Genomic DNA, 115343 nt, shown 5'->3' with positions numbered 1-115343 from the left:
ATTTTCTTCCAAAATAAGCATTTTAATCAAAACGAAAAGCATTATGTATCACAGAGACATCACATGTAGCATGGAATACTAATAAAGCTTTGTTAAATAAAAAATGCCCGATGTTAAATCCTACAAAAGCTGTTATGTTTAAAATCGCTATACGACTGTAGAAATTCAAAAAACATACCTATGAAAATTAAGAATTTAAAACAGATTGCCCTTGCCCTTGTGGCATTGGCAGCACTACAAGCGTGCGAAAATGATTTTATCATCAATGACCCCACCATAACGGTCAATGATCCTGAAATTAACGTGGATAATCCGAATGGAGGCGCAGAAAACCCAACAGACCCCACAAATCAGGATGACCCCAATGCTCCTGCCGAGGGTTTTCCTAATGTAATTACCATAACGGAAACCGGATTATATCCAGAAGGAATCGATTTTAATACCATCAATGGACAGTTTGTTGTAGGATCCATTACAAGAAGCGAAGTGGGGTATGTGAATGCCGCTGGAGATTATGAGACTTTTGTTTCCGAGGATAATTTAAGAAGCGTTACAGGAGTATTTACCGATGAAGACCGCAATCGCCTATTGGCCGTTTCTGGAGATTTAGGGTTCTCTCGCAATAGTGTGGCTCAAGGGTCCTGGGCCTACTTGGGAATTTATGATTTGGCTACAGGTGAGCTTATTGAAGGAGTAAACCTCGGCGCATTGTTACCCTCTGGAACTCCAGTATTTGCGAATGATATTGCAGTAGATAATGAGGGGAATATTTACGTTACGGATTCTTTTTCTCCAGTAATATATCGTGTGGATGGCCTTACTTTTGAAGCTTCTATTTTTGTGAACGGAGGTGAGGACTTTACACCTGCTCCGGGAGGATTTGGATTAAACGGAATTGTGTTTATTGAAGATTTTCTTATTGTAAATAAGTTGGATGATGGAAGACTTTTTAGAGTGGATATTGATCAGCCAGAGAATTTTTATCCTGTCAATGCCCCTCTATTCGTAGGTGCCGATGGTCTAGAGCTTACCGCAAATGGTGATATTGTTTTGGTAGAGAATGGCCTTGGGAATAACCCAGGAACACAATTGCTTCGCTCTGAAGATAATGAATGGCACAATGCCGAACTTATCGGGACATTTCCGGTAGCGGCCGAAAAATTCCCTACAACGGCGGCTCTGGCCAATGGAGAGATTTTTGTATTGAATGCCTATCTCAGTTTGGCCTTGAGTGGAGATTTTTCACAAGAAACCTTTACTATAGTAAGAACAAATCAATAAAAAAAGCGACTTTTTTTTTAGAATTTGATAAAACCATCGTCTCTATATAGAGATGGTGGTTTTTTTTGTGCATTTGAACCAATTAATTTTAAATCTCGTAGGTAGTGTAGTACCTTGAGGTAAAAGACACCCCCGTCAATGTTTAGTAGAAAAACCATTGTGGTACAAATTAATAGTTATGAATCACGTAAAAAAAATAGGAATCTTGTCCTTTTTGTTGGGAGTGTTGGCAGCATGCCAACCTTCAAGTGATGTCCTGTCCGGGTCGGGTGTCCCGGAAAAGAAAATTGCTTTGGCCTATTTCCAAGATCAGTATAATACGACTTGCAATTCCATAAATTTTTGGATATTCAATGATGGTACGGTGGTGTACAAATCCATATGCGATGAAGAAGGGACTACAGAGATCGAGGCTAAAATTTCCCCACAAGAGATGAATAGCCTATTGGAATATATAGCTGATCGTTCCTCGCAACTAAGCCACAATGATTCTCTGGATAATGTACCTGTAACGGTATTGAAATATGCAGATACCAAGTATATATTTAATTCAGAAAGCGCCAATGTAGCCTTTAGGGCGATCAATTCTAAAATTGAAGGGCTAATTACCCGAACGATACATTAAATACAACTGATATCAATTGATTACGATTTCATCAATAAAGATATAACAGGCTTTTCCTGCTGCAGGGTGCCAAGAAGGGTTCCTCAATGGACTTCGCACTTGCACTTTTACATATTTTGTTTTTACCGGCTCAATAGCAACATCAAAAAATGAACGCTCCACAACAAAGGTGTTCTCTGTTGCTGGATATTGCACAGCTGCGGTCTCATGGTATTTTTTTCCATCTAAGGAGGTCCAAATACGAATACCGGAAGGAAAAAAAATCCAACTCCCCGGAGCGGAGAGCGCCCCCACGGATACGGAGGAAACTTCCTTTTCCTGAGACAATTGGAAGGTAGTGGTAAAATGACTTCCTTGATAGCCTAACCAATGTCCGTCCGAAAAATCCAAAGACCCCCTTGTCAAATCTATTAATGTATTTCCTTGCTGTGCAGTGTAATTTTTATGCGGATTATTATGTAAGGAAACCTTAGATACTTCAATACTGTTCTTTCTGAATTGGGCATGGCGTATCTCACTTTGTTTCCATCCCTCCAGATAGCTAATGACGTTGAGGTTTGTTGATTTGTCTAGCACTAGAGGCTTGGAATAGAGAAGGGAGTTGGTGTCCGGAATTGTACCGTCCAAGGTATAGTAGAGTTTTGCATTATCAAATACTCCTTCTACATGTACCGTGAGGGTATCTCCAAAAAATTCCGTATCGGCTAATATGGTGGGAGGTTCTAGCGTACTTTCGGGAAAAATGCTATCGGAAATGGCGCCTTGAATCCAGAGATCGGTTTGCTTTTGCTGTAATTTTGAAAGCCCTGCCGTACTTACATTGGTTTGCCATAGGTAAAGATTTTTCAGGTGTTGCATCTGCTCTATTTGTGATAGGGAGACATCACTCACGGCGGTATGGTATACGTTCAGGGATTCCAAAGACTTCAGCCCTTTGAGGGCTACTATACTTTTGTCGGTGATGGCTGTGTGTTGCAACTGTAGTTTGGTGATATTTTCAAAATTGGGCAAAACAGGGGAGAGTTCATCATCGAAGTTGGAATGACTTAGATTGAGCTCTACAATATTCCCGGCGTACTTCTTTAGTGGTGCAAAAAGTTCTTTTTTTAAATTTTTTAATCCCGCCATGTTGACAATGAGTAAAGGGCTTGTCTCGGCAATCGGATATATTGAAACCCCATTTTGTTGCAACTCCAGTAACCATTCTTGGGATACGGGATCCACTTTTTCTGCGATTAGCGCGCGCAAGGAGGTATCTTTTTCCAAACCCTTTAAAGCCTTGTCAATTTTTTTGTTTTTTTCCAGATCTCCGGCAATACAGTCAAAACAATGATTGTTTTCCATCCACCATTCGAGCAATAGGATTTCATCCGAGGTGAGTTGCACTTTTCCTTTGGGAGGCATATGCTCTTTATCTTCCAATGGGAGGCGCATGCGCTGTAGAAGTAGCGCGGGTTCGCTATCGGATATCGAATCCAAAATTTTCCCTGAATCCCCACCTTTCAAAAGCGTTTCGGTATTCGTCATAAGGAGCCCCCCTTTTGCTTTTTGAACATTATGGCAACTTACGCATTTGGCATTGAATATGGGCTGTACAATTTCCTGATACAATTGTGCCTTATTGGCATCGGTAATGACTAGGGCTTGTGGTTCTGCCTCTTGGAAAATATAATCTTCCCCATGGGTCATACTGCCTCCAATATGCCCGGTTATCCCCAGTAATGCCAGGGTAGCAATAAAAAGGGGAAGGTAGCCCTTTTTTAACAAGGGTAACTTGGACTTTTTAAAGAAAAAGAGCGCAATGGAACACAGGGTCAAGGCTACGGCCATCCAACGATGTCTAAAAAGCAAGGTTTCGTCATAGCCCCCATCTTCTCCAAGTAGCCATCCGCTTCCAAGAGAGACCAAGGCGCTTAGGGCGGCAGCGGCTAAGGTCAAGGTAATCATTTCCGTAGCAATATCAGAAGGCTTCCTATAAGCATAGAGTTCCAAGACTATGGCCAAGGTCAGAATACCGATGGGCAAATGCACCAATAATGGATGTAAGTGGCCTATTTGTATGGATAGTGAGAATAGTATCATGCTTTATTCAACTAAAATTTCATCGATGAAAAACCAAGGAATGCCAGAACCGGGATGCCAGTCTGGAATATCGGCAAGGGAATGCACCACAATTTGAAGGTTTTTATACGTTTGGGAAACTAAAGGAATGCTAATGAATTGAAATTGTTTTTTTTGAATTTCCCGTGCCTTGGGCAATTCAAGTTGTCCAATGCGTTTTGCTTCCGAAAATACCGTTACCGCCTTTGGAGAGAAAATCCAATTTTCTTGATCGATCAAGGTGCTCAAAGTGATTTGGGAAATTTTTGTTGCACTGGAAAAATGAAGAGTAAAAGCAATTGATTTGGACTGTAAGCCTACCCAATGGTTCCCTGATCTAAAATCTAAGCTCCCTTTTTGGCTGTCTTTTAAACTGAGCGTGCCCCTAGCTGCATAGTTGGAACTTGGTTGTGGACTTACGCGAATCTCAGTCTTTGAAAAATCGCTTTTTTGTTGCACGATCTGCAGCTCCCGTGTTTCACTTGCCCGGTACTCCGGATGAAAACTACGAGCCTTTACGATGCAGGATTTCCGCAAAACAATAGGTTTGGTATATTTAGGGGAATCCAGTCCAACCTTAGATCCATCTAACGTATATCGTATGGTTGCTCCGGAAAATTCAAATTTCATCTCCAAGTGGGCATTTTTATTGAAGAAGGTGGAATCTATGTGCAATATGGGAGGAGCTAATTGAAAATCCTTACCTACGGCCAATTCCTGTGCCTCCACTCCTTGAATAGTGATGCACAACAGCAACAGATATTTTAGCAAAGGATTTCTCATACGCGCAGTAGTTTTATGGGATAGGTCTTCCCTGCATTCCATTGTGCCACATACAAGTTTTCGTCATCATCCACACAAACGTCATGGGGATGGTAAAAGACATTTAAGGCTTGGTACATGGGTTCTAATGTACCCGCGCTATACGTTGGGGTACTCCCTCCTGGGGCAGATATTAATTTGTTTTCTTCGTTGAGTATAGCAACAAAACCCGAACCTTCACTTTTATCTCCAGACCAAATAGTGGCCAGATATACATGTTTGTTATGAATTACAGGCCTGCAAATATAGGCCCCTGGGAGATGATAGCTTTCCAAGAACTCGCCCTCCATGGAGAAGCGTTTTAACGTATTTTGCTCTCTTGCCGTAATCAATAAAGAAGGATTGTCCGCATCTCTATCATCTATACAAATACCATGAGCATTAAGAAATTGATGGTCTTCCCTTCCTTTACCGCCAAAGATATTTACCAGTTTTCCAGCAGCGTTATAATGCAGTATATATTGTGCTCCATAGCCATCGGCCACATATACATCGCCGTTCTGGGCTATGGCCGTTTCCGTGGGAATGTACTGCTCGTTGGAACTATATTTCCCCGAAGAAGCCGGATACGGGAATACCTGTACCACTTTCCCGTCTATAGTGGTTTTAATAACTTCGTGTCTTGTATTGTCCGAGATATAGAGGAAGTCTTCCCCATTTTCAACAGTAAGGGTCAATCCATGGGCGCCCGGATATTCCGTGCCCCATACTTCCAATAATTTACCGGACCGATCATAGATGATGACATTATTTTTAATGTGGTTGGTCAATAAAAGGATCCTTCCTTTGGAATCTTGAACCATTTCGTGACAATCATTTACCGGATAGAAGGATGAATTTAGAGCTCCCCAATTCAGATCTATTTTGTATTGATGGGAACGATGCCCAATAATAGCGTCTTTATAGGATTCCATAGCGCTTAAAATGGGGCTTCCCATAAGGAGGCCAGTAGATAATACGCCTGTATTTTTTATAAAACTCCTTCGATGCATTAGGTTAAGATATCATTGATCAATTTTCCTTCCACGTCGGTCAACCGGAATCTACGACCTTGATATTTGTAGGTGAGTTTTTCATGGTCTATTCCTAAGAGATGTAACATGGTAGCTTGAAAGTCGTGCACATGAACAGGGTCTTTTACAATGTTATATCCAAAATCATCGGTCTCTCCATAAACTATCCCAGGTTTAACGCCACCACCGGCCATCCACATGGTAAAACATCTGGGGTGATGGTCTCTTCCATAATTGGTGTCGGTCAGTATTCCCTGAGAGTAATTGGTGCGACCAAATTCACCGCCCCAAATCACCAGCGTGTCCTCTAACATCCCCCGTTGTTTTAAATCGGCTACTAAGGCAGCGGAGGCCTGATCTACGTTCTTGGCTTGTTTTTCAATGGCTCCGGGGAGGTTGGCATGTTGGTCCCATCCCGTATGATACAATTGAATAAAGCGCACATCTTTTTCGGCAAGGCGTCTGGCCAAAAGACAGTTGGCCGCAAATGTACCTGGAATTTTAGCATCGGCCCCATACATTTTATAGATGTAATCTGGTTCGTCATCGGTCTTCATAACTTCTGGGACTGAAGTTTGCATGCGATAGGCCATTTCATATTGTGCAATCCTACTTTGTATTTCGGGATCTCCAAATTGCTGATATTGTTGGTCGTTCAGTTCGGCCAGATTATCCAATAGGGTACGTTTGGTAGCCTTACTGATGCCATTGGGGTCGTTTAAGTAGAGCACCGGATCCTTTGCCGCTCTGAATTGTACGCCCTGGTGCAAAGAATGTAAAAAACCATTGCCCCATAAACGCGTGTACAACGGCTGTCCGTTGGGTCTTCCGGTTCCTCTGGATAAGAGTACCGTAAAAGCCGGAAGATTCTGATTTTCGCTCCCTAGGCCATAACTCAACCAAGAACCAATACTGGGTCTTCCAGGCTGCTGACTCCCCGTTTGGAAAAAAGTAATGGCCGGATCGTGATTTATAGCCTCCGTGTACATCGATTTTACAATGCACAATTCGTCCACCATTTTAGCGGTATAGGGCAAAAGATCACTGATCCAGGTTCCGTTTTTTCCATATTGTTTAAAACCAAAAAGCGAACCTACCAAGGGAAAACTGTCCTGTCCTGAGGTCATTCCTGTTAATCGCTGCCCGGCGCGAATGGATTCAGGAAGATCTTCTCCACGGCGTTGATTCAATAAAGGTTTGTAGTCAAAAAGTTCTAATTGGGAGGGGCCTCCACTTTGAAAAAGATAAATGACCCGTTTTACTTTGGCAGGATGATGCAATCCATTTAAAATCCCTTGGGGTCCGGTAAGATTGTCGGTAGGCGTAAGAATGCCATTCTCATCCTTCCGAAAAAAATTACAACCCAATAATGAAGCCAGGGCAACACCACCAACACCCAATGCCGTTTTTCCTAGGAAAGACCTCCGATTTAAAATTAGGGAACGTTCTTCTAGAATCTTTTTTTCACTCATAACTAACCTCTTGAAATGGTTTCATCCAAATTTAATACGGTGTGGGCCGTTAAAGCCAATGCGGTTAATTCTCTTTCAGGAATATCGTCTGCCACCGAAGACTTTCCTATGGTTAGGTATTCTGAAGGAATAATTTCTTTGCGATCTATTTTTTCGAGCATGGAAGCGTATTGTTTTTTTAACACCTCCATTTCTTCCGAACGCGGTTTGCGCGAGGTAGCTTTAGAAAATAATTCGGCTATCTGTTGATCAATATTGGAACTATACTTTCGCAATGCCTGGGCCGCCATTACCCTGGAGGCTTCAATAAGTTGTGGATCATTCAATAGTACTAGAGCCTGCAATGGAGTGTTGGTTTCTTGTCTTTTTACGGAACATAAATCCCTGGAAGAGGCATCAAAGGTCATCATACTTGGAGGGGGCACGGTTCTCTTCCAAAAGGTATACAGGCTTTTGCGATAAAGATCTTGCCCGGTACTCTGTACATATGCCGCAGTACTGCCCCCTCCACCTCCGGTAGTCTCCTCCCAAATACCTTCAGGTTGATAAGGCTTTACACTTGGTCCGCCTACTTTTTTATATAATAAACCGCTTATTTTCAGGGCCTGGTCCCGGATAAGTTCAGCAGATAGGCGCAGTCTGGGAGCTCTAGCCAAAAATCTGTTTTCAGGATCCATTTGCAGCGCTTCTTCGGTAATTTTTGTATCCTGTTGATAGGTTTTTGACAATGCGATGTATTTCAGCATTCTTTTGGTATCCCAGTTTTCTTTTTGCAGTTTAAGCGCAAGAAAATCCAATAATTCGGGATGGGTAGGAAGGGCACCTTGATTCCCAAAATCAAAGGAACTTGCTACCAATCCATTTCCAAACATCCGTTGCCATAATCTGTTTACCGTAACTCTGGCGGTTAAAGGATTGTCTTTGTGAAACAACCACTGTGCTAGGCCGAGTCGATTTCTTGGATACGCGGTTGGGAAAGGAAGAATGGCTTTTGGGGTGTTTGGAAATACCTCCTCACGGGCTTGGTCATATACCCCCCGATCTAAAATATGGGTGCTTCTTGGCGTATCCATTTCTTTCATGATCATTACCGGTACTTCTGTCATCACACTATCCTGAAGTTGCACGAAATTTAGAACACCTTCCGTTTCCTTTTTAGTAATCATCATATAAGGTTCCGGAATCTCCGTAGGGCTGCCCATTAAACCTTTTTCATTAATCGTATTAAAGAAGCTGAACAATTCAAAATGGTCTTGTTGGCTAATGGGATCGTATTTGTGGTCGTGACACCTGGCACATTCCAAGGTAAGTCCCAAAAAAGCGGTACCAAACGTAATGGTCCGATCCTCTACATACTCGATCCTATATTCTTCAGGGATCACACCGCCTTCTGCGGTAATCTTATGATTTCTGTTAAAACCTGTGGCCAACAATTGCTCTCGTGTAGGATTGGGCAAAAGATCTCCAGCAAGTTGGTAGGTAATAAATTCGTCGTAAGGCATATTTTTTTTGAAAGCGTGAATCACCCAATCCCGCCAAGGCCACATGGTTCGTTCAAAATCATCCTGATAGCCATGGGTGTCCGCATATCGGGAAATATCCATCCATTCCGAGGCCATATGTTCTGCATAATCCGTAGTATTAAGGATATGATCTAATACTTTTTCGTACGCATTAGGAGCCTTGTCCCTAACAAAGGCTTCAATTTCAGAGAGACTGGGAGGGAGTCCGGTTAGATCAAAATAGATCCTTCGTATCAATTTTTCTTTGGAGGCATCGGAAGAAGGGCGTAACCCTTGTTCTTCCATTTTTTTCAAGGTAAATTTATCAATCTCATTATTGCCCCATACGGTATCGAGTTCCGTAGGGATTTTTGGAGCTGTTGGAGCCACAAAAGCCCAATGTTCTTTATATTCAGCGCCTTGTTCTACCCATCGTTTTAAAATCGCTTTTTCATAATCCGACAAAATAAGATTAGATTCTGGTGGGGGCATCAATACACCTTCGTCAGCGGTATAAATCCGTTCTACAAGGCTACTTTTTTCAATATCTCCCGGAACAATGGCATGATGGTCTTTCTTTTCTCCTAAAATCATGTAGGCACCCTCTGCCGTATGGAGGGACAATCCCCCTTCAATAGCATTTTTATCTGGCCCGTGACATTTAAAACACCGATCGGAAAGAATGGGTTTTACATGAAAAGTAAAATCTATGTGTTCCGGAACTTGCCGATTCTCCCCATTTTTGGTAATCAAAGTAGTTTTTGGATTGCCTTCGCTGCAACCCATAACCAAAATACCAATAAAAAAAGCATAGGAAATACTTCTTAAAACAAAAGATACTTTCATCATAGCCATAGAATAGGGTGCCAAAATAGAAAAACAACTTTTTCATTAGCCTGAAACTAATTTGTAATATTTTTACAGGCGAACACTTCATTTTTGGATGTCTATCTGTAGAAAACAATACTAAAAATAGCTTGTCAGGATTTTTTCTAAAAATAAGCATTTATAAGAAAGAATCATTGGGGATTTTAGTTTTTAGGGGTGTAAAAGATTAGATTGCTCCTTGGTGAAATTTTAGAGCGATACTATGAAGCACTATTGAGAATTCTGGAAATGGGAGTTTGCTAAAAAAATAAAAAATATGATGTTACAAAAAAGGAAAATCTGGAGTAGTATCCTTGGAGGTGCACTGCTGGTTTTTAGTGGATGTAAAATGGAGAAAACCATCGAGGACAAAACAGCATCATTCGAGGAGGTATCGCTATTGGAATATGTAAACCCTTTAATGGGAACGGATTCTGATTTTAGTTTGTCCAACGGAAACACCTATCCGGCCATAGCCACTCCTTGGGGGATGAATTTTTGGACACCCATGACTTCCAAAATGGGTGATGGATGGACCTATAAATATCGCGAAAACTCTATTAGGGGCTTTAAGCAAACCCACCAGCCTAGTCCATGGATCAATGATTATGCGGCATTTTCCTTGATGCCGGTGACCGGAGATTTAAAATACAAAGAAGAGGAACGTGCTTCGTGGTTTTCTCATAAGGCCGAGACCGTGAGACCAGATTATTATAGTGTGTATTTGGCCGATTATGATGTGGTGACCGAGATAAGCCCTACAGAACGCGCAGCACATTTTAGGTTTACATTTCCGGAAACGGAGAAGGCCTATATCCTTCTAGATGCTTTTTTTAAGGGGTCTATGGTGAAAATTCTTCCGGAGGAACGAAAAATTATAGGGTATTGTAGAAATAATAGTGGCGGAGTGCCCGAGAATTTTCATAATTATTTTGTCGCCGAATTTGATACGGACTTTGACCTCGCCCATACTTGGGGAGATGAGTGGGAACTCCAAGAGAATAGCACAGAAAATAAAGGGGAACATGTTGGAGCGATCATTGGATTTAAAACCAAACGCGGGCAGACTGTCCACGTAAAAGTAGCCTCTTCTTTTATAAGCCCTGAACAGGCACAATTGAATTTAGACCGGGAAATAGGCGCAGATACCTTTAAAGAAACGCGCACTAAGGCAAAGAATGCTTGGGAGAAGGAGTTGAATAGGATAGTGGTGTCCTCTAAAGATAAGGATCACTTAAAAACCTTTTACTCTTGCCTCTATCGCGTGCTTTTATTTCCAAGGAAGTTTTATGAATTGGATGCAAACAATGCAGTGATGCACTATAGTCCTTACAATGGAAAGGTAGCCCCCGGATATATGTTCACGGACAATGGTTTTTGGGATACGTTTAGAGCGGTATTTCCATTTTTCAATATGATGTATCCAGAATTGAATGGGCAGATCATGGAAGGATTGGCCAATACCTATAAAGAATCGGGATGGCTCCCGGAATGGGCAAGCCCAGGACATCGCGATTGTATGATTGGATCTAATTCGGCTCCTATTATTGCGGATGCACACTTAACAGGAGTTAGCGGCTTTGATAAAGAATTGCTTTTGGACGCGGTCTTAAAAAATGCCACGGTGGCCGATGGAAGACCCGTAAATAGCGTAGGCAGGGCCGGAGTGGACTATTATAACGAATTGGGGTATGTGCCCTATGATGTGGGTATCAATGAAAATGCCGCAAGAACCTTAGAATATGCCTATGCTGATTTTACGATTGCCCAAATGGCAAAATCATTAGGGAAGGACAGTTTGGCCCATGCCTATTATGAAAAATCCCTCAACTACAAAAAGTTGTTCGATCCCACGACCAAATTGATGCGTGGGAAAAATAAGGATGGAAACTTTCAAACCCCTTTTAATCCCTTGAAATGGGGAGATGCTTTTACGGAAGGGAATAGCTTACACTATACGTGGTCTGTTTTTCATGATGTGCAAGGGTTAGCAGATTTAATGGGTGGTGCCGATGAATTTGTGAATATGTTGGATGGGGTATTCCAGATGCCACCGGATTATGATGATTCCTATTATGGCTTTACCATTCATGAGATCCGGGAAATGCAAATTGTCAATATGGGAAATTATGCCCATGGGAATCAACCTATTCAACATATGATCTATTTGTACAATTATGGAAGGCAACCCTGGAAAACCCAAGAAAAAGTACGAGAAGTACTGACCAAATTATATACTCCGGCACCAGATGGGTATTGCGGGGATGAAGATAATGGGCAAACCTCTGCGTGGTATGTATTTAGTGCATTAGGTTTTTATCCGGTTGCTCCGGCCACGAATCAATACGTAATTGGCAGTCCCTTGTTTGATGAGGTTACTTTACATCTTCAAAACGGGAAAACCTTTATGATTTCAGCTAAGAATAATGGCAGACGTAGTCCTTATATTAAGGGTGCATTGCTCAATGGAAAATCATTGGATCGCACATGGATTAGTACAGAAACCATTCAGCAAGGAGGGGAATTACAATTTGAGATGGATAAAAAACCCAATAAGGAATGGGCCATAACCAAGGAAGCACTTCCCTATTCCCTGTCCAATGTTAAGGAATAGCCTTAACAGCATAGAGGAATAAGGTTTAATTCTCTGTATTAGTATGATTTTTGAGGTAAGTTGCAATAGCCTTATGTCCTTCGCGTTCAGCAATGGCTAAAGGAGTATCCCCATTATCCATTTTAAGTGAAGGGGAAGCTTTGTACGAGATCAGGAGTTTGGTCAGGGCTAAATTACCCCGATGCACGGCAGCATGTAGCGGTGTTACCGCTTGGATTTGAGTGGTATTTGGACGAGCTCCATTTTGCAATAAAAATTGAGCCAATGCATAATTTTCTTTGGCCACTGCGGCGTGTAACGCATTTACTTTTGAAGGGTTTTTTGCAGCTAAATTTGGATCTGCCCCATGTTTCAACAAAAGTTTAACGATAGCGATTCTTTCAAAAAAAGCAGCTAAGGCGATAGGAGAAAAGCCATCTTCGGAATGTGTGTTGATATCCTTGAATTGCTGATTTATTAGTTGTTCTTCTACCAGATCCAATTTTCCACAAACAATGGCTTCATGGAAAGTAAAGGAAGTTTTCAGGGCAATGGCGGAAGAAAAAACGCTGGTTGATCCCCCATAGGCAATCAATAGGATGCCCGAACTTCCATTGTCATCCTTCATACTGAGTACCTCAGGTTGCTCTTGGATAAATGCAAGCAATTTTTCTTCTTCTTTGTTTTGTAAGAGGATCTTTAATCGATCGATCATGTCATTGGACTTTAATACAGATGAAATTAGCGTAAAAATTAAAAATATGTGGCATATGTTCATGATTTCCTTTTAGGTCAAAGGAAAGAAGAAAAGGCTTGCTTGGATTCCTATATATCACCTTTTCTGAGTTGGGAAGGAGAGTATCCCGTAATCGTTTTAAAATAGTGCGTAAAATTGCTCATACTGGAATAGCCAACATCCCGAGCAATGGTCTGAATGGTTTTATCCGTAGTTAAAATTTGGTGCTTGGCTTTACGAATCTTGAGCATGGATAGATAATGAAAAGGGCGCTGGTGAAATAGCTGTTTAAAGTTCCTGAGGAAATGATTGGGAGACATGCAGGCAATAGCCGCAATCTGATAGAGCCCTAGGTCCTTTTGAAAGTTACTATCCATAAAATCCTTGGCGTGATAAAGACGTTGATAGATTTCCAGTCGGGTCGATTTTTTCTTTGACTCTAAGCCTAAGGCAGTACATCCGGACGCAAAGTTTTGTCGGAACAATGCTGTCAATAGGTCAAGGTAAAATTCATCCCGAGCTAAGGAAGACATCCCAAGTTTGGAAGCCTTTCTTCCCTGGAGCAAAATGAAAGAGAGCGCTCCTTGATGTGTATAATTGCGTTCGAACATGGAAATTCCAGTTTGTTTTTTAGGAGAATGATCTAGGAGTTCTTCGTCCGTTGCACAGTAATTGGTAAGGGTTTGGGATACAAAGTCCGGGGAAAAAAATACGCAGAAAGATTCTGTTGGTGTGGGAGTATCAATGATCAAGCGGTATTTGGTGCATTCGTTTAAAATCAAAAAGTTTTCCTCATTTACTTTGTACTGACGTGCTCCAATAGCGTAATCCGCCGTTCCATGGTAGAAAGATTTTATCGATAAGAAACAATCTCCGGCCCATTCATAGGTCTTCGCCTGCTCGTGTATGATAAAATTTGTAGTCATAAAATCCGATGATACCATAAAGTACAAATAAAAAATAAGAGTATCTATATCTAAATTAAAAGTTAAACTTTTGGAATATGATAGTAATACTATTATATTTGAAGAGTATTACAATGAAAAACCTGTCGGTACATATAAAAATAAGCCCCGAGCTTTATACCAAGAACCCGGAATCTACGGAGCTTGGACAAAATATCGTATCTGAAAGTATCGCGATGATCGATGCCCTGGGGTTTGAAAGTTTTACTTTTAAAAAGCTAGGGGTGGCTATAAATTCCAACGAAAGCTCCATTTATCGCTACTTCAGTAGTAAACATGCTTTATTGGTGTACTTGGTTAGCTGGTATTGGAGTTGGATCGAATATAAATTGGTATTTGCAACGAATAATGTATCCGAACCTAAGAGAAAGCTTCAAATTGCCTTGGAAATTCTGACCAATAACATTACCGAAGACAACTCTTTTTCTTATATCAATGAAGTGACGCTTCATCGCATTATCATTGCAGAATCGGCTAAGGCCTACCATACAAAGGACATTGATAAGGAGAATGAAAAAGGGTTTTATAAGACTTTTAAGCGAGTTGTTTCTCGGGTAAGTGATTTAGTTTTAGAGGTCAATCCGACCTTTGAGTTTCCACACATGTTGATCTCTACGGTTATCGAAGGGTCGCATCACCAACGTTATTTCTCCAAACATTTACCTTCTCTGACCGATGTGGAGGAAGGAAAAAATAATATTGTACGATTTTATACGGATCTGGTATTTAAAACCATTCAAAAATGAAAATATCAATGAAGTACATATGCAAAGGATTTGGAGGGCTGATTTTATTTTTGGCTCTTGGTTTTTTGGTGGCTCAGCCCTTACTTCAAAGCAATTATTTTATACAGGTCCCTATTTTTGAGATGACACAAAATGATGGAGAGGATGATACGGAAGAAGAGGATCGCGTGGAAGATGAGAATACGGATGAAAAAAGTGAATTACTGCTCATACTATCGACTGACTTAATCATGCTGTCTGGCGTTAACACTACACCTGCAAACGAACAGGGCATGATCTTACAGATCGATAGGACGATTCATATTCCACCTCCGGAATGTAGCTAAGTTTTTATTTTTAGGAGCATCCTATATTCATGGATGTTCTGCCCCAAAATACCCTTAAATTTTATTATGCACATCTTGGGCTCTTAAAAAGATACTATAGCGCCTTGTGCAAACCATTTAAACTTTTCGTTAAATGAAAGAGATTATGTCTCCTTGGCAGCGTTTTGTTGGACTATTAAAACTCGATAAACGCGATATTAAACAATTATTTTATTACGCTATTTTTGCAGGCCTTGTGGCCCTTTCACTACCCCTGGGGATACAGGCCATTATCAACCTTATTCAAGGGGCACAGCTGTCCACTTCCTGGATCGTACTGGTGGTTTTGGTTACGCTTGGTGTAGCTTTTCAAGGCGCATTGCAGTTGATGCAAGTACGTATTCTTGAAAACATTCAACAGAAAATTTTTACGCGCTCTTCCTTTGAGTTTGTGTATCGTTTTCCAAAAATTACCATGGAAGAGTTACGTCAGTATTATCCACCAGAATTGGCCAATCGTTTTTTCGATACCTTGACGGTTCAGAAAGGATTGTCTAAAATATTGATCGATTTTCCTGCAGCCATCCTGCAAATTGCCTTTGGATTGATGTTGCTCTCCTTTTATCACCCCTTCTTTATTATTTATGGCATTCTACTGTTATTGCTTATTTATCTAGTCTTTAAGTTTACAGCAAAGAGGGGACTGGAGACCAGTTTGGAAGAATCCAAGAATAAATATAAAGTAGCCCATTGGATACAGGAAATTGCTCGTTCCTTGGTAAGTTTTAAACTGTCCGGGAAAACGCAATTGGCTATGGACCGAAATGATAATCTGACGGCGGATTATTTGGACGCCAGGGAAAATCACTTTAAGGTTTTGGTGCTTCAATTTATTCAAATGATCGGCTTTAAAATTTTGGTGACCTCAGGTTTGTTGGTCATTGGAGGATTGTTAGTGTTGAACCAACAAATGAACATTGGGCAATTCGTAGCGGCAGAGATTATTATTCTTTTGATCATTGCCTCGGTAGAAAAGCTGATTACAGGTCTGGAAACTTTTTACGATGTGCTTACGTCCTTGGAAAAAATTGGACAAGTAGTAGATAAGAAGCTCGAGGGACAAGAGGGAATCGATCCTTTTGAGGGGAATGATACGCTCTTAATAGAATTGGATCATGCCGGGTATACCACACCGAAGGGCAAAGAAATTTTGAAGGACTTGAATTTTGTGTTGGGCAGCCAAGATCGTTTATTGTTGGAGGGCGCCTCAGGTTCTGGGAAAACTACCTTGTTGAAGATGTTATCCGGTCTATTGCCGCCTACGGAAGGAAGCTTATATGTGAACCATACGTCCATAAAAGGGGTCTGGGCCAATAAATATCGTGCTCAAGTGGGCCAGGTATTGCCAGAGCAGAATCCTTTTGAGGGAACGATTCTGGAAAATATCACCTTGGGAGATAACAATATTCCCAAAAAATATTTAGATGAGGTGTTGGAAGTTACCGGTCTTTTTGACTTTGTAAAGGAACAACCCGATGGCTTGCATACCATGTTGTATCCCGAAGGGCAGCAAATTCCTTTAACGGTCTCTAAACGTATCGTATTGGCGAGGGCTATTGTAAATCAACCAAAGTTCTTATTGTTGAAAAATCCATTGGAATACTTCGAAACTTCGGAAGCTAAGAAAATTATAGCCTATCTAACTGCTCCGGAACGTCCTTGGGCCCTTGTGGTCGCTACGCGAAGTAGCTTGTGGAACACAGCTTGTTCTAGAGTGATTACTCTTCAAAAAGGTCGTTTAATTGCTAAAAAAGATTAAAAATGCTGAATATATCCAATAATCAATTAAATAAGAAAGTGTCCCTTGAGCACTATAAGGCATTTATGAAATCCTCCAAAAGACAACATTTTAAGGTGTTCAATAGGTTTCTTGCGGCCTTTGCTATTTTGGGAGTGATCATATCCTTTTTGCCCTGGACCCAAAATGTTACCGGCAATGGTTATGTGACCACTCTGACCCCGGACCAACGTCCACAAACCATACAATCACCTATTCCCGGTCGTATTGAAAAATGGTATGTCAAAGAAGGGGACTTTGTAAAAAAAGGAGATACGATCTTGTTTATTTCCGAAATAAAAACAGAGTATCAGGATCCTCGGTTAGTAGAAAGGACCAAAGCGCAACGCGATGCTAAGAGCCAATCTGTGGCTTCATATGAAGGGAAGATCAATGCTTTGGAAAATCAGATTGCAGCATTGGGGAGGGAACAACGCCTTAAGCTGCAACAAGCCAAGAATAAGTTGCAACAAGCAAGGCTAAAGGTGCAATCCGATAGTATTGACCTAGAGGCCGCAATAACGAATAAAAAAATAGCAGAGCGCCAGTACAACAGGACAGTGACCCTACAAGAAGAAGGATTAAAAGCGGTAACTGATGTAGAAGCAAAGCGATTGAAACTTCAGGAAACTGTGGCAAAGGAAATTTCTCAGGAAAATAAGTTGTTGGCCAGTAAAAATGCTACAATCAATGCGGAAGTGGAAATCAGTAGGGTCGCGGCGCAATATGCAGATAAGATTGCTAAAGCCCAAAGTGATCGCTTTACGGCAGCTTCCAATCAATTCGAAGCTACAGCCGAGGTGACCAAATTGGATAACCAATCGGCAAATTATGAAATACGAAATGCACTCTATTATATAAAGGCGCCTCAAGATGGATTTGTCAATAAAGCCATTCGAGGAGGAATAGGAGAAACTTTTAAAGAGGGGGAACGTTTGGTAGGCATTATGCCTTCCAATTATGATATTGCTGTGGAAACTTTTGTAGATCCCATAGACCTTCCCTTGATCCATCTTAATGAAAAGATCCGTATCCAGTTTGATGGATGGCCGGCAATTTTCTTTAGCGGATGGCCTAATGCTTCCTTTGGAACCTTTGGAGGAAAGGTAGTGGCCATAGAGACTTTTATCAGTGACAATGGAAAATTTCGCGTTTTGATTGCGCCAGATGGGAATGAAGTGAAATGGCCAAAAAATGTACGCGTGGGATCTGGTGCCTACACTATTGCACTCTTGGAAGATGTGCCTATATGGTACGAGTTATGGCGACAACTCAATGGATTTCCGCCAAATTACTATCAGCCAGAAGGAAAAAAAATTGAGGAAACAAAAGCTAAAAAATCATGAATATAAGACCATTGGGAATTGTCTTGCTTCTGATTTTGATGCAGGGAGCATTCGGACAAGAAACATCAACGCTCCAAAAAGAAGCGCCTGCGATTATTCGTGTCCTTTCTTTTGAGGAGTATCTGGGGTATGTAAAAGAGCACCACCCTTTGCTGAAACAGGCCAATCTGATTTTGACTATTGGCGAGGCCAATCTTTTGAAAGCAAGAGGTGGCTTTGATCCTAAAATTGAAGTCGATTTTGATCGGAAAAAATTTAAGGGAATTGAATATTATGATGAATTCAACGCTGTTTTTAAAATACCCACCTGGTATGGGATAGAATTTAAAGTAGATTTTGAAGAGAATACGGGAGAGTTTTTGAATTCCAGAGACAGCCTTCCAGATGGAGGACTATTTAGCGCTGGAGTCTCTTTTTCTGTGTTGGAAGGTTTTTTGATCAATGAGCGTATGGCGACGCTAAGAAAAGCGCGATTTTTTCGGGATCAGACGCAGGCACAACGAAATCTCTTGGTCAATACCCTGATTTTTGAGGCCAGCAAAGCCTATTTTGAGTGGTTGAAAGCATATAATGCAGAACAGATTTTTAAGGATTTTCTAAATAATGCTGAAATTCGTTTCAAAGGGATTGAACGCAGTGCAGAAGTTGGGGAAAAAGCGGCTATTGATGTGGTGGAGGCCCGGATTGCCTTTCAAGACCGAAAATTAAAGCTGGAAGCGGCAAAACTAAAAAGAAGAAAGGCTGCTTTGAAAGTAGGTAATTTTTTATGGGTCAATGAACTGCCATTGCAAATACAGGATGAGGTTGTTCCAGAGCGCCCTACGGAACAGGTGTTGTCTAGTTCTCTTTATTTGGATGGCATTACCACAACAAGGGATTTGGTCGCAGGGCATCCTAAGTTACAACAGATAGAAGCCAAGATTGCCGGGCTACGGATAGACCGAGCTTATAAGAAAAACAAACTATTGCCAAGACTAGATCTGAGTTATAATTTTCTGACACAGGATTCACAGCAGTTTGGGGGCTTTAATACAGCGAATTATAAAGCTTCGGTAAATTTTAGTGTTCCTATTTTTCTACGGAAAGAACGTGGTGCTGTACGTCTGGCCAATACCAAGCTCAAAGACGCCAACTTTGATCGGATAAGTATGGGGTTGGAATTGGAGAACAAAGTAGATGCGGTCACTGCAGAAATTAATTCTTTGGAAACTCAAAATGTGCTCATTAAGGATATCGTTAAAGATTACCGGACCCTTTTAAGTGCTGAAGAACGAAAATTTCAGTTAGGCGAAAGCTCGTTATTTCTTATTAATTCCAGAGAGCAAAAGTTAATTACGGCAAGTATAAAAGCCAATGAGCTGGAAGTGAAGTACCTCCACGCCAATGCAAGTTTATATAATGCCCTGGGGATTTCTGATGATAATCTTTCCAATTAGGGGAATGGACGTATAGGAAGAATCATAGCTTGAAGGATACAATGCCACAATCCATCTCAAAGATCTGCCCTGAAAATGCAGCGGCTTTTCGGGAAAGCAAAAAGGCAGCGGTTTCAGCAACTTCTTCTGGATTGAGGAATTTCTGTAGCGGATGTCTTGCGGTGATATTTTCTATCATTTTATCATTGCGCAACAATTTTGAAGCCAAAGAGGTGTCGGTAACGGTAGGGGCAATGGCATTGATTCGTATTTTTGGCGCCAATTCGGCTCCCAATGATTTGACCAACCCTTCAATGCCCGATTTTGAAGTGGCGATACTGGCGTGATACGGCATACCCAATTTGGAGGCTACGGTACTAAACAGCAAGATCGAAGGACTATCGGATTTTTTGAGGATGTTGAGGTATTTTTGAATGGCCTTTACAGCCCCCAAGACGTTAATTTCAAAATCTTCCCTAAAATTATCCAAACTTAGCCTGGAAATGGGTTTTAAATTAATACTTCCCGGGCAATATACTAGACTATCAACTTGGGTCAGGCTCGGAAGTTCATCGGTCAGGATGTCACAGGGGTAATGTGTGAGATTGGGGTGAACAAGTTCTGGAACAGATCTGCTGATAACAATTACTTGTTGATTTTCGATCAGGATATGCGTTAGTGCTTTGCCAATTCCTTTGCTTCCTCCAATTACTACTGTGGTTCTCATGTGATGCGTGCTTAAAGATTTGCCTTTTCGCCTTGTTGGCGACAATAGCAACGAAATTACTCTTTTTTGTTTAACATATTACAAAAAAGAATAAACAAAATAAATTAAGCTCTTAAAATTTACTATTCTCTATTGAAGTGTTCGAGAATAGTGAAGAATAGATCCGATTTTTTCCTTTTTGATGTCAGTACCTTCGAGATTATTTTTAAAGGAATGCACTTAGCATAGCGCATTGCAAATAAAAAGGAAAATTTAGCGTGATTACATAAGGATTGCTATATCTTCTTCAATAGTCCTAATACTACTATTGTGAAAATATCCAGTGAAGGGATCAATCAGAATCATTACAATGCTGCACCCATCGCGGTTAACCCATTTTTCATGTCAATCTTCAGGTCTAGATGGCAGGATCGGGACGTCCTTTAAGTCGGACTTCTATTTTTTTCTTTTTTGCGGTCAATCTTTTCATCAAATCCATAAGCTCAGATTCCTTCGTGTTCTTATAGATTTCATTAATGGCTAAGATCAATCGCTTGGCTTCTCTTGAAGCAACTACGCGATCGCTCGTAGACATATTGCTCATCTTGGCCTTTTCAAATGCTTTGGCTTCATTTAAAATATCCATATTCTTTACTTTGTTTGAATGGGGTAAAATTAATTAAACGTAAAATCTGTACCAAATTTATACGATTAATTATGTTTATATTAAGATTGTTATTAGCTTTTGTTAACTGCCAATGCCCAGATATAGGTACTTTACAAGGAATTGATGCTAAATTAATAACTCCAAAATAGCAAGAAATATTCTATAAAGAATGTTTTTTTGTCCATTTTGAACAAAAAAAGTAACATTTTTGCAGCTAATTTGCAAAAAAAGCGGAATTAAGACGCTTCCATTCAAAAAGTCGTTTAGTACGCAGATGATGATCGTTTAAGTTCTTTTCCAATGCCTTTACGAAGAAATTTGGGCATACCAAATCAAAAACTGACCGCGCTATGCTATGCAGGTTTTACGGCATAAACCGGAACAGCTTTTTTCTTTCCTTTTAAGGGAATGGCGCCAAGGGAGGTGTATGTATAGGATTCTCCGGATAGTTTAGTCTTTAGAGCTTCTGAAATCAATAAGGTTTCTCCTAATGCATTGCATTGGGATTGAATTCTTGATGCTGTGTTGATGGTATCTCCATGAAAAGCAATTTCTTTCTTTAAGGCACCCACTTCCGTTACTGTGATTCTTCCTAAATGAATACCAGCTTTAAAGAAGGGTTCACAACCATATTTAGCTAGATAATGAGCCTTGTTATCCCGTAGTTGCTGAGTGAAACGAAAAAAGGCATTGATGCAGTTTTGTTGTCGAATACCATTTTTATAGTTCCATGTCAATACTGCTTCGTCTCCCACATACTGATAAATTTCGGCTTCATCCCCTACCACTACTCCTAGGTCATTAAAACAATCTTGAAGCAATTTGCTATAGGTGATATGTCCTAGCTTTTCGGCCAAACTAGTGGCTGATTGTAAATCTAAAAACATAAAAATGCGTTCTTCAACTTTGGGTTCATAGTACCTTCCCAAGAGCAGTTTGCCTAAAGTTCCTGTACCCAGCATTAAGTTTACTTGTCGTAAAACACTTAAAAAAAAGTCAACAGTAATCACATAAAAGTAAATGGCGCCACTACCGGCGTCTACAGCAAAGGTCACAAGGTCGATGCTGGTTTGAAAGTACAAGTTATAGATGCCATACGCCAAAAGGACCAATATCACTAGAAATATGAAAATATAAACGAGTCGAATCAATAAGAAGCGTTGGATGGAGACCCGTCTGTAAAAGCGTTCTTCCATAATCATCTGAACATAGCCACTGATTAACCCCATAAGCGGGCCTAAAGTAATTGCTATGAGGAGACTGGATTGAAAGTCGAAATTAAGTTTACCTAATTCTTCGGTTCCCAAGCCTCTTACAATACTTAAAAAAACAAAAGCAAGCGTCCATCCGATCACATAATCCAGAATAATTCCCCGACGATACTTGGAAGTATATTTCATAAACTAAATATACTCATGATTTTTTAGATATGCTTCTTTTGGAACAAATCTGAATCCATTTGTAACCAAGTCCAAAGGAAAGCTGATGAAATTTTGAGGGTGAGCTAAAACAGATGCGATTCATGGTAATATTGGCAACAGGATTAGGACCGGTATTCTTGGTCTGATTTTTTGTGGGCCTAGGTTTAAGACAGGAATGTACCTCCTCTGCTATTCATCATAACATCTCTGATAATATGGTCTGAATCCCCTTGGCGTATGGGGTAACCTCAAAATTGGGAAAACGCTTTTTGAATTTGGAAGAGTCAAAGATATTATCCTGCCTATATCGGGGCAGCAATTCTTGTGTCTCTCTTGCATTTGCATTGAAAAAGGAGGCTATTTTTAAGGTCAGCGTATTTAGAATAGTATATGGGATTTCTCTCTTGAGCTGTCGGGATATTTCTGCTATAAACTGTTTGTAGGTCAACCTTTGGTCATCACAGGGAAGGTGCCAGGTCTCTCCATAGACTTCAGGAGTATTTCCCAACAGAGCCATAGCAGCACTGGCATCTGGAGTATAGATTAAGGTTCTGAGAACATCATCCCTTAAAAAGACTTTAGGTTTTTTTCCTTTCTTGATGGGATCAAAAATCAGGGTATTGGTAATGCTTTTAGTTTTTCCAGGGCCATAAAATTCGGGAGCTCTACAAATGACGGCTTCAATTTCTTGGTTGTTAATGGCTTCCAGAACAAATTGTACCGCGATTTTCTTTGCTTTTCCTTTTTTGCCTTTTGGGGCAAGAACCGTTTCTTCAATTTGGATATGACTATCCTGGGGATACGCATATGTGTTGTCAAAATACACCAATTTGCATTGTTGGGCCTTACAAGCTTCAACAACATTTTGAAGAATTTTAGGCCAGTCGCGCAACCATATTTCCGAGGAATATGGTAGTCCAACAGTGAGGTAGGCAATTTCTGTTTGTTTCAATGCAATTTTTAGATGTTCTGGATCAAGTAGATCAGCAATGACCAATTCATCTTCTGGGTGTACCTTTTTAGGATTTCGCCCAACCAAACTAATATTTGAGGTATATTTTTTGCGTAAGGCCTTGGCCAGTTCTTCACCTATGATTCCGTTGGCTCCTAATATTGTTTGCATCCCCAGAAGTATAAAGCATTAAAGAAATGATTTATAAATATATAAAAAGCAAATTTGTACGAACTTGTCTTGAACATGCACTGTTCTTTTACCATGGTTTTCGAACAGCTTTGATGCACATAAAAGCCGGGAACTCATTCAATTCTTTATAGTGCCTGGGATCCAACTTCTCAAATGCAGCTACAGGTTTAGGCTCAATCAATTGATCAATATAAAAACCATTGGAGGTCAAAGGGGCAATGCACGCACTTAGAGGTCTTCTGAAACTGTGCATGGTGATGGGTTTCCCAAAGCCAGACCAAGTACATTGAACAGGCTCTGTATTAAAATAGACTTGAGATTTAAAATACAGATACTCAAAGAAGGGATGTTCTATGGATAATACCAAACTTCCGTTTGGCCTTAAAACGCGATGAAACTCTTGTATGGTGGTATTCCAATCTTCTATGTAATGCATGGCCAGTGCACACAATACCATATCAAAAGATCCATTTTTGAACATATGAAGAGGGTTTTCCAAATTATGTACAAAAAATGAACTCGTATCCTTGTTTCTTTTTTTTGCCAAGGAAATCATTCGTTCGCTGTTGTCAAAACCTATGACTTCGGCTCCTTTGGATTTTAGGATTTCGGCATACTTTCCTGGCCCACAGGCTGCATCCAAGATTTTTTTGCCGTCAACGGCACCCATCAAACGGAGCGTGTTGGGACGGTCGTAGTAAGCATTATGCGGTTTATGGTCTATCAAGGCATTGTAACTATCCGCCAAATCTTCATAAGCTTCCCTGATTTTATTCGTATTCATGCTTTCTAGTTTTAATTTGTAGTATAGCTGCGGATAGTACCCAAGCGGCAAGACTAAAAGTAAATATGCGAAATCCTGTTAAATTGGTAAACACAAATCCCGTCAATACTCCAATAATAACAAAAATGAATAAGGAAATCCCAAAATAACCAAGCCATTTGGGAAAGATGACCGATTTAAGCATAAGTACCGAATATATGGAAATAGCAAGACAGCTGGCCGCAATGAAGATATAATCCAAAGCTTTGTTGATCGAAAAGCTAAATGTGGTAATGGGGTGTAAAATGTCTTTATACTCCGAAAGATTATCGGTATAGTGTGTTAAAAAGAAAGGAAGTGCCAAGCCATTGAACAGTGCGGCGAATAAGGCTGCAATAAGGCCAAAAGTAATGATGATGAGCGCTAAAACAGATAGCTTTCCAGAATCCATAAGCTCTTGAGTTAATCCATAAAAGCCAAATACCAGTAGGGGAAGGCATGCTATGGCCATCCCATGGGAAATCGTAATGATTCGCGAAATGGCAATAATGTGCTCCATGCTACCTCCTGATGGATGTAATGTCATGGTGGCTATAATGAGTAAGGCACCTAATAAAAGTGCCACTCCCGTACTTTTGTAGTTGTGTTTTTCCATGGTTGTTCCAGTTAATTTTGAATCTCAAAGATCCGTCATTATACTAGAAATGGCACTTGATCGAAATCAAGAAATACGCTATGTTTTTGAAAAACGTTTTCGTACGCGACTTAAGGTTTCTGGGGTCACTTTAAGATAAGAAGCAATTGTCTTCTGAGAGAATTTTTGGAATAATTCGGGCCGATGTTCTAAAAGATGGAGGTATTTTTTATCAGGAGTATAATCATGGTCAAAAAAGGCAAGTCGGGATACGGCTTCTTCCAAGACCTTGCCCAATTGAAGAAAAGATTGTGATGCGGCAATGAGTTTGTGAATGGCATCAATGGATAAGGTATAAATTGTGGTGATTTCGCTGCATTGGATCATATATTCAGAAGGTTTTCGGCCAGTAAAACTCTTGTGATTGATGATCCAATCGCCAGGGACGCTCAATTCAATAATAGCTTTTTCATTGTCATGGTCTAGCGTATAGTGATAGGCCGCTCCTTGAAGTATAAAAGACAGGGAGGAACAAATTTCACCCTGGGTCAATAATCGATCATCTTTCTGTAAAGTCCGTAATTGAAGCTCGGTCCTCAATAGGTCTAACTCCTGTTCCGTATAATTTCCGGCCTTATGCAAAAATTTAGAAAAATACGCGTTCATTTTGAGAGCGATTCAAGTTTAGTGGTTATATTTTCGTTTAGGCGTTGGGCAATACTATGATTGGGATCCAAGGCAATGACCTTATCCAAATAAGTTTTGGCAAGGGACAAACTATCCATGTCCGCATAAATTTGTGCATAGAGCATATGAGGTGCGGGAACCTTGGGGTTATTGATGGTTTTCTCCAAGAATGCCGCCTTCTCTAAAGCTTCGGTATGCCACCCTAATTCAGATTCCAAAACCGCGGTATAACTGATAAAGAAAGGTAGTGTTTTTTGTTTTTCGGAAGTGAGTAGTTGTAGAGAATCCAGGGCTAATTCTGGTCCGTGTTGGGCATGTAAAAATTCAATGTATTCTGCCTTCATGTAACTTTCATGAGGATATTTGTGCACAAACTGCCGGTAATTGTGTTCCCCTATATTTCTAAAGTCTGTGAAAAACTCAGGTTTCAAAACTTGCTGCTGGTCTCGGGCATTCATGAGTTTTATGGTGGTAAGGCTAATCTCCATAAGGAGCAAATTGTCATGGGACAAGCTATGTTTTTGTAGCTCTAAATCCTGTGAGAGTTGCATCCGTTCTTCAAGATTTTGGGTAATCTTGCCTACAAGACTTTTTCCGATCAGGAAGGTGGAGTCAAAGGAGACGGCTTTTCGAAATGCGCGCTCGGATAACGTCCACTGCCCGTAATCCATAATATGTTCCCAGCCCTTATTAAAATAAAAAACGGCAGAATCATTTTTAGCGCCATAATCAAAGGAAATAGGGCCGTTCTCTTTTCTGCAAGAGGAAAAAATGAGAAATAGTCCAGCTATGAAATAAATTTTGGTGCGCATACCTACGTTTTAGGCTAAAAATGATGAAGTACGGATATTGGTCAATAAAATTGTGCCTAAAGTATGAAATAAACTTAAATCGCAGGGAATAACATAAAATACCTGCTACAAAATAAGTTGAAAACAGGATTTGGAGCGTGTGCTACAAGAACAACACCTTATCGTATTCATACGATTCCTCAAAAAAATGGACATCTTTAGATGGCAGGAGTCCAATGAAAATTAATAGGATGCCATTCGTTGGCCCCTTCTTTTAGATAAACCTGATTTCCTTTAACGAAAACCAATTTTGTAGATGGAATAAGATTTCGATTTTGCCGAGAATCACTTTCTGAATCATTACTCATGACCATTACTTGTTTGTTTGTGTTTATACTTAAACAGCTAACATAACACAATACCCTACTAACAATCAAGAATTAAGGATGTAAAAAAAAGTTAAAATAATAGTATGCTGCCGTGAAACTTGACTTTTTTAGTCAAGCAATAAGCATTTTTTGTATGTTACATTTGTAGTATGGAGGAACATCGCATACAATATATCCTATCTGGAGAATTGCAAATTGCTGCTTCTTGTGAGACCGTTTCCGATCAGGTCATGGAGGTATACCTGCCCAGTACCATGTTGTTATTTGTGGAGAAAGGAGTATTTCATATACATACCAGTACCCATAGGTACGAAATCCCTAGGGGAACTTTCGGAATTGTGAAAAAATATACCGAAGCCACTATTTTTAAAACATGGACCGAGGAAGAAGGAGAGGCGAAAATCTATATGTTTGGACTCACCAATACCTTTATACGCAAAGTGATTCATCAGATTAAGTTTCCAAAGAATAAGATGGGACTATTCGGCCAATTTTTTGCGGTGCCACCCACACCAAAACTTATAGAACTTATGAAATCTTTAATCGTTCATATTGAGGAAGGCGGCAATATGGATGCAGGAGTTGTAAGCCTGAAAACCTTGGAAGCGTTGCGGGCATTGGCCGAAGCGGATACCAATATTTTGAACATGTTTAGGGAATTTTCAAATGGCGAACGTGCCGATCTGGATAAACTAATGCATCATAATTTTCTGTATCCAGCGAAACTGGAATGGCTGGCGAAGCAATCGGGAAGGAGTTTGTCTACCTTTCGTAGGGATTTTAAGGCGATCTTTAATGATACGCCACATCGTTGGATCATGAAAAAACGCTTGTATCACGCGCGTCAATTAATGGAGAAAAATAAACTGCGGCCTTCCCAAGTATACCTTGAATCTGGATTTGAGGATTTGGCACATTTCAGTAGGGCATTCAAAAAGAAGTTTGCCATAACACCTTCCCAATTTTACAAGAATTTGTAGCATTATGGCATTGGATATTGTTTTTTGACATTTTTGAACAAGTAAACAATATTATTTTAGTGTAATTTTATAAAGATCGTTAATCGACCAAACCATGGAAATTAAGAAAAAGATGTTCTTAAGGATATTCCCGCTATGTTTCATAGGAGGTGTCCTCCTTGCGGCAAATTATAAAGGAACAAAAGATGTTTACCTCCCTTTGGAGGAGAAAACCACTTCTTCGGCCAATGCCGAAAACTTTAATAAAATGATGGACGTACTGACGCATAAACGCTGTGTGAACTGTCACCCCAATGACAATGTCCCAAAACAAGGAGAAGACAGTCATCCCCATTATTTTGGAGTTTCCAGGGGGACAGCCAATTTGGGGTATGAGGCCACCCGATGTGTCACCTGTCATCAGGATGAAAACAATGCTTTTTCAGGGGTTCCCGGAGCCCCAGAATGGAGTTTGGCACCCCCACAAATGTTTTGGGAAGGATTATCGCGTATCGAAATAGCCGAATCCATAATGGATCCAGCAAGAAATGGAGGGCGCAGTCCTGAAGAGACCCTGCACCATTTAACGGAACATGAATTGGTGTTATGGGCTTGGAACCCTGGCGTAGATGCTAGTGGTGCTCCGCGAGAAAAGCCCCCGGTGCCCTTGGATGAATATATAGAGGCGGTGGAACAATGGTTCGAGGATGGGGCGGTAATTCCGACACATTAACTAATAACAGAAATGCTACAACATAAAAGTGGTCAGAATAAAACGCATATGAAAATTTCATTTACAATAAACGGAATAGCGCAAACTATTGATATCGATGACGGAAATACGCCTTTATTATGGGTGGTCCGGGATATGTTAGATTTAAAGGGAACAAAATTTGGTTGTGGGAAAGCTGCGTGTGGCGCCTGTACCTTACATGTTAATGGGCAAGCAGTTCGTTCTTGTTCCTATGCCGCCAAATTTGCTGAAGGCAAACATATTACAACCATTGAAGGTTTGGGAACAAGGGAGGAGCCCCATCCAGTACAACAGGCCTGGATAGAGGAAGTAGTGCCCCAATGTGGGTATTGCCAACCTGGTTTTATGATGGCCACTGCTGCGCTGTTGAATGAAAATCCGAACCCAACAGATGAGGATATCGATAAAAATATTGTCAATGTGTGTCGTTGTGGTACCTATTACAGAATGCGCAAGGCTATTCATAAAGCTGCAGCCTTGAGCCCGAAAACTGAAGAGAACTAAAAAAGGAAGGATATGGAAAAAAAACTATCACGTCGTAAATTTTTAGTTCGGGGAGGATTAGGGACCATTGGAGTATTGGCTGTTGGAACCTATGTGTTTCGAAACCCGCTACGAAGAACGCTATTTGGAGTAATGGATTCTTTGGTGGCTCCGTATTCTGGTACAGGAACAGAACCCAACCTATGGTTTGAGGTGGGTGCGAATAATAAAATCACCCTGTATTCTCCCAAAATGGAGATGGGGCAAGGAACTTTTACAGGACTTGCCCAGATGGCTGCGGATGAACTGGATGTGAATATGGAACAAATTCAGATAGTAGCCGCACCTACAATCTCTGGAGTAGTGGATGGATTGAGTACGGGAGGAAGTTTGTCCATCGCACAATTGTGGGAGCCTTTACGTGAAATGGCCGCAACCATGCGCGAAATGCTCAAAATTGAAGCGGGAAAAAAGATGGGGGTTGCCGTATCGGAACTTAGTACCAAAGCAGGGGTGGTCTCCGGAGGAGCCAAAAGTATGACCTATGCCGAGATTGCCAAAGGTGTCACGGATTGGGAAGTGCCGGACACGCCTGAGTTGAAGGCGATGGGAGATTATCAATTCATTGGAAAACCTATACCCAGGGTAGACCTTGAGGCAAAAGTTTTTGGAGATCCCATTTTTGGTATGGATGCGGAAATGCCCGAGATGTTATACGCGGCCGTGGTACGTTCTCCTTATGTTGGAGCCAGCTTTAAAAGTGCCGATACTGCAGCGGCCGAAAAAATGCCAGGAGTGGTGAAAATCGTGGAAATGGAAGATTGGGTCGGAGTTGTTGCGACCACTTTTGCCCAAGCAGAAGCGGCAAAAATGGTATTGAAGGTCCAGTGGGATGTTCCACAACAATGGACCGAAGAAAAAATACGGGAGATGATTCAAGTAGGCAAAGGCAATGAGATGATCATCCAGAAAGAGGGGAGTGCCTTGGAGGTCGAAGATGAAGAAGTGGTCTCATTGACTTTTACCAGTCCCATTGGAGCCCATGCGCAGATTGAACCCAATGGCGTTGTGGCCCATGTGGATGGCGATAGTGCTACCATTATCCTTTCCACACAAGTCGTGGGCATTACCCAAAAGCAAGTGGCGGAAGCCTTGGACTTAAAGACAGAAAATATCAATGTTATTCCCACCTATTTAGGAGGAGGCTTTGGAAGACGATTGAATACCGATCATGCCGTTAGGGCGGCAAAGATGTCAAAACTAGTAGAAAAGCCCGTAAAATATTTTTTCTCGAGAAAAGAAGAATTTCAACACGATATGTTCCGCCCGCCGACGCATCACATCATGAAAGGAAAATTGAATGAAGATGGATTGCTGGAAGGACTGGAACACCATTTTGCCAGTGGCAATGTGGCCGTCGGCTCGGTATTGGTTCCATCGGTGTTGCACAGTGTTTTGGGCGCAGATATGGGGGCAATTCGAGGTGGAAGATTACAATATAGCGGCATTGCAAATATACGGGCGGTACAATGGCATAATAGCTTGCCTTTTGCCACCAGTTGGTGGCGCAGCCTGGGCTTGTTGGCGAATACTTTTGCTATTGAGAGTTTTATGGATGAGATGGCATTGAAATCCGGAAAAGATCCTGCGGAATTTCGTTTGGAACAAATCGATTCCAGTGAGGAAGGAGAACGACTTAAAGCTGTTATCAAGGCCGCTGTGGAAAAATCAGGATATTGGGATAAAGCAGTGAACGGAAGAGCTATGGGCTTGGCGGTATCCACAGATGCAGGAACACCATGTGCGCAGGTGGTGGAGCTGTCCATAGAAGGTAAAAACATAAAAGTACACAAGGTCACTTGTGTCATGGATTGTGGTATTGCCGTAAATCCCGATCAGGTAAAAGCCCAGTGTGAAGGCGCTATCATCATGGGAATCAGCGCATCTATGTTTGAAAAGATGACTGTGGAAGAGGGTCAATTATATCCCACGATCTATGGTCCCTATGATATGGCCTTGATGAAACATGCTCCCAAGGATATTGAGGTGCATCTTATACAAGGGGTAGATCGGCCCCTACCTGTAGGAGAGCCTCCCTTAGGACCAATTGGTGCTGCCATTGGCAATGCAGTGAGACGACTGAAGAATGTACGATTAACCGAACTTCCACTTCATTTAAGTTAAAGATATTTCTTAGATTTGGAATTATGATGGTTACCAAAAGTATTAGTGTTGTAAAACTGATCAAGTGGTCCGGACACCATATCTTATGGCTACTGGTCTTTATGGGCGGAATTGCCACCTTGTATCATTTCAAAATCATCAATGTATATATTCCTTGGTTACCCATATCCGTTATTGGCACCGCGGTTGCCTTTTATGTGGGGTTCAAGAATAATCAGGCCTATGACAGAATGTGGGAGGCACGCAAAATATGGGGAGGAATTGTCAATGATAGTCGTTCATGGGGAATGATGGTCGATGGCTTTCTTAGCAATCTGTTTGCGGAAGAGAAGATTGCGGATAAAGAGATACAGGCCATTAAAAAGCGATTGATTTACCGACATATTGCTTGGATGTATGCCCATAGAAGTCAACTTTTAGTAGCAACGCCTTGGGAACATATCAGTCAAAGAGGGCATACGGCTCGGACGGCACGGAAATATCAAAAAAAATTTGGCATTGGCCTGATCGATGATGATGTGACGCGAACAGAGTTACAATCGTTTCTGCCCAAAGAAGAATATCAACGATTGATCAACCATGCCAATACCGCTGCCCAAATTATCAATGAGCAATCCAGGGACCTGCGAGGACTTAGGGAACAGGGTATTATTGAAGATTTCCGCCATATGGAAATGATGGGCATTTTGACCAGCTTCTACACCTTGCAAGGCAAAAATGAACGGATTAAAAAATTTCCATTACCCAGGCAATATGCCAATATAAGTAGGTATTTTGTAGGTATTTTTATTCTGTTACTGCCCTTTAGTATGATACCGGAATTAATGAAATTACCTGATTTTGGGATTTGGCTCTCCATTCCTATTTCCGCTTTGATCGGGTGGGTTTACGTGATGATGGAGGTTATTGGGGATTATACGGAAAACCCTTTTCAGGGGATGGCCAACGATATTCCTATGCTTTCCCTGTGCAGGACTATTGAAATAGATCTAAGGGAAATGTTGGGGGAAACTGATCTACCTCCGGCAATAGCTTCCAAGAAAGGCATCTTAATGTAAAATCACGTTATACTTTTGATCTTATCTTTCAAGAATCTATGGACTTTCTATGCCGTCCCTAGGAGTTAAAGAGAAGTGTGCAAGAGAAGTTAAGACCCAAATTTCGTATTCAATTCTTCAACGATCGAAGCTATTTTTTTATTTTTTGCTTCTTTTTCCAAAAGGGTTGCAGGCACTTGTCTGACCTTACAATCCTTGATGAAGCAGCGTTCACAGGTGACACCAACGTTTTCACTTTTAATTCGGGAATCCGATAAAAAGTTGATCTTTCGTTCCAATTGCCTATTCATGAGCAATCCAATAGTTATGCTGCGATAGTGATTGTCTTTAAAGGGATCTTTGGTTGCGGATGAGAACACCAAGTACTTCCTGTCATCATTTTCGTAATTGGAAATTTGTATATCAAATTCGTGCTCCTTCCTACTTTTGCCAATGTTTTTTAACATTTTTAGGGATACCCAACGCCGGCAATAATGCTCGTTGGTTTCATTGGCATGGGGCAAATGCTGATGGGATAGGTGCAATTCCTTTTTCAGGTGAAATTTGCCGCTTTTTGCTTTGTGCGTAAATCTTAAAAAGAACAGGTTCTGAATATTAAAGGCTTTTGGCAGGATATTGGTCAACCTTTGGTAAAAAGATTCTGGAGAAGCGTTGAAAGCAGCAATGGTTTTCAGAAAAAGAGCAGTATCGAATCTATCTTTTTCAAAAATTTCAGTCAATTGTGCTTTCACCTTGGCACTGGGCAGGATTAAGGCGCCAGCGAAATAAGAAGCATAAAAATTATTTAAAACCTGATCAAAAGTGTCAAATTTTATCCATGGAAAAGTATACAAGCGTTCATTGATTTCCAGAAAATGATAGGCCAATTCCTTGGCATAAATAAAGGTACGTTGTGCTTCGTCTATTTCATTGGTCAATAATAGAGTGTTGGTTTTCGGGACAAAAACCGATCGCAAATTGCCTAGGGCCTCATATTTACCCAACTCATTACTCTTAATGACATAACCATATTCTTCGATCAATATTTCTTCTAGATCTTTGGAAGTTATCTTTTGGTTCAAATCAATATGATAGGCTTTGGCAAATTTTAGGACACTTTGTTCCAAATCTTCGAAATAGTTTTTATTGGCTTCTTGAAAAGAACGAACAGAAGCCAAATAAAAGCTTTCCCTGCTGAAATTATAATTTTGTGCGATCTTAATTATGGTGCTAATGAATGCATTTACTTTGGCAGGTGCACTGGCCACAATATCTATTAAATTACTTTCCTTAATTCCAAACAGTTCCAGAGGAATCTCCTTTAATATTTTGGATTGCAACAAATCTCCGATAGGAGCTAAATTTTTGTCCAACTTTAAGGAAACCATCTGATCATAGGGGACATCTAATTTTTCGGAAAGAATGGCGATTTTATCGGGTTTTGGATATTTTTTTCCGTTTTCGATTTCATTCAAATAGGATTTGGACAAACCGGAAAGTTTGGATAATCCAAACAAAGAAAGATTCTTGTCGGTCCTTATCTGCTTTAGCTTTAACCCAAAAATGAGCTTAATGTAATCTTCTTCCATAATAACAAATATAAACTATTTTGCGAACTTTCATTTTTTGCGAAAATAATTATTTAGCGAACGTTCGCTTGTTTTTTTTCAATCTTTGTTTTAATATTGCCCTATAAAACAGTAAGATTATGGAGAACACACTTTTAGAGCATGCTAAAATTCAATTCAGTAAGACTGTCAAGAACTACCACCCTGAAATTTTAACGGATGAAGTTTTGAGTTTTATTTTGTCCCTTCATGAAAATTTTAATGCACAACGTCTTGCATTGCTGAAAAAGCGAGAGGCACAGCAGAAAATTTTTGATCAAGGGAAATTTCCCGAATTTCCGCCAGAGACGATGGCCATAAGAACTGGGGATTGGAGCGTGACGGATATCCCAAAAGACCTGCAGGACCGACGTGTGGAGATAACGGGACCGGTGGACAGAAAGATGATCATTAATGCCTTGAATTCTGGAGCTAAAACTTTCATGGCCGATTTGGAGGATAGCAATTCGCCTACTTGGGAAAATAGCATTCAAGGACAGCAAAATTTAAGGGATGCCAATGAAAGAACCATAGCGTTAACAGATACAAAACGAGGAAAATCATATCGCTTAAACGAAGAAACAGCAGTTCTTTTAGTAAGGCCAAGAGGATTGCATCTCAATGAAAAACATATGATTCTGGACAATGAGGAAGCTTCAGGAAGTCTTGTTGATTTTGGAATCTATGTCTTTCACAATATGAAGGCCATGCTCAAAAATGGCACGGCTCCTTATTTTTATCTTCCCAAATTAGAGCACTACGAGGAGGCACGTTGGTGGAATGCCGTTTTTGTATTCGCCCAAAACTATCTGAATGTGCCGATCGGGACCATAAAAGCCACGGTACTGATCGAAACCATTACCGCGAGTTTTCAGTTAGACGAGATAATATTTGAGCTTAAAGAACATATTGTTGGTTTAAATTGTGGGCGTTGGGACTATATATTTTCATACATCAAAAAATTTAGAAACCATTCAAATCTAGTGGTGCCTGATCGTGATCAGGTGACTATGACCACTCCTTTCATGGATGCCTATTCCAAACTTGTAATTCAACGTTGCCATAAACGCGGAATTCTTGCCATCGGTGGAATGGCCGCTCAAATTCCAATTAAAAACAATGAAAGGGCAAATAGGGCTGCTTTAGAAAAAGTGAAAAAGGACAAGGAACGGGAAGTTAAAAATGGTCACGATGGAACATGGGTGGCCCATCCGGCTCTGGTTGAAGTAACCATGGAAGTGTTTAACGAACATATGCCAAGACCAAATCAATTGCATATAAGTAGGGAGGATAGCAACATTTCGGAGCAAGATTTGGTGGAAAAACCTAAAGGAACGGTCACTGAAGAGGGGATTAGAAAGAACATTAATATTGGTATTCTCTATATCGAAGCCTGGTTGCGAGGGCATGGCGCTGTGGCCTTGTACCACTTAATGGAAGATGCTGCCACCGCCGAAATTTCACGGACCCAGGTATGGCAATGGTTGAAAAATGAGGTGCTACTGAGTGACGGTAGAACCTTCACTATTGAATTGTACATGGAATTATTTGACGATGAGGTGGAAAAAATCATAAAAGAATTTGGTGAGGAGAAGATAAAGAAAAGTGAGTTTAAGCGTGCTTTTGAACTTTTTGATAAATTGGTTTTATCCGAAAAGTTTGAAGAATTCCTAACGATTCCAGCCTATCAATATGTATAAAAAAATCCCGGGATTGCGCCAACAATCCACAGGATCTAATTATTAATAAAAATAACGTATCGCAAAATTATGAAAAATTTATCGCAGACAAGCTATGGATCCGTATTGGAGACCGTGCAAAATCTTAAAAGGAAGTACGGAGACTCTTGGAGCGGAATACGTCCAGAAAATGCTACTCGGATGATTGCTCAAAATCGCTTTAAAACTGGCCTTGATATTGCCCGGTATACCGCTGCCATTATGAGAAAGGATATGGCAGAGTATGATGCAGACCCTTCCAAGTATACCCAATCCCTTGGTTGTTGGCATGGTTTTGTTGCCCAGCAAAAAATGATCGCCATTAAGAAACACCATAAAACCACCCATAAGAAGTATCTATACCTTTCCGGTTGGATGGTCGCTGCCTTGCGCTCCGAATTTGGACCTTTGCCCGATCAATCCATGCACGAAAAAACGGCAGTTCCGGCCTTGATCGCGGAAATTTATGATTTCTTGCGCCAAGCGGATGCGATTGCCCTCAATGATCTGTTTAGAAGATTGGAAGCCGGGGAGGATGTACAAGGGCAGATCGATGATTTTGAAACGCATGTAGTTCCCATCATTGCCGATATCGATGCCGGCTTTGGAAATGAGGAGGCCACCTACTTGTTGGCCAAAAAAATGATCGAGGCCGGGGCTTGTGCAATCCAGATCGAGAATCAAGTGTCGGATGCCAAACAATGTGGGCATCAAGATGGAAAGGTTACTGTACCTCATGAAGATTTTATTGCAAAGCTCAATGCCATACGCTATGCATTTTTGGAATTGGGTGTGGATGATGGCATTATAGTAGCGCGGACAGATTCTGAAGGGGCCGGCTTGACCCAAAAATTACCGGTCAGTAAAGAACCCGGGGATTTGGCCTCCCAATACTTGGCATTTCTTGAAGTGGAAGAAATCACTATTGCCGATGCTAATGAGGATGATGTGCTTCTTAAGAGAGCTGGTAAATTAGTACGCCCCCTGCGATTGCCGAATGGACTCTATAAATTTAAGGAAGGTTCCAATATAGATCGTGTGGTACTCGATTGTGTGACCAGTCTCAAGAATGGTGCAGACCTTTTATGGATCGAAACACCAACGCCCAATGTGAAACAGATTGCCCATATGGTCAATAGGATTAGAGTAGCTGTTCCCCATGCAAAATTGGTCTACAATAATTCGCCATCCTTTAACTGGACCTTAAACTTCCGTATCCAAGTCTATGAAGAAATGCGTTTGGAAGGGGAGGATATGACCCCTTATGATAAAGCAAATTTAATGGATGAAGCGTATGACGGTTCGGAACTATGCCGTCGTGCAGACAAAAAAATCAAAAGTTTCCAGAGCGATGGGGCAAGGGAAGCCGGAATTTTCCACCACCTAATTACACTGCCTACGTATCATACAACAGCGCTCCATATGAATGACTTAACAGCAAAGTATTTTGGAGAAGAAAGTATGTTGGCCTATGTAAAGGATGTACAGCGACAAGAAATCCGTAAAGGAGTGTCCTGCGTAAAACATCAGCGGATGGCAGGGTCGGATCTTGGGGATGACCACAAAGCTTTCTTTGCGGGTGATAAAGCCTTAAAAGCTGCCGGAGAGAACAATACCTCAAAGCAGTTCGAACTGAAGGCTCAACCGCAAAAAATCAGGGAAAAATCCAAGGTGATGGCCTAAATTATAGCTTAACCCGCTTTATTAGATATCTGTGCTGATTATTGGCACTGATAAATGGCGATTTGAATTCAGATTCAAATCGCCATTATTTTGTTGTGACTTTTTGTTCCGCCTAGGGAAATCAGAGAGGAGTAAACAGACAGTCCTGTCTGTTTTATATCTTTGAGGTATGAGCAAACAAGGTGTTAAGGATAGAATTGTTATTGCGGCCTCTATATTGTTTTACCATAAGGGGTATAATCAAACAGGAATCAATAGTATCATTGAAGAGGCCAATGTTTCCAAGGATAGCTTGTATCGTTATTTTAGATCAAAAGAAGCTATTGCCGTGGCCTATCTTGAAGCCCGTCACCTAACATGGATGGGCAATTTGGAAGCATTTGTGACCGTATATGATACCAATACGCAAAAAGTAATGGGAGTCTTTGATTATTTGAACAAATGGCTTACTGAAGTAGCCTTTAGGGGTTGTGGTTTTCAGAATATTATTGGAGATCTGCCCAAAGACCACAAGGGGATTACCGATCAGGTAGCGGAACACAAAAATGCATTGCGAACATGGGTATATACGCTTTTGAAAAACGATAAGCGGGCCGATGCAGGCGCCATGGCCGATGAGATTATGGTTTTGATCGAAGGGGCGATCATCTTGTCACAAATTCAGAAAGACCCCTGGCCGATACAGGTTGCTAAAAATAATTGTGTAAGGTTGCTCTCCTGAGAGCGACTATTTTGTTGATTAGAGTACAGACTGGTCTGTACGATACCAAAAACAATAGCTTAAAAACAAATACGTGGTATTATGCAAGAACAAAAACACCCTTTACCGCCCTTTACCGAAGAAACAGCAAAACAAAAAATCCAAATGGCCGAGGATGCGTGGAATAGCAAAGATCCTGTGAAAATTTCCAAGGCCTACTCGGTGGATAGTGAATGGAGAAACCGATCCACTTTTATTCATGGAAGAGAAGAAATACAGGCTTTTCTGCAAGGAAAATGGGAAACGGAATTAGATTATGTATTGAAGAAAGAATACTGGGCCCATACCGATAATCGCATTGCAGTACGTTTTGAGTACGAATACAGAACAGACAGTGGACAATGGTACAGAGCGTACGGGAATGAAAATTGGGAATTTGATGAAAATGGGTTAATGCAGAAGAGATTTGCCAGTATCAATGACCTACCCATAAAAGAGAGTGAACGGAAATTGATATAAACCAAGATCATACGATAACCTTTAAAACAGCAACAACAAATGAAAAGAATAGCAATAAATGGGATGGGGCGCATTGGCCGTACTTCTTTAAAAGTAATATTGGATACCCCTGGGTTGGAACTGGTGGCCGTAAACGACATCGCTTCCCTGGAAAACATTTCTTATCTGTTACAATACGACAGTGTCCATGGGAAATATGAAAAAAGTGTCAGTATGGAAGAAGGGAAATTGGTGGTAGACGGAAAGGCCATCCTTTTTCTCAATGAGTACAAACCGGAAGATTTGCCTTGGAGTGAGCTGAACATCGATGTAGTGATCGAAAGTACGGGAGTATTCACCAATTACAATGATGCAGATAGACATATTACGGCAGGGGCAAAAACCGTAGTGCTTTCAGGTCCTTCCAAGAGCCCGGAAATACCTACCGTAGTACATGGTGTAAATACGGAAGATGGAAGTACCCGTATTTTCTCTTGTGCAAGTTGTACCACAAATAATATCAGCCCGGTCATGGAAATCCTGGGAAGACGCATCGGGGTAGAAAAGGCGATCATGACTACGATACATGCAGATACCAGTTCAAATACCATTGTGGATTCACCTTCCAAAAAGAATTTTAGAATGGGACGATCCGGATTGAATAACCTGATTCCAACGACAACCGGAGCTGCTATTGCAACAACAAAAGCTTTACCGGAATATCAGGGCAAGTTCGATGGAATGGCCGTGAGAGTCCCCTTGGCCGTAGGGTCTATCTCGGATATTACGATTGTAACGAGTAGGGAAGTTACTGTAGAAGAGGTTAATAACATATTGGAAGAAGAGGCGGCTACCGAGCGTTATAGCAAGGTTTTAGCTACTACCTATGATCCCTTGGTCTCTTCGGACATTATAAAAAGTCCCTATGGAGCTATAGCGGATCTTTCCTTGACCAAAGTAGTCGATGGAACCTTGCTTAAAGTACTGACCTGGTACGACAATGAATGGGGATTTACCAATCAAATGATTCGGCAAATCTTGAGTCTTTAGCAAAAGAAAGCGAATTCCTTAAAAAAAGCACCAAGAATTCTTGGTGCTTTTTTAATGAAAAAAACAGATGTATTGCCAAAGAGTAAAATGCGGGACTAATGTTCTTTTTTGTCTTGTTTCCGGATTTTCTGCAGCATCATTTTGGCGTTGTTGTTCGTAGCATCCAGATCTAAGGACTTCTGATAATTTTGTATGGCCTTGGGATAGTCCTTAGCCATGAAATAAGCTTCACCCAAACTATCAAATGCATTCGACGATTTGGGGTTGTCTAGGGTATTTAAGGTAAAAACAAAAAGAGCCTTATCCAATTTATTGTCCCGTAGTAGCTCATATCCCAAATAATTCATTTGCGTTTCAAAGTGTTTTTCCGGAAGCGATTGATGAAAACCACGGGCCTTGTCAATACCAGCTTCCAATAAATAGTGCTTAAACTTTTTAAAATCGGGGCTGCCTGCCAGTATTTTTTCCCATTCCCAATTCCTGTTGTAGTCATTTTTTACGAAAATATTTTCGGCATAGGTGGTGAGCAACCGTTTATAGTCAGAGACTTGATTGGTCATGATAAAAATTCCAAAACCATCATCCAATAGCATGGAAAGTCTGGAGTTTTGTCCGTCTATGGACCCCTCGGCTCCTACATTTCGTTTCCCATTTTTGGAAAAACCTCCCAAGCCGGTATAATAGAACCAGAGTTCGTTTCCATTACGGATACTAATATCCTCATGTGGGGTCAACATATAGTTGTATTCTTCCGGAGTTAAATATTCTTTCCCATCAAAGCGCCCGCCATCCACCAGCATTTGCAACCACTTGGCCATATCTTTTGGTGTGGAACTTATGGCCCCTGAAGGCGCTATCCCGCTTAGATGCACCGGTGTGGCCAGAGTAGATCCATCTTTTTGATAACCAAGCGCTCTTTCTTTGGCTTGCCAAAACTCTTGATCAGTGGTATAAGAGTTCTTCATTTTCAGCGGACTAAATATTTCTTCCCTGATCAAAGTTTCCCAGGATTTTCCTGTAATCCTTTCCTGGGCAATGCCGGCAACAACATACATGAAGTTATTATAATCATAGGTTTCCCGGAAGCCATGTGCAAAGTCTAAGGTCTTAAGCGATTTTAATAGCTGCCCTCTGCTTAGGTTTTTATATTTCCAAACATTATCCTGGCGTCCCAGACCTGTTCTATGCCGTAAAGCATCTGCCATAGTCACATGATCGGTGACATAAGGTTCTTTTAATTCAAGTTCGGGAATATAGGATTTGAGTGGAGTATTCCAATCCAACATTTTTCTTGTGACCAGTTTTGTGGACAAAAGTCCCGTAAAAGCCTTGGTGTTAGACCCAATACTGAATACCGTATTTTCAGTAACGGGAAGATTTTTGGTCCGGTCCCGAACCCCCAAACCGCCGGTGTACAGTATTTCGTTGTCATAGACTATAGAAATCCCTACCCCGGGAATATTGGCTTGTACGCGAACGGCATCCGCAATTTGCAAAAAATACTGAAGTTTTTCTTCTATGGTTCTTGGCTGTTGAGACTGAGCGAGCATATTGCCCATAGTGAACAACAAAAGTAAAAGCAGTATGCATTTTGTATTTTTCATGACCTTTTTTATGAAGTGTTTACATAAGGCTTACTTCATTATTTTCAGAAGGTTACATGAACAGGGACGAAAAACTATTTTTTAGCGGGAAAAAGAATAAAGAAGGGAGCGGCTCAAATAGTAAAAAAGGGAATTGAAGAAAAACTCCAATTCCCTTTGTAAAGTATATTTAGAATGTCATCAGAAATTAGTGGGCACCCGCATTTTCTTTTTGCCAGGCAAATTTTTCAAAAGGTGCATCCACAGGAGTGCTTGCAATGTGATTGACATAATTGCTGATTACTTTTTGAGATAGTCCCAGGATAATTTCAAGCACATGACGTTGCTCGTATCCGGCAGCATAAAAAGCTTCTAGTTCCGATGCCGAAATATGTCCTCTATTTCTCACCATACTAAGTGTGGTCGTATGCAATACCTGCAGTTTTTCATTGGCTAGGGGAGTGCCATTTCTTAAGGCGTCGATCAATTCCGCATCTACCTTCATCATATGGGCGATAGCAGTATGCGCAGGTACGCAATAATGACATCCGTGTTCTACATTAATGGTTTGCCAAACTACCGTAAGTTCTTCGGCATTGAAAGAAGTGTCTTGAAAAAGCGTATGCAGGTTTTTGTAGGCCTCAAGAACCTGTGGGGATTCGGATAAAACCCCATGAAGGTTGGGCAGCATCCCAAAACTTTGTATTGAATTTTCCAAGGACGCTTTGCTCCCTTCCGGAGCTGTTTCTACCGTGTGAATTTTAAATGTACTCATAATTTTAAATTGTTATTAGTAATGATGTTAATGAAATAATTATATCTAAGCAATTGCTTAGATATGAAATAAAAAAATTATATGTTTTTAAATATTAATGTAATGTAATCATGCAATTGCTCTTGGTTGAACATTTTTGTGGCATTGGCCAATCCGGCTATTGAGATAATTAAGTAATTGGCCTGCTTTTCCAGTAATGCTTCATTTTTGGAAGTGTCTTGTCTTAAATTATCTAAAAACAGACTTCTAATTTGAGTCATGAAACTTAGTACTTCTTTCTTAATGGCAGGGTCCGTTTCTTCTCCGATTTCGTTAGCGGTATTGGTGATCAAACAACCACATTGCTTCTCGTTTTTTCTAGAAAAATCAATAAAGTTATAGAAGTATTCTTGTATTCCTTCTACCCCATTATTGGAAGCGACCAACACATCGGTAATCTCTCGGAGTTTTTCCCGATACACCTTAATGCTCTCCAAAAAAACACCGTTCTTGCTCTTAAAGCTGGAATACATGGAGAATTGATTGATTCCCATTTCCTTTTCAAGCATACGAACCGAAGTGGCCTCATAACCATTTCTCCAAAAAAGGGTCATTGCCTTTTCCAGCACTACCGCTTCGTCATATTCTTTTTTTCGCGCCATATCCTTTGATATAATACAAAACTAAGTGATTGCTTAGTTATTATAAAATGAATCATATTATTTAACATTTTTCTAATAGAGAAGAGGAGGGTTTATTTAAGAAATATCCAATAAAATGGCAGTTTGGTAGAGCTGTCTTACTAAAAAGCAGGGTCAACTACGGTTTCAATTTCTTTTTTTGCGTAAGGGAAGGGCCGAAAGGGCAACTTTTCCATGGCGTTCGTAGAAATACGCTCGATTTCCTTTTATGATAACGCTTTTATTTCTGGGCATTCTTTCCACGTCCATGGAAAGAACAATGTCTATTTCAAAATAATCTGCCTTTTTATCCGTAACCTTTAGTGGCTCATAACGCCTAAAGCCATAAGTAAATACGCCAAGGGTATGCAAGTCCTTTTTGGGGATACGAAACCGATTGCTGCTATCTATAGCAATGTTATTTCGGATTTTTGGTGCCCATGCGCAACTCCGTTCGTCAGCATTTGTCCGGGTGAGGTGTACATAGTTCCGTTTTTTGTTAAAAAACAACGTGAGCACATCAAATGGCGTCTCTTTATTCGCTACGAATTGTTGGTTTTTATATAACGCAACATAATGATTGATTTTAATTTCAATGGAATCCTGTAACCCAATATGTCGCTGTTTTAAGGTCAACTGAGGTTCGCGCTTCTTCAGGTGGGGGTTCAATACAATTTCTTTTTTTCCTTTTGAAATCCATTGCCCTTGGTTGGTATATGAAGTATGGGTCTGTGGATAAATGGGGTCTACAGTTCGCAATATGAAACGTCCATTATCTTTTAACTCCAAGGAAGTGATCAAAGCTTCGCCATTGGGCATCCAATCCCCATATATACCCTTATAGCTGGACAAATCTTTTTGCCCCTGAACGGAGCAATAAAAAAAGAATGGCACTACCCCACAAAGAAGTGTATTTAATGCAGACATATTGATTTGATGGTATTTTGGTATAAACTACATTTTTTTATGGATTTAAAAGGCTAATGTTCTGTTAATCTATTGTTTTAGCATCAAAATAAGATGTTTATAAAAGCAATCAAATACCTATTTCAAAAGCAATGCGATGTCCTTGAACCATAATTTGAGAGGTCCTTTTTTTGTATCTAGATTCTCAATTGTACCATGCAAGTATCCTTTTGTCCATTCTTTAGGATGCGGTATTCCGATAATTTTGAAGAGTCAAAGAATATAAAACAAACAAAACAAGAATTTAAGATGTCAAGAGAAACAATAACGATGCAAGAACCGGAATATTTCCAGTTGCGATCTGCGGACACGGAAAATGGTTTCGGATATTCCTTCGCGGTAAAAGTGGGGAATTTAATCAAAGCTTCCGGAGCAGTGAGCATGGATGAGACGGGGACACCTACGGCTGTTGGGGATTATGCACAGCAAATGAAGAATTGTTATGCAGATATCAAAAAAATGCTGGACCATTATGGCTGTACTTTTGACGATATTATCGTGGAAAATATATTTACTACGGATATGCCCCAGTTTTTTGAAAACCTGGAATATCGTAAATCCCTTTATAAGGAGAACCGTTATCCAAAATCAACATGGCTTGGTGTAAAAACGTTGGCCATGCCAGAGTTCTTGATCGAGATTGAAGTAGAGGTATACAAACCAGAATAAAATATAATGTACTATGGAAAAGAGTGGGAAGTATAGTAATCCTTTTATCACTGCCCAAGAGCTCCATGGGATGCTCAGGGAATCAGGGGTTAAAGTCTTTGATGTACGAGGTACTTGGGGAACAAACCCTAGGTCCCTCTATGGAGCGTATTTGGAAGCGCATATTCCCACTGCAGTCTTTTTAGATTGGAGGAAAGAATTTATAGAACAAGGGGTTCCTCCCAGTTTGGCACAAGTATCTTCTAAGGAAGAAGCTCAAGAATCCTTTAAAAATTTGGGCATTGAGCAGGGGGATACCGTAATTCTATATGATGATGATTTTCATATGTTCGCAGGTCGGATATGGTGGGCCATGCGGTATTGGGGATTTGAAAACGTTCGTGTGCTCAATGGTGGCCTGAAACATTGGAAAGGGCAAGGGTATAACACTACGGCTTCGGTTCCAGAAGTGAAACCAGGGTCTTTTGAGCCTAAATGTCAGACCTTTTTACGCGTTTCCTTAGACGATTTTATGATTCAAAGGGAGCACGCCCAGGTTTTGGATGGTAGGGGCATAGTGGGTTACCAAGGAAAACCCGAAGATCCCCGATCAGGTCATATCCCGGGTGCGATCAGCGCGGCCTATAATGTGATCGTAGATAAAGAAACTGGGCTTTTCCAAGGAAAAGAGGCACTACAGGCCTTCTTTGATGTAATTGTTCCAGGTTGGCGTACCGATGATATTATAGCTTCTTGCGGTGCTGGATATTCTGGTACTGTGGCTATGCTGGCTTTGGCCAGTTTGGGAGTGGGATCAAGTCTTTTCGACGGATCTTTTTCGGTATGGAAACAAGATCCTTCGCGTCCTGTAGTACAATCTTATGCCTCCTAGTATCCATGAAAGCATGTATCATTTTAACCATTTTAGTTATGTCATATACCACAAATACAGCAGCGCAGCTATCCGAAAGGGAATTGATAGAAAAAACCTTGACCTACTATATGGAAGGTGGAAAACACAATGATTTTGAAATATTGAAAAAAGCGTTTCACCCTACAGCTACCATGAAATTTGTAGCAGATACATACACCGAAGTAAAGGCTTTGGAATTTTTTAAAGAAAGAATGGTGAAAGGAACGCTGATCAAAAGGGTGAATAGGATCCATGACATCAGTATTTCGGGGAATGCAGCCAATGCAAGGATAGAACTGGAATACCCCACTTTCACCTATATTGATTATATGAATCTGCTGAAAATAGATGGGGAATGGAAAATTGTAAGTAAAATATTTTCTAAGCGATTTAAGGAAAACTAGGGAGCCTGGCATACACGCTGTATCAATCCTATAGCATCCATCAGTTTCAACTGAATTGTGAAATTGATGGATTTTTACGGTAAAAAAATAAAAATTAACGTAAGATATAAGAGATACATGATATCTTTATGTAAGGAAATAGCGATAGTATTGCCTAAATAAAAAAATACCGTATTCACCCTACCGCCTCATGAAAAACACGGACTTTAGAATAGAAAACGATATTAACTATCTGGACTCGCGAGATCGAATATACCGCATGATCTATGTGGCTTCTGGAAGCGGAAAATTTAAAATCGATTTTTCGAATTACAGCGTGAGCGGACCTGCCTTAATTTTTGTATCGGAAAATCAACTGTTAAGTGTCGAAAAAGAGTCGAATGAATTGCACGGAAAAACCGTGTGCTTTTCCAATGATTTCTTCTGTATTAAACTGAATAGAAGTGAAACCTTTTGTGATGCGGTAATTTTTAATACTACAAAACCTCCGTACATTCCCTTGAATGCTTCGGAAAAAAGAAAGGTGGAATATCTTATAACGGCCATGCATAATGAATTGGAAGAAGCTAATGATTTTCACGATGAAATTATTGTTTCACAATTAAAAACCCTCTTGCTCTCTTCATCAAAAATTAAATTAAAGCAATTTGGAGAAGTAGATTTGACCGCATTATCTGCAGTGGTGACGGATTTCCAAAATTTGTTGGATAGGGAGTACGAACGCCAACACAATGTACAGTTTTATGCGGATGAATTAAATATTTCGCCCAAAGGCCTGAACAAAGCGGTAAAAAAGGAGTTGGGGAGAACAGTAAGTGAATTGATCAAGGAAAAATTGATTGTAGAAGCCAAAAGGGAACTGTATACCAAAGAACTTTCCATTAAAGAAATCGGCTTTAAGCTAGGGTTTGAAGATCCGGCTTATTTTAGTCGGTTTTTCCGCAAAGAAACCTCCCATAGCCCCAAAGAATACGCAGAATTGCTGTAAATTCCCAAAAGCACCATACAAGGTGTTATCTGTCCTACCCCTAAAACAATGATCGTCTGTAGGTTTGCATAAAACAATGCAAATGACTCATTATAAGCTACTGGTTATTGGCGCGGGACCTATTGGCCTTAGCGTAGGGATCGCTGCTCAAAAAGCGGGCATTTCCTATAAAATTATTGACAAGGGTGCGCTGGTAAACTCCCTTTACCATTTTCCTACGGACATGACTTTTTTTTCCAGTTCGGAAAAATTGGAAATAGGAAACCTTCCCTTTACGTCACTTTCAGTTCGGCCAACAAAGCAGGAAGGCTTGGAATATTATAGAAGGGTGGCCCAACATTATGATTTGAGTTTAGGACTCTATGAAAGCTTCGAATCCGTTGAAAGATTCCGGGATGTAGATGGGCAGATGAGCTTCAAGTTAATGACTACTAAAGAAAGCTATAGCTGCAATTATATCGTAAATGCCACTGGTTTTTACGATACCCCGGTAAGACTACAGGTTCCGGGGGAAGAACTGCCTAAAGTAAGCCATTATTTTACCACTGCACATCATTTATTTGGCCAGAAAGTCGCCGTTATAGGAGGATCTAACTCGGCAATCGATGTGGCTTTGGAAGCATATCGCAAAGGTGCGGAGGTAACACTGCTGATTCGCGGGAAGGAAATAAGTCAGCATGTGAAATATTGGATCCGGCCAGATATTGAAGGAAGGATAGCAGAAGGAAGCATTAAAGTACATTACAGAGCCACCGTCCTTGAAATCCAGGAAAGGCAACTTGTGTTCCAAAAAAATGGAGAACGCATTGCTTTGGAAAACGATTTTGTATATGCCATGACCGGCTATCATCCCAATTTCACACTCTCAGAAAAACTAGGGATAGAAATTGATGCTATTTCTGGCTATCCCAAATACGATACAAGTACGATGGAAACTACATCGCCCAATGTTTTCTTGGCAGGAGTGGTTATCGGAGGACTAAATACCCGTCAATGGTTTATTGAAAATTCAAAGGACCATGGAGATAAGATTATAAATCACATAATGAAAAAACATGAATATGAAAGACAAAGTAGCCATAATAACAGGTTCCAGCAAAGGATTGGGATTGATACTTGTACAACAACTTCTTGAGGAAGGGGCCAAGGTCGTTGGTTTTAGTAGAAATGAAACAAAAATTGATCATCCAAATTTTACGGGCCATTGTTTGGATATTGGAAACGAAGAAGCCGTAAAGACGGCCTTTACTAAAGTGATTGAAAAACACGATTCCATAGATATTATTGTCAATAATGCGGGTTTTGGGAGTTATTTTAAGATAGAAGAAACGGATTCTGGCCTGATGAGACAGATGTTCGAGACTAATGTTTTTGGGATCTTTTACCTAACAAAATGCGCGGTGCCTCTAATGAAGAAGGCAAAAAAGGGTCATATTATCAATATTTCATCCATAGCCGGAATCAGTGGGGTCGAGAATATGTCGGTCTATAATGGGACAAAATTTGCCGTAAAGGGAATGTCGGAATCCCTGTATAAAGAATTACGTCCGCATGGTATAAAAGTAAGTTGCATATTGCCTGGGTCTATTGCAACCAATTTCTTTGACGATTTTAGAAATTACAAGGCCAGTACTACAATGATGAATCCCCATGATGTGGCTGACAGTATCCTATACTGCCTGAAATCTTCGGAATCTTTTCATCCGGTAAATTTAGAGATCAGACCTTTTCATACGCCACAGTAAACCTATTTGGGAAATAGTACAAGTCAAGTTCCTTTTTATCCATTTCAGCGGCCGTTAGACACCTATATCTTTGCCATATAGCGGGTTATGAAAATCCGAAAATGAAATTAAAAAAAGAAAATCATGAAAAAATTAGTTCTTGCACTAAGCGTGCTGATGTCGACAATGAGTTTTGCGCAAAGCGTAAATACGAAATCCGTAGCTCTTGAAGGGTATGACCTTGTAGGGTATTTTACAAAAAATCAGGCCATTCAAGGTTCGGACAAACTCTCCGTTGAAGTCGATGGGATACACTATTATTTTAGCAGTGTGGAAAACCAAAAATTGTTTAAGGCAAATCCTTCAAAATACATGCCGGAAATGGGAGGGTTCTGTGCCACGGCGGTAGCTACTTCCAATGCTAAATTCCCTGTAGACCCTGAAACTTTTCAAATCACCGATGGGAAACTCTATCTTTTTTACAATGGCCCCTACAAAGGCGCTATTTTCAATGGGAAAGATCCATGGGTGAAAGATGAAAAAGCATTGATCAAGAAAGCAAATGCAAATTGGAAAACCCTCAAGAATAGCAAATGATACGTGCACTGACCATCAACCTTCGTCCATGGAGGTTGATGATCTTAAGTATTGGTATTATGAAGAGGTATCTGCTCGTATTCGGAATTTTACTGGGATCACTCAGTATACGGGGACAACAAGTGAACCATAAAAAAGTAGCGGTACATGGTTATGATCTTGTGGCCTATTTCCAAGGGAGGGCCATACAGGGAACCTCGGTGCTGAGTGCAAAAGTGGAGGATGTGTACTATCACTTTAGTAGTGCCGAAAATAGAGCACTATTCCAAAAGAATCCGCAGCAGTACTTGCCCAAATTTGGAGGGTTTTGTGCCATTGGAATCGCTATGTACGATGGCAAATATGATATTGACCCTGAAGATTTCCTCATTGATGGGGGAGCCCTCTATCTATTCTGTCCCGATCAATTGGAAAACTGGAAGGCGGATCGGGAAAATTTAAAGAAGAAAGCAGAGGTCGAATGGGCTAGAATGCAACAAGAATCAGATAAAAAATAACAAAATGAAAAAATACATTTTACTCGGTGTAACAGTATTGCTGTTGCTCTTTGAGAGTATTGCCCAAGAACAGAAAGGGAATTCCTTTGCTGGAAAAACATTTCGAATCGATAATTATATCGGGGACAAATTTGACAATGCCGAAGATTTAATATTTACGGCCACCGAAGTGGAAGGATCTATCTGTGTACAGCATGGTTTTAAAAAAGCCACATACACCACTAAGACCAATGCTAAGGGGCTTCAAGAATTTAGCTGTACCATGCTGAGCAAAGAACACGGTAAAATGGTATGGAAGGGTGAAAAAAATGGAAATTCCATAGCGGGAAACTATGTGTGGACCAAAGAAGGCCAAGATGCCATTCATTATACATTCAAAGGGAAGATCAAGTAATATGAAAAAAAACAAAGTAATGTTTTCGGGCTTCTTGCTGATCGGAGTGATGCTATGTGTTGGTTTTATTTCATCCTTTAGCAGTACTCCCAAGAAGGCACGGTATCCCAAAGAGAATCCTGTAGCTAAAGTGGCAGAGGAAAAAAGAACGGTAACGCAGGAAGCCAAAAAGTTTTGGTATGACGGCAAAGCGGAGCTTTCTAGCTACACATTGACACAAGCGAGATATGGAGAGACCCATAAGGGAACTGCGGTTTTGGTCTATGTGACCGAACCGTTTTCCACAGCATCCAATACAAAGGCAGATTTTAGCCGTCTGGAAAATATTTCCGTACTGAAATTAAACAAGACTCTAAAGTTTAACACAGGTATTTATCCCTATTCCATGATGAACAGTACTTTTTTCCCCGTGGAAAATGGAAATGCTTCATTGAAAATAGCCTCTTCTTTACAAGAATGGTGCGGGGCAACCTATCTTGAAATGAAAAATGAGGATAATTTTATTTTCGATTTCAACTCTTATTTTGAAGGTTTTACCTTTAAAAATAAGGTGCTTAAAAAGGAAATTTTAGAAGATGACCTATGGTCGTTGATTCGCTTAAATCCTGAATTGCTGCCAATAGGGAAGCAACGCCTCATTCCATCGATGTTTTTCTTGCGTTTGCGAAATCGCGAGCCAAAGGCCTTTGACACAGTTATCGCCCAAGAAAAAAGTCAAGATGGAATCTCCACATATATTTTGAATTACCCGGAATTGGAGCGAAAGCTCAGCATACGATATACCACTGCTTTTCCCCATACCATATTGGGATGGGAAGATACCCATTACAGTGGTTATGGGGCCGAAAAGAAAATGCAGACTTCAAAAGCTGAATTATTGAAGACCATTAAAACGGATTATTGGAATCAAAATCATAATAAAGATGCCCATTGGAGGGAAAAATTAGCCTTGGACTAAATAATATAATGTATGGCGACAATGAATGATATGAATTTTGATTTTGCAGATCAGAAGATAGCCATGGCCTACGATGAGGTGTTGGTTCCTTTACTTTTTGAACCTTGGACCAAACGCCTTATGGAAGAAAATGAAGCTTGGTCCAGCAGATATGTGTTGGACTTGGCCTGTGGTACTGGAGCCGTTACCAAGCACCTTCTGAATAGGGTAACCTGCAAAGGAAAGGTGTTTGCACTGGATCTCAATGAAGAAATGCTGGCAATCAACAGGGCTAAATTTGAGGAATTGGGATGTGATGATGCCATTGAATTTATTCATGCCCCGGCAGAAGCTATTCCTATTGAGGACAATACCTTGGATATTGTGGTGTGTCAGCAGGGACTTCAATTTTTCCCAGATAAACTTGCTGCCGCCCAAGAGGTATATAGAACGTTGAATACAGGAGGGAAATGGATTGTTTCTACTTGGCTTCCTGTGAGCGAATGCGAGATTATGGGCACTCTGTGCGAAACATTGGAGGCTATTAATGAACCGGAACTATCCCAAATGATGCGGCTGCCTTTTGATCATATGCCAAAAGAGGAATTAAAAGCGCTGTGTGTAAAAGCAGGCTTTCAGAAAATTGAAATAGAAGAACAGCGCTTGGAACTTTGTTTGAAAGGCGGTCTGGAAGAAGCTATACTATTCGTTCACGCTACCCCGGTAGGGCTAAAATTAAAGACCCTTTCCAAGGAAAAACAAAGGGCTTTTGAGGAAATTTTTAGGGCAAACGTAAAGCAACGCAATGGGACTAATTTTGGAAAAATGGTTTCCCATGTATTGAAAGCCTATAAACAGTAAGGGCTTTAAAATAAAGATAAAAACAATTTTAATACAACACTTTAATCAAAAAAACTATGAATCTAACAGCATTACTTTTACAGGAGTTTAAGGCCGAGGCGGCTACTACGCTCCGTGTACTTGGAGAAATTAAAAATGAGATATTGGATTTTAGTCCCCATCAAAAATCCAAGACTGTGTTAGATCTCGCGAACCACATGCTCCTTATACCAAGTTGGGTAGTACCTATACTAGAGGGATCCGAATTTGATTGGGCCGCCTATACCCCTCCCGCAGCAATGGAAACCAAAGAAGCACTTGTGGTGCAATATCAGGAATACGTTACCGCAGCTATTGAGGCTTTAGAGAAAGCGGATGATACGATATTACAGGAGCCATGGACGATGAAAAATGGGGATTTTACTTTTTTTACGATAGAAAAGCATCAGGCCATACGAAATTTGGTATTAAATCATACCGTACATCATAGAGCACAAATGGGCGTTAACCTACGATTGAATGATCTAAAAGTTCCGGCCACTTATGTTTCATCTGCAGATGAAAACTTGTTTGCATAAACCACCATAGAAAGAGACGAGGGAAGGTTATGTACCTTCCTTCTTTATTTTGAAAATGGCTTTATTTTTTTTGAATTCTCTTTTGATTTCCTTGATGAAGGAACGTTCTATTTCGGAGGTTTCATGTAAGCTCGCCACGTACCAGTCTCTTTTTCCAAGATTAGTTTGTAAAGGAAGGACAACCAGATCCGTATGATGAAGGAAAGGCGTTACAGCCCATTTTGCCATAACGGAAATTCCTAAATTGGCACTGACCAATTGAATGATCGCTTCGGTCAGCTGTACTTTTTGAATACTACCAACTGCCCCTATATTTTGGCCTAAAATATGGGTGAGTACATAGTTTTTTTCTTCTGGAATATCATACAGCATTAAATGCTGATGGGCTAGGTCACTTAGAGCTATTTTTTCTAAGCTGGCCAAGGTATTTTCTTTCGCCAAAACCACGACCATTTCGTCGGACAATAGGGGTTGGAAATGAATAGCGGGATGATCGATGATGCTACTCATTACAGCTAAATCGATTTTCCCCTCCTTAAGGTAATCTAGAGGGGCTTTTGTAGCTTCAATGACAATCTGGACATGGATCTTAGGGTGTGTTTTTCTGAATTCCTGGACAACATTGGGAAGCCAGTGATAACAGGTATAACATTCGGTGGTCACCCTGATTTCCTTCCGTCCCTCCTGTTTCAATACATTCAATTCTGAATGGAGTTGGGATAAGGAGGTCAGCATTTTTTCGGATTGTGAAAAAAGAAGCTGTCCTGCTTCGGTAAGGACGAGCTTTTTGTTTAAACGATGGAACACTTTTAGTCCAATATCGGCTTCCAAATTTTTGAGTTGATGACTTAAAGCGGGTTGGGAAAGAAATAGCTTTTCCGCTGCTTTGGTCAGGGAGCCCTCTTTTACAATGACATTCACCAATTTTAAATGGCGTAGCGAAACATTCATTATTCAAAAATTTTATGAAAAATATAAAATTAATTCATTTTTTTAATATGTCTAATCATTTTACTTTTGAAAGACAAAATCACTCCAAGTAAGATGACAAAAAATATACAAGAAGTCCATTCAAACTATTACGAGATATATGGCAGTAAGATGCATGTATTGGAATACGGGCAGGAAGCAACGGGAAATCCAATAGTATTTTTACATGGAAATCCATCCCATAGTTTTTTGTGGCGAAATATTACCCCTTATCTACAAGAATTGGGGCATCACATCGTAGTTCCCGATCTTATTGGAATGGGGAAGTCCGATAAACCTGCTATAGATTATACGTTTCTAGAGCAGTATGCCTATATTGAAAAACTCATTGAACAAATGAAACTTAAGGATATTATCTTGGTCTTGCACGATTGGGGTTCCGGACTTGGGTTCCATTATTTCTCGCAACATCAGGATAATGTAAAAGCCATTGTCTTTATGGAAGGAATCATCCAGGATATTGGAACATTTTTTCCTCAAGAAAATATTGAATTTTTCAATAAGCTCCGCGGTCCCGAGGGCTATAAAATGATTGCGGAAAACAATATTTTTTTAAATGAGGTATTGCCTACTTGGGTTTCCAGAGATTTGACATCAGAAGAACTTGAAGCGTACAAAGCCCCCTTTGAAACTACAGAAAGTAGAAAACCCATTTGGAAATTTGTATCCCAAGTGCCTTTGCACGGAAAACCGGAATTGACCGCTTCCATTGTAAAAACATACCGAGAAGCCTTAGAGCAATCTTCCCTGCCAAAATTGTTCTTTTATGCAGAACCCGGAGCCTTTATGCCGGAACCTGTCAGAAACTGGATTATAGCGCATATCCCCAATTTAGAGGCGGTGAACGTTGGTAAGGGCGTACACTTTATCCAAGAAGATCATCCGGATGTGATCGGAGAGAAGATCAGAGCATTTGTATTAGGACTTTAAGATTAATATTGTTCTTATTTCCTTTAAATGTCAATAGAAGCCAAAAGAAAAATGCTCCTTGAGAAATCGGGGAGCTGCTTGGTTTCGGAAATGGGGCTACCTTGAACTTCACTCAGCATCAAATTTTGATCCCGTTGTTTATAAGATCAACTCCTTAATTTTATCGGCATATCCGCGACTTACTTTTACTTTGGCATCATTTTTAAGCACTAACAAATAACTTTTTCCATACTTGGATATTTCTTTAATGGCTGGTAAACTTACAATACTACTGCGGTGAATGCGTAAGAACTGTTTAGGATTTAGTTTTTCTTCCAATTGACTAATCCCTCGATTACTGATATAGGTTTCCTTTTGATCATAGATTTTGGAATAATCACCATAGGCTTCTATATGGTAAATATCTTTGGTGGCAAGTGTTGCATATTTAGTGCCTTTTTCTACAATAATACGATCGGGATATTCGGTTTTTGACATGATATGCTGATCGGCCAGTGGAACAATATGTTGTGGGGAATTTTCTTTAAGTTTGGAAATTGCCTTGTCAAAACGCTCTCTCGTATATGGTTTTAACAAGTAATCTACGGCATGTACTTCAAAGGCCTGTAATGCATACTTGTCGTAGGCCGTACTAAAAATAATAGTGGGGAGTTCTTCTAAATGTTCCAATACATCAAAGCCTGTCAAACCTGGCATTTGGATGTCCATAAAAACCAGGTCCGGTCTGAATTCATTGATGATCTTAATGGCATCTACACCATTGTTGGCTTCCCCTACAAGAATTAATTCGTTGTGATTTTCTAAATATTCTTTGATAAGTGCGCGCCCGGATTTTTCATCATCTACTATGACTACTTTTTTCATGTATTCGTTCTTTTATAGCTCAAATTGTACTTTGAGTCCACTAGGGAAATTATCGGTTAGCTGCAATGTAGATTGATACATTTTTTGTAAACGTTTCTGGGTATTGCTTAAGCCAACACCTAAATTGAAAATGGCTTCCTTATCTTCTACACCAATACCGGTATCATTAATTTCAAAGACCAACTTATCCTCTTTTTCTTGAACGATAATATCAATATGTCCACCTTTTACGAGCGGAGAAATTCCATGTTTAACAGAATTTTCGACCAAAGGTTGTAAAATCATGGGAGGTATTTTTCGGGAAAGCAATTCATTAGGCACAGAAATGTTAATGGACAGTCGATCTTCAAAACGCTGCTGCTCCAATTTTAAATACGTATTGACAAATTCCAACTCTTCTTTTAGCGTCACCAAATCTTCACGACTAGCTTTTAGCTGGTATCTAAACAGATCTGAAAGCTCCGCGATCATCTCCCGGGTTTCTTCCATTTCCCTGGGAACACTAGCATTGATCGTATTAAACACATTGTATAAGAAGTGCGGATTCAATTGTGCTTTGATCGCGCTCAATTCACTTTTGAGCGCGGCATTTTTAAGCTCTATTTCATATTGCAATCGTCGTTGATTAATGATATAGTGTTCATAGGCATGGAATACGGCAAACTGAATTAAATAAAACAGTGCGGGGATGTAGATGTCCCATATTTGTGCATTTCCATCTAAATGTCCATAGCCTAGGAATTCACAAGCTTTGTAGAAGAGTGTTTTCGCAAATAAAACAAAAAACGGAAGCCCTAAGAAATGGAGGAGTAATCTATATTTTAGCGGCCAAGTACGACATATTCTAAAAATGATGAACCAAACAATAGCAGTAGCGATAAGCATTAAGGTATATTGTAGCCCTTTTGTAAAGTACCAATCATCTAAACTCCATAGGGTATCTGAAGGATTATTTTGCCCTCCTCTATTATAATATAGGGTAACATGATAAAAAAAGGAAAGTGCAAGATAGACGCCAATAACGGCTAGGACTTCAGAAACGCGTATGCGGAAAATACTTTTTTTCATGATGGATTTCCTTTATAGATTATTAAAAGATACTCAAAACTATCTTTATTTTATGGAGGAACAGCACAACTTTCGACGAGTTGTCCTATAGACAGATGAATGGCCCTGAGTCAATTCGTCTAGCTATATGGCATCTCGTCAGTTCTTTGTTTTTAATGGATATCGGGTGTTTCATATTTGTACCAAACAAATAGAAATCATGAATACTAAAACACTCTTTATCGCATTACTTATACTAGTATCTACTTTCGCCAACCTGTCTACTGCAAGGGCGCAACAGAGAGCACCACAGGTAGGAGCCCAAACGCTCACTGGAACGGTGATTTCAGAAACTAAAGAGCCTTTACCTTATGTAAATGTTATTGTAAATACACCGGAAGGCAATCTTGTGAAAGCTGCCATTACAGATGAACAAGGTACTTTTAAAATACAAGACCTTTCTCCGAATTCGTATACGCTAGTAGTATCTTTTGTAGGATATAAAACTGTTGAAAAAGCTATTACGATAACAAGAAGGCCGCTTGCATTACCTGTAATTCAAATGGAATTGGCCATCGAATCCTTGGATAATGTCACTGTAGTGGCCCAAAAACCCATCATTCAGGTACAACCTGATAAAACCGTTTTTAATGTAGCGAGTACGGTAAGTAGTGCCGGTAATAATGGGATTGAGTTGTTGCGAAAAGCTCCAGGGGTACGTTTGGATAATAACAATAATGTGATCGTAGAAGGGAAAGCAGGAGTGTTGATCTATATAGATGGACGTCAAAGTTTTTTACAGGGAGATGATCTTACGGCCTATTTACAGGCTTTGCAAGCAGATACCATTGAAAGTATAGAGATCATTACACAACCTTCTGCCAGATATGATGCTGCTGGAAATGCAGGAATTATCAATATCCGTTTAAAGAGAGAGAAAGGATTGGGTACTAGAGGGAGTGTTTCTAGTACGGTGACCGTTGGGGAATATCTGCGAACCAACAATACCGTTTCCTTTACGAGCCGACTAAAAAAATGGAATATATATGGCACCTATTCCAACTATCTGGGGCGTTCCACCAGTTTTATTGATCTTTTCCGAATTCAGGGAAATACTATTTTTGATTCTCGAACAGCCTCTGAATTTGATGGTTTTTCCAATAATATACGTTTTGGTGCCGATCACTATCTAAATAAGAAGAGTACCATTGGGGGAGTGATTACCACAAATTTGAATGATACCGAGAGTACTTCCAATAGCAGAACTCCTATTATTGACCGTACCACAGGAGTTGTGGATAGTATTTTAAGTGCCCCAAATAGTGCGGAGAACAGTACGGTAAATATAGGGGTAAATCTCAACTATCGTTATCAGGATACTACCGGAATCATGTTCAGTGCCGATGTGGACTATGGGCGGTATACCCGCGATCGAATCAACAACCAACCTAATTTTTATCTAGCACCTTCAGGGGAGGTATTGAATGAAAATATTACCTTACAGGACACTCCTGTTACCATTGATATTTATGCCGCTAAGGCAGATTACCAACAGAGCCTTGGAAAGGGAACTTTTGAAACTGGTCTAAAGGCTTCCAAAGTGCGTACCGATAATATTTTTGACTTCTTTAATACCACTAATGGAGAAAATGTATTAAACCTTGATCGCAGTAATGAATTTATCTATGATGAAAAGATCTATGCGGGCTATGCAAAATACAACTTTGGCAGTGGTAAATGGAAATTCCAAGGAGGATTACGTGTGGAAACTACCGATTCTGACGGGGATCTCATTGCAGAAAGGGAAACCAATAATCAATCGGTAAGCAGAACGTATACCGACCTATTTCCTTCGGCAGGATTGACCTATGCGGCCAATAGAAATAACTCCCTTGCCTTGACCTATAGCCGAAGAATCCAACGGCCCAACTATCAAGATTTGAATCCTTTTGAATACCAGATCGATGAATTGAGCTTTAGACGCGGAAATCCATTTTTACAGCCCCAATACACCAATAATTTAAAATTGTCCCATACCTATAAGTATACCTTGAACACAAGTTTTAGCTATTCGTATATCAGCGACTTCTTTGCCCAGGTCACAGAAGCTATTGGGGATACCAGAAACTTTTTGAGTACACGTAATGTTGCCGATCAAGAAGTGTATAATATCAGTGTATCCTATCCTTTTAAAGTAAATAATTGGTGGAGCGTCTATGCCAATGTATATGGAACCTATAATAGATTCATCGCAACGGATAATGCCTTTATTTCCACCTCACAAGAGACCTTTGGATTTTATGCACAGAACACCATTCTATTGCCTAAAGATTTCAAATTGGAAGTCAGTGGATGGTATAGCAGTCCATCCATATGGGGAGGTACTTACGAAATAAAGAGTTTAGGATCGCTGAATCTGGGCATTCAGAAGAGTTGGAAACAATGGACAGGAAAGATTAGCGTAAATGATGCGCTCTTCACGATTCCTTGGAATGGGACCACACAGTTTGGCGATCTATCTATCGATGGTCGCGGGGGAAGTGATAGCCGTAATGTGAATTTTTATGTACAATATAGTTTTGGAAACTCGGAGGTAAAGAAAGCACGTAAGCGCAAAGGAAGTTTAGAAGATGAGAAAGGGAGAATAGGGAGGTAACGGTTTAAGGATGCCCATAGTCTTAGATTTCTTTGTTCTACTGTATCAACGCACCCGAGAGGGTGCTTTTTTATGGGAAGGAGGAGATAGAAGAAAAAAGTAGAAGCTACCCAAATTTTACGGGATTTTGGAGAGAGATAGCAGTATTCTCATGTAATTGAGCAGCCTCAAAAATGCGTTGAAAAATTGCATCCCAATTTTACAATTTGTAGAAAGTGATAATGCTGTCCACACAAAAACCTTTGCAAGTCACGGTCAGAAAAGAGATGTCCCGGGATTCTGGAGAGAATACGATTGCCTACTAAAAAAATAATTTAGCTGTATAGGAATTTTATTACCTTTAAGAAGTTATTGGATTGATTTTTATATAATTAGAGTAAATCTGTACTTCTTGGCTATTTTAAGATTCCGATACTGTTGGTTCAATAAAGGCCTTTGAATATTGGATTTACAGATTTTGTCAAGTTTTGTATACTAAATGTTCTTATCCCCAAGAATGACTATATATTAATATTTCGAATTTCTTAAACTTTTAAAAAAGTAAAGCTTATTATTTATGAATAAAAATGATGTAATTGAAATTAATTTAGGTGAAAGCCTCATGTATTTGGAGATTAAGGATGCTTTATCCGAGAATAGTCAAGATGGGGCATTTGAAGATGTTGCCTTTAAGGAATCCAAAGTTTATAAGGCAACCAAAAAGAAAATAGAAGAATCTCTTGACTCCGTAAAGTACGTAGGCAAGCTTATCTCTGAAAAATTAAACGACATTAAACCGGACAAAACAGAGATTGAATTTGGAATCAAATTCAATACGAATGCCAATGTTGTTATTGCCTCAATTGCACAGGAGGCTAATTTTAAAGTGAAGCTAACATGGACCTCAAATGAATCACAATAACAGACATTTTGTTAGGTTGATCAATGATAGGGGGGTGCATCGTGGTTGCGGAGTTCTTGTCAACAACAAAATAATAATTACTTCTTATCATGTTATTAGTCACATTAAAAAGGAAAGGAGTGAAACAGTCCTTCAAATACCAAATTCAAATTACCCTCCAATTACCCTAATACCAGAGGGTGAAGATGAAAATTGTAAAGAAAAGGTGATAAAAGAAAGAGACTTTATCATCTATGAACTTAATGAACCTCTGGATCATTTAAAATCCACTGAGCATCATTTACCGATACTAGTATCTAGTTTTTCAAAATTAATCAATAAAAATAAAGAATGTAAAGTTTATATAGATGCGCATATTAATGGATATAGATTGAAATCTAAAAAAGCAATTATAGCGGATTATATTCAAGATTATTTGGTGCAGTGCAATGAGATTGTTGATACCACTGTACAAATAGGTGATGTTTCCCATACCTTAAGGAAAGAAAAAGAGTTTGTAAGCAAAGGATATAGTGGAAGTCCGGTTTATGTGAAAGATAACCACAGAGAACTTTTTATTGGTATCGTTAAAATGGCTGATGAAGCCGGAACGTTCCATCTAGTAACATCAGATGAAATAAAAAAGCACCTGAGCCCTCATTATTATAAATCTGAAAAGCTATTTCAAAATGACTTTACGGGGACCAATAAAGATCATGTTATAAGGCCAAAGTATTTTGCTCATATCAATAACTTTTTATATCAAAATATAGCGGATACCAATATTCTCTTTGTCCAAGGCGTAAGTGGTATAGGAAAAACCAGCATTGTTAAAAATGTATGCGAACAAACTGAGATGGATTTTGTTTGGATAGATTGTAGATGGGTTAGGGATGAGTCATTATTTGAGGAAAAGATCATGGCCAATTCGCAAGCTGAACTACTGGTAATTGATGGAGCTTCCTGTTCGCATTTAGTAATTAAGGAAAATTGGCTTAACAATAATTATGTCAATTTTAATCATATTATCTTGACCTCTTCGGAACCCACCTGCTACGATTTTATTTTAAGTTCTATGGGGTATAAACAGGCGTTTACCATAGACAAAATGACCGAATCCGAGGGATTACAATTGTTAAAAGACATTGATTCGAAGTACATTGGACTGAATGATAAAAAAGCCATATATGAAATTTGTCGTGGTATTCCAATTTTTATGCAGATCGTAAAGGATATGGCATTAAGTCAGATCAACAACTACAGAGTGCTGGACTACGAACATAATAAAGATGTTTTTCAATTAATCGGGAGAGATTTTACTCATGAGGAATTATCCAAAGAGTTGTTTAAAATTTGGGTTGCTAAAGACAGCATTGATAGCTTGAAAAAGGAAATAATTTTTATTTTATCTAAAGTTTCAAATGTTGGGATGACACTATCCTCGCTGAAAGCGGTATTAAAATCCGAAAAACCGTACAAAAGGGCGTTGGACGATCTTATAGGACGTGGTTTTGTTAGGGTAGTTGAAAAACCTAATGATAGAAATTTAGAGGGACATATTTGTTGTGTACACGATTTAATTAGAAATTTAGCAGAAACTAATATAAGTGGCTTTTGCGAATTCGATTACAATGAACGTTTTATTGCATATGTGAGAGACAATGCAAAAAAATGCGATCTAATAACGAGAATAGACGCCTTGATTCTTGACATGTTGAAAATCTGGGATGACTCTGCAAAAGTGGACAGTAATGGTTTGAAGTCGGAATCTGTTTGTAAAAAACTTCATCTGTATGGTAGAGAATTGGACCAAATGGTTCCTTTTAATTCTGGATCAGAAAAACTAAACGAATGGATAACAGATCAATTCTCCTCGGTTATCGCTAAAAATTGTGGTTATTTGATTGGTTTATCAGGGGTATTTTCTAATCTAAGCCCATCTCCAATGATTGCGCAAATGATGTGGTGCGGTTTGGAAGAAAATATAAGTATTTTGGATGATCCTACACGAAGTCCAGATAGTTTGGCGCGCGCAAATTTGATAAACTGTTCGTTTTCCCATTGGTTGCGATTGAAAACAATAAATAGGGAAAACATCGTAAAAAATGTTCATGACCATTGGATAATTTTTGATACGTACACTGAAAAAGGAGAGCATGATCTGGAAATAGCTGCTATGCTAGGAGGTTTGATCAGTATGAAATCAGTAAAACAAGTTATGGAATTCATTCAAAGGGCTTCATTTAAAAGGCGTTTTGATTCTAATAGAATGAGCTATTTAACTATAATAATTGGCATAATCGAACATTGCTCGATTAGCGAAAAAGAAAAATATTTACCCTATTTATTCAATCGTTTACATACAATATTTGAGAGTGAAGCAAAGAATGATGTCATATCCTATTTAAAAGAAAAGAATTATAATTTTGACGAAGGGAATGTCAAAAATAGGAACACTTTTGAGACCAAAGGGTTGAGTAGAACGGTAAGTTTTTTAGCATTCTCAGAACAATTTGACAATTATATTACAAATACTTTAGGAAGGGGGGCCGGTAGTTGGATTTTAAAATCATAGTTTCAACCAAAGGTATGGTACATCGTAAATCGTAAGGGAAATTTAGAAGATGGGAAAGGAAGAATAGGAGGTAATGATTTAAAGATACCTATGGTCTCTGAACTATCTGTTTCACATTATGTTTTATAAGAGAAATAAAAAAGCCTTTCGATTTCTTGAAAGGCTTTTTTGATAGTAGCGGGAACTGGACTCGAACCAGTGACCTTCGGGTTATGAGCCCGACGAGCTACCTACTGCTCTATCCCGCGATATATGCTTTATGTATTTTTAAAATACTAGGTTTTCAATAAAATTTCTCAGTTGGAGTAGGTACCCTGTCCTAAGCCTGTCGAAGGATGCTGCGCTATCCCGCGATGTGGACGGCAAAGATACAACCTTTTTTAAGTACGGCAAGAATTTTTATCGGATTTTTTATGTCAAGATCTCAAAGTCCACTGTTTTCTACTATCCTACCAAGATATTGTCCGATACTTTTTTAGATAAACTAAGGAATACCTCTTCTTTTTTAATTTTTAAAGAACCGTCATAGGCAATTTTTTCCTTGACCATTATTTCCGTACCAATTTGAATCCCCAATTCTTCAAGATATTGCAGGAAATCCTTAGAAGTGTCTCGTACGGCCAATACGGTATACGATTTGTCATTTTCGGCCAAGGATAATTTTAAGGTGTCCCGTTGTGGAAGAATTCCTTTGCTATCTGGAATGGGGTCTCCGTGAGGGTCGTATTTAGGGTACCCTAAAAATTTATCGATCTGTGCTACTAGTTTTTCAGATTGAATGTGTTCCAGCTGTTCGGCGATATCGTGCACCTCGTCCCATTCAAATTCCAATTTCGTGCATAAAAAAGTTTCCCATAAACGATGCTTACGAATAATATGTAGCCCTACGGCCTCACCGTCAGCGCTCAAGGTTACTTTTTTATATTTTTCGTGATAGACCATTTTCTTTTCCTTCAAGCGCTTTAGCATCTCGTTGACCGTAGAGGGTTTAACGCCTAAATACGTGGCCAGGTCATTGGTGCCCACACCTTCTTTTTGTGTCATGGTCCGATCGGTGGAGGACAAATGGAGCAGGGCCTTGATGTAATTTTCTTCTACAAGTGATAACATGAGGGTAAAAGTATAAAAAATATACTAAATTATTTTGTTAGGTTAACCTAACTTTATTAGTTTTGTTGCCGAAATACTTTAATAATCAATACGAAATGAAATTTCAAATTGTTTTGGGCCTTCTTTCTTTTTTGTGGGGAGGGATTGCATTCGGAATCGCACAAACGGGAACTATAGAGGGAGATATCCGTTATAATGGAAATCCTGAACCTTTTGTTTCTGTATATATAGATGGCACTTCCCTGGGAACTTCTACGAATACTGATGGTAGGTATAGCCTTAACAATGTGCCCTATGGAAATATTACCCTAATTGTATCTTCTTTAGGGTATAAAAGCTTGAAAAAAACCGTACAAGTCAATAAAGCGGTCACGGTCCTAAATTTCGAACTTGAAGAGAACAGTCAGGCATTGGATGAAGTTGTTGTTGCTGTACCCGGGGGTAAATTACAGAGAGACCTTGTGGTGAAAGTGGAAAAACAGGCTTTGAGTGAATTGTACAATGCCTCATCGATTACCTTGGCAGAAAGCATTAGTAATATTGCCGGGGTAGCGCAAAATAGTACCGGAACCAGTATCGGGAAACCAGTCATCCGTGGATTAACGAGCAATCGGGTAGTAACCTATGCACAGGGCACACGGATAGAAAACCAACAATGGGGGGCAGAACATGGCTTGGGTGTTAGCAATAATGGCGTACAAAGCGTAGAGGTCATTAAAGGTCCGGCCTCTTTACTATATGGGTCGGATGCCATTGGTGGTGTACTTTATTTTGTAGACGAGGCTTTTGTAGAAGATGGCACTCAAGGCTTTGCTGAAAGTGGTTTTTTTACCAATGCCCGGAATTCACAGAATAAGGTAGGGGTGAAGACCGCTTTGGGAAAATTTAGATTCAATACCTTTTTGGGCTATAATAGCGCAGGAGATTTTTCTGTTTCCGATGACGATCAAACGGCGGAACAACGGGCTATAGGGCAACGGGTGTTCAATACCAGGGCCAATGAAAAAAATGCCAAGATTTCCCTAGGCTTTCGAGAGGGTAATTACAGTTCTAAATTGACCTATACTTATTTGAACAATTTTTTTGGTATTCCCTCTGATACGCCTTTCACGGATGATTTTACACGAGAGTTTATCCTTCCCTTTCAAGATGTGACCCAACATAATCTTGCCTTTGAAAATGATTTTAAATTCCAGGGAGCAAATTTTAATCTCATTCTAGGCTATGCTGTAAATGACCGTCAGGAATTTAATGAGGTGGAGACGGCTCCTGATCTTCATCTAAATTTAGGGGTGTTCAGTTATAATATTCGAGTTTCGGAATTGATCAAGTCCCCAAAGTTTGACCTTTCTGTGGGAGCGCAAGGTTTGTTTCAGGATAACGAAAATAGAGGGACTGTTTTTTTAATACCGGATGGAGGTTCCTCTGAAAACGGGGTCTATGGCCTGTTTAATTATAAGCCTTCTTCCCAATGGACCTTTCAGTCAGGATTGCGTTTTGATTCCAAAACCATTCGTGCCGAAAGTGTGGTCATTGATGGCGTGACGAATTTTGCAGATTTTAATGAATCCTATAATTCCCTAAATTACTCCGTGGGAGCAAAGTATGATTTGAATGCGTTTACCTTTAGATTTAATGTTGCTTCCGGGTATAGGGCTCCCAATACCTCGGAACTATTGTCCAATGGAGAACATGGAGGGGTCGGTAGAATTGAGGTTGGAGATCAAAACTTGGTCAGTGAGGCAGCAACCCAATTGGATTTCGCTTTAAACTACGCCAAAGGAGGATTAAATATTACGATCAATCCTTTCTACAACACCATTAATGACTATATCTTTATAACACCGACCGGAGAAACCGGTGAGGATGACCTGCCCATATTTGCTTACTTGCAGGAAGACGCGAAATTGTATGGCGGAGAATTTGCCATTAATTATGTGCCCGCAGGCCTAAAGGAACTATCGGTGCAATCTACTGCTGCGGTGACCTATGGAGACGATTCCAACGGTAACCCCTTACCCTTGATTACCCCTGTTAATTTTAATTCAAGGGTTCAATATGATGTGAACTTGGGAAGACGATTTAAGCTGAATACCCTCTTTTTGCAAATGCAGAATTATTTAGATCAAAATAGGGTGAGCGAGTTTGAATTGCCTAATGAAGCGTATACGTTGATCAATTTGGGTATCCAAGCCAGTTACAATAAGAATATCCGTTTTGGTTTTACGGTCAAGAATATTTTTGATACCTCCTATGTGGATCATCTTTCTAGATTGAAAACGATATTTGAAGATGCTCCAGTACCCAATCCGGGGAGGGACTTTACCTTTAACTTAAGATATAACTTTTAAGGAGATGAAATAAAAAAGGTCGCTATTCTAATAGCGACCTTGAAAAACTATGCTTAAAAAATTAAGCGTGGTAATATCTTTCATTGATGATTTTTCCATCTTTCCATTGGGTGCGTACCACTTGCTCAAAACGATGCTTGGCACCGTCGTTGGTATCGAACTCCATTACGGCTTCGTAAAAAGTAGTATCGCCTTTAACAGCAGGTCCACTGGTTACTGTATACCCGTGAAACGCAGTTACCGTATCCAATAATTTTTGCTCCTCGGCCAAACAAAATGCTTTTCCTACTTTAGCAGGATTGTTTCCCTCAAATAATTGTACGTCATCGGCCAAATACGTCTCCATGGCATTGATAAATTGACCCTCGGCCAATAATGCGGTTACTTCATTTGCTTTAACCAATAATTCTTGTTCTTGCGTAGTTGCTTCCATAATTGCTTTTTTATTTATGTTTTTTTTATAGTACAAATGTAGATCACGCCCTTTGGCTACAATTGTCCATTTTTCCCGAATACTGTGATGGATTTCCTTTTATGGACAAAGAACAACTTTTGCTTCTTTTTTTGTTGGGAAGATTGAATTGGTTACATTCGATTTATGGAAGCGATCAACGACTTTATATCTGCCTTACTCCCCTATACGGAATGGCCTATGTTCCTCTTGCTTATTGGGGGAGGACTATTTTTAGTATGCTACTCTAAACTTACGCCCTTTCGGTTTTTTGGTCATGCTGTGGCCATTACGGCAGGGAAATACGATGATAAAAATGCCAAGGGTGACGTTAGTTCTTTTCAGGCCCTTTCTGCTGCAGTGGCTGCAACCGTAGGACTGGGAAATATCTCTGGAGTGGCGATCGCAATTCACGATGGAGGCCCGGGAGTGGTATTTTGGATATGGCTCACCGCACTTTTGGGCATGGGCATCAAATTTTATTCCTGTAGCTTGTCTATTATGTTCCGCGGTACGGATTCTAGCGGGAAGCTACAAGGTGGACCTATGTACTATATCACACAAGGCTTGGGAAAAAAGGGGAAACCCTTAGCCATTTTCTTTTGTCTTTGTGGTTTGTTTGGGTTTTTGGGCGTATTTACCGCAAATCAGTTTACGGAAACCTTTATGAGTGTCATACAGCCTTCGGAATCTTTGATCGCCATGGATGATGAAAGTTGGAAGTGGACTGTAGGCATTGTTTTGGCTATAATCACCTCTTTTGTCATTTTTGGCGGACTTACTAAGATTGCCAAAGTAGCCTCGGCCATTGTGCCTTTTATGGTCTTGATATATCTCGTCGCCGTTATTGTAGTCATGTTAATGAATGCAGGTCAGGTGCTTCCTTCGTTAAAACTGATTTTCACCGAAGCTTGGAATTTTGATACTGCGGTTACGGGAGGTTTTTGGGGGTTGGTAATCATTGGAGTGCGTAGGGCTATGTTTTCCAATGAAGCGGGCTTGGGAAGTGCTCCTATGTATCACGGACAATCCAAAACCGATAATCCGATCAAGGAAGGTTTGGTGGCCATGTTGGGCCCCTTTATCGATACGATATTGGTATGTACTTTTACGGCAGTAGTGATTATTCTAAGTGGGGCTTATCTTGAGGATGTTAGCGGTATTGTGATGACCTTGGAAGCTTTTGAACGTACGCTTTTTGGATTTGGAGATGATCTGTTGATGCTTATCGTTACCGCTTTTGCCCTATCTACATTGTTTACCTATTCTTATTATGGAGTAAAATGCCTTTCCTTTTTGACCAATGCCCGAATTGGGAAATTATATAATGTATACTTTGTTATTATGATTATTTTTGCCGCGGTGGCATCTTTGGAGTTGGTGAAGAATCTAATTGACCTCTCTTATGCCTTGATGGTTATTCCCAATATGATCGCCGTATTGTTATTGGCCCCTAAAGTGAATGTTGCCGCCAAGGAATATTTTAAAAAACTGAAAAATGCAAAAGCATAAAGCTGGCTTTGTCAATATTATAGGGAATCCAAATGTAGGGAAGTCTACTTTAATGAATGCCTTTGTAGGAGAGAAACTCTCCATTATTACGTCCAAGGCCCAAACCACCCGCCATCGTATTTTGGGAATTGTCAATGGGGATGATTTTCAAGTCATTCTTTCGGATACTCCAGGAATCATTAAACCTGCTTACGAATTACAATCCTCCATGATGGATTTTGTAAAATCGGCTTTTGAAGATGCCGATGTATTGTTGTATATGATTGAAATTGGGGAAAAGGCACTGAAAGATGAGAAGTTTGCCCAAAAAATACAAAATAGTAAAATCCCTGTACTACTCCTGTTAAATAAGATCGATATCACGGAACAGGAAATTTTGGAAGAACAGGTACAATACTGGCAACAGGAATATCCCAAAGCAGAAATACACTTGATTTCCGCTTTGCAGAACTTCAATATCAAAGAGGTTTTTGAGCGTATCATTGAATTATTGCCTGAAGCACCGGCCTATTACCCTAAAGACCAATTGACCGACAAGCCAGAGCGTTTTTTTGTTAATGAAACTATTCGCGAAAAAATATTACAGTATTACAAAAAAGAAATTCCATATTCCGTAGAAATCGAGACTGAAGAATTTCTAGAGGATGAAGATATCATCCGCATGCGTGCGGTAATTATGGTGGAGCGCGATTCCCAAAAAGGAATCATTATCGGACATAAGGGAAGTGCCCTGAAAAGAGTGGGCGTAGAGGCTAGAAAGGACCTGGAAAAGTTCTTCGATAAACAAGTGCATTTGGAACTTTATGTTAAGGTAAATAAGAATTGGCGCAGCAACCCGAATCAGCTGAAACGTTTTGGTTACAATTCGTGAGCAGTTATAATCATTATTTTTCCTTTTACTAACTTTTGCTTTATATAAGGTGTTCATCTTTGGAATTAAAACCAATTTAGATGAAAACATATTATAAAGTGGCCTTTTTGGCTCTAGTGCTAAGTGTGAGTTCCTGTAATAAAATTGACGATTTTATTGGAGGAGGTGGAGATGATGATACTCCAGATACTCCCGACCCAACGAATACCAATGTAAATTTTCAGTTTGCCCATACCATTGACGTCGGTGGTGAAGCTTCTGCGGAAATAACCGCGTTTGACCCCAATACCAATAAGATATTTGTGGTTAATAATGACGATGAATTAGGACTGAACGAAATAACGGTCTATGATATTACCAATATCAACGCGCCTGTACAAGAAAATAGTATTGATGTAAGTACTATTGGAGCGCCAAATAGTGTGGCTGTTGCCAATGGACTTTTGGCGGTGGCCGTAGAGGCACCAAATAAACAAGCCTTGGGGAGCGTATTGGTATATGATACCGCTACGCAGGTTTTACAATCTTCTTATACCGTAGGAGCCTTGCCAGATATGGTCACCTTTACACCAGATGGAACTACTATTCTATCGGCGAACGAAGGAGAACCTAATGAAGAATACACAGTGGACCCTAATGGGTCGGTAAGTATTATCGATGTGGCTTCCGGAACGGTGACCACCTTGGAATTTGACGGCCTAAGTCATTTTCAGGAAAACCTTGAAAAAAATGGGTTCCGTATATTCGGTCCCAATGCCACTTTTGCTAGTGATATAGAGCCGGAATTTATTACCGTATCCGAGGATTCCAAAACCGCCTATGTGGCGCTTCAGGAAAATAATGGATTGGCTGTGGTGGATCTGGAAACAAATACCATTACGGAGATTTGGCCTTTGGGGTATCAGGACTATTCCCTTCCTGGAAATGAGATCGATCCCAGTGATCGTGATGATATCAAGGAGTTACGAAATGTTCCGGCATTGGGAATTTTTCAACCGGATGGGATTACATCGGCAACCATCAATGGTGTGGAATATATAGTGACGGCCAATGAGGGCGATGCCAGGGATTATGATGCATTTAGCGAAGAAGAACGCGCTGATGATCTTCTGTTGGATGCCACAATTTTTCCAAATGCGATGGATTTGCAAATGGATGCCAATTTGGGCAGATTGGAAGTAACTACCGTAAATGGAGATACGGATGGAGACGGCGATTTTGATCAAATTGTCTCTTTTGGAGGACGTTCTTTTACCATTTGGGACGAAACTGGAAATAGGGTGTATGATAGTGGCAATGAAATAGGAAGCAGAACTTTGGCTTTGACCCCAGATCGATTTAACGATAACGACGGGCGTAGTGATGCCAAAGGTGCGGAACCAGAATCGGTAGCCATTTTAAACCTAAATGATGAACGTTATATTTTGTTCGTGGGATTGGAACGTAACGATCAGGTATTGGTATATGATATGACCAATCCGGCAGCACCTGAATTTATTCAGCTTTTGGCCAATGCAAATGATGAAGCTCCAGAAGGCTTATTGGTGATTCCTGCAAGTGATAGTCCTTCGGGAAAAGACCTATTATTGGTCAGCAATGAGGATAGTGGTACAGTTACGATCTACGAAAATAAATAAGAATTTTAGAGAGACTGCAATAGTCCCGAAGAAAACAAAAGAGTATGGTTTTTATCATACTCTTTTTTTATGAAATGAAGGGTGTAGGAGAGTATTAAATGATTGGAATGGTTCAAAGAGAGCCGTAAAAAAAAATGGGGACGCCGTAAAGCGTCCCCAACTCACTAAACTAACTAAATGACAAATTAACAATCAATCAGTATTAACTATTGTAACTTGGACTAATTCTGTACCAATAGCGGGTTGTTATCCAAAGCACTTTGCGGAATTTGCCACTGCCATCTTGGATCTCCCGCAGGCACATCAAAAATAACGGCTAAATTGGCATTGTGGTTTGATCCATTTCTATTCAAAGGAAGGTCCAAACGCTTCAGGTCATAGAACCGAAAACCTTCTCCCCAAAGTTCCCATCGTCGCTGAAGTAAAATCTCATCAATAAGGGCTTGCCCGGTATTGGTAGATAGGGTGTATGACGGGTCTCTAGCGCTTCCCAATTCAAATAGAATGGCGGCAGCTCCAGCATCATCGCCCATATTGGCCCTTGCCTCTGCTTCGATCAGATACATTTCTGAAGCCCTCATATGCGGAACATCCATTCTGCTATCTCCAGTACCTGCAGCGATAAATTTTTGATTGGTAAATGGATGACGGGAATGTCTAGAGGAAATCACTGCTCCTCCCGGTAAATTGGGATGTTCTCCTGTAGGGTCAAAAATTTGTGAACGTACATCTGTAGTGGGAATGGTTGCGTGCAAGGCACTACTGATGGCTTTAGGATTCCCCCGAATATTGGAAGAGCTAAAATTTCTAGAGATAAAAGCACCATAATTTCCAAAAACGTCGGTTTGATCCGCTTGGATAAAACTGCCCCACATCCATTCATCACTAGAGAAATCGCTAAAATTGTTGAAATAGTCATCAAAGGTGAATAAGGTATTTTCTGCTCGCGCCAAAGGTGCGAATTGTGCAGCCATAGCATAATCTCCCTGAACCAACGCTACTCTCGCTTTTAAGCCTTGGGCCACGCTTACATCTAAATGCGATTTATTGGGACGTTGGTAACCTTCCAATAGCGTTATGGCTTCATCCAAATCTGCATGAACCTGTGTGTATACTTCCTCAACTGTAGCTCGTGCCAGAGGCTCTCCGTCCACGGTCAAACGAATGGGAACGCCCAATTGGGTGTTATTTCCTCCGGGCACATAACGTTGTCCATACAATTGTACAATTTGAAAATGGGACCAGGCCCTATAAATCAATGCTTGCCCCACTGCTGCATTGCGATCTGCATCCGGACCTACGGCAGCCGCTGCGCCATTAATAATGGTATTGGCATTTCTAATGTAACGATAATGTGTTCTATACGGGAATAGATCATCGGCATCAAATGAATTGGTATGATCGTTCCATTGATAGGCGTTGATAAAAAAACCATTGGCGCGTCCAGTCATCACATAGTCTTCGCCCAAGGCTTCCATTTGCAACATCATAGCGCCTTGGCCACCTCTTCCCTGACCATTTTGGAAGCGGATATATAAAGCCCTGTGAATTCCGTTCAAAACTAGGAATAAGTTATCTGTGGTGGCCGTCGCAGCATCGGTAGATACCTGATCGGTAGGTTGTTGATCTAAAAAGTCGTCCTCGCAGGCTACGGAAAAGGAGCTTACGCAGATGAGAATAATAATGATGATATATTTTTTCATGATGATTTAATTTTTTAAAATGTCACATTAAGGCCCAAAGAAATTACTCTTGCAGGAGTAAACCTATTGCTCGTAGTACCATCAAAACGGTTCCCGATGTCTTGCCCGGTCCTTCCGGAAACAACAAATAAATTTTCACCCGTAAGGTATATTCTGGCACTTGAAAGTCCTAGATGATCGGTAAGCTGATCGTCCAAGTTATACGAAAGGTTTACTTGGCGTAAAGCCAAGAAATCTGATTTTACAAGGAACCTATCAGATGCTACACCAAAATTGTTCAATTGGCTACTATCTAATCGAGGAATATCTGTAATGTCCCCAGGTTGTTGCCAACGCCTTAGGATATCACGGTGTAAGGCCGTACCAGGCTGTCCTGCCCTTAATAAAGCTGCATAGTTATTGTCAAAGGTATGTCCTCCTAGTTGATAGGTGAATAAAATTCCCAACTCCAATCCTTTATAGGTAAATCTATTGTTGAAGCTTCCAAAAAGATCTGGTACGGCACTGCCCAATTCATCGCGCAAGGCAAAATCGGGATCTATAGTAACTGCAGTCCCATTCACCGTTCTTACTGAGGGGTCATTTGCAGGAGCCAATTCAGGGTCTAAAACAAATAAGGCAGAGCCATCTGCAGGGTCTACTCCGAAGTAATCCCGTACAAAGAAGGAGAAAATATCACCACCAACGCGCAAACGTTGAAGACCAACAATAACTTCTTCTTGTGGCAATTCTGTAATTTCATTGGTCAGTGTCGATGCATTGATGTTGAGGTTCCATCTAAAATCTTCCGTACGAATGATGTCCCCGGATAAATTAATTTCAAATCCTCTATTTTCCATAGCACCGATATTGGATGGAATATTGTCCAAGCCATTTTGTCTCGGTAAGGGCAGGTTGAAAATTAAATTAGAGGATTCCCGAGTATAATACTCCACAGAGCCATTGATTCTGTTGTTGAAAAAACCAAACTCCAAGGCAATGTCCGTTTGGATATTGGTTTCCCATTCTAAATCAAGATTCTCTTCATCCGAGGCTAAGATTCCACCTTCCCCGGCATTGTTGAACCCAAGGTCAAACCTCCCTTGAAATGCATTGATATCCACAAAATCATTTCCAACTTCCCCATAAGAAGCTCTCAATTTTAATTGACTGATCCAAGGGATTTCACTGATGAAATCTTCTTGTTCCAATCGCCATGAACCTCCAACGGAAAAGAAATTACCCCATCTGGCATCTGGAGAAAATCGGGAACTACCATCGCGTCTATAGGAAGCAGAAAGATAGTATTTATCATTGTAGTCGTAATTGACACGGGAAAAATATCCTTCTCGACTATCAATATCGGTCCTGGAACTAAGGTTGGTAGTAGTTACAAAATTATCCAATTCCGTATTCCCGTCTGCAATTTGTTGCATGCGATCCCCTTCAAATCTATTGAATTCCCGCTCATTGCTTTCATGACCTAAAAGTACATTTAGGGAATGTTTTCCAAAATCTTTGGAATAGTTCAGTAATTGATTATAGGTAACACTGGTGGTAATTGTAGACAAACGTTCTGCACGCCCGGCCGGAGCGGCATCTCCAACCACTCTATTTTGTAATTCTTCACTGAAAAAGAAACGCTTGTCCAGTGTGGCATTCATCGTAAAGGTGAAGTTTTTCAGAAAATAAAATTCGGCATAAGTTCTCGCAGAAATAGAATTGATTTCATCAACATCTTGGTTCAGGATGGTTTCCTGTACAATATTTCTACCCGCGGAAGCGCCCACTCTATTATCCCCTAAATCAAATTGCCGCTCTCCTGCGTCGTCTAAAATAAATTCTCCGGTAACGGGGTCATGAAGGAAAACAGGATATATAGGGGCTATGGTCCTTGAACTAAAGAAGGGGTTTACGATACTGTTAGATCCTCCATCATTAGCTTGTTTGGATACCGAAGTAGCATAAGAAAGGTTGATTCCTGTTTTGAACCAATCGTTTAATTTTGAATTGACATTCACACGCCCAGTAATACGTTCAAAATCTGAATTGATGATAAATCCTTGTTCATCCAAATAACTCAATGAGGCAAAGTAATCGGTATTTTCACTTGCTCCGCGATACGAAAAATCTACATTGCTTCTAGTTCCTCCACGAATCAGGGGTTCTTGAAAATCCAAATCATCCGGGAACAACAATTCTGCATTGGGGTTGAGTTGTCCATCTATTCCAACAATTTGATCATTGGGGACGTTGAAAGGATTGGTTCCCAGTTCTCCAAAGATTTCATCCGAAGCACGTTGATTGGCTTCGGCCACAGGAACATTCCCGGAAATGGAAAGGCTATTTCTTAGGGCCTCCCATAACAAAGGATAATACTCTTGGGCATTAACTCTTTTATATTCAGGGATTGATCTTGAAGTGATACCTTGACTTATATTAAGGCTGAACTGACTTTTTTGCCCGGTCCTTCCTCTTTTAGTAGTAATTAGTACTACTCCGTTACCTGCCCTTGACCCATATAGGGAGGTGGAAGCAGCATCCTTTAATACGGTAATGCTTTCAATATCATTAGAACTTAGACTTGATAAAGAGCCGTCAAACTGTACCCCATCAAGTATAATCAATGGTCCTCTTCCCGCATTTATGGAACCAATACCACGAACACGAATGGCTGGCCCTGAACCTGGTTGACCATTACTCGCGGTCACCTGCACTCCGGGAGAGGCACCATCCAGTACGTTTACTACATTGGTTACGATTCTTTTTTCAATGCTTTCAGCATTTATTTGGGTGGCCGAACCCGTAAAGGATTCTTTTTTGGCAGTACCATAGGCCACAACGATCACTTCCTCCAATGCATTGATATCTTCTTGTAAGGAGACATTGATGACCTTGTCGTCCCCTACCAAAATTTCTTGGGTCACTAAACCTAAGTAGGAAAAAACAAGTACATCTCCCTTTTTGGCGTTGATCTGATAATTTCCGTCAAAATCGGTCTGTGTTCCTGTTGTAGTTCCTTTTATAAGAACTGATGCTCCCGGTAAAGGGCTGCCCAAATTATCTTTGACCGTACCCGTAAGTAGGTCTTGAACAGCTTTTTTGAAAATCGATTGTACATTCTCTATGGGGACACCCTCATCTTTATCGGTTCCCGTATCGGTTTCTTCTACCGTTTTTTTATCCAGAAACTCCATAATGAGGTTTCGCATGGAATCATCGGATTTTGGAAAAAGAATGATTTGTTTTTTAAAAATCTCATACCCTATTTCCGTATTGTCCAGTAAAGATGCTAAAACATCAAGAATTTCCTTATCCCTTACATTTAGGGATTTTTTCTTGGAAACATCTACTAAACTATTGTTGTAAAAGAAACTATATTCGCTTTTCTCCTCAATCTCGGTGAAAATTGTTTTTAACTCTACATTCCTCAGTTTAAGGGTAATGTTCTGTGCATATGCATCCCCCGCAAATAGTTTTGCAATGGTAATACATAGAAGTGCGGTGTAAATTTTCATAATTCTTACTAAAAGAATTTTTGTTGAAAAAAACCTAGAATTGTTTTTTTTCATAATTTTGATTGCTTTTAATTGTTAATCACTTAGGTTAGATCTTTGATAATTAATGATTGAAAAAAGTAGGGAGGGTGTGCCAGCACCCACTCTACTTGCTTTTTTACTTCATATTCAGTACGATTCTTTTTTCTTCTGTAATAGTGTATTCTATCGGTGATGAGATAGTGAGAAGTTTTAGAACTTCATCTAGGGTCAGATTGTCAAATGTTCCGGTGTATTTGTATTCGTGAAGATCTGGGGAGTTAATGGTGAAGTTGGTATTGTATTTGCGTTCTAAATCGCGGATGACTTGTTCCATGGAAGTTTTATTGAAAACGAGCTTTCCTTCCCTCCATGCGGTAACTTCTGAGGTTTCCACTTTTTCTATTTCTAAGTTTTCATCGGATTTATGCAGCACTGCCTTTTGAGAAGGTTCAAGAATTACTGGAGATTCTTTTTCCCGTATGAGTTCAACTTTTCCAGTGACTAAAGTAGTTTCTACCTTTTCGTCATTAGGGTATGATTTTACATTGAAAGAAGTTCCCAAAACCTTAACTTTCATATCGTTGACATTTACGATAAAAGGTTTTTCCTTGTTATGGGCAATATCAAAAAAGCCTTCTCCCACTAAGGTAATTTCCCTGATATCATCCCTGAATTTTTTTGGATAGGTCAACTCACTATCCACATTTAAAAGGACAACACTGCCATCGGGAAGCGTAATTTCCTTTTTTAGCCCGTTTTCCGTGTTTACATGGATAAAGGCATCTGCTAGCTCAGCTGGAGTATTGCTCCGGGATGATGTGCTATTGGTGTAATTGTAATAGCCCGCCAACATCACGAACAATACTAAGGATGCTGCGGTAACAGAAGAAATATAGGTTAGTTTTTTCTTCCTTGATTTTTTGCGATTAAAGGCCTCATACTTTGAAGCAACGGTGCCGCTGGACACATTTTTTAGGGTGCCAGCGACATACTTTGCCTTCAAAAGACTGAATGTTTTTTGATTAGATGAATTTTCTTTTAGCCATGAATAAATAGCCTGTTTTTCAGCAGCAGTGGCCTTACCATCAAGATACTTTTTAAGGGCTTTTTCTTCCATATTCTAAATGTGTCCTTTACTTATAGGACGCATAAAAAAGAAAGTACCACTAGTTAAAAGTTAATTTTTTTTAAAAAAGCGTTAAAAATTCCCTTAAATGAAGTCGCATGTGCTTTAAAGCTTTGGAAATATGATTCTCTACCGTGTTGATGGAAATGTTTAATTCTTCTGAGATGTCACGTTGTTTTAGGCCTTCTACTCGACTCTTAATAAACACGTTGCGACATTTTTCCGGAAGCAGGTCAATGGCAATTTTAATTTGCGCTTCCAACTCCTTTTCAATGAGTAGGGAAGCTACATCATCTTTTAATGAAACATAATTGATCCAATCTTCTTTTTGATCAAAACTGTCGTACAGTCGAACCCTTGATTTGTTTTTTCTTAAAAAATCCAAACAAGAATTTCTAACCGTGGTATACAGATACCCATTGATGTTAGCATCAATTTTCTTTCGTTTCTTCCAGACTTTAAGGAAAGTGTCTTGCACAATCTCTTCTGCTTCCTCAAGATTGGATACATACCCCTTGGCCACATGGAGTAACCGGTTATAGTATAATTCATAAAGGGCTTCAAATGCTTTGTCATCGCCTTTATGAAGAAGTTCTATAAAAATAGCGTTATCGATTTTTAAGCTATTCATGGGGGTATTTAAATTAGATTGATAATATAAACTTAATAAAAAATTAATAGGTATTTATTTTTTTGCCCAAAATCTATCTTTTGACTCCATTTATTTCGTAATTACTTTTTTATGCCCTGAAATAATTGAAAAATCGCATCAAAATTTTGAATTCTATGCATTTTTAATTTTTAGAATAGATGGGGAAATCATGAATCCGTTGCGGATTTATTATTGATTTTTTCTGTCCCAGAAAGAAAAAAGGGCAATGGAAATACAGTGTTCAAGGTATAGTAAATACACGAAAATAACGGGCTCTGTACAAGGGATATTTTTAGGAATATGGATGGAAAGGTGTCATTGTTCCTGGTGAAGGTTTATAATGTGTCACAGATTTCGCGATGTTGTGCCATTTAGCGTATCTTTGCCGCTCAAATTCAAGACTATGGGCGCTATTGTAGCCATTGTGGGAAGGCCAAATGTGGGGAAATCCACTTTTTTTAACCGATTGATACAACGTCGCGAAGCTATCGTAGATGCAGTGAGTGGTGTGACCAGGGATCGTCATTACGGTAAAAGTGATTGGAATGGAAAGGAATTTTCGTTGATCGATACCGGAGGTTACGTTGTGGGAAGCGATGATGTTTTTGAACAGGAAATTGATAAGCAGGTGGAGTTGGCCATCGATGAAGCAGATGCCATCATCTTCATGGTAGATGTAGAATCGGGGATTACAGGGATGGATGAAGATGTATCGCGCCTGTTAAGAAAATCCAAGAAACCTGTCTTTTTGGCCATTAACAAGGTGGATAATGCCAAGCGAGCAGAGGATGCCGTGGAATTTTATGCCTTGGGATTGGGCGATTATTATACCATTTCCAGTATCAACGGAAGTGGAACAGGGGAATTATTGGATGCCTTGGTAGAGGTATTGCCGCAGCATGAAGAAGAAGAGGAAGAACTACCGCGTTTTGCCGTTGTGGGAAGGCCCAATGCTGGAAAGTCTTCGTTTATCAATGCGTTGATCGGGGAGGATCGATATATAGTTACCGATATTGCCGGGACAACCCGGGATAGTAACGATACGAAATACAATCGTTTTGGGTTTGAATTTAATCTTGTGGATACCGCAGGAATTCGCAGAAAGGCCAAAGTGAAGGAAGATCTGGAATTTTACTCGGTCATGCGATCTATCCGGGCCATAGAACATAGCGATGTATGTATCCTTCTTCTGGATGCGACGCGAGGTTTTGATGGACAGGTAGAAAACATTTTTTGGTTGGTACAGCGCAACAATAAGGGTATTGTGATTCTGGTAAACAAATGGGATCTGGTGGAAAAAGATACCCAAGCGGCCAAGGAATATACCCAACGTATTCAACAAGCCATAGCACCTTTTACCGATGTGCCCATCCTCTTTATATCTGCATTGAACAAGCAGCGTATTTTTAAAGCCGTGGAAACCGCCGTTCACGTCTATGAGAATCGCAGTAGAAAGATACCTACCAGTAAATTCAATGATGTGATGTTGCCTATCATTGAGCACAATCCGCCCCCAGCTTACAAGGGAAAGTATGTGAAGATCAAATATTGTATGCAATTACCAACAGAGTATCCCCAATTTGCATTCTTTTGTAATCTCCCCCAATATGTGCGGGATCCCTATAAGCGTTTTTTAGAGAATAAATTGCGTGAAAATTTTGATTTTAATGGTGTTCCCATTAAAGTGTTTATGCGTAAAAAGTAAATTTTGATGTCCTAAAAAGGCTAAAATAGCCTGATTTTTATTTTCTATAAAAAAGAAAGAAAAAAATCCTAAAGTTGTGTTAAGCATGGTCGCAGTCTTGCGGTAAAAGTTATTTTTACGGCACCAAACATCAAATAATCAAAAGACGAGTAACTTCATGTTAAAAGCACTTCCGAGCCTGATATGTGCACTATTGCTCTGTGCCGTTTCATCAGCCCAAGAATTTCATATCACTGGTAAACTTGTTGACGAGATTTCCCAAAAGCCATTGGAGGCGGCAACCATTTATGTAGAATCTATTCAGGACAGTACGTTGATTTCCTATACCATATCCGATTCAAATGGTTTTTTTGAATTGGAGGGGAAGACAAAACAGGAAAAAGCAAATCTCTTTTTTACGTTCAACGGCTATAAAACCTTAAAAATGACCTTTGACTTAAAGAAGGAAATAGATTTGGGAACCGTGAAAATGGATGAGCAGGTGGAAGAGTTGAAAGGAGTGCAGGTGACGGGTGAGCGTACGCCGATCACGGTAAAAAAAGATACCCTGGAGTTCAATGCAGATTCCTTTAAAACCCGACCGGATGCCACTGTGGAAGATGTGCTGAAAAAATTGCCGGGTGTTGAGGTGGATAATGAAGGGAAGATTACCGTAAATGGCAAAGAAGTAAATCAGGTTTTGGTCAATGGGCAAGTGTTTTTTAGCAATGATCCCAAAGTTGCGACCAAAAGTCTGCCCAAGGAAATCATTAGTAAAATACAGATTACCAACACCAAAACAAAAGAAGAGGAATTTAGTGGGGATGAAGGTGATGGGGAGAATAAAACCATCAATCTTACCATCAAAGAAGATAAAAACAAAGGCTATTTGGGTAGGGTCAGCGCAGGCTATGGTACGGACGAGCGCTATCAGGCCAATGGACTACTGAATTACTTTGATAATAAAGAACGCTTTAGTGTATTGGGAAGCAGTAATAACATCAACAACCCGGGTTTTTCTTTTGACGAAATTTATGACCTTGTAGGAAACAGTGGTACAAGAAGTGTTTCTGTTAGTGACAATGGTGGGTTTTCCATAGGAAACCTCTCTTTTGGATTTGGTCAAGGGATTACCACTTCCAGTGTTTTGGGAGCCAGTTATGCCAATCAAAAGAAGGATGTTTATGAAGTTAATGGGAATTACTTCTATTCCAATAGCGATTCTTTTAATGATCAGAGAACATCGCGGGAAAATATTTTGCCCGATGGACGGTTTTTTACGGATACCGAATCCATCTTTAATGGAATTACCAACACCCATCAGCTGAGTGGGCAATTTGAATATGATATTGATAAGACCTTGCGTATTTCCATTGAACCAGGACTTACTATCAATAATACCAATTCAGAGAATCAGAGTACCACGGTTTCCACCGATGAGAATCAAGCTGTTATTAATCAGAATGAAACCCTTACCTTGGATGATAACGAACAGCGTAATTTTTCCAACAACCTTAGAGTCTTTAAAAAACTGGATACCCTAGGGAGTTATGTTCGTTTTTCCTTCGACAATAGAAACATAAAGAACGAATCCCGTTCGGATTTAAATACGCTTCAAGAAGTTTTTGGCACAACGCCCAGTAGTGAGGCCAGAAATCAGCGTACCAATCAGGATAATAGTAATGATTTTTATGAGTTGGGAGTATCTTACAGGCAGTCTTTGGGCAATAAGTTCTTTTTGGATTTGGAATATGAATACCGTAATAGAACACAGGACAATGAACGTTTGGTTTTTGATTTTGACCCGGCTACAGGTCAATTTTCGAACTTCAACGACCTTTTAAGCTCTGATTTCAACTTTACCAATGCCCAACAAAGGCCATCTCTAGGGTTTAGACGAAGAGGAAAGAAGTTTAGCTTTAGAATAAGGGCCGATTATATCAATACCAATTTAGATAATCAGGATATCTTACAGAATACCTCCTTTTCCAATGGATATGACAATCTCCTTTTTGGGGGATCCCTTTCTTATCAAATCTCTAGAAGTAAAAGCCTTTCTTTCTTTTACAATTCCAATCTGAGTGTTCCCTCGGTAAATCAATTGCAACCAATTCCAAATGTCAATAATCCTTTGAATATCATTATTGGTAATCCCAATTTAAATCCTTCAATTTCCCGTAGACTCTATCTGAATTATAACAATTATGATTGGAAAACACGATCTGGTTTCTTTGTGTATGCCAGTGTGGATTTTCAAGACGACCAAGTATCTCCGGTAACTACCACAGATGCAGATTTTTTAAGAACAACGCGTTATGTCAACGTAGATGGCAATTATAACGCCTATGGCGGGGCCAGCTACTCCAAACAAATAAAGAAGGATAGTGTTTTTACCGCTAAATTTAACTTTAGACCCTTCTTTAACCTTAATAAAAATGTAGGTTTTACCAATGGGGAACGTTTGGAGACGAAACAATTTAGAATTACCCCAAGAGTAAGTACTTCCTTTAATTTTAGGGAAGTAGTGGAAGTAGAACCGGAATATTCGATAACTTTTAATAACACTACCTATAATCTGGATATCGCCGGTTTGGATGATATTAATTTTATATCGCATAATGTGGGATTGAAAACAACGACCTATTGGCCCAAGAACATTGTTTGGGGAAACGATATCAATTACAATTACAACGGAAACGTAGGGCCAGGTTTTGACAAGGACGCCTTATTTTGGAACATGAGTTTGGGCTATCAATTCTTAAAAAAGAATGCCACATTAAAAGTGTTGGCCTATGACTTATTGAACCAAAATATCAACACCAGACGTACTACTGGGGTCGATTTTATACAGGATTTTCAAGGGACGGTATTGCAACGTTATTTTATGCTGAGCTTTACCTTTAAGTTTGATCAGTTTGGCGGGAAGAAATCCAGAAATTCCGGGTTTAGTTTTTAAGCAATGAGTTTAAAAGACGTTATTTGGTGCCAATTTACAACTGCCCTTTAATTTTGATAAGCTCCGCTTTTACTTTTTCCAGTTTTTGAATTACTTCAAATTTGGACATGCTTTTGGACTTTTCTTCCTTTAAATGAATTTTAGCCCCTTCCAATGTAAAGCCCCGCTCTTTGACCAAGTGGTAGATGAGCTGTAAGTTTTTAATATCCTGAGGGGTAAATTTACGATTGCCCTTGGCATTTTTCTTTGGCTTGAGCGCATCAAATTCTTTTTCCCAAAAACGAATCAAAGAAGTGTTTACCCCAAAAGCTTTGGCGACTTCGCCAATACCATAATATCGTTTTTCTGGGAGTTCAATATGCATTAATCTAAAGATTGGTTTTCTTGTTTCGCATATCTCAACATATTCTCAAATTCTTCTGGAGATAAACTGCCGTAGTAGAAATTTATAGGATTGATGCGATCTTTGTCTTTCCAAACTTCATAATGCAAATGCGGCGCTTGGGAACGTCCTGTATTCCCTACAAAACCAATAAGATCTCCCCGTTTTACCTTCTGCCCCTTCTTTACATTATACTTGCTCAAATGGGCATATAGACTCATATAGCCATAGCCGTGTTCAATACGGATATGTTTTCCAAAGCCGGAAGAGCGATTATCGGCTCGGGTAACCTTTCCATCTCCAGTAGCATAGACGGGAACCCCTCTCGGTGCTGTAAAGTCCATGCCGTTGTGTTTCTTTCTGGCTTTGGTAAATGGATCAGATCGCCAACCATAACCAGAGGCCATTCGCGTTAAATCCTGATTTTTAATGGGCTGTATAGCTGGTATTGCCGCAAGCAATTTTTCTTTTTCTGCCGCCAATCTCTTTATTTCATCTAGGGAAATGGACTGTATGGCCATTTGCTTCTTGATGCGGTCTACGCGTTTGCGTGTAGCGATAATAGCATCTGAATTGTTAAACCCTTCAAGGGATTTGTACCTGTTAATTCCCCCAAAACCTGCTTTGCGCTGTTCTTCGGGAATGGGATTGGCTTCAAAATACAAACGATAAATATTATTGTCCCGCTCGGCCAGATTATCCAAAACCTGGGCCATTCGATCCAAATCCTTGTTCAGTATCTCTAATTGAAAATCAGAATTTTTCTTTTCCCGGAGCAAGGATAATTCTCGTGGTGTATTTAATAAATTGGTATTCAGCAATACCGTTAGCCCTAGGAAACCAAAAATGCCCGCACCTAATAAAAACAGAAATATATTTCTATATTTTCTGGATTTTTTAGGTTCTATCTTACGATAAGATAGGGTATCGGGATCGTAATAGTATTTTACCTTAGACATGAATGGATTTTATCCTATTTTTGTGCTTTTATAGTATCAAAACAAACAAATATAAAAATTGTTTTGAATAAACTGTTAAATTTATCAAAAGCTTGTCAGTTTAATTGATGTAAAAGGGGGTAAATCGTTCTACAGTACGGATTTACTCTTTGTTTTATGATGTTGACAAGATACGATTGCAAAACCAAATACCTGTGAAATCTCAAGAAGTAAGAGCTCAGTTTTTAAACTTTTTTAAAGCAAAGGATCATAAGATTGTTGCTTCTGCCCCCATGGTCATTAAAGATGATCCCACTCTCATGTTTACCAATGCCGGTATGAACCAGTTTAAGGAATTCTTTCTGGGCAATACCATTTCTAAAAACTCCCGTATTTCGGATACGCAAAAATGCCTTCGCGTAAGTGGAAAACACAATGATTTGGAGGAAGTGGGAATGGATACCTACCACCATACCATGTTTGAAATGTTGGGAAATTGGAGTTTTGGGGATTATTTTAAAAAAGAAGCGATACAATGGGCTTGGGAACTGCTGACCGAAGTGTACGGGATAGATAAAGATAGTCTGTATGTATCTGTTTTTGAAGGAAGCAATGATGCAGATAAATTGGACATGGACCAAGAGGCCTATAATCTGTGGAAGGCTATTGTTCCCGTGGATCGAATCATCATGGGGAATAAAAAAGATAATTTTTGGGAAATGGGGGATCAAGGTCCTTGTGGTCCTTGCTCTGAAATTCATGTGGATATTCGCTCCAAAGCCGAAAAAGCCAAAGTTTCCGGAGCCAGCTTAGTCAATAAAGATCATCCGGAAGTGGTGGAAATCTGGAACCTGGTCTTTATGCAATATAATCGTAGGGCCAATGGTTCATTGGAGTCCTTGCCAGAAAAGCATGTGGATACCGGAATGGGTTTTGAGCGACTTTGCATGGTGTTGCAGGGTGTGCAATCCAACTATGATACCGATGTGTTTACTCCAATTATTCGAGAAATAGAAACCATTACAAATTCCAAATATGGCGATGATGAAAAAGTAAACATTGCCATCCGTGTTATTGCAGATCATATTAGAGCGGTGGCCTTTTCCATCGCAGACGGACAACTGCCCAGCAATAATGGAGCAGGCTATGTTATTCGCCGTATATTGAGAAGAGCCATCCGATACGGCTATACCTTCTTAGGAACAAGGGAGCCGTTTATGTACCGCCTTGTACAAGTGCTTACAGAAACGATGGGGGTTGCGTTCCCGGAATTGAAAGAGCAGCATCAATTAATTGAAAATGTAGTCAAAGAGGAAGAACATTCTTTCTTGCGTACGCTGGCCCAAGGGTTGATGCTCTTGGAGAGTATGTTGGGTAGCATTCAAGGAAAACAATTGGAGGGAGGAAAGGCATTTGAATTATATGATACCTATGGCTTCCCCAAAGATTTAACCGCACTAATATTAGGTGAAAAAGGCTATACTCTGGATCAGAAAGGTTTTGATGCGGCCATGCAGCAGCAAAAAAACCGTTCTCGTTCGGCTTCGGAAGTTTCTAAAGAAGATTGGACGGTATTACAACAAGATATTACACAAGAGTTTGTGGGGTATGATGTCTTGGAGAGTCAAGTGAAATTGGTAAAATATAGAAAAGTCACCTCTAAAAAGGAAGGAGAGCAATATCAATTGGTATTCAATCTCACCCCGTTCTATGCGGAAGGAGGAGGACAAGTGGGAGATAAAGGGTATTTGGAAGTGCCCAATGGTGATGTCGTCTATATTTTGGATACTAAAAAAGAGAATAATGAGATTATTCATATTGCCAAAAACCTCCCCAAGCATTTAAATGAAACACTAAAAGCGGTTGTAGATAAAAAACAACGTCAGCGAACAGAGCGGAACCATACGGCGACGCATCTGTTGCACCAGGCATTGCGGGAAATTTTGGGGACCCATGTGGAACAAAAAGGGTCCGCGGTGCATTCCAAATATTTACGATTTGATTTTTCCCATTTTTCAAAATTGACGGTCGATGAGCTACGCGAAGTAGAAAACTTTGTTAATGCGAGGATTGAAGGGCAGTTGCCTTTGGAGGAATCGCGCAATGTTCCCATGCAAGAAGCCATGGATCAAGGTGCCATGGCGCTGTTTGGTGAAAAATATGGAGATGCCGTACGCACCATACGCTTTGGACAGTCTATAGAATTATGCGGAGGCACCCATGTGAAGAATACGGGGGATATCTGGCACTTTAAAATAAAGTCAGAAGGAGCTGTTGCCGCCGGAATCCGTAGGATTGAAGCGATAACTTCAGATGCGGTAAAAGATTTTTATTTTGAAAACAATAGGGTCTTGTTTGAAATCAAAGATTTGTTGAACAATAGCAAAGATCCGGTAAAGTCGGTTACCGTCCTCCAAGAAGAGAATGCCAAACTTAAAAAACAGATCGAAGGGCTGTTAAAGGATAAGGCCAAAAACTTAAAAGGAACGTTGCAAAATGAATTGGAAGAAGTCAATGGGGTGCAATTTCTGGCTAAAAAAGTAGATTTGAATGCAGCCGCTATCAAAGATCTTTCCTTTGAAATGGGGGCAAATAAGGAAAACCTTTTTGTATTGCTAGCTACCGATCAAAATGGAAAAGCATTGTTGTCCTGTTATATTTCCAAGGAATTGGTAGCTGCGAAAAATTTAAACGCAGGAACCATTGTAAGGGAATTGGGGAAATATATTCAAGGCGGCGGAGGCGGACAAGCCTTCTTTGCTACTGCAGGAGGTAAGAACCCGGCTGGGATAGGAGAAGCCCTGGAAAAAGCAAAAAGTTATTTGGTATAGGAAAATAGCTTGATCAATGATCTTCATGAATTGACCTTGAAAATACAGATGAATGCAATTACAAACCCAAATTCCGTTACAGCAAGAAGCAGGGCAGATTGACTATGGCAGTCAGCTGTTGTTACTAGGTTCTTGTTTTGTGACCAATATTGGGGAAAAATTAGCCTATTATAAATTTCAGCATACCTGCAACCCTTTTGGTATCCTTTTTCATCCTTTGGCCATTGAAAATGTCATAGAAAGAGCTTTGGCACAAAAAGAATATACTGAAGAGGAGACTTTTCTGTTCAATGAACGCTGGCATTGTTACGACGCCCATTCTGAGCTTAGTGCGGCCTCTCAAGATGTATTGGTAGCTTCCCTTAACCAAGCATTGAAGCGCATTCATGAAAAAATAATGGAAGCCACGCATCTATGCATTACCCTTGGGACCGCATGGGCCTATAGAAACAAGGAAACAGGTGGGTTTGTGGCCAATTGTCATAAAGTGCCCCAGAAATACTTTACTAAGGAGTTGGTTTCCGTAGATAAAATTACTGCAAGTATTACAGGAATGTTGGAGAATATCCGAAAGGTGAATCCAAAAGCACAGTGCATATTTACCGTTTCTCCCGTACGGCATCTAAAAGACGGATTTGTGGAAAATCAACGCAGTAAGGGGCATTTAATCGTCGGTCTACACCAAGCATTGGAAAATGGGAACCACACAAAGAATGACCATTGCTCCTATTTCCCCTCCTATGAAATTATGATGGACGAATTGCGGGATTATCGCTTTTATGCTGCTGATATGATACACCCCAATACGGTAGCCATAGATTATATTTGGGAGAAGTTTAAGCAAGTGTGGATTTCGGAAACTGCATTTCCCGTTATGAAAGAAGTGCGAGCTATTCAAAAAGGATTGCAACATCGGCCTTTCAACCCTGAAACGAAACAACATCAGGATTTTATACGATCGATTCGGACAAAGATTAAAAGACTTCAAGAAGAGTATGCTTTTCTGGAGTTTCAGGGCTAAATCACTTCAATGCTGCGATGAGGAAGCAACGAAGATGGGGAACTAAAAATTGCTTCCCTGAAAGAGATGTTTAAATTTGCTAAGGAGAATGGGTGGCGGATAGATGCGTTCCCAATTTTGCAAGAGAGGAATTTATGATCCGATAATTAGTAACATTTGAGCAAATGAAAAAAGTAGGGGTAGGTATTTTATTGGCAGTAACTGCAATGTTAATTTATCGTTCTTGTACAGATTATCAACAGCGCAAGACCATCCTCCAGGAAAATTCCATGTTGCTACAAGAACAATTGCAGCAGGTGGCCAAACTGGTAGTTACCGAAGGGCATTTTTCTGAAGTATATACCTATAAAGATTCACAAGCCTTGTTTGGGGATTGGATCAGGGCCGACAAGAAAGCTTTGGTTGTCGTCAACGCAGAGGCGCAAGTTAGTTTCGATTTAAAGAAAACCGATATTGTAATAGAGGAAGCTTCTAAAACCGTTTACTTAAAACGTATTCCTGAAGCAGAAATTAAAATTTATCCGGATTTTAAGTACTATGATGTCACTGCAGACTACTTCAATCCTTTTAAAGCTGAAGACTACAATGCCATCAAAGAAAATGTAACCGCTTCCTTAAGACAGAAAGTTGAGGCTTCTTCCTTGCTGAAAAATGCCCAAGACCGATTTATTGCAGAGTTATCCAAATATTATATATTGACCAGTTCCATGGACTGGAAATTGGTATACAAGGATAGAACCATTACGGACCTAGAGAAATTTTTGGAAGAGGAGGGTAATACACTTAGGCCCTAATTCTTATTTCTTAGATTCCATTAAAGGTTAGAATAGTGTCCAAAGGGCATTTGGGTGCTGTTTTGTGTTAGGATAACTGTTTTTCAGGTCGTAAAAGATTAATGATAAACTTTTCTACCGGGAATTTAAAAAGATCCTTTTTACAGCGCCATTGTCCTAATTTTCGCAAGACATAAAAAATGGCACCCCTGTTTTTTCCATACCCTAATTTCATGTAAAACTTAAATGCCTCAAAAAAACGTTCTTTTTCCTTGCTTACCCAAGGTCCGGAAGAACCTATATAATCAAAATCGGCCCACTCTCTTGTGGTTTCAGGTAGTTTGTATCCTTGGGCTACTACATCTTGAGTAATTTGAGACCCGGGATAAGGTTTAAAATAGAAAATAGGAGTTTGGAAACCTGGACTTTTACTACCCAATTTTTTAACCACATCCACTGTTGCATTTACACTTTCAGGAGTTTCGTTTGGAAAGCCAACAATGAATGGGAAAATAACGTCGATGCCCAAATCCTTGCACTTGTCCGCACAATAAAAGACTTGGGTAAGTTTAATATCTTTTTTTAGCCAATCCATCATCTCCTGGGATCCAGATTCTACCCCGATCAATAATCTTCTAAGGCCCGATTTTTTTGAAAGTTCCCATACCTCATCGGAAAGTCGCTCTCCTTGATCGGCACGCATGGTGGCCGCCCAAGAGAATTTAAGTCCGCTGGCAATGAGTTCAGTGCAAAATTCTTCTATTCGATTGGCGTAGGTAAAAAAAGTTTCATCTTGAAAATTAAGATCATCAAACTTATACTTGTCATGATAATAGACAAGATCTTCTATCATCTTCTTTGGAGATATGGCCGAAAACTTGCGTTTGAATACAAAGGGGTCAGCGCAGAAGGCGCATCGGAAAAAGCAGCCAATGGAAGAAATAAAATCGAACTGGCGTTTCCCTTTTTTCTCAAAGTATTTTTCCACATCAATAAGGTCGTAATTTACTCTTGGCATGGAATCCATATCTACAATAGATCTTGGAGGATTTTTTACGGCTTTTTCCCCATTTCTAAAACTGATACCTTTTAATCCTTCCAATGAAGTGTTGGTGTCTAAACGATCTACCAATTCCTTAAAAGTATCTTCGCCCTGTCCCTGTACGGTGATATCAATGAACCTATGTTCTTCAATGGGTTGTGTGGCAAAAAGCGCAGTGTGCCACCCACCCCAAATAACAGGAAGTTCGGGGGCCAATGTTTTTACTTTTTCTGAGATTTCCAATGCATCCTTTATAGGAGCTCCTGTAATTACAGTAACTCCAAAACACAGGGCATCGGTTAGGTGTTGTTGTAACAAGGCTATCGGATTTTCATCAATGCGCCCATCAACAATTATGACCTCGTATTTTTTTGGGTCTAGAACAGAACCAATGGCCAGTAAGGCAAGAGGCATATCAAAAAAAACAGCTTTGGGATTGTAGAGGAGTACTTTCTTTCTATGAGTCATGTAAGCAAATTTTGGCATTCATTAAAATGCGCACTTTTTTTGTGAAAAGGTAAGGAATTTATGGGAACAAAGCCAATGAGGAGGCTTAAAGCTTGGAGATGTTAAATTTTAAAATGTTTTTCTAAAGACAGGTAATGTCTTAAGTTCTAAAAACGAATTGATTAAGAGAATCTAGGGGTCCTTTTTTAATGTTGTTTTTCCTGCTTTTACAACCTTTGACCATCCAAACGGGATCAGGAAGTGGTAGTGCGTACTTCTTTTTGATCGTCAAGAAGGGCGAGTCCATCATTGATGAGTCCTGCCAAATTCGGATGCTGTTTCTTTACCATTTCCAAATGCGCTAGAATGGACGATGCAAAGTCTTCCTGGCCAAGTTGTTTTGCCAATTCAAACAATTCTACGGAGAGCAACCAATCCTTAGGGTGTTGTTCTTGAACCGCATTGAAAATTTCTTTTAATACCGCACTTTCCATTTTTTCGGACTCCCGTAAATCACGAACTTGTTGGTACATATATTCCAGAGCTAGGGTGGCCTCATCTTTACGCACTTTCACCGTTTTTGTATCCGAAACATGATACAATTCATGGAAAGATCGATAATCCGCTGCCCCTGCAAATGCCGATACGATAGAAGATCCAACAGCTAGGTCAAAAGTGCCATACTCTGGTTTGAACAATATTTCATTCTTATAAGTCACCGTGCAGTCTTCAAACTGAATTAAAATCAATTTTCCATTGATATTTCGAATTCCTGTGATATTTAGGCCTTCTACAACAATGCCGCTTTCATACTCAAAAGAGATACGTTTGTTATCATAAAAATTATAGGCCTTCAAGTCGCGAGGTCCCATATTTTCAATAGCCAGATTAATGCCTTTTAATTTTCCAATAGGAGAACTAAATCCGTGGGAATGTCCCTCTATCCCATGCCCGATCAATTCTTTTTCGCGATTGGCCAATGCTGTGGGGCCTTCCGTTCTAAAAAATACCACATTATTATCCTCGTCGGTGATCATTTGGGTGAAAACCCCGGAAATTTGGAGCCCGGTGTTTAATTCGATCGTTCCTGTTTTTTTGGAATCAATGAGTTTCTGCAACCCTCGGAAACCACCTTTGCGCAAGGCCATAGTATTGGAGAATTCCTCCAAGACTTCCATAAGATAGGAGAAATCGGGGGTGACATATAATTGGGGCTGTGGTTTTGTGATATCAAATTCCTGTTCTGCAACATCAATGGAATAGGGTCTTTTTTCCACTTCCTTCGTCATACACCATTTGCTTTCGCCAATAGAAGATAATAGGCCAGCTCCGTATATTTTAGGATTGTCTACGGTACCGATCAATCCGTATTCTACGGTCCACCAATGCAAATTTCTGATTTTGGCCATTTCAGACAGGGGGACTTTCTTGTTTTGAAGATGATGCACTTCTTTTTCCGCAGCATCGATTTCTTCAGGAGTAGAGGTCGGAGCTTCTTTTAAGATGGATAATTTGCGCACGGCCTCGTATACTTCATTATCATGTGCCGACAATATCGCTTTGGCCCCAATTTCCCCAAAACGCCTGAGATATTCGGCATAATCCGGATTGGCTATGATGGGAGCGTGTCCTGCAGCTTCATGAATTATATCTGGAGCAGGGGTATAGGCTATATTTTCCAATTGTCGGATATCCGAAGCAATCACCAGAATTTTATACGCCTGGAACTCCATAAAAGCATTTGGCGGGATAAACCCATCAACCGCTACGGCGGCCCAACCAATTTCTTTTAGAATACGATTCATACCATACATACTGGGAATGGCGTCAATGGAGATTCCGGTAACTTCAATGCCATGGGCATAAGACTCATGTGCCACTGTAGTAAGATAGGAGATGTTTTTGCGCATGACGTAGCGCCAAACCGCCTGATTTATAGGGGAATAATCCTCATAATTCTGTGGCTTGATAAACTGTTTTAAATGTGGTGGTAATCTATCGATTAACGGATTAGATTCTATAGTCTCCATGACAGTAGGCAGCAATTTTACTTTAAGGGCAAAATTACGGATTAATTGGGGCATACGAACAAGCGTTCGTATTATTTTAGCATTTGCCATGGAATAGTTATATTTTAGAAAGATGAAAATGGAGACTAGAAAGGAAGAAATTATTAAGACAGCTGCAAAACTCTTTAAAGCTAAGGGATATAGTGCTGTGACTATGCGGGATATTGCTAAAGTCATGAACATAAAAGCGGCCAGTCTTTATAATCACATCACCTCCAAGCAAGATATCCTTAAAGATATTATCATTGCGTTGGCGGAGGAGTTTACAACAGGAATAGCGACTATAAAGTCGGCCGAGGTGGACAATCTGGAAAAATTAAAGCGAGTGGTGTCCCTGCATGTGGAGATAGCTGGGAACAATACGGAGCAAATGGCTTGTTTAAACAATGATTGGATGCACTTGGAAGGGCAATTGGATTATTATTTGCAATTGCGCTCGGATTATGAAGAAGATTTTAGAAAAATCATTAAGGAAGGTATGGTCAATGGCAACATCATCGATACGGATCCAGAAATCATATTGTTCTCTATTTTGTCCACTTTGCGATCCCTGTACCTATGGATTCCGAAGAAAGGAGGATTGGAAACCGAGGAACTCGCAGAGCGTTTAAGCGAAGTGTTGATCAACGGAATTAACACCTAGTTCACAATTAATTTTGTAAATTTGCATGAAAAACTAACAATTGTTAGTTTTGCGGTTTAAGCAATAGAAGATAGTTTATGTCAGATTTTCATGAAATAAGAGTTGCAGAAGTCTATAAGGATACTGATGATTGTTCCGTACTTACCTTCGATATTCCGGAACAACTGCGGGAAGCTTTTTCTTTTACCCAAGGACAATATCTTACCTTACGGAAAATAATCAATGGGGAAGATGTGAGAAGGTCGTATTCGTTATGTTCCAGTCCGGTGGATAATGAATGGAAAGTGGCCGTAAAGCAAATTCATGGCGGTCTGTTTTCTACCTATGCCAATACGGAACTGAAATCTGGGGACATATTGGAGATCATGGAACCTTCGGGGAACTTCTATATTGATGTGGAGTCGGACAAGGCTAAGAGCCATATTGCCTTTGCTGCAGGTAGTGGAATTACTCCTATTTTATCTATAATAAAAACGCATTTATCTTTAGAGCCTAAAAGTACTTTTAAGCTATTCTATCTCAATCGGAGTGTAAAATCCATTGTTTTTAAGGAAGAGATCGAGCAATTGCGCAACACCTATTTCGGGAGGTTGGAAATTTTTTATTTTCTCACTAAGGAACAACGGGATAGCCCACTGTTCAACGGACGTTTTACAGAAGAGAAATTGAATGTATTGACCGATAATTTCATTGATGTAGCAGATACCGATAGTTGCTTTATTTGTGGACCCAAAGAGATGATCTTCTTAATTAGGGATCATCTGGAAGCAAAGGGGTTATCCAAAGAAAGAATTCACTACGAGCTGTTCTTTTCCGGAGATGATGCTGTTTCCAACGAGAAAGTAGCGGAAGTTCTTGAAAAACGGGCAGAGGGCACGGAAGTAACTATTATTGATGGAGGAAAGGAATTTCACTTTACTATGGAAGATGCCCATGACAATATTTTAGATGGAGCCTTGGCTGCGGGTGCCGATTTACCCTTTGCTTGTAAAGGTGGAGTATGTAGTACCTGTAAGTGTAGGGTTATGGAAGGAGCCGTGGAAATGAAGGTGAATTATGCCTTGGAAGAGGATGAGGTTAGAAATAACCTTGTATTAAGTTGTCAGGCCGTGCCGACAACGGAGAAAGTTATTGTTGATTTTGATGTATAAAAAATAACAGGTCAGGAATGCTGGGGAAAAGCCATTGTCGATGGCGACACTTCATCATTTTTTCCTTAAAATGTATTCGATATGAGCGACGAACAAATTAAGAATCTCGAAGAGTTATTTGAAGCGCGTATTGCACGTGATGAGAAGATCGAACCTAAGGATTGGATGCCCGAAAAGTATCGTAAAACCCATATTCGGCAAATTTCCCAACATGCACATTCTGAAATTATCGGAATGTTGCCCGAAGGGAACTGGATTACCAGAGCACCTTCATTGCGGCGTAAAGTGGCACTGCTGGCCAAAGTTCAGGATGAAGCAGGTCATGGCCTCTATTTATACAGCGCCTGTGAGACTTTGGGAATTTCAAGGGAGGAATTGTATGAACAATTGCATTCGGGCAAAGCCAAATACTCCAGTATTTTTAATTACCCAACCATTACCTGGGCAGATATGGGGGCTATTGGCTGGCTTGTGGACGGTGCAGCAATTATCAATCAAGTACCTTTGTGCAGTACCTCCTATGGGCCTTATGCCAGAGCAATGATCAGAGTATGTAAAGAGGAGAGTTTTCACCAACGTCAGGGTTTTGAGATTATGATGAAATTGGCTCAGGGAACACCGGAACAAAAGGAAATGGCACAGGATGCCCTAAATAGATGGTGGTGGCCCTCTTTAATGATGTTGGGGCCAACAGATGCCGAATCTGTACATACGGCCCAATCCATGAAATGGAAATTGAAGCGTAAAACCAATGACGAACTCCGGCAACAATTTATTGATCAAACGGTTCCTCAGGCAGATCTTATAGGACTTACGATTCCTGACCCGGATTTAAAATGGAACGAAGAAACAGGGCATTATGATTTTGGTGAAATTGACTGGGATGAGTTTTGGCAGGTGGTAAAAGGACATGGTCCATGCAATCGAGAGCGTATGAACGCCAGAGTAGGTGCATGGGAACGCGGAACCTGGGTAAGGGATGCCGCCATGGCCTATGCAGACAAGAAAGAAGCACGAAAATTAAAAGAAGTAATCTAAAAGCATTGGTATTGCATAATAGTGATTTTTATGAAAAAAAATTGGCCACTTTGGGAAGTATTTGTACGAAGTAAAAATGGACTGGAACACCGTCATTTTGGAAGTTTGCACGCGGCAGATGCCGAAATGGCTCTGGAAAATGCCAGGGATGTGTATACGCGAAGAAATGAAGGGGTAAGCATTTGGGTGGTAGAATCCAGTAATATTACGGCCTCCAATCCTGAAAATAATGGAGAGCTTTTTGAGCCAGCACAGGACAAGGTATACAGACACCCTACCTTTTATGATTTGCCCGATGAGGTAAAGCATATGTAAGACTCTTGAATATGAAGTTGAACATGAAATAAGAATGTCGATTTCAACTTCAACTTCGATTTCGAATTCAACTTTAATCTTAAGTGAAATGAAAGAAAATCTATATCAATATATCCTGGGAATAGCGGACAATAGCCTTATTTTGGGACAGCGTTTGGGCGAGTTATGCGGTCATGGCCCAAATTTGGAAACAGATATCGCCTGTACCAATATTTCTTTGGATCTTTTGGGGCAAACCCGCAGTTATTTTCAATATGCCGCAAAGGTGGCTGGGGGCGATGTCACGGAAGATAGTATCGCCTTTTTAAGAAAAGAACGGGAATATATCAACGTACTTTTAGTGGAACAGCCCAATACCGATTTCGGCTATACCATTGCGCGTCAGTTTTTATTTGATGCCTTTCATATTCTTTTTGTAAAAAGACTACAAGAAAGTAAGGACGAAGTATTGGCTGCAATTGCGAGAAAAGGAATAAAAGAAGTTAGTTATCATTATCGATTTTCATCGGATTGGATTAAGCGCTTGGGAGATGGTACGGAAGAAAGTCATTCCAGAATACAGCAGGCCATCAATGATTTGTGGACGTATACGGATGAATTTTTTCAAACGACTGAAGCCGAGGAAGCCATGATAACGGAAGGTATAGGGGTAGATGTCAAAGCACTAAAACAAGAGTATTATGCCAATGTCACTGCACTTTTGGAAGAAGCTACTTTGACTGTTCCCGAAAATCAATGGTTTCAAAAAGGAGGAAAAAAAGGAGTGCATACAGAGCATATGGGGTATTTGCTCAGCGATCTGCAATATATGCAGCGAACATATCCCAATATGGAATGGTAATGTTGATGTACGATGTCGGAAAAGGTATTTCGGCAGTATATCAATACGCATAAAATCTTAAGATTAAGATGAGGGGAATCACCGAAATAGATAGTGAACTCATCCCGATTCTGGAAAAAGTTTCAGACCCGGAGATTCCTGTATTGTCCATTATGGATATGGGTGTTGTGCGTGCAGCACAACAAGAAGGCGGTATTGTAAAGGTAAAGATAACCCCAACCTATAGTGGGTGTCCGGCAATGGATGTCATTGGAGATGATATTAAATCGGCTTTGGAAAATGAAGGCTATCAAGCCGAAGTAGAACTGGTACTTAGCCCGGCATGGACTACAGATTGGATTACGCCAAGAGGTCGTGCTGCCTTAGAGGAATACGGGATTGCAGCCCCCTTGGAAGAAGAGGCCGATAAAGCCGCCTTGTTGGGGAACAAAAAAATTGTAAAGTGCACCAACTGTGGTAGTGAGAATACGAGTTTAGTGAGTCAATTTGGTTCTACGGCATGTAAAGCCTTGTTCCAATGTGGGGATTGCCTGGAGCCTTTCGATTATTTTAAATGTTTGAAATAGAAATTAGAATAAAAAATATCCTTTTGCCGCGAGTGCAAGGGGGAAATTAAAGAACAATACCAATAGAAGAACAAGCATGAGTAGCAATACAATTCTCTTGAACATGGAACAGGGAGTAGCCACTATTAGTTTGAACAGACCAGAAGTGTTCAATAGTTTTAATAGAGAAATGGCCTTACGTTTACAAGAAACCTTAGATGCCTGTGAAGCCGACCCTGAAGTAAGGGCGATTGTCTTAACGGGGAATGGAAAAGCCTTTTGTGCAGGTCAAGATTTAAAGGAAGTGACGTCCCCGGATTTAAACCCAGGTTTCAAAAAGATATTGGAAGAACATTACAATCCAATTATCACTAGGATTCGCGCTATTTCCAAACCTATTATTGCCGCTGTGAATGGTGTGGCCGCAGGTGCGGGAGCCAATATTGCTTTGGCCTGTGATGTGGTCATTGCAGATGAGAAAGCCAGTTTTATTCAGGCGTTCAGTAAAATTGGATTGATTCCGGATAGTGGGGGGACTTTTTTCTTACCCCGACTTATTGGTTTTCAAAAGGCATCTGCCTTCATGCTTTTGGGAGATAAAATCAGTGCTCAAGAAGCCGAACGTCTTGGAATGATCTATACCTATGTTTCTTCTGAGGATTTTAAGGGTGCCGTTCAAAAATTAGCGCAAAAAATGGCCCAAATGCCTACCAAGGCTTTAGGAGCCATAAAACAAGTATTGAACGCTTCTATGACCAATACTTTGGAAGAACAATTGGCATTGGAATCCAAACATCAAATTGAAGCGGCACAAGGAGAGGATTATGCAGAAGGAGTTGCTGCATTTATAGCGAAAAGAAAACCGGAATTTAAAGGACGATAAAGTCGTAATGCTACGAATACTTCAAGTATTATGAATAAAGAAATACTATTAGCAGTTCACAACCGGATAAAGCCCTATATCCATAGAACACCAGTGTTAACATCAACCATACTGAACGATAAGGTCGGTGCCCAAGTATATTTTAAATGCGAGAATTTCCAGAAAATGGGGGCTTTTAAAATGCGTGGGGCGGCCAATGCCATTCTGTGTTTAACCGATGCACAACGACAAAAAGGGGTAGTGACCCATTCTTCGGGGAACTTTGCGCAGGCGGTTTCCCTAGCCGCCAAAAGTTTAGGAGTGAAAGCCTATATCGTCATGCCCGAAAATGCTCCTGAAGTAAAAAAAAATGCAGTAAAAGGATACGGCGGGGAAGTCATAGAATGTCCATCTACCATTGAAGATAGAGAACGTGTATCGGCAAAAATACAAAGCGAAAAAGGGGCTACTTTTCTACACCCATCCAATGATGATGAGGTAATTTATGGGCAGGGCACTGCGGCTATGGAACTTTTGGAAGAGCAAACCGCATTGGATTATATATTTACCCCTGTTGGTGGTGGTGGATTGTTGGCGGGAACAGCTTTGGCAGCATATTATTTTGCGGACAATTGTAAAGTAGTGGCAGGAGAGCCTTCGGAGGCAGATGATGCGTATCGTTCCTTGATTTCCGGAAAAATAGAGGTCAATGAAACCTCAAATACAATTGCAGATGGCCTGCGAACACATTTGGGAGATCGTAACTTTCCCACTATTCAGAAGCATGTGGAAAAAATAATTCGGGTAGAAGAGGAAGAAATTAAGTCGGCCATGAAGCTGATATGGGAACGTATGAAAATTGTGGTGGAACCCTCAAGTGCCGTGCCTTTTGCTGCTTTACTAAAGCATAAAGAGGCCTATAAAAATAAAAAAATAGGAATTGTGGTTTCCGGTGGAAATGTAGACTTGGCAAAATTGCCTTTTTAAGTCATGCCTTCAAACGACTTGATATCCTTGAAGAAAGAAAAAGAATAAGCATAGGGCTGTTTTGCCATAGGAATTAAAACAGCATCAACATACATTAAAATCTTAATTTTATAAATGACAGCGCGACAATCAATAATTAACAATGTAGGAATTATAGGTTCTGGAACCATGGGAAGCGGAATTGCTCAAGTGGCTGCCACGGCCGGATGTCATGTAAAGGTATACGATACCAATCAGGCAGCCTTGAACAAGAGTAAAGCCGCTTTGGAAAAAATATTATCTCGTTTAGTGGAAAAAGGACGTATTGATGCCGATGAGAAAGCTAGGATTCAAGGCAATATTGAATACGTTGGGGATTTAAAAGGCCTGGCAAATGCCGATTTGACTATTGAAGCTATTATTGAGAACCTTGATATTAAACAGAAGGTTTTTCGCGAATTGGAATCTTATGTCTCAGAGGATGCTATAATAGCTTCAAACACATCTTCCTTGTCCATCGCCTCTATTGCCGCAGCTTTAAAACGTCCTGAGCGTTGTGTGGGGATTCATTTTTTTAATCCGGCACCTTTGATGAAGTTGGTAGAAGTCATTCCTGCGATCCAAACATCACAGGAAGTATTGGATCTCTCTGTGCAAACTATTGCGGATTGGAAAAAAGTGGTGGCTATTGCAAAGGATACACCAGGGTTTATCGTGAATCGGGTAGCACGCCCTTTTTATGGGGAAGCCTTGCGCATATATGAGGAAGGGATAGCGAATTTTGTTACCATAGATCATGCCATGAAAAGCTTGGGTGGATTTCGAATGGGCCCCTTCGAGTTGATGGATTTTATTGGAAACGATGTAAACTATACGGTTACCGAAACGGTATTCACTGCCTTTTATTTTGATCCAAGATACAAACCGGCATTTACGCAGAAACGCTTTGCAGAAGCTGGTTATTTAGGTAGAAAGTCAGGTAGAGGTTATTATACTTATGATGAAAATGGCCGCATTGTCATTGATGAAAGTGAAACTTCCCAAGACAGTGCATTGCTGCAGGGTATTTTGGATCGTGTATTGGCAATGCTGATCAATGAAGCGGCCGATGCCCTATTTTTAAATATTGCTTCGGCAGCTGATATTGATAATGCCATGACAAAAGGGGTAAATTACCCCAAGGGATTATTGGCTTGGGCAAATGAAAAAGGAATCCCTTGGTGCGTTGCCACTTTGGATAAACTGTACGATGAATACCATGAAGATCGCTATCGCTGCAGTCCTTTATTGCGGAAAATGAAAGAGAAAGATTTAAGGTTTGAGGTTGGAGTATAGAGATATGGAGCAATCTAGATATTATTTCAAGTTTGAAGAATTAAAGGGTTTATTACGCAGGAGTAAGATGAAATTAACAGGCGTATGATAACGGGATTATCCAAAATGATTACCTCTTATAAAAATTATTCGAAAGGCAAAAACAGATGATTCAAAAACACAATAACTCAAATACTATATAGGATTGAATGGAGAAAAATAAATTTTTGTCACCAGACCGCATACCACATAAGATGCTAAGCCAAGATCCGTATAGTTCCTGGTTGGGAATGCGTATTTTGGAATGCGAATTGGGCCGATGCAAATTGGAGATGGTTATCCGAAAAGAAATGCTGAACAGTATGGGGAAGGCCCATGGTGGCATAACTTATGCTTTGGCCGATACTGCATTTGGTTTTGCAGCCAATACCCATGGGAAATATGCAGTATCCATTGAAACATCCATCAATCATATTGAGGCTTTGGAAGAGGGAGATGTGATCACGGCAGAATCTGTGATTGAAAAAGTAAAGCGCAAAGTAGGCTTTAACGTTATTGAAGTGAAGCGGGGTGAAGATTTGGTAGCCTTGTTCAAAGGAGTGGTATTTCGAACCAATAAGGACTGGGAAACTGAAGCATAAATGGCGGATTTTGTAAATAGAAACACAAAATTCATAGCAACACAAGAAAGTAGGAATAAAAACGACAGATAATAAAATCCATAAAGTGACAAGATGCAGATCGGCGTTATTTTATAGTTAAAAAGGTAAGATTTTGAAAGAAGCATATATTATTGACGGTGTTCGTACACCTATTGGAAATTACAAAGGGACCTTATCGGCAGTCCGAACAGATGATTTGGGCGCTATTGTGATCGCAGAATTGGTAAAGCGGAATCCGGGGATTCCCAAAGAAGCCTATGACGATGTGATCATGGGATGTGCCAATCAAGCAGGGGAGGATAATCGAAATGTTGCCCGTATGAGTCTTTTATTGGCCGGCTTACCGTTTACCGTACCGGGGGAAACCGTCAATCGCCTATGTAGCTCTGGTCTATCGGCCATTATTCATGCCAACAGGGCCATTAAAGCTGGAGATGGAGATCTGTTTATCTCTGGAGGTGTTGAAAATATGACAAGAGGACCTTACGTAATGGCGAAGCCCTCCACGGCATTTGGAGGAGATTCCAAAATGTACGATTCCACTTTTGGATGGCGTTTTATCAATCCAAAAATGCATGCATTGTATGGCACGGATGGTATGGGAAATACCGCGGAAAATCTAGTGGAGAAATTTGGAATTTCCAGAGAAGATCAAGATGCATTTGCGTATTGGAGTCAAATGAAGGCAACCAAAGCGCAGGAAAGTGGTCGCTTGGCTAAGGAAATCGTGACCGTGGAAATCCCGCAACGTAAAAAAGATCCCATTCAATTCGCTCAAGATGAATTTATAAAACCAGCTACATCCAAAGAAATTTTGGTAAAACTGCGTCCTGCCTTTAAGAAAGAAGGGGGAAGTGTCACAGCGGGGAATTCTTCTGGTTTGAATGACGGTGCTGCGGCAACAATTATTGCCTCTGCCGACGCGGTAAAGAAATATAACCTGACCCCAATGGCCAAGATTCTTAGTTCTGCCGTTGTTGGTGTTGAACCCCGAATCATGGGAATAGGGCCTGTGCAAGCTGCCAATAAAGCTTTGGAAAAAGCAGGGCTTACGATGGACGATATGGATGTCATAGAACTTAATGAAGCCTTTGCGGCTCAGGCGTTGGCCTGTACGCGTGCTTGGGGCTTGGCGGATGATGACCCAAGATTGAACCCCAATGGAGGAGCCATTGCCATAGGACACCCTTTAGGCGTTACTGGGGCAAGAATCTGCTATTCCGCAGCCTTGGAACTTCAAGAACAACAAAAGAAATATGCCTTAGTAACTATGTGCATTGGCGTAGGTCAAGGGTATGCGGCAATTATTGAACGCGTTTAATATTGAGAGGAGAGCTTATGAAAATACTGGTCATTGGAGGCAATGGGACCATTGGAAAGAAGGTGTCCGAGCGCTTATCCGAAAAACATGAACTCATTATAGCAGGAAGGAACTCAGGAGATGTCAAGGTAGACTTTTCTTCGGCATCTTCCATTGAAAAAATGTTTGAAAAAATAGGAAAAGTGGATGCCATTGTCGCTATTGCTGGAGATGCAAAATGGGATAAGTTTAAGAAGCTGTCCGAAGAAGATTTTTATATTGGTATTAAGAGTAAACTCATGGGACAGGTAAATGTTGTCCGTATTGGTCAGTCCTATCTAAATCCTGGAGGTTCTTTTACCTTATCAACAGGGATTTTGGCAGATGATCCTGTGGATATGACAACTAGTGCTGCTATGGTGAATGGGGGAATCCATAGTTTTGTGAAAGCAGTGGCGCTGGAATTGGAAAACAATATTCGCATCAATGCGGTCTGTGCCGATCTGGTGGAAGATGCCTATGAAAAGTACAAAGATTATTTTCCGGGAAATACACCCGTACCTATGCGCAAAGTAGTAGATGGCTATGTGAAATCCATTGAAGGAAAAATAACAGGGAGGATTCTTAGAATAATGGCTTAAAAAAGCATATATGAAAAAAATACAGCATTATGTGAACGGTCAATGGACCGAAGGAACAGAAGAAGGAGCACCAATTTACGATTCCATCACAGGGGAAGTAATCGGAAATATCGCTATTGAAGGATTGGATATTCCGGAGATATTGAATTATGGTCGCACTAAGGGAGGCGAGCTATTACGTAAAATGACATTTCAAGAGCGGGGAAATATGCTCAAAAAATTGGCCTTATATCTCACCAAGCGAAAAGCGGCATTTTATGAAGTCAGTTACCGAACAGGAGCCACCAAACTAGATAGCTGGATCGATATTGAAGGTGGCTTTGGGAATCTTTTTGCCAACGCTTCCCTTCGGAAACTTTTCCCTAATCAACCCTATGATGTAGAAGGGGAACCTATAGACCTTTCTAGGGGAGGGCGCTTTATGGCCCACCATATTATGGTGCCCAAAAAAGGCGTTGCAGTGCATATCAATGCCTTTAATTTTCCGGTGTGGGGAATGTTGGAGAAATGCGCGGTGAACTGGATGGCAGGAGTACCCGCTGTGGTATTGCCCGCTCCTTCATCTTCGTATTTGGCAGAAGCTGTGGCCAAAGAAATTATTGCTTCGGGAATTCTTCCGGAAGGTGCCTTACAGATCATCAATGGTACCGTTAGGACCATTTTGGACACTGTACAATCCCAAGATGTGGTTACTTTTACGGGTTCTGCTGCTACCGGACGTATTCTAAAAGCACACCCACAGTTGATACAGGAAGCGGTGCCATTTACGATGGAGGCTGACTCCTTGAATGCTTCCATTTTGGGAGAAGATGCCGCTCCGGGAACTCCTGAGTTTGATATTTTTGTGAAAGAAGTGCGTAAAGAAATGACCGTTAAATGTGGCCAAAAATGTACGGCCATAAGACGTATCATTGTTCCAGAGAAGTATATGGAAGATGTACAGATAGCACTGGGCAAACAATTGGATAAAGTAACTATTGGAGATCCTAGATTAAAAGAAGTCCGCATGGGCTCTTTGATTAGCAAACAACAAGTAGAGGCCGTACGTTTAAGTGTGACCGATATCGCTAAAGAAGCACAAATTGTATATGGAAGTTTGGACCGTATAGAGACGGTAGGCGCCGATGCGGAAAAAGGAGCTTTTATCAGTCCAATTTTATTGCGCGAAGACCATCCTTTTAAGAATACGATAGCTCACGAACGAGAAGCTTTTGGTCCGGTAAGTACCCTAATGCCCTATAAGAACCTCGAAGAAGCCATTACTTTGGCCCAAATGGGAAAAGGTTCATTGGTTTCCTCTATTGTAACCAATGACAATGCCATAGCAAAAGAATATGTGGTAAATGCAGCAAGCCATCACGGGCGTATTTTGGTCCTGAACCGGGAAAGTGCAAAAGAAAGTACCGGACATGGATCTCCGCTGCCCAATTTGGTGCATGGAGGTCCGGGACGTGCCGGAGGAGGTGAGGAAATGGGAGGTTTAAGGGGAATTAAGCACTACCTTCAACGTACCGCTGTGCAGGGGTCCCCAACCACCTTGACCGCCGTAACAGGAATATACCAGGCCAATAGTGCCTATACCGAAATAGATGAACATCCTTTTGCCTATCATTGGGAAGATATTCAAGCAGGAATGTCTTTAAAAACGCATAAGCGTACCATAACCGATGGAGATATCGTTAATTTTGCCAACCTGACCTGGGATCATTTTTATGCCCATACCGATATTACCTCCTTGGAGGGAAGTATTTTTGAAAAACGAACCGCGCACGGCTATTTTATTTTGGCGGCAGCTGCAGGATTGTTCGTATACCCGAACAAAGGACCTGTAGCCGCGAATTATGGTCTGGAAGATTGTCGTTTTTTACGCCCTATTTATCATAATGATACCGTCTATGTGCGCTTGACCTGTAAGCAAAAAGTAGATCGGGATGTGGCCAGTGCCGAGCACCCCAGTGGAATTGTAAAGTGGTTTGTTGAGGTCTTTGATGTGGAAGACGAATTGGTGGCGGTAGCTACCATTTTGACCATGGTCCAGAAAAAACAGACGACCTTTGTGGAAATGACCGCGGAAACCATTGCATCTTGCTTGGCTAAACTAACAACGGAAAATAAAGCACAATGGGGAACGCTAACACCTCAATTGATGTTGGAACACTTGGAGTTTAATTATAAAATCTGCGCCGGAGAAATTCAAGATTTTGAGATTGTAACGCCAGAAAAGATATTGGAAAAAGTACATAACACCTTGTACAATTATGAAAAAATGCCTCCGAATTATGAGTTTCCCTTGGCAGAAAAAAGTACAATGACCATTCCTAAACACCCTGATCTGGAAACGGCTAAAGCCGCTTTTTTGGAAGCGAGGGAAAGTTATTTGGCCTTTTTTAAGGAAAGGCCGGAGGCAATAGTGAAAAATGCCGTCTTTGGAGAATTGAACAAGTATGAGACCTATTTGTTGGAACGCAAGCATTTGAATCATCATTTTGAGCAATTTGGACTGCTTTAAAATCGATGTACATATTATTAAAAAAAATAAAACCTATTCAATACAATAAACGATTGGCGATTTTGGAAATTACAATGCTCAAAATCAATAATCAACAATCAAAAATAGAATCATGAGTGACCCCTACGTTAAACAGGAAATTGTAGATGGAATTGGATATATAGAATTTTTCCATCCAGCACATAATTCGTTGCCAGGCGATATTCTAGCGAAACTGGCTGCGACCATAACCGCAGCTGGAGAAAATGAAGAAATCAAAGTGATTGTCTTGAAGAGTGGTGGTGATCGTACGTTCTGTGCAGGAGCTAGTTTTAAAGAGTTAATTGCGATCAATGATGAAGACACAGGTCATGTTTTCTTTTCGGGTTTTGCCAATGTCATCAATGCTATGCGAAAATGCCCAAAATTTGTCATTGGGCGTATCCAAGGAAAAACCGTTGGAGGAGGTGTAGGATTGGCTGCTGCAACCGACTACTGTATGGCTTCTTCCTATGCTGCCATTAAATTAAGTGAACTTAATATTGGCATCGGTCCTTTTGTTGTCGGGCCGGCCGTGGAACGTAAATTAGGATTGAGCGGAATGTCGCAAATTGCCATAGATGCCAATAGCTTTTACCCTGCCGAATGGGCAAAGGCAAAAGGCCTATTTACGCAAGTATTTGAAGACACGGAAGCATTGGATACCGCTGTGCAACAATTTGCGGAAAACCTATGCAGTTATAACCCTGAGGCCATGGCAGAAATGAAAAAAATGTTTTGGAAAGGTACCGAAGATTGGGATACTTTATTATTGGAACGTGCAGGAATAAGCGGCCGCTTGGTACTTTCCAAATTCACCAAAGAAACATTGAAACGCTTTAAATAGATTTAAAGAACGGATCAGTCTACGTAAACAACACTGTTTCTGGGAATGATTACGCCTTGTTTCAGGATAACAGCATCCGTAGTGATGGCCCAGATGGTCGTATGTACGCGCATGAGTTTGTCGTTGCTATCTTTAAAATAAATATGAACTTTATTTTTAAGAAGATTGCCCAAGCGAGCAGCTCTATTTAAATAATGGGCTCTTAAAGCTTTCTTTTTAGGATTTTTAAGAACTTCCTTTTTTGAAAATTGTAAAGAGGGAATTTGTTCTTTTTGAACAATGCAGGATAAGGTTATATTTGTCATAATGATTTTTTTAAAGTAATATCATTTTAGTAGTGTATTTACGGCCAAAACTTACATTTTTATAAGAGTCTTCTATGTTTTTAACAATTTTTATAGATTTAATAAATATTTAAAGATGATATATAGTTTTAAAGGACATATTCCAGTGGTTCATGAAAGTAGTTTTGTGCATCCCTTGGCTGCAGTAACAGGGAATGTGATTATCGGAAAAAACTGTTATATAGGCCCTGGGGCGGCAATACGCGGGGATTGGGGGGAGATTGTTCTTAAAGATGGTGTCAATGTTCAAGAAAATTGCACGGTACATATGTTCCCGGGAAAATCCATAGTGTTGGAAGAAGGGGCGCATGTAGGTCATGGCGCCGTAATCCACGGTGCTAATTTAGGTCCTAATTGCCTTATAGGAATGAATACGGTTGTCATGGATGGTGCACATATTGGGGCCGAGAGTATTGTGGGAGCCATGGCGTTTATCAAAGCAGAAACCATAATTCCCAAGCGGAGCCTAGTGGTGGGAAATCCGGCAAAAGTAATTAAAGAGGTTTCGGACGATATGATTGCTTGGAAAACTGCCGGGACAGCATTGTACCAGCAATTGCCCAAGGATTGTCATGAAAGTTTAAAAGAAGTGGATCCTTTACGTGAGATACCCAAAAACAGACCTATCCAGGAAGATTTTTATAAGACCCTCCAAGAAATAAAACGCAAGGAACACTAAGGCTTAAAGATGTTCTAGGTGACTTAAATCAATTTCATTGCTTTCTTTTCCCGTAGAAAGCGTAATTAGACTCTGCACATTCCCCAAATATGGAATTAAGGTTAGTTTGGTGATAATGAATTTTTCGTAAGACTCAATATCCTCTACCAAAAGCTTTAATAAATAATCAAAAGTACCACTTACCCGATGACATGCCACGACTTCAGGAAAGTCGTTGACTTGCTTTACAAATTTTTCCAAAAAACTACGGGTATGGCCTTGCAGGGTGATGGCCACAAACACCGTCTGTTTTAGGCCTAATTTTTTAGGGTTTAAGCGAGCGGAATACCCTTCAATATAACCTTCCCGTTCCAGTTTTTTGATGCGCTCAAAAACAGGAGTTGTAGAGAGGTTCAATTCTTCGGATAGGCTCTTGACCGTCCTATTGGAATTTTGTTGCAGCGATTGTAAAATTCGGATGTCTACAGCATCAAGTTTCATTCTAGTTGATTTGCAGTTTTATACTGTTGTTTGAGTAAAAATAAAGAATAAAAATGTATTATTTAATAAAAAAATAGTGTTTTATACTATTTTTAAAACCTGAACCAGTGTAATTCTATTTTTTTCCTTTTCATAATCGTATTTTTGAGGGTTAAAAAAATAAAAACAATGGCGGAAATTCCGTTTGTAATGCCCAAAATGGGAGAAAGTATTACCGAAGGAACCATTTTAACATGGTTGGTCGGTGAAGGGGAGTCCTTTCAAGAAGGGGATATTCTGGTAGAGGTAGCTACAGATAAGGTAGATAATGAAGTACCTGCTCCTGCCGCTGGAACCTTACTCAAAATAATCGCTCAAGAAAAAGAGGTTATCCCTGTAGGAAATACGATTGCGATGCTGGAACTCCTGGAAGAGGGAAAAGTGGAAACAGCGGTCAAAGCGCCTGGAGAATCGGGTAAGGAAAGGGTTGAGCCTCCTAAAAAAGTGGCAGCCTCTAAGAAGGCTAAGGTCACAAAGCCGCTTCAAGTAGGACGTCAGAATAACAATACCTTCTTTTCACCCTTAATCGTGGAAATTGCAAAGGAACAACACATTAGTTTTGAGGAATTGGCACGTATTCCTGCAACCGGAAATGAAGGTCGTTTGCGTAAGAGCGACCTTTATGCCTATTTGGAAGAAGGAAGGCCCTATCAATTTGTGCAGCCTGAGGTTGTACCGGACCCCACAGCCTATCGTATCCCACAATTGAATTTGGATAAAGGGAATGGGAAGCGAGTAAAAATGGATCGTATGCGGCAAATGATAGCCGATCATATGGTGTATTCCAAACATACCTCTCCCCATGTTACTGCCTATGTTGAGGCCGATTTAACGGAAATGGTGCAATGGCGGAATGAAAATAAAGTGGCATTTCAAGAAAAATATGGCGAAAAACTCACTTTTACGCCCCTGTTTGTAGAAGCCGTGTCCAAGGCAGTGTTGGATTTTCCAAATATCAATGCCTCCGTAGATGGAGATACAGTGATCCTAAAAGAAGATATCAATATTGGAATGGCCGCAGCCCTGCCCAGTGGCAATTTAATAGTTCCCGTAGTAAAAAATGCGGACCAAAAAGGATTGGATGTCCTTGCTGCCGAGGTAAATTCTTTATCCTCAAAGGCAAGGGATAATAAACTTAATGCCGATGATATTAAAGGAAGTACGTTCACCATTTCCAATGTGGGTACTTTTGGAAGCCTCATGGGAACGCCGATCATCAATCAACCAGAAGTAGCCATCCTAGCCTTGGGGATTATCAAAAAACGCGCAGAAGTCATTACCACTGAAAAAGGAGATGAAATCGCGATTCGCAGCATGATGTACCTTTCCCTTTCCTTTGACCATCGCGTCGTAGATGGATATTTGGGAGGTTCTTTCCTGAAAAGAGTAGCCGATTATTTAGAACAGTTTAATACCACTAGAGAAATATAATAGACGCTTCTATAGGAGCTTAAAATATACGATATGTCACACACGATAAAAATCAACAAAATAAAAGAATCCAAAGTAAGTCAGTTGGATTTTAATAATATCCCTTTGGGAACCACCTTTACCGATCATATGTTTGTCTGTGATTTTGAGGATGGTGCTTGGCGCAATGCCCGAATTGAACCCTTGGCTGCTATTGCAACACATCCTGCGGCAATGGCCTTACATTATGGACAAGCAATTTTTGAAGGAATGAAAGCGACTATGGGAAGTCATGGAAAGCCCTTGTTGTTTCGTCCAGAGAAAAATGCGGCGCGTTTAAATTTAAGCGCGGACCGTATGGGAATGCCTGAATTTCCAGAAGAACTTTTTCTTGAAGGGTTGAAACAATTGGTAGCTCTGGACAGTCAGTGGATTCCTCCTATGGAAGGTAGTGCGCTGTATTTAAGGCCTTTTATCTATGCCGATGAAGCATTCATTGGAATGCGTGCGGCCACACATTATAAATTTATCATCATTGCTTCTCCTTCAGCACCCTTGTTTACAAAGCCCATACGCTTGTACGCAGAGACCAAGTATATCCGTGCCGTAGAAGGAGGTACTGGGGAAGCTAAAGCAGCTGGAAATTACGCTGCGGCGATACGTCCCACGGAAATTGCAAAAGCAAAAGGGTATGATCAAGTGTTGTGGTTAGATGCACATGATTTTAATTATATCCAGGAAGTAGGAACGATGAATATCTTTTTTAAGATCAATGGGGCCTTCATTACACCTAGCTTGGATGGGGCCATCTTACATGGCATTACACGATTGAGTGTTATAGAATTATTGCGATCAAAAGGATATGAGGTTACGGAACGCCCCATTACCATTGAGGAAATTATTACAGCTTCTGGCAATGGTACCTTAGAAGAGGCTTTTGGAACAGGGACCGCTGTAGGTATTGCCATGATACAGGAAATTGGATATAAAGAGGAGATTATCCCGGTATCTGATGAAAATCCGGTAGGACAAATGGTGTTGGATACCATCAATGGGGTACGCGCAGGAAAAATTGAAGATACTTTGGGGTGGATGGTTCAAGTAGAGGAGATTGAAAATTTGGCTTCGTCGCACTAATCAATAACACAGAAAGTAGCTCCTGTTCAAGGTAAAATATATGGATAAGAACATTCTTAAAAAAGGATTTGCAAATTTGTGTACGGCAAAGGCACTGACCGAGTTATACGAAGCAAACTTTAAACAAGTGTCAAAATATGTACATGCCACTTCTAGGGGGCATGAAGCGATACAAACTGCCCTGGGACTTCAGCTGAAACCTCAGGATTATGCTTTTCCATATTATAGGGACGATGCCATGCTGTTAGGGTTTGGAGTACAGCCCTATGAACTTATGTTACAGCTCCTCGCTAAAAAGGAGGATCCTTTTTCCGGAGGACGCACCTATTATTCCCATCCTAGTTTACGGGATGCGGATAAACCCAAGATTCCGCATCAATCCTCGGCAACAGGAATGCAGGCTATCCCTGCAACTGGAGTGGCCATGGGAATGCAATATTTGGAACTACAAGACCTTCCGAATACGATATTGAATGGAAAAGAAGGAACGGAAAAGCCTATTGCCGTATGTTCTTTGGGAGATGCTTCGGTTACCGAAGGAGAAATTGCGGAAGCTTTTCAAATGGCCGCTTTGAAACAATTGCCCATTTTGTATTTGGTACAGGACAATGGTTGGGATATTTCTGCCAATGCCGCGGAAACCAGAGCACAAAATGCCTATGAGTATGCAGCTGGATTTCATGGATTAGAGGCTATTTCCATTGATGGGGCCAATTTTACGGAGAGCTATAAGGCACTCGAAAAAGTAATAAAAACAATGCGGGAAGAACGTCGCCCGTTTTTGGTACATGCAAAAGTACCGCTGTTGAATCACCATACTTCAGGCGTTCGTATGGAATGGTATCGGGACGATTTGGAAGAGGCGCGCAGCCGAGATCCCTATCCCGTATTAAAACAGCAACTGGCCGATGCCGGTTTTTCCGATGGGGAAATCAATGCTATTGAAAAAGAAGCAGTAACCAAGGTACATTCTGATTTTGAACGTGCCTTGGAAGCTGAAGATCCCCGTCCCGAAGACCTTTTTACCCATGATTTTGCACCTACGCCCATTACCCAAGAGGTAGGGGAGCGCAGTCCTAAAGGAGCGGAAAAAGTAGTGATGGTAGATTGCGCGCTTTTTGCTATTGAGGAATTGATGAAAAAACACAAGGAATGTTTGCTCTACGGACAAGATGTAGGGGGCAGATTGGGAGGTGTTTTTAGAGAGGCGGCAACTTTGGCACAGAAATTTGGAGACGACCGCGTTTTTAACACCCCTATACAAGAAGCATTTATTGTAGGTTCTACCGTTGGAATGAGTGCTGTTGGGTTAAAGCCTATTGTGGAAGTCCAGTTTGCCGATTATATCTGGCCGGGACTCAATCAACTTTTTACCGAGGTGAGTCGTAGTTGCTATCTGACCAATGGAAAATGGCCGGTGTCCATGATTCTGCGAGTTCCCATTGGAGCCTATGGGAGTGGAGGTCCCTATCATTCTTCATCTGTGGAGAGTGTCATTACTAATATCCGGGGGATTAAGATTGCATACCCCAGCAATGGAGCCGATTTAAAAGGCTTAATGAAAGCAGCCTATTATGACCCTAATCCTGTGGTTATTTTAGAGCATAAAGGCTTGTATTGGAGTAAAGTGCCTGGAACCAAAGGAGCTACTTCGGTAGAGCCTGCCGAAGATTACGCATTACCTTTTGGCAAAGCCAATGTGCTCCAAGAGATATGGAAACAAGAGGATGAAGAAACCTTGACTATTGTGAGTTATGGTATGGGCGTGCACTGGGCGATGAACGCGACCAAGGGAATGCGAGATCGTGTAGAAGTGATCGATTTACGCACATTGTATCCTTTGGATGAGGCCACCGTCATGAGTTCGGTGAAGAAAACAGGAAAATGTCTGGTGGTTACGGAAGAACCTTCCAATAATAGTTTTGCAAGAGCCTTATCCGGAAAGATTCAGGAGGAATGCTTCCGATATTTGGATGGTCCGGTGATGACCTTGGGAAGTGAAAATATGCCAGCAATTCCTTTAAATAGTACCTTGGAACAAACTATGATTCCATCTACGGAAAAAGTGAAAGAGAAAATCTTGGAAGTATTGGCGTATTAAGAAAGATTTTTTAGAGATAGGGGATAGATACCTATCTGTTCGAGTATTGTCAAGTAACCTATAGTACAATATACAAAGACAAAAAAAGCGATTCTCAAAGAATCGCTTTTTTTGTCTTATTTCAAGTGTAGTTCTTAATTTGCTGCTACGGTAGGGGGATACGCCTTTAGAATCTGTGATACAAATTGTTTAATACGCGCTTCTTTTTTCTCAATATTAGCGGTATTGTTCAATGTACCTACACCTCTTCCTTGCCATACCAATTCCTTTTTGTTGGCATCGATCAAATCAATGAACAAAGAACCCTCCGTACGTACACTTACATTATTGCCAAATCCATATCCAAAGCCACCATACCCAAATCCGCCATATCCGAATCTGCCAAAGCCACCAAATCTACCAAAGCCAAATGGTCCAAAACCGAATCCAGCATTGTTGTATACATCCACTTGTTCTCTTTCGTTGGTGAAAATACTGATCAAAACATCGGGTTTATTGGATTTTGAAAAACCCCTAGAAGTCATTTCCGCATCTATAGCATTTAAAATCCTTTTCTTGTCCAAATCGGAGATTTGAGCTTTGTCTATCCCAGTTTTGTAGTACGCATAGGTCTTATATTCGCCAAAATTGGCTTCTTTATCATAATCGGACAATACACGCACAGAGGAACAAGAGCTTAAAAATAATAGGACAAGTACCGGAAGTGCTAAAAGTTTTATTTTTTTCATAACAAATTATTTTTTGGAATTAAACTAGTTTTGAACGTCTATAGAAAAGCATCAACAATCATGCCGAAAACCTTATATATCGGTGCATTTGCCAATAATCCATATCCGTATTTCACCGACTATTGGTTTTGGGGTCATATCCATAAGGACAGTGCCTGCATCCACTCTCGCAGCAATAACCTCGTTTAAGATGAAATTTCTCCGTAAATACCTTATAACCTTCCTCCGAAAGATAGAAATCGCCCTCTTCTAGAGGAATAATCTTTTTCATGCAAGTAAAAATAAAGCATTTTTCATAAAAAATCGTCAGTTTTACCGCTTTTAACCGTACTTATTATACAGGAAATGGAGCTTATCCTAGGCTAACATTTATGAGGATATCAGAAAATAAGTACAAAAATTATTTTTAATTTTAACAATTAAATGTACTTGGCTTCGTTTAAAGGGATGAAATGATTGTAATATTTAGACATTTTTTTTACAAGAATTATGTAGGCCTATCACTTTGGCCCTTTATCATTCTAAAAGATATCCAGTTAAAGGACGATGAGGTTTTGATCAATCATGAAAGGATTCATTTAAAACAACAACAAGAACTCTTTATTCTTCCTTTCTATCTTTTTTATCTCACGGAATGGATTCTTCGATCGATCTTTTATTTCGATAGTTATAAGGCGTATCAAAATATTAGTTTTGAACGTGAAGCCTATCATAATGAAAAGAACATGGATTACCTTAAAGAACGGAAAATCTTCAGCTTTATTAAATATCTTTGATTTTGAAAAGATGAAGGCTTGAACCTGATAAACCAAAACGTACAACTTCCTATTTTAGCAGAAAAACAGGTAGCGCTCCAGATCAAACGCGAAGACCTGATTCACCCTTTGATTTCTGGCAATAAATATAGAAAACTGAAGTACAATATAGCCGCAGCCCAAACTGCCGGAAAGAAAACCTTGCTGACTTTTGGAGGAGCATATTCCAATCATATCGCTGCTACTGCCTATGCAGGAAAACTACATCAATTACATACCATTGGTATTATTAGGGGAGAAGAATTGGAATTTAAATGGAAAGATAATCCAACACTGCGTTTGGCTTCGGAACATGGAATGCGCTTTAAGTTCGTTGATAGAAAAACCTATCGGAATAAGGAGGATAGTTCCTTTTTAGAAGATTTAGGCATGGAATTTGGAGATTTCTATCAGCTCCCCGAAGGAGGAACCAATGCCTTAGCGGTCAAGGGCTGTGAAGAAATATTGAATGTAGAAGATCATACTTTTGATATCATTGCTACTAGTGTGGGTACGGGGGGAACCTTATCGGGAATCATAAATGCAGCGAAAGACGGTCAAAAAGTTTTAGGCTTCCCAGCTTTAAAAGGTGATTTTTTAAAGGAAGATATTTGTAAATTTGTTCGTAAGGACAATTGGGAGTTATGCACATCGTATCATTTTGGGGGATATGCAAAAGTCACTCCAGACCTTATTAGGTTTATTAATGATTTTAAAAAGCAGACCCAGATTCCATTAGATCCCATTTATACAGGAAAAATGGTGTATGGGATTTTGGATATGATCAAGCATGATTATTTTAAACCTCAAACGAAGGTTTTGGTCATCCATACAGGAGGTTTGCAAGGTATAGCGGGAATGAATAGGATATTGGCACAGAAGAAAATGCCATTGCTCCATTGAAATAGCAAACATATTAAGCACTATAAATGAAGAAATCTATTGGGATATTAATTGTACTCAGTATTTTTTTTACCGGATGCGGTTCTAAAAGGAGGGCAGCCACTTTGGCGAAGGCCCGAAAAAAATACGAAGTCGTGGAAAAAAAGCCAAGGTTGGAGTTGGCCAAAAATGAAAAAGGAGAGACCTATCCTTTACCAAAAGATTCCGGGAAATTCGTTGAGTTTCCTATTGCTTCGGTCGAAGAATATATAGATACCTTTTCAGAAATTGCCCAATCAGAAATGAAATCCTATGGCATTCCTGCCAGTATTACCTTGGCACAAGGAATATTGGAAAGTGGTTTTGGACGAAGTACACTTACGCGAAAAACCAATAACCACTTTGGGATTAAGTGCCATAAAGGCTGGACCGGGGAATACGAATTGCACGATGATGATCGTAAAGGGGAATGTTTTAGGAAATACAACCATCCCATATATTCCTTTAGAGATCATAGCACCTTTTTATCGACACGCTCGCGATATGCTTTTCTTTTTGAATATCGAAAAGATGACTATAAAAGATGGGCAAAAGGCTTACGCCAGGCTGGCTATGCCACGGATAAACGGTATCCTCAAAAACTGATCGCATTCATTGAGAAGTACGAGTTGTACAAATATGATAAAGAAGTATTGCGCGATAAAAATTTTGTAGTGAAAGCACCCAAAAAGGAATATGCCTATGCTACGCATATTGTGGCCAAGGGAGATACCTTATATTCCCTTTCCAGAAAATACTTCATTTCTGTTCCGGAACTGAAAGAATTGAACAACCTTAAGAATAATGATCTTGCTATAGGACAGGAATTGATCATTAAATCTGAAAATAAGAAAAAATAAGCATGATTTATCAAAGAAGTAGCGCCCTCTTTGCAGCGGCGAAAACCTATATTCCAGGTGGGGTGAATTCCCCTGTACGGGCATTTAAGGCAGTAGGGGGAGACCCTATTTTCGTAAAAGAGGCCAAAGGCGCGTATTTATATGATGAGGATGGAAACCGTTTGATCGATTATATCGCTTCTTGGGGGCCTCTGATTTTAGGGCATGCCCATGAACCTGTAATCAATGCCGTCATCGAAAAGGCTAAAAAAGGAACTTCCTTTGGAATGCCTACCGAAATTGAGACCGAACTGGCGAAATTGGCCGTTTCCATGGTGCCGAATATCGATAAGATCCGTTTTGTGAATAGTGGTACCGAAGCTTGTATGAGTGCAGTCCGATTGGCCCGGGGATTTACCGGAAAAGATAAGATCATCAAATTCGCAGGTTGTTACCACGGGCATTCCGATTCTTTTTTGATACAGGCAGGGAGTGGTGCGGTAACTTTTGGAAGCCCCAATAGCCCTGGAGTAACCCAAGGAACGGCTAAGGATACCTTATTGGCCAAATACAACGACCTAGAGGGAGTCAAAGCATTGGTGTCGGCAAATAAAGAAGAGATAGCCGCCATTATCATAGAACCTATTGCTGGGAATATGGGCTGTATTATTCCAACGGACGAATTCATGCATGGACTTCGTAAGGTGTGCTCGGAAGAAGGGATTTTATTGATTTTTGATGAAGTAATGACAGGATTCCGACTGGCAAAAGGAGGCGCTCAGGAGGTCTTGGGCATTGCTGCGGATATTGTCACTTTTGGGAAAGTGATCGGAGGCGGATTGCCCGTAGGGGCTTTTGCCGCAAGAGCCGAAATTATGAATCATTTGGCACCCGACGGACCGGTATACCAAGCAGGAACCTTAAGCGGGAATCCTTTGGCGATGAGTGCGGGTCTTGCCATGTTGACCGAATTGAACAATAACGCTGGGATATTTAGCAGTTTGGCAGAAAAAACGGCTTATTTGCATCAAGGAATAGCAGAGGTACTGGAGCGTAAAAGTGTTGTACATCAAATCAATAGATATGGTTCTATGATTTCAGTCCATTTTACAGAGGACCCAGTCATTGATTTCGATACGGCGGCCAAAGGAAATAATGATATGTTTAAGAAGTATTTTCACGGGATGTTGGATCAAGGGG

Annotated in this window: 103 protein-coding genes and 1 tRNA gene (1 of these 104 only partly in view); 65 read left to right on the top strand and 39 right to left on the bottom strand. The window is 40.3% G+C overall.

Features of this window, described 5'->3' with window-relative positions:
• Positions 1–180: 180 nt before the first annotated feature.
• Together ACEXOE_RS17995 and ACEXOE_RS17990 are read left to right on the top strand one after the other, a co-directional pair.
• The gene (locus ACEXOE_RS17995; RefSeq protein ID WP_394750237.1) at positions 181–1281 is read left to right on the top strand and encodes a hypothetical protein; all 1101 of its coding nucleotides are present in this window, start codon (positions 181–183) and stop codon (positions 1279–1281) included.
• A gap of 178 nt (positions 1282–1459) precedes the next feature.
• Positions 1460–1906 (top strand): hypothetical protein, encoded by a 447-nt coding sequence (locus ACEXOE_RS17990; RefSeq protein ID WP_394750236.1) that lies wholly within the window; start codon positions 1460–1462, stop codon positions 1904–1906.
• 12 nt (positions 1907–1918) lie between these two features.
• On the opposite strand, the gene ACEXOE_RS17985 is transcribed toward ACEXOE_RS17990, so the two are convergent.
• Genes ACEXOE_RS17985 through ACEXOE_RS17965 form a run of 5 tightly spaced genes read right to left on the bottom strand, consistent with a single transcriptional unit; the run spans position 1919 to position 9664 of the window.
• On the bottom strand, positions 1919–3988 hold the full coding sequence (locus ACEXOE_RS17985) for an FN3 associated domain-containing protein (RefSeq protein WP_394750235.1): 2070 nt from the start codon (positions 3986–3988) through the stop codon (positions 1919–1921).
• Between the two features lie 3 nt (positions 3989–3991).
• Positions 3992–4789: a chitobiase/beta-hexosaminidase C-terminal domain-containing protein gene (locus ACEXOE_RS17980; RefSeq protein WP_394750234.1), complete on the bottom strand. Its 798-nt coding sequence runs from the start codon at positions 4787–4789 to the stop codon at positions 3992–3994.
• Positions 4786–5766 carry an NHL repeat-containing protein gene (locus ACEXOE_RS17975; protein WP_394750233.1) on the bottom strand — a complete coding sequence of 327 codons (981 nt, stop codon included), beginning with the start codon at positions 5764–5766 and terminating at the stop codon, positions 4786–4788. The genes ACEXOE_RS17980 and ACEXOE_RS17975 overlap by 4 nt, the downstream gene beginning before the upstream one ends.
• A gap of 53 nt (positions 5767–5819) precedes the next feature.
• Positions 5820–7313 (bottom strand): DUF1501 domain-containing protein, encoded by a 1494-nt coding sequence (locus ACEXOE_RS17970; RefSeq protein WP_394750232.1) that lies wholly within the window; start codon positions 7311–7313, stop codon positions 5820–5822.
• 2 nt (positions 7314–7315) lie between these two features.
• Positions 7316–9664 carry a PSD1 and planctomycete cytochrome C domain-containing protein gene (locus ACEXOE_RS17965; protein WP_394750231.1) on the bottom strand — a complete coding sequence of 783 codons (2349 nt, stop codon included), beginning with the start codon at positions 9662–9664 and terminating at the stop codon, positions 7316–7318.
• Positions 9665–10031: 367 nt separating this feature from the next.
• Between ACEXOE_RS17965 and ACEXOE_RS17960 the strand changes: the two genes are divergently transcribed.
• The gene (locus ACEXOE_RS17960) at positions 10032–12296 is read left to right on the top strand and encodes a GH92 family glycosyl hydrolase (RefSeq protein ID WP_394750405.1); all 2265 of its coding nucleotides are present in this window, start codon (positions 10032–10034) and stop codon (positions 12294–12296) included.
• A 25-nt stretch (positions 12297–12321) separates the two neighbouring features.
• Here the strand turns inward: ACEXOE_RS17960 and ACEXOE_RS17955 are convergent, their stop codons facing one another.
• Both ACEXOE_RS17955 and ACEXOE_RS17950 read right to left on the bottom strand, forming a co-directional pair.
• On the bottom strand, positions 12322–12990 hold the full coding sequence (locus ACEXOE_RS17955) for an ankyrin repeat domain-containing protein (protein ID WP_394750230.1): 669 nt from the start codon (positions 12988–12990) through the stop codon (positions 12322–12324).
• Positions 12991–13100: 110 nt separating this feature from the next.
• Positions 13101–13937 carry a helix-turn-helix domain-containing protein gene (locus ACEXOE_RS17950; RefSeq protein WP_394750229.1) on the bottom strand — a complete coding sequence of 279 codons (837 nt, stop codon included), beginning with the start codon at positions 13935–13937 and terminating at the stop codon, positions 13101–13103.
• A gap of 77 nt (positions 13938–14014) precedes the next feature.
• On the opposite strand from ACEXOE_RS17950, the gene ACEXOE_RS17945 reads away from it, so the two are divergent.
• The 5 genes from ACEXOE_RS17945 to ACEXOE_RS17925 all read left to right on the top strand — a co-directional run bounded on the left by ACEXOE_RS17945 (position 14015) and on the right by ACEXOE_RS17925 (position 19646).
• Complete coding sequence (locus ACEXOE_RS17945; RefSeq protein ID WP_394750228.1) at positions 14015–14722, top strand: TetR/AcrR family transcriptional regulator; 708 nt, start codon at positions 14015–14017, stop codon at positions 14720–14722.
• 8 nt (positions 14723–14730) lie between these two features.
• A complete protein-coding gene (locus ACEXOE_RS17940; RefSeq protein ID WP_394750227.1) occupies positions 14731–15048 on the top strand; it encodes a hypothetical protein in 318 nt (105 codons plus the stop codon).
• Positions 15049–15181: 133 nt separating this feature from the next.
• Complete coding sequence (locus tag ACEXOE_RS17935) at positions 15182–16846, top strand: peptidase domain-containing ABC transporter (protein WP_394750226.1); 1665 nt, start codon at positions 15182–15184, stop codon at positions 16844–16846.
• A 2-nt stretch (positions 16847–16848) separates the two neighbouring features.
• Positions 16849–18210, top strand: a complete 1362-nt coding sequence (locus ACEXOE_RS17930; RefSeq protein WP_394750225.1) for an HlyD family secretion protein — start codon at positions 16849–16851, stop codon at positions 18208–18210.
• Positions 18207–19646 (top strand): TolC family protein, encoded by a 1440-nt coding sequence (locus ACEXOE_RS17925; protein ID WP_394750224.1) that lies wholly within the window; start codon positions 18207–18209, stop codon positions 19644–19646. The genes ACEXOE_RS17930 and ACEXOE_RS17925 overlap by 4 nt, the downstream gene beginning before the upstream one ends.
• A 22-nt stretch (positions 19647–19668) precedes the next feature.
• Here ACEXOE_RS17925 and ACEXOE_RS17920 read toward each other — a convergent pair whose 3' ends face one another.
• The 9 genes from ACEXOE_RS17920 to ACEXOE_RS17880 form a co-directional block, all read right to left on the bottom strand.
• Positions 19669–20352, bottom strand: a complete 684-nt coding sequence (locus tag ACEXOE_RS17920) for an SDR family NAD(P)-dependent oxidoreductase (RefSeq protein ID WP_394750223.1) — start codon at positions 20350–20352, stop codon at positions 19669–19671.
• Between the two features lie 397 nt (positions 20353–20749).
• A complete protein-coding gene (locus ACEXOE_RS17915) occupies positions 20750–20977 on the bottom strand; it encodes a hypothetical protein (RefSeq protein ID WP_394750222.1) in 228 nt (75 codons plus the stop codon).
• Positions 20978–21351: 374 nt separating this feature from the next.
• Positions 21352–22398: an adenylate/guanylate cyclase domain-containing protein gene (locus ACEXOE_RS17910; RefSeq protein WP_394750221.1), complete on the bottom strand. Its 1047-nt coding sequence runs from the start codon at positions 22396–22398 to the stop codon at positions 21352–21354.
• A 217-nt stretch (positions 22399–22615) separates the two neighbouring features.
• Entirely contained in the window at positions 22616–23542 is a 927-nt protein-coding gene (locus tag ACEXOE_RS17905) for an NAD-dependent epimerase/dehydratase family protein (protein ID WP_394750220.1), read from the bottom strand.
• 88 nt (positions 23543–23630) lie between these two features.
• Complete coding sequence (locus tag ACEXOE_RS17900) at positions 23631–24347, bottom strand: class I SAM-dependent methyltransferase (RefSeq protein ID WP_394750219.1); 717 nt, start codon at positions 24345–24347, stop codon at positions 23631–23633.
• Entirely contained in the window at positions 24334–24981 is a 648-nt protein-coding gene (locus ACEXOE_RS17895; RefSeq protein WP_394750218.1) for a hypothetical protein, read from the bottom strand. The genes ACEXOE_RS17900 and ACEXOE_RS17895 overlap by 14 nt, the downstream gene beginning before the upstream one ends.
• A gap of 78 nt (positions 24982–25059) precedes the next feature.
• The gene (locus ACEXOE_RS17890) at positions 25060–25626 is read right to left on the bottom strand and encodes a Crp/Fnr family transcriptional regulator (protein ID WP_394750217.1); all 567 of its coding nucleotides are present in this window, start codon (positions 25624–25626) and stop codon (positions 25060–25062) included.
• The gene (locus tag ACEXOE_RS17885; protein ID WP_394750216.1) at positions 25623–26459 is read right to left on the bottom strand and encodes a tetratricopeptide repeat protein; all 837 of its coding nucleotides are present in this window, start codon (positions 26457–26459) and stop codon (positions 25623–25625) included. Before ACEXOE_RS17885 ends, ACEXOE_RS17890 begins: the two co-directional genes overlap by 4 nt.
• Before the next feature lie 197 nt (positions 26460–26656).
• The gene (locus ACEXOE_RS17880) at positions 26657–26806 is read right to left on the bottom strand and encodes a hypothetical protein (protein WP_394750215.1); all 150 of its coding nucleotides are present in this window, start codon (positions 26804–26806) and stop codon (positions 26657–26659) included.
• Positions 26807–26976: 170 nt separating this feature from the next.
• Here ACEXOE_RS17880 and ACEXOE_RS17875 point away from each other — a divergent pair, with 170 nt between their 5' ends.
• The 5 genes from ACEXOE_RS17875 (at position 26977) to ACEXOE_RS17855 (ending at position 32265) form a co-directional block, all read left to right on the top strand.
• Entirely contained in the window at positions 26977–27807 is an 831-nt protein-coding gene (locus ACEXOE_RS17875) for a helix-turn-helix domain-containing protein (protein ID WP_394750214.1), read from the top strand.
• A gap of 94 nt (positions 27808–27901) precedes the next feature.
• The gene (locus ACEXOE_RS17870; RefSeq protein WP_394750213.1) at positions 27902–28519 is read left to right on the top strand and encodes a hypothetical protein; all 618 of its coding nucleotides are present in this window, start codon (positions 27902–27904) and stop codon (positions 28517–28519) included.
• 48 nt (positions 28520–28567) lie between these two features.
• Positions 28568–29044 carry a (2Fe-2S)-binding protein gene (locus ACEXOE_RS17865; RefSeq protein ID WP_394750212.1) on the top strand — a complete coding sequence of 159 codons (477 nt, stop codon included), beginning with the start codon at positions 28568–28570 and terminating at the stop codon, positions 29042–29044.
• Positions 29045–29056: 12 nt separating this feature from the next.
• Entirely contained in the window at positions 29057–31207 is a 2151-nt protein-coding gene (locus tag ACEXOE_RS17860) for a xanthine dehydrogenase family protein molybdopterin-binding subunit (RefSeq protein ID WP_394750211.1), read from the top strand.
• Between the two features lie 23 nt (positions 31208–31230).
• Positions 31231–32265: a bestrophin family protein gene (locus ACEXOE_RS17855; RefSeq protein WP_394750210.1), complete on the top strand. Its 1035-nt coding sequence runs from the start codon at positions 31231–31233 to the stop codon at positions 32263–32265.
• An 89-nt stretch (positions 32266–32354) separates the two neighbouring features.
• On the opposite strand, the gene ACEXOE_RS17850 is transcribed toward ACEXOE_RS17855, so the two are convergent.
• Positions 32355–33833: a helix-turn-helix domain-containing protein gene (locus tag ACEXOE_RS17850; RefSeq protein ID WP_394750209.1), complete on the bottom strand. Its 1479-nt coding sequence runs from the start codon at positions 33831–33833 to the stop codon at positions 32355–32357.
• A gap of 119 nt (positions 33834–33952) precedes the next feature.
• Here ACEXOE_RS17850 and aceB point away from each other — a divergent pair, with 119 nt between their 5' ends.
• From aceB to ACEXOE_RS17825, 5 genes are all read left to right on the top strand, one after another.
• Positions 33953–35551: a malate synthase A gene (gene aceB / locus ACEXOE_RS17845; RefSeq protein WP_394750208.1), complete on the top strand. Its 1599-nt coding sequence runs from the start codon at positions 33953–33955 to the stop codon at positions 35549–35551.
• A 69-nt stretch (positions 35552–35620) separates the two neighbouring features.
• A complete protein-coding gene (locus ACEXOE_RS17840; RefSeq protein WP_394750207.1) occupies positions 35621–37252 on the top strand; it encodes an isocitrate lyase in 1632 nt (543 codons plus the stop codon).
• 169 nt (positions 37253–37421) lie between these two features.
• A complete protein-coding gene (locus ACEXOE_RS17835; RefSeq protein WP_394750206.1) occupies positions 37422–37973 on the top strand; it encodes a TetR/AcrR family transcriptional regulator in 552 nt (183 codons plus the stop codon).
• Between the two features lie 81 nt (positions 37974–38054).
• Complete coding sequence (locus ACEXOE_RS17830) at positions 38055–38471, top strand: nuclear transport factor 2 family protein (RefSeq protein WP_394750205.1); 417 nt, start codon at positions 38055–38057, stop codon at positions 38469–38471.
• Positions 38472–38510: 39 nt separating this feature from the next.
• On the top strand, positions 38511–39500 hold the full coding sequence (locus ACEXOE_RS17825; RefSeq protein WP_394750204.1) for a type I glyceraldehyde-3-phosphate dehydrogenase: 990 nt from the start codon (positions 38511–38513) through the stop codon (positions 39498–39500).
• Positions 39501–39595: 95 nt separating this feature from the next.
• On the opposite strand, the gene ACEXOE_RS17820 is transcribed toward ACEXOE_RS17825, so the two are convergent.
• From ACEXOE_RS17820 to ACEXOE_RS17805, 4 genes are all read right to left on the bottom strand, one after another.
• A complete protein-coding gene (locus ACEXOE_RS17820; RefSeq protein WP_394750203.1) occupies positions 39596–41104 on the bottom strand; it encodes a serine hydrolase in 1509 nt (502 codons plus the stop codon).
• A 187-nt stretch (positions 41105–41291) separates the two neighbouring features.
• Positions 41292–41858: a carboxymuconolactone decarboxylase family protein gene (locus tag ACEXOE_RS17815; protein ID WP_394750202.1), complete on the bottom strand. Its 567-nt coding sequence runs from the start codon at positions 41856–41858 to the stop codon at positions 41292–41294.
• Positions 41859–41935: 77 nt separating this feature from the next.
• On the bottom strand, positions 41936–42499 hold the full coding sequence (locus tag ACEXOE_RS17810) for a TetR/AcrR family transcriptional regulator (RefSeq protein ID WP_394750201.1): 564 nt from the start codon (positions 42497–42499) through the stop codon (positions 41936–41938).
• A gap of 165 nt (positions 42500–42664) precedes the next feature.
• A complete protein-coding gene (locus ACEXOE_RS17805) occupies positions 42665–43444 on the bottom strand; it encodes a hypothetical protein (protein WP_394750200.1) in 780 nt (259 codons plus the stop codon).
• A 288-nt stretch (positions 43445–43732) separates the two neighbouring features.
• On the opposite strand from ACEXOE_RS17805, the gene ACEXOE_RS17800 reads away from it, so the two are divergent.
• From ACEXOE_RS17800 to ACEXOE_RS17745, 12 genes are all read left to right on the top strand, one after another.
• Positions 43733–44152: a RidA family protein gene (locus ACEXOE_RS17800; RefSeq protein WP_394750199.1), complete on the top strand. Its 420-nt coding sequence runs from the start codon at positions 43733–43735 to the stop codon at positions 44150–44152.
• 13 nt (positions 44153–44165) lie between these two features.
• Complete coding sequence (locus ACEXOE_RS17795; RefSeq protein ID WP_394750198.1) at positions 44166–45023, top strand: sulfurtransferase; 858 nt, start codon at positions 44166–44168, stop codon at positions 45021–45023.
• Between the two features lie 38 nt (positions 45024–45061).
• The gene (locus tag ACEXOE_RS17790) at positions 45062–45448 is read left to right on the top strand and encodes a nuclear transport factor 2 family protein (protein WP_394750197.1); all 387 of its coding nucleotides are present in this window, start codon (positions 45062–45064) and stop codon (positions 45446–45448) included.
• 190 nt (positions 45449–45638) lie between these two features.
• On the top strand, positions 45639–46436 hold the full coding sequence (locus tag ACEXOE_RS17785) for an AraC family transcriptional regulator (RefSeq protein ID WP_394750196.1): 798 nt from the start codon (positions 45639–45641) through the stop codon (positions 46434–46436).
• A gap of 82 nt (positions 46437–46518) precedes the next feature.
• A complete protein-coding gene (locus ACEXOE_RS17780; RefSeq protein ID WP_394750195.1) occupies positions 46519–47571 on the top strand; it encodes a YpdA family putative bacillithiol disulfide reductase in 1053 nt (350 codons plus the stop codon).
• Entirely contained in the window at positions 47498–48181 is a 684-nt protein-coding gene (locus tag ACEXOE_RS17775) for an SDR family oxidoreductase (protein WP_394750194.1), read from the top strand. The genes ACEXOE_RS17780 and ACEXOE_RS17775 overlap by 74 nt, the downstream gene beginning before the upstream one ends.
• Before the next feature lie 123 nt (positions 48182–48304).
• Complete coding sequence (locus ACEXOE_RS17770) at positions 48305–48757, top strand: YHS domain-containing (seleno)protein (protein WP_394750193.1); 453 nt, start codon at positions 48305–48307, stop codon at positions 48755–48757.
• Positions 48754–49254 (top strand): YHS domain-containing (seleno)protein, encoded by a 501-nt coding sequence (locus tag ACEXOE_RS17765; protein WP_394750192.1) that lies wholly within the window; start codon positions 48754–48756, stop codon positions 49252–49254. Before ACEXOE_RS17770 ends, ACEXOE_RS17765 begins: the two co-directional genes overlap by 4 nt.
• 4 nt (positions 49255–49258) lie before the next feature.
• Entirely contained in the window at positions 49259–49648 is a 390-nt protein-coding gene (locus ACEXOE_RS17760; protein WP_394750191.1) for a hypothetical protein, read from the top strand.
• Position 49649: 1 nt separating this feature from the next.
• On the top strand, positions 49650–50606 hold the full coding sequence (locus tag ACEXOE_RS17755; protein WP_394750190.1) for a septum formation inhibitor Maf: 957 nt from the start codon (positions 49650–49652) through the stop codon (positions 50604–50606).
• Positions 50607–50618: 12 nt separating this feature from the next.
• A complete protein-coding gene (locus tag ACEXOE_RS17750) occupies positions 50619–51446 on the top strand; it encodes a class I SAM-dependent methyltransferase (RefSeq protein WP_394750189.1) in 828 nt (275 codons plus the stop codon).
• A gap of 56 nt (positions 51447–51502) precedes the next feature.
• A complete protein-coding gene (locus ACEXOE_RS17745; RefSeq protein ID WP_394750188.1) occupies positions 51503–52003 on the top strand; it encodes a DinB family protein in 501 nt (166 codons plus the stop codon).
• A gap of 27 nt (positions 52004–52030) precedes the next feature.
• Here the strand turns inward: ACEXOE_RS17745 and ACEXOE_RS17740 are convergent, their stop codons facing one another.
• Positions 52031–52954, bottom strand: a complete 924-nt coding sequence (locus ACEXOE_RS17740; protein ID WP_394750187.1) for a LysR family transcriptional regulator — start codon at positions 52952–52954, stop codon at positions 52031–52033.
• A 93-nt stretch (positions 52955–53047) separates the two neighbouring features.
• Here ACEXOE_RS17740 and ACEXOE_RS17735 point away from each other — a divergent pair, with 93 nt between their 5' ends.
• Positions 53048–53923: a haloalkane dehalogenase gene (locus ACEXOE_RS17735; RefSeq protein ID WP_394750186.1), complete on the top strand. Its 876-nt coding sequence runs from the start codon at positions 53048–53050 to the stop codon at positions 53921–53923.
• Positions 53924–54061: 138 nt separating this feature from the next.
• On the opposite strand, the gene ACEXOE_RS17730 is transcribed toward ACEXOE_RS17735, so the two are convergent.
• The gene (locus tag ACEXOE_RS17730; protein WP_394750185.1) at positions 54062–54787 is read right to left on the bottom strand and encodes a LytR/AlgR family response regulator transcription factor; all 726 of its coding nucleotides are present in this window, start codon (positions 54785–54787) and stop codon (positions 54062–54064) included.
• Positions 54788–54799: 12 nt separating this feature from the next.
• Positions 54800–55855, bottom strand: a complete 1056-nt coding sequence (locus ACEXOE_RS17725) for a sensor histidine kinase (protein ID WP_394750184.1) — start codon at positions 55853–55855, stop codon at positions 54800–54802.
• Between the two features lie 199 nt (positions 55856–56054).
• Here ACEXOE_RS17725 and ACEXOE_RS17720 point away from each other — a divergent pair, with 199 nt between their 5' ends.
• From ACEXOE_RS17720 to ACEXOE_RS17710, 3 genes are all read left to right on the top strand, one after another.
• Positions 56055–58490 (top strand): TonB-dependent receptor domain-containing protein, encoded by a 2436-nt coding sequence (locus ACEXOE_RS17720; RefSeq protein ID WP_394750183.1) that lies wholly within the window; start codon positions 56055–56057, stop codon positions 58488–58490.
• A gap of 556 nt (positions 58491–59046) precedes the next feature.
• Positions 59047–59391, top strand: a complete 345-nt coding sequence (locus tag ACEXOE_RS17715; protein WP_394750182.1) for a CU044_2847 family protein — start codon at positions 59047–59049, stop codon at positions 59389–59391.
• Positions 59378–61945 carry a hypothetical protein gene (locus ACEXOE_RS17710; RefSeq protein ID WP_394750181.1) on the top strand — a complete coding sequence of 856 codons (2568 nt, stop codon included), beginning with the start codon at positions 59378–59380 and terminating at the stop codon, positions 61943–61945. Before ACEXOE_RS17715 ends, ACEXOE_RS17710 begins: the two co-directional genes overlap by 14 nt.
• Before the next feature lie 175 nt (positions 61946–62120).
• Here the strand turns inward: ACEXOE_RS17710 and ACEXOE_RS17705 are convergent.
• Positions 62121–62193 (bottom strand) — tRNA-Met (locus tag ACEXOE_RS17705).
• Between the two features lie 196 nt (positions 62194–62389).
• On the bottom strand, positions 62390–63055 hold the full coding sequence (locus tag ACEXOE_RS17700; RefSeq protein WP_394750180.1) for a metal-dependent transcriptional regulator: 666 nt from the start codon (positions 63053–63055) through the stop codon (positions 62390–62392).
• A gap of 95 nt (positions 63056–63150) precedes the next feature.
• On the opposite strand from ACEXOE_RS17700, the gene ACEXOE_RS17695 reads away from it, so the two are divergent.
• The gene (locus ACEXOE_RS17695) at positions 63151–65406 is read left to right on the top strand and encodes a TonB-dependent receptor (protein ID WP_394750179.1); all 2256 of its coding nucleotides are present in this window, start codon (positions 63151–63153) and stop codon (positions 65404–65406) included.
• A gap of 61 nt (positions 65407–65467) precedes the next feature.
• Here the strand turns inward: ACEXOE_RS17695 and ACEXOE_RS17690 are convergent, their stop codons facing one another.
• Positions 65468–65839 carry a SnoaL-like domain-containing protein gene (locus ACEXOE_RS17690; protein WP_394750178.1) on the bottom strand — a complete coding sequence of 124 codons (372 nt, stop codon included), beginning with the start codon at positions 65837–65839 and terminating at the stop codon, positions 65468–65470.
• 165 nt (positions 65840–66004) lie between these two features.
• Here ACEXOE_RS17690 and ACEXOE_RS17685 point away from each other — a divergent pair, with 165 nt between their 5' ends.
• The 3 genes from ACEXOE_RS17685 to ACEXOE_RS17675 all read left to right on the top strand — a co-directional run bounded on the left by ACEXOE_RS17685 (position 66005) and on the right by ACEXOE_RS17675 (position 69877).
• Positions 66005–67369: an alanine/glycine:cation symporter family protein gene (locus tag ACEXOE_RS17685; protein ID WP_394750177.1), complete on the top strand. Its 1365-nt coding sequence runs from the start codon at positions 66005–66007 to the stop codon at positions 67367–67369.
• A complete protein-coding gene (gene era / locus ACEXOE_RS17680; protein ID WP_394750176.1) occupies positions 67356–68240 on the top strand; it encodes a GTPase Era in 885 nt (294 codons plus the stop codon). Before ACEXOE_RS17685 ends, era begins: the two co-directional genes overlap by 14 nt.
• An 80-nt stretch (positions 68241–68320) precedes the next feature.
• Positions 68321–69877, top strand: a complete 1557-nt coding sequence (locus ACEXOE_RS17675; RefSeq protein ID WP_394750175.1) for a choice-of-anchor I family protein — start codon at positions 68321–68323, stop codon at positions 69875–69877.
• 221 nt (positions 69878–70098) lie between these two features.
• Here the strand turns inward: ACEXOE_RS17675 and ACEXOE_RS17670 are convergent, their stop codons facing one another.
• The 4 genes from ACEXOE_RS17670 to ACEXOE_RS17655 all read right to left on the bottom strand — a co-directional run bounded on the left by ACEXOE_RS17670 (position 70099) and on the right by ACEXOE_RS17655 (position 76855).
• Positions 70099–71580: a RagB/SusD family nutrient uptake outer membrane protein gene (locus tag ACEXOE_RS17670; RefSeq protein ID WP_394750174.1), complete on the bottom strand. Its 1482-nt coding sequence runs from the start codon at positions 71578–71580 to the stop codon at positions 70099–70101.
• A gap of 14 nt (positions 71581–71594) precedes the next feature.
• On the bottom strand, positions 71595–75077 hold the full coding sequence (locus tag ACEXOE_RS17665) for a TonB-dependent receptor (RefSeq protein WP_394750173.1): 3483 nt from the start codon (positions 75075–75077) through the stop codon (positions 71595–71597).
• A gap of 157 nt (positions 75078–75234) precedes the next feature.
• Positions 75235–76215 (bottom strand): FecR family protein, encoded by a 981-nt coding sequence (locus ACEXOE_RS17660; RefSeq protein ID WP_394750172.1) that lies wholly within the window; start codon positions 76213–76215, stop codon positions 75235–75237.
• Positions 76216–76285: 70 nt separating this feature from the next.
• A complete protein-coding gene (locus ACEXOE_RS17655; RefSeq protein ID WP_394750171.1) occupies positions 76286–76855 on the bottom strand; it encodes an RNA polymerase sigma-70 factor in 570 nt (189 codons plus the stop codon).
• 424 nt (positions 76856–77279) lie between these two features.
• Here ACEXOE_RS17655 and der point away from each other — a divergent pair, with 424 nt between their 5' ends.
• Both der and ACEXOE_RS17645 read left to right on the top strand, forming a co-directional pair.
• Positions 77280–78581: a ribosome biogenesis GTPase Der gene (gene der, locus ACEXOE_RS17650; protein WP_394750170.1), complete on the top strand. Its 1302-nt coding sequence runs from the start codon at positions 77280–77282 to the stop codon at positions 78579–78581.
• A 157-nt stretch (positions 78582–78738) separates the two neighbouring features.
• The gene (locus ACEXOE_RS17645) at positions 78739–81516 is read left to right on the top strand and encodes an outer membrane beta-barrel protein (protein WP_394750169.1); all 2778 of its coding nucleotides are present in this window, start codon (positions 78739–78741) and stop codon (positions 81514–81516) included.
• 34 nt (positions 81517–81550) lie between these two features.
• On the opposite strand, the gene ACEXOE_RS17640 is transcribed toward ACEXOE_RS17645, so the two are convergent.
• Positions 81551–81880 carry a MerR family transcriptional regulator gene (locus tag ACEXOE_RS17640; RefSeq protein WP_394750168.1) on the bottom strand — a complete coding sequence of 110 codons (330 nt, stop codon included), beginning with the start codon at positions 81878–81880 and terminating at the stop codon, positions 81551–81553.
• On the bottom strand, positions 81880–82857 hold the full coding sequence (locus ACEXOE_RS17635) for a M23 family metallopeptidase (RefSeq protein ID WP_394750167.1): 978 nt from the start codon (positions 82855–82857) through the stop codon (positions 81880–81882). The genes ACEXOE_RS17640 and ACEXOE_RS17635 overlap by 1 nt, the downstream gene beginning before the upstream one ends.
• A 194-nt stretch (positions 82858–83051) precedes the next feature.
• Between ACEXOE_RS17635 and alaS the strand changes: the two genes are divergently transcribed.
• From alaS to ACEXOE_RS17620, 3 genes are all read left to right on the top strand, one after another.
• Positions 83052–85667: an alanine--tRNA ligase gene (gene alaS / locus ACEXOE_RS17630; protein ID WP_394750166.1), complete on the top strand. Its 2616-nt coding sequence runs from the start codon at positions 83052–83054 to the stop codon at positions 85665–85667.
• Between the two features lie 52 nt (positions 85668–85719).
• Positions 85720–86688 carry a GSCFA domain-containing protein gene (locus tag ACEXOE_RS17625; protein ID WP_394750165.1) on the top strand — a complete coding sequence of 323 codons (969 nt, stop codon included), beginning with the start codon at positions 85720–85722 and terminating at the stop codon, positions 86686–86688.
• 164 nt (positions 86689–86852) lie between these two features.
• Positions 86853–87482: a DUF4230 domain-containing protein gene (locus ACEXOE_RS17620; RefSeq protein ID WP_394750164.1), complete on the top strand. Its 630-nt coding sequence runs from the start codon at positions 86853–86855 to the stop codon at positions 87480–87482.
• A gap of 67 nt (positions 87483–87549) precedes the next feature.
• Here the strand turns inward: ACEXOE_RS17620 and ACEXOE_RS17615 are convergent, their stop codons facing one another.
• Both ACEXOE_RS17615 and ACEXOE_RS17610 read right to left on the bottom strand, forming a co-directional pair.
• Complete coding sequence (locus ACEXOE_RS17615) at positions 87550–88971, bottom strand: B12-binding domain-containing radical SAM protein (RefSeq protein ID WP_394750163.1); 1422 nt, start codon at positions 88969–88971, stop codon at positions 87550–87552.
• Between the two features lie 233 nt (positions 88972–89204).
• The gene (locus ACEXOE_RS17610) at positions 89205–90980 is read right to left on the bottom strand and encodes an aromatic amino acid hydroxylase (RefSeq protein WP_394750404.1); all 1776 of its coding nucleotides are present in this window, start codon (positions 90978–90980) and stop codon (positions 89205–89207) included.
• A 118-nt stretch (positions 90981–91098) separates the two neighbouring features.
• Here ACEXOE_RS17610 and ACEXOE_RS17605 point away from each other — a divergent pair, with 118 nt between their 5' ends.
• From ACEXOE_RS17605 to ACEXOE_RS17540, 14 genes are all read left to right on the top strand, one after another.
• Positions 91099–91662: a TetR/AcrR family transcriptional regulator gene (locus ACEXOE_RS17605; RefSeq protein WP_394750162.1), complete on the top strand. Its 564-nt coding sequence runs from the start codon at positions 91099–91101 to the stop codon at positions 91660–91662.
• A 77-nt stretch (positions 91663–91739) separates the two neighbouring features.
• On the top strand, positions 91740–92813 hold the full coding sequence (gene paaE, locus ACEXOE_RS17600) for a 1,2-phenylacetyl-CoA epoxidase subunit PaaE (protein ID WP_394750161.1): 1074 nt from the start codon (positions 91740–91742) through the stop codon (positions 92811–92813).
• An 81-nt stretch (positions 92814–92894) separates the two neighbouring features.
• A complete protein-coding gene (paaA, locus tag ACEXOE_RS17595) occupies positions 92895–93851 on the top strand; it encodes a 1,2-phenylacetyl-CoA epoxidase subunit PaaA (protein ID WP_394750160.1) in 957 nt (318 codons plus the stop codon).
• 30 nt (positions 93852–93881) lie between these two features.
• On the top strand, positions 93882–94166 hold the full coding sequence (gene paaB / locus ACEXOE_RS17590) for a 1,2-phenylacetyl-CoA epoxidase subunit PaaB (protein ID WP_394750159.1): 285 nt from the start codon (positions 93882–93884) through the stop codon (positions 94164–94166).
• 88 nt (positions 94167–94254) lie between these two features.
• Positions 94255–95007, top strand: a complete 753-nt coding sequence (paaC, locus tag ACEXOE_RS17585) for a 1,2-phenylacetyl-CoA epoxidase subunit PaaC (RefSeq protein ID WP_394750158.1) — start codon at positions 94255–94257, stop codon at positions 95005–95007.
• A 68-nt stretch (positions 95008–95075) separates the two neighbouring features.
• Entirely contained in the window at positions 95076–95573 is a 498-nt protein-coding gene (paaD, locus tag ACEXOE_RS17580; RefSeq protein WP_394750157.1) for a 1,2-phenylacetyl-CoA epoxidase subunit PaaD, read from the top strand.
• 76 nt (positions 95574–95649) lie between these two features.
• Positions 95650–96435: an enoyl-CoA hydratase-related protein gene (locus ACEXOE_RS17575; protein ID WP_394750156.1), complete on the top strand. Its 786-nt coding sequence runs from the start codon at positions 95650–95652 to the stop codon at positions 96433–96435.
• Between the two features lie 30 nt (positions 96436–96465).
• Positions 96466–97401, top strand: a complete 936-nt coding sequence (locus ACEXOE_RS17570) for a threonine/serine dehydratase (protein WP_394750155.1) — start codon at positions 96466–96468, stop codon at positions 97399–97401.
• Between the two features lie 114 nt (positions 97402–97515).
• Positions 97516–98715 (top strand): 3-hydroxyacyl-CoA dehydrogenase NAD-binding domain-containing protein, encoded by a 1200-nt coding sequence (locus ACEXOE_RS17565; protein WP_394750154.1) that lies wholly within the window; start codon positions 97516–97518, stop codon positions 98713–98715.
• 188 nt (positions 98716–98903) lie between these two features.
• Positions 98904–99335, top strand: a complete 432-nt coding sequence (locus tag ACEXOE_RS17560; RefSeq protein WP_394750153.1) for a PaaI family thioesterase — start codon at positions 98904–98906, stop codon at positions 99333–99335.
• 133 nt (positions 99336–99468) lie between these two features.
• Positions 99469–100677, top strand: coding sequence for a 3-oxoadipyl-CoA thiolase (gene pcaF, locus ACEXOE_RS17555; RefSeq protein WP_394750152.1), 1209 nt, complete (start codon positions 99469–99471; stop codon positions 100675–100677).
• A gap of 17 nt (positions 100678–100694) precedes the next feature.
• Positions 100695–101297, top strand: a complete 603-nt coding sequence (locus ACEXOE_RS17550; protein ID WP_394750151.1) for a short chain dehydrogenase — start codon at positions 100695–100697, stop codon at positions 101295–101297.
• Positions 101298–101307: 10 nt separating this feature from the next.
• Positions 101308–103806 (top strand): phenylacetic acid degradation bifunctional protein PaaZ, encoded by a 2499-nt coding sequence (gene paaZ / locus ACEXOE_RS17545; protein ID WP_394750150.1) that lies wholly within the window; start codon positions 101308–101310, stop codon positions 103804–103806.
• Positions 103807–103918: 112 nt separating this feature from the next.
• A complete protein-coding gene (locus ACEXOE_RS17540; RefSeq protein WP_394750149.1) occupies positions 103919–104671 on the top strand; it encodes an enoyl-CoA hydratase/isomerase family protein in 753 nt (250 codons plus the stop codon).
• A 14-nt stretch (positions 104672–104685) separates the two neighbouring features.
• Here the strand turns inward: ACEXOE_RS17540 and ACEXOE_RS17535 are convergent, their stop codons facing one another.
• On the bottom strand, positions 104686–104976 hold the full coding sequence (locus tag ACEXOE_RS17535; protein ID WP_394750148.1) for a hypothetical protein: 291 nt from the start codon (positions 104974–104976) through the stop codon (positions 104686–104688).
• A 115-nt stretch (positions 104977–105091) separates the two neighbouring features.
• Between ACEXOE_RS17535 and ACEXOE_RS17530 the strand changes: the two genes are divergently transcribed.
• A complete protein-coding gene (locus ACEXOE_RS17530; RefSeq protein ID WP_394750147.1) occupies positions 105092–105694 on the top strand; it encodes an acyltransferase in 603 nt (200 codons plus the stop codon).
• Between the two features lie 3 nt (positions 105695–105697).
• On the opposite strand, the gene ACEXOE_RS17525 is transcribed toward ACEXOE_RS17530, so the two are convergent.
• Positions 105698–106174 (bottom strand): Lrp/AsnC family transcriptional regulator, encoded by a 477-nt coding sequence (locus ACEXOE_RS17525; protein ID WP_394750146.1) that lies wholly within the window; start codon positions 106172–106174, stop codon positions 105698–105700.
• A 168-nt stretch (positions 106175–106342) separates the two neighbouring features.
• Between ACEXOE_RS17525 and ACEXOE_RS17520 the strand changes: the two genes are divergently transcribed.
• From ACEXOE_RS17520 to ACEXOE_RS17510, 3 genes are read left to right on the top strand one after another with little or no spacing between them, the layout of a single operon-like run.
• Positions 106343–107644 carry a dihydrolipoamide acetyltransferase family protein gene (locus ACEXOE_RS17520; RefSeq protein WP_394750145.1) on the top strand — a complete coding sequence of 434 codons (1302 nt, stop codon included), beginning with the start codon at positions 106343–106345 and terminating at the stop codon, positions 107642–107644.
• Between the two features lie 33 nt (positions 107645–107677).
• Positions 107678–108760 (top strand): branched-chain amino acid aminotransferase, encoded by a 1083-nt coding sequence (locus ACEXOE_RS17515; RefSeq protein ID WP_394750144.1) that lies wholly within the window; start codon positions 107678–107680, stop codon positions 108758–108760.
• 40 nt (positions 108761–108800) lie between these two features.
• A complete protein-coding gene (locus tag ACEXOE_RS17510) occupies positions 108801–110861 on the top strand; it encodes an alpha-ketoacid dehydrogenase subunit alpha/beta (RefSeq protein ID WP_394750143.1) in 2061 nt (686 codons plus the stop codon).
• 134 nt (positions 110862–110995) lie between these two features.
• Here ACEXOE_RS17510 and ACEXOE_RS17505 read toward each other — a convergent pair whose 3' ends face one another.
• Together ACEXOE_RS17505 and ACEXOE_RS17500 are read right to left on the bottom strand one after the other, a co-directional pair.
• Complete coding sequence (locus ACEXOE_RS17505; protein WP_394750142.1) at positions 110996–111589, bottom strand: DUF4136 domain-containing protein; 594 nt, start codon at positions 111587–111589, stop codon at positions 110996–110998.
• A 112-nt stretch (positions 111590–111701) separates the two neighbouring features.
• Entirely contained in the window at positions 111702–111860 is a 159-nt protein-coding gene (locus ACEXOE_RS17500) for a DUF5522 domain-containing protein (protein ID WP_394750141.1), read from the bottom strand.
• A gap of 181 nt (positions 111861–112041) precedes the next feature.
• Between ACEXOE_RS17500 and ACEXOE_RS17495 the strand changes: the two genes are divergently transcribed.
• The 4 genes in view from ACEXOE_RS17495 to hemL are tightly spaced (at most 26 nt apart) and all read left to right on the top strand, a layout consistent with a single transcriptional unit that may run on beyond the window.
• Positions 112042–112365 carry a hypothetical protein gene (locus ACEXOE_RS17495; protein ID WP_394750140.1) on the top strand — a complete coding sequence of 108 codons (324 nt, stop codon included), beginning with the start codon at positions 112042–112044 and terminating at the stop codon, positions 112363–112365.
• Between the two features lie 18 nt (positions 112366–112383).
• A complete protein-coding gene (locus ACEXOE_RS17490) occupies positions 112384–113286 on the top strand; it encodes a 1-aminocyclopropane-1-carboxylate deaminase/D-cysteine desulfhydrase (RefSeq protein ID WP_394750139.1) in 903 nt (300 codons plus the stop codon).
• A gap of 26 nt (positions 113287–113312) precedes the next feature.
• Positions 113313–114164: a glucosaminidase domain-containing protein gene (locus ACEXOE_RS17485; protein WP_394750138.1), complete on the top strand. Its 852-nt coding sequence runs from the start codon at positions 113313–113315 to the stop codon at positions 114162–114164.
• A gap of 2 nt (positions 114165–114166) precedes the next feature.
• On the top strand, positions 114167–115343 hold the 5' portion of the coding sequence (gene hemL, locus ACEXOE_RS17480; protein ID WP_394750137.1) for a glutamate-1-semialdehyde 2,1-aminomutase. 101 nt of this gene lie beyond the right edge of the window; the window shows 1177 of its 1278 coding nt (coding positions 1–1177); the start codon lies at positions 114167–114169; the stop codon falls past the right edge of the window.

Origin of the sequence: Spongiimicrobium salis, from assembly GCF_043678055.1 — a bacterium.
Classification (GTDB): domain Bacteria; phylum Bacteroidota; class Bacteroidia; order Flavobacteriales; family Flavobacteriaceae; genus Spongiimicrobium; species Spongiimicrobium salis.
This window is presented reverse-complemented; position numbering and strand designations above follow the sequence as displayed.

What these genes read in the sequence shown, in the direction of transcription:
- ACEXOE_RS17825 (WP_394750204.1), top strand. Translation starts at nt 38,511, where the DNA reads ATGAAAAGAATAGCAATAAATGGGATGGGGCGCATTGGCCGTACTTCT.
- ACEXOE_RS17840 (WP_394750207.1), top strand. Translation starts at nt 35,621, where the DNA reads ATGAAAAATTTATCGCAGACAAGCTATGGATCCGTATTGGAGACCGTG.
- ACEXOE_RS17950 (WP_394750229.1), bottom strand. Translation starts at nt 13,937, where the DNA reads ATGACTACAAATTTTATCATACACGAGCAGGCGAAGACCTATGAATGG.
- der (WP_394750170.1), top strand. Translation starts at nt 77,280, where the DNA reads ATGGGCGCTATTGTAGCCATTGTGGGAAGGCCAAATGTGGGGAAATCC.
- ACEXOE_RS17505 (WP_394750142.1), bottom strand. Translation starts at nt 111,589, where the DNA reads ATGAAAAAAATAAAACTTTTAGCACTTCCGGTACTTGTCCTATTATTT.
- ACEXOE_RS17655 (WP_394750171.1), bottom strand. Translation starts at nt 76,855, where the DNA reads ATGAATAGCTTAAAAATCGATAACGCTATTTTTATAGAACTTCTTCAT.
- ACEXOE_RS17500 (WP_394750141.1), bottom strand. Translation starts at nt 111,860, where the DNA reads ATGAAAAAGATTATTCCTCTAGAAGAGGGCGATTTCTATCTTTCGGAG.
- ACEXOE_RS17940 (WP_394750227.1), top strand. Translation starts at nt 14,731, where the DNA reads ATGAAGTACATATGCAAAGGATTTGGAGGGCTGATTTTATTTTTGGCT.
- ACEXOE_RS17820 (WP_394750203.1), bottom strand. Translation starts at nt 41,104, where the DNA reads ATGAAAAATACAAAATGCATACTGCTTTTACTTTTGTTGTTCACTATG.
- ACEXOE_RS17625 (WP_394750165.1), top strand. Translation starts at nt 85,720, where the DNA reads ATGCAATTACAAACCCAAATTCCGTTACAGCAAGAAGCAGGGCAGATT.
- ACEXOE_RS17765 (WP_394750192.1), top strand. Translation starts at nt 48,754, where the DNA reads ATGATACGTGCACTGACCATCAACCTTCGTCCATGGAGGTTGATGATC.
- ACEXOE_RS17945 (WP_394750228.1), top strand. Translation starts at nt 14,015, where the DNA reads ATGATAGTAATACTATTATATTTGAAGAGTATTACAATGAAAAACCTG.
- ACEXOE_RS17525 (WP_394750146.1), bottom strand. Translation starts at nt 106,174, where the DNA reads ATGAAACTTGATGCTGTAGACATCCGAATTTTACAATCGCTGCAACAA.
- ACEXOE_RS17925 (WP_394750224.1), top strand. Translation starts at nt 18,207, where the DNA reads ATGAATATAAGACCATTGGGAATTGTCTTGCTTCTGATTTTGATGCAG.
- ACEXOE_RS17710 (WP_394750181.1), top strand. Translation starts at nt 59,378, where the DNA reads ATGAATCACAATAACAGACATTTTGTTAGGTTGATCAATGATAGGGGG.
- paaC (WP_394750158.1), top strand. Translation starts at nt 94,255, where the DNA reads ATGAAAGAAAATCTATATCAATATATCCTGGGAATAGCGGACAATAGC.
- ACEXOE_RS17875 (WP_394750214.1), top strand. Translation starts at nt 26,977, where the DNA reads ATGGAGGAACATCGCATACAATATATCCTATCTGGAGAATTGCAAATT.
- ACEXOE_RS17960 (WP_394750405.1), top strand. Translation starts at nt 10,032, where the DNA reads ATGGAGAAAACCATCGAGGACAAAACAGCATCATTCGAGGAGGTATCG.
- ACEXOE_RS17975 (WP_394750233.1), bottom strand. Translation starts at nt 5,766, where the DNA reads ATGGGAAGCCCCATTTTAAGCGCTATGGAATCCTATAAAGACGCTATT.
- ACEXOE_RS17850 (WP_394750209.1), bottom strand. Translation starts at nt 33,833, where the DNA reads ATGGAAGAAGATTACATTAAGCTCATTTTTGGGTTAAAGCTAAAGCAG.
- ACEXOE_RS17565 (WP_394750154.1), top strand. Translation starts at nt 97,516, where the DNA reads ATGACAGCGCGACAATCAATAATTAACAATGTAGGAATTATAGGTTCT.
- paaA (WP_394750160.1), top strand. Translation starts at nt 92,895, where the DNA reads ATGAGCGACGAACAAATTAAGAATCTCGAAGAGTTATTTGAAGCGCGT.
- ACEXOE_RS17920 (WP_394750223.1), bottom strand. Translation starts at nt 20,352, where the DNA reads ATGAGAACCACAGTAGTAATTGGAGGAAGCAAAGGAATTGGCAAAGCA.
- ACEXOE_RS17755 (WP_394750190.1), top strand. Translation starts at nt 49,650, where the DNA reads ATGAAAAAAAACAAAGTAATGTTTTCGGGCTTCTTGCTGATCGGAGTG.
- ACEXOE_RS17760 (WP_394750191.1), top strand. Translation starts at nt 49,259, where the DNA reads ATGAAAAAATACATTTTACTCGGTGTAACAGTATTGCTGTTGCTCTTT.
- ACEXOE_RS17895 (WP_394750218.1), bottom strand. Translation starts at nt 24,981, where the DNA reads ATGGAAAAACACAACTACAAAAGTACGGGAGTGGCACTTTTATTAGGT.
- ACEXOE_RS17740 (WP_394750187.1), bottom strand. Translation starts at nt 52,954, where the DNA reads ATGAATGTTTCGCTACGCCATTTAAAATTGGTGAATGTCATTGTAAAA.
- ACEXOE_RS17675 (WP_394750175.1), top strand. Translation starts at nt 68,321, where the DNA reads ATGAAAACATATTATAAAGTGGCCTTTTTGGCTCTAGTGCTAAGTGTG.
- ACEXOE_RS17790 (WP_394750197.1), top strand. Translation starts at nt 45,062, where the DNA reads ATGTCATATACCACAAATACAGCAGCGCAGCTATCCGAAAGGGAATTG.
- ACEXOE_RS17770 (WP_394750193.1), top strand. Translation starts at nt 48,305, where the DNA reads ATGAAAAAATTAGTTCTTGCACTAAGCGTGCTGATGTCGACAATGAGT.
- ACEXOE_RS17660 (WP_394750172.1), bottom strand. Translation starts at nt 76,215, where the DNA reads ATGGAAGAAAAAGCCCTTAAAAAGTATCTTGATGGTAAGGCCACTGCT.
- ACEXOE_RS17750 (WP_394750189.1), top strand. Translation starts at nt 50,619, where the DNA reads ATGGCGACAATGAATGATATGAATTTTGATTTTGCAGATCAGAAGATA.
- ACEXOE_RS17560 (WP_394750153.1), top strand. Translation starts at nt 98,904, where the DNA reads ATGGAGAAAAATAAATTTTTGTCACCAGACCGCATACCACATAAGATG.
- ACEXOE_RS17775 (WP_394750194.1), top strand. Translation starts at nt 47,498, where the DNA reads ATGAAAGACAAAGTAGCCATAATAACAGGTTCCAGCAAAGGATTGGGA.
- ACEXOE_RS17815 (WP_394750202.1), bottom strand. Translation starts at nt 41,858, where the DNA reads ATGAGTACATTTAAAATTCACACGGTAGAAACAGCTCCGGAAGGGAGC.
- ACEXOE_RS17670 (WP_394750174.1), bottom strand. Translation starts at nt 71,580, where the DNA reads ATGAAAAAATATATCATCATTATTATTCTCATCTGCGTAAGCTCCTTT.
- ACEXOE_RS17780 (WP_394750195.1), top strand. Translation starts at nt 46,519, where the DNA reads ATGACTCATTATAAGCTACTGGTTATTGGCGCGGGACCTATTGGCCTT.
- ACEXOE_RS17955 (WP_394750230.1), bottom strand. Translation starts at nt 12,990, where the DNA reads ATGATCGATCGATTAAAGATCCTCTTACAAAACAAAGAAGAAGAAAAA.
- ACEXOE_RS17880 (WP_394750215.1), bottom strand. Translation starts at nt 26,806, where the DNA reads ATGAGTAATGATTCAGAAAGTGATTCTCGGCAAAATCGAAATCTTATT.
- ACEXOE_RS17865 (WP_394750212.1), top strand. Translation starts at nt 28,568, where the DNA reads ATGAAAATTTCATTTACAATAAACGGAATAGCGCAAACTATTGATATC.
- ACEXOE_RS17695 (WP_394750179.1), top strand. Translation starts at nt 63,151, where the DNA reads ATGAAATTTCAAATTGTTTTGGGCCTTCTTTCTTTTTTGTGGGGAGGG.
- ACEXOE_RS17510 (WP_394750143.1), top strand. Translation starts at nt 108,801, where the DNA reads ATGGATAAGAACATTCTTAAAAAAGGATTTGCAAATTTGTGTACGGCA.
- ACEXOE_RS17715 (WP_394750182.1), top strand. Translation starts at nt 59,047, where the DNA reads ATGAATAAAAATGATGTAATTGAAATTAATTTAGGTGAAAGCCTCATG.
- ACEXOE_RS17810 (WP_394750201.1), bottom strand. Translation starts at nt 42,499, where the DNA reads ATGGCGCGAAAAAAAGAATATGACGAAGCGGTAGTGCTGGAAAAGGCA.
- ACEXOE_RS17970 (WP_394750232.1), bottom strand. Translation starts at nt 7,313, where the DNA reads ATGAGTGAAAAAAAGATTCTAGAAGAACGTTCCCTAATTTTAAATCGG.
- paaE (WP_394750161.1), top strand. Translation starts at nt 91,740, where the DNA reads ATGTCAGATTTTCATGAAATAAGAGTTGCAGAAGTCTATAAGGATACT.
- paaZ (WP_394750150.1), top strand. Translation starts at nt 101,308, where the DNA reads ATGAAAAAAATACAGCATTATGTGAACGGTCAATGGACCGAAGGAACA.
- paaD (WP_394750157.1), top strand. Translation starts at nt 95,076, where the DNA reads ATGAGGGGAATCACCGAAATAGATAGTGAACTCATCCCGATTCTGGAA.
- ACEXOE_RS17665 (WP_394750173.1), bottom strand. Translation starts at nt 75,077, where the DNA reads ATGAAAATTTACACCGCACTTCTATGTATTACCATTGCAAAACTATTT.
- ACEXOE_RS17550 (WP_394750151.1), top strand. Translation starts at nt 100,695, where the DNA reads ATGAAAATACTGGTCATTGGAGGCAATGGGACCATTGGAAAGAAGGTG.
- ACEXOE_RS17930 (WP_394750225.1), top strand. Translation starts at nt 16,849, where the DNA reads ATGCTGAATATATCCAATAATCAATTAAATAAGAAAGTGTCCCTTGAG.
- ACEXOE_RS17645 (WP_394750169.1), top strand. Translation starts at nt 78,739, where the DNA reads ATGTTAAAAGCACTTCCGAGCCTGATATGTGCACTATTGCTCTGTGCC.
- ACEXOE_RS17725 (WP_394750184.1), bottom strand. Translation starts at nt 55,855, where the DNA reads ATGAAAAAAAGTATTTTCCGCATACGCGTTTCTGAAGTCCTAGCCGTT.
- ACEXOE_RS17520 (WP_394750145.1), top strand. Translation starts at nt 106,343, where the DNA reads ATGGCGGAAATTCCGTTTGTAATGCCCAAAATGGGAGAAAGTATTACC.
- ACEXOE_RS17965 (WP_394750231.1), bottom strand. Translation starts at nt 9,664, where the DNA reads ATGATGAAAGTATCTTTTGTTTTAAGAAGTATTTCCTATGCTTTTTTT.
- ACEXOE_RS17605 (WP_394750162.1), top strand. Translation starts at nt 91,099, where the DNA reads ATGGAGACTAGAAAGGAAGAAATTATTAAGACAGCTGCAAAACTCTTT.
- paaB (WP_394750159.1), top strand. Translation starts at nt 93,882, where the DNA reads ATGAAAAAAAATTGGCCACTTTGGGAAGTATTTGTACGAAGTAAAAAT.
- ACEXOE_RS17990 (WP_394750236.1), top strand. Translation starts at nt 1,460, where the DNA reads ATGAATCACGTAAAAAAAATAGGAATCTTGTCCTTTTTGTTGGGAGTG.
- ACEXOE_RS17900 (WP_394750219.1), bottom strand. Translation starts at nt 24,347, where the DNA reads ATGAATACGAATAAAATCAGGGAAGCTTATGAAGATTTGGCGGATAGT.
- ACEXOE_RS17540 (WP_394750149.1), top strand. Translation starts at nt 103,919, where the DNA reads ATGAGTGACCCCTACGTTAAACAGGAAATTGTAGATGGAATTGGATAT.
- ACEXOE_RS17785 (WP_394750196.1), top strand. Translation starts at nt 45,639, where the DNA reads ATGAAAAACACGGACTTTAGAATAGAAAACGATATTAACTATCTGGAC.
- ACEXOE_RS17720 (WP_394750183.1), top strand. Translation starts at nt 56,055, where the DNA reads ATGAATACTAAAACACTCTTTATCGCATTACTTATACTAGTATCTACT.
- ACEXOE_RS17905 (WP_394750220.1), bottom strand. Translation starts at nt 23,542, where the DNA reads ATGCAAACAATATTAGGAGCCAACGGAATCATAGGTGAAGAACTGGCC.
- ACEXOE_RS17795 (WP_394750198.1), top strand. Translation starts at nt 44,166, where the DNA reads ATGGAAAAGAGTGGGAAGTATAGTAATCCTTTTATCACTGCCCAAGAG.
- ACEXOE_RS17985 (WP_394750235.1), bottom strand. Translation starts at nt 3,988, where the DNA reads ATGATACTATTCTCACTATCCATACAAATAGGCCACTTACATCCATTA.
- ACEXOE_RS17745 (WP_394750188.1), top strand. Translation starts at nt 51,503, where the DNA reads ATGAATCTAACAGCATTACTTTTACAGGAGTTTAAGGCCGAGGCGGCT.
- aceB (WP_394750208.1), top strand. Translation starts at nt 33,953, where the DNA reads ATGGAGAACACACTTTTAGAGCATGCTAAAATTCAATTCAGTAAGACT.
- ACEXOE_RS17570 (WP_394750155.1), top strand. Translation starts at nt 96,466, where the DNA reads ATGAATAAAGAAATACTATTAGCAGTTCACAACCGGATAAAGCCCTAT.
- ACEXOE_RS17890 (WP_394750217.1), bottom strand. Translation starts at nt 25,626, where the DNA reads ATGAACGCGTATTTTTCTAAATTTTTGCATAAGGCCGGAAATTATACG.
- ACEXOE_RS17730 (WP_394750185.1), bottom strand. Translation starts at nt 54,787, where the DNA reads ATGAAAAAAGTAGTCATAGTAGATGATGAAAAATCCGGGCGCGCACTT.
- ACEXOE_RS17700 (WP_394750180.1), bottom strand. Translation starts at nt 63,055, where the DNA reads ATGTTATCACTTGTAGAAGAAAATTACATCAAGGCCCTGCTCCATTTG.
- ACEXOE_RS17495 (WP_394750140.1), top strand. Translation starts at nt 112,042, where the DNA reads ATGATTGTAATATTTAGACATTTTTTTTACAAGAATTATGTAGGCCTA.
- ACEXOE_RS17855 (WP_394750210.1), top strand. Translation starts at nt 31,231, where the DNA reads ATGATGGTTACCAAAAGTATTAGTGTTGTAAAACTGATCAAGTGGTCC.
- ACEXOE_RS17995 (WP_394750237.1), top strand. Translation starts at nt 181, where the DNA reads ATGAAAATTAAGAATTTAAAACAGATTGCCCTTGCCCTTGTGGCATTG.
- ACEXOE_RS17910 (WP_394750221.1), bottom strand. Translation starts at nt 22,398, where the DNA reads ATGAAATATACTTCCAAGTATCGTCGGGGAATTATTCTGGATTATGTG.
- ACEXOE_RS17485 (WP_394750138.1), top strand. Translation starts at nt 113,313, where the DNA reads ATGAAGAAATCTATTGGGATATTAATTGTACTCAGTATTTTTTTTACC.
- ACEXOE_RS17735 (WP_394750186.1), top strand. Translation starts at nt 53,048, where the DNA reads ATGACAAAAAATATACAAGAAGTCCATTCAAACTATTACGAGATATAT.
- ACEXOE_RS17915 (WP_394750222.1), bottom strand. Translation starts at nt 20,977, where the DNA reads ATGGATATTTTAAATGAAGCCAAAGCATTTGAAAAGGCCAAGATGAGC.
- ACEXOE_RS17805 (WP_394750200.1), bottom strand. Translation starts at nt 43,444, where the DNA reads ATGTCTGCATTAAATACACTTCTTTGTGGGGTAGTGCCATTCTTTTTT.
- ACEXOE_RS17620 (WP_394750164.1), top strand. Translation starts at nt 86,853, where the DNA reads ATGAAAAAAGTAGGGGTAGGTATTTTATTGGCAGTAACTGCAATGTTA.
- ACEXOE_RS17610 (WP_394750404.1), bottom strand. Translation starts at nt 90,980, where the DNA reads ATGGAGACTATAGAATCTAATCCGTTAATCGATAGATTACCACCACAT.
- era (WP_394750176.1), top strand. Translation starts at nt 67,356, where the DNA reads ATGCAAAAGCATAAAGCTGGCTTTGTCAATATTATAGGGAATCCAAAT.
- ACEXOE_RS17690 (WP_394750178.1), bottom strand. Translation starts at nt 65,839, where the DNA reads ATGGAAGCAACTACGCAAGAACAAGAATTATTGGTTAAAGCAAATGAA.
- ACEXOE_RS17935 (WP_394750226.1), top strand. Translation starts at nt 15,182, where the DNA reads ATGAAAGAGATTATGTCTCCTTGGCAGCGTTTTGTTGGACTATTAAAA.
- ACEXOE_RS17530 (WP_394750147.1), top strand. Translation starts at nt 105,092, where the DNA reads ATGATATATAGTTTTAAAGGACATATTCCAGTGGTTCATGAAAGTAGT.
- ACEXOE_RS17515 (WP_394750144.1), top strand. Translation starts at nt 107,678, where the DNA reads ATGTCACACACGATAAAAATCAACAAAATAAAAGAATCCAAAGTAAGT.
- ACEXOE_RS17860 (WP_394750211.1), top strand. Translation starts at nt 29,057, where the DNA reads ATGGAAAAAAAACTATCACGTCGTAAATTTTTAGTTCGGGGAGGATTA.
- ACEXOE_RS17640 (WP_394750168.1), bottom strand. Translation starts at nt 81,880, where the DNA reads ATGCATATTGAACTCCCAGAAAAACGATATTATGGTATTGGCGAAGTC.
- ACEXOE_RS17980 (WP_394750234.1), bottom strand. Translation starts at nt 4,789, where the DNA reads ATGAGAAATCCTTTGCTAAAATATCTGTTGCTGTTGTGCATCACTATT.
- ACEXOE_RS17830 (WP_394750205.1), top strand. Translation starts at nt 38,055, where the DNA reads ATGCAAGAACAAAAACACCCTTTACCGCCCTTTACCGAAGAAACAGCA.
- ACEXOE_RS17615 (WP_394750163.1), bottom strand. Translation starts at nt 88,971, where the DNA reads ATGACTCATAGAAAGAAAGTACTCCTCTACAATCCCAAAGCTGTTTTT.
- ACEXOE_RS17575 (WP_394750156.1), top strand. Translation starts at nt 95,650, where the DNA reads ATGAGTAGCAATACAATTCTCTTGAACATGGAACAGGGAGTAGCCACT.
- ACEXOE_RS17835 (WP_394750206.1), top strand. Translation starts at nt 37,422, where the DNA reads ATGAGCAAACAAGGTGTTAAGGATAGAATTGTTATTGCGGCCTCTATA.
- ACEXOE_RS17800 (WP_394750199.1), top strand. Translation starts at nt 43,733, where the DNA reads ATGTCAAGAGAAACAATAACGATGCAAGAACCGGAATATTTCCAGTTG.
- ACEXOE_RS17535 (WP_394750148.1), bottom strand. Translation starts at nt 104,976, where the DNA reads ATGACAAATATAACCTTATCCTGCATTGTTCAAAAAGAACAAATTCCC.
- ACEXOE_RS17685 (WP_394750177.1), top strand. Translation starts at nt 66,005, where the DNA reads ATGGAAGCGATCAACGACTTTATATCTGCCTTACTCCCCTATACGGAA.
- ACEXOE_RS17870 (WP_394750213.1), top strand. Translation starts at nt 27,902, where the DNA reads ATGGAAATTAAGAAAAAGATGTTCTTAAGGATATTCCCGCTATGTTTC.
- ACEXOE_RS17885 (WP_394750216.1), bottom strand. Translation starts at nt 26,459, where the DNA reads ATGCGCACCAAAATTTATTTCATAGCTGGACTATTTCTCATTTTTTCC.
- ACEXOE_RS17635 (WP_394750167.1), bottom strand. Translation starts at nt 82,857, where the DNA reads ATGTCTAAGGTAAAATACTATTACGATCCCGATACCCTATCTTATCGT.